Origin of the sequence: Ferrimonas balearica, from assembly GCF_019802055.1 — a bacterium.
GTDB classification, from domain to species: Bacteria; Pseudomonadota; Gammaproteobacteria; order Enterobacterales; family Shewanellaceae; genus Ferrimonas; species Ferrimonas balearica_A.
In genome coordinates, this window is sequence record NZ_JAHVHW010000005.1 from 57,672 (window position 1) to 148,345 (window position 90,674).

At 59.5% G+C, this 90,674-nt stretch carries 92 protein-coding genes (1 of these 92 only partly in view); 40 read left to right on the forward strand and 52 right to left on the reverse strand.

Translation table 11 applies throughout. From position 1 onward, the window contains the following. Nucleotides 1-146, reverse strand: partial view of a tRNA (cytidine(34)-2'-O)-methyltransferase gene (locus tag KUV52_RS04855; protein WP_222524815.1) — the beginning only. Its footprint begins 319 nt before the window's first position; 146 of the gene's 465 nt are visible here — the first part of the coding sequence; the start codon lies at nt 144-146; its stop codon lies beyond the left edge, outside the window. 127 nt (nt 147-273) lie between these two features. On the opposite strand from KUV52_RS04855, the gene KUV52_RS04860 reads away from it, so the two are divergent. Further along, nucleotides 274-1,110, forward strand: a complete 837-nt coding sequence (locus tag KUV52_RS04860; protein ID WP_222524816.1) for a sulfurtransferase — start codon at nt 274-276, stop codon at nt 1,108-1,110. Here the strand turns inward: KUV52_RS04860 and KUV52_RS04865 are convergent. Together KUV52_RS04865 and KUV52_RS04870 are read right to left on the reverse strand one after the other, a co-directional pair. Continuing rightward, nucleotides 1,107-2,477 carry an ATP-binding protein gene (locus KUV52_RS04865; protein WP_315900209.1) on the reverse strand — a complete coding sequence of 457 codons (1,371 nt, stop codon included), beginning with the start codon at nt 2,475-2,477 and terminating at the stop codon, nt 1,107-1,109. The two genes, KUV52_RS04860 and KUV52_RS04865, sit on opposite strands and share 4 nt — an antisense overlap. Nucleotides 2,478-2,479: 2 nt before the next feature. Further along, on the reverse strand, nt 2,480-3,166 hold the full coding sequence (locus KUV52_RS04870; RefSeq protein ID WP_222524817.1) for a response regulator: 687 nt from the start codon (nt 3,164-3,166) through the stop codon (nt 2,480-2,482). A gap of 151 nt (nt 3,167-3,317) precedes the next feature. On the opposite strand from KUV52_RS04870, the gene KUV52_RS04875 reads away from it, so the two are divergent. Together KUV52_RS04875 and KUV52_RS04880 are read left to right on the forward strand one after the other, a co-directional pair. Continuing rightward, nucleotides 3,318-3,821: a Spy/CpxP family protein refolding chaperone gene (locus tag KUV52_RS04875; protein ID WP_222524818.1), complete on the forward strand. Its 504-nt coding sequence runs from the start codon at nt 3,318-3,320 to the stop codon at nt 3,819-3,821. Between the two features lie 44 nt (nt 3,822-3,865). Further along, nucleotides 3,866-4,741: a cation diffusion facilitator family transporter gene (locus KUV52_RS04880; RefSeq protein ID WP_222524819.1), complete on the forward strand. Its 876-nt coding sequence runs from the start codon at nt 3,866-3,868 to the stop codon at nt 4,739-4,741. 29 nt (nt 4,742-4,770) lie between these two features. On the opposite strand, the gene glnG is transcribed toward KUV52_RS04880, so the two are convergent. The 4 genes from glnG to glnA form a co-directional block, all read right to left on the reverse strand. Further along, a complete protein-coding gene (gene glnG / locus KUV52_RS04885) occupies nt 4,771-6,183 on the reverse strand; it encodes a nitrogen regulation protein NR(I) (protein WP_222524820.1) in 1,413 nt (470 codons plus the stop codon). Continuing rightward, the gene (gene glnL / locus KUV52_RS04890; protein ID WP_222524821.1) at nt 6,180-7,235 is read right to left on the reverse strand and encodes a nitrogen regulation protein NR(II); all 1,056 of its coding nucleotides are present in this window, start codon (nt 7,233-7,235) and stop codon (nt 6,180-6,182) included. Before glnL ends, glnG begins: the two co-directional genes overlap by 4 nt. Before the next feature lie 75 nt (nt 7,236-7,310). Next, complete coding sequence (locus KUV52_RS04895; RefSeq protein WP_222524822.1) at nt 7,311-7,865, reverse strand: DUF4124 domain-containing protein; 555 nt, start codon at nt 7,863-7,865, stop codon at nt 7,311-7,313. A 146-nt stretch (nt 7,866-8,011) separates the two neighbouring features. After that, nucleotides 8,012-9,421, reverse strand: coding sequence for a glutamate--ammonia ligase (gene glnA / locus KUV52_RS04900; RefSeq protein ID WP_222524823.1), 1,410 nt, complete (start codon nt 9,419-9,421; stop codon nt 8,012-8,014). 419 nt (nt 9,422-9,840) lie between these two features. Here glnA and typA point away from each other — a divergent pair, with 419 nt between their 5' ends. From typA to KUV52_RS04920, 4 genes are all read left to right on the forward strand, one after another. Continuing rightward, a complete protein-coding gene (gene typA, locus KUV52_RS04905) occupies nt 9,841-11,667 on the forward strand; it encodes a translational GTPase TypA (protein WP_222524824.1) in 1,827 nt (608 codons plus the stop codon). A 207-nt stretch (nt 11,668-11,874) separates the two neighbouring features. Beyond that, nucleotides 11,875-12,255 carry an HAD-IIIC family phosphatase gene (locus KUV52_RS04910; RefSeq protein ID WP_222524825.1) on the forward strand — a complete coding sequence of 127 codons (381 nt, stop codon included), beginning with the start codon at nt 11,875-11,877 and terminating at the stop codon, nt 12,253-12,255. Next, entirely contained in the window at nt 12,246-13,814 is a 1,569-nt protein-coding gene (locus tag KUV52_RS04915) for a phosphotransferase (protein ID WP_222524826.1), read from the forward strand. Before KUV52_RS04910 ends, KUV52_RS04915 begins: the two co-directional genes overlap by 10 nt. Continuing rightward, nucleotides 13,811-14,545: a glycosyltransferase family 2 protein gene (locus KUV52_RS04920; RefSeq protein ID WP_222524827.1), complete on the forward strand. Its 735-nt coding sequence runs from the start codon at nt 13,811-13,813 to the stop codon at nt 14,543-14,545. The genes KUV52_RS04915 and KUV52_RS04920 overlap by 4 nt, the downstream gene beginning before the upstream one ends. Before the next feature lie 60 nt (nt 14,546-14,605). Here the strand turns inward: KUV52_RS04920 and KUV52_RS04925 are convergent, their stop codons facing one another. Continuing rightward, nucleotides 14,606-15,238, reverse strand: coding sequence for a DUF2959 family protein (locus KUV52_RS04925; RefSeq protein ID WP_222524828.1), 633 nt, complete (start codon nt 15,236-15,238; stop codon nt 14,606-14,608). Nucleotides 15,239-15,248: 10 nt separating this feature from the next. After that, a complete protein-coding gene (locus KUV52_RS04930; RefSeq protein ID WP_222209040.1) occupies nt 15,249-15,470 on the reverse strand; it encodes a hypothetical protein in 222 nt (73 codons plus the stop codon). A 110-nt stretch (nt 15,471-15,580) separates the two neighbouring features. On the opposite strand from KUV52_RS04930, the gene KUV52_RS04935 reads away from it, so the two are divergent. The 3 genes from KUV52_RS04935 (at nt 15,581) to dtd (ending at nt 17,490) form a co-directional block, all read left to right on the forward strand. Then, entirely contained in the window at nt 15,581-16,450 is an 870-nt protein-coding gene (locus KUV52_RS04935; protein WP_222524829.1) for a virulence factor BrkB family protein, read from the forward strand. Further along, nucleotides 16,447-16,977, forward strand: a complete 531-nt coding sequence (locus KUV52_RS04940) for a YbjN domain-containing protein (RefSeq protein WP_222524830.1) — start codon at nt 16,447-16,449, stop codon at nt 16,975-16,977. The genes KUV52_RS04935 and KUV52_RS04940 overlap by 4 nt, the downstream gene beginning before the upstream one ends. A 75-nt stretch (nt 16,978-17,052) precedes the next feature. Next, nucleotides 17,053-17,490, forward strand: coding sequence for a D-aminoacyl-tRNA deacylase (gene dtd / locus KUV52_RS04945; RefSeq protein ID WP_222524831.1), 438 nt, complete (start codon nt 17,053-17,055; stop codon nt 17,488-17,490). Between the two features lies 1 nt (nt 17,491). On the opposite strand, the gene KUV52_RS04950 is transcribed toward dtd, so the two are convergent. Then, entirely contained in the window at nt 17,492-18,355 is an 864-nt protein-coding gene (locus KUV52_RS04950) for a chemotaxis protein (RefSeq protein ID WP_222524832.1), read from the reverse strand. A 123-nt stretch (nt 18,356-18,478) separates the two neighbouring features. Here KUV52_RS04950 and KUV52_RS04955 point away from each other — a divergent pair, with 123 nt between their 5' ends. Further along, on the forward strand, nt 18,479-18,928 hold the full coding sequence (locus KUV52_RS04955) for a YiiD C-terminal domain-containing protein (protein ID WP_222524833.1): 450 nt from the start codon (nt 18,479-18,481) through the stop codon (nt 18,926-18,928). A 62-nt stretch (nt 18,929-18,990) separates the two neighbouring features. Here KUV52_RS04955 and KUV52_RS04960 read toward each other — a convergent pair whose 3' ends face one another. The 7 genes from KUV52_RS04960 to gmk form a co-directional block, all read right to left on the reverse strand. Further along, nucleotides 18,991-19,848: a DUF3014 domain-containing protein gene (locus KUV52_RS04960; protein WP_222524834.1), complete on the reverse strand. Its 858-nt coding sequence runs from the start codon at nt 19,846-19,848 to the stop codon at nt 18,991-18,993. A gap of 69 nt (nt 19,849-19,917) precedes the next feature. Beyond that, nucleotides 19,918-21,990 carry an ATP-dependent DNA helicase RecG gene (recG, locus tag KUV52_RS04965; RefSeq protein WP_222524904.1) on the reverse strand — a complete coding sequence of 691 codons (2,073 nt, stop codon included), beginning with the start codon at nt 21,988-21,990 and terminating at the stop codon, nt 19,918-19,920. A gap of 92 nt (nt 21,991-22,082) precedes the next feature. Beyond that, entirely contained in the window at nt 22,083-23,729 is a 1,647-nt protein-coding gene (locus KUV52_RS04970) for an AMP-binding protein (protein ID WP_222524835.1), read from the reverse strand. A 217-nt stretch (nt 23,730-23,946) separates the two neighbouring features. Further along, complete coding sequence (gene trmH / locus KUV52_RS04975; protein ID WP_222524836.1) at nt 23,947-24,654, reverse strand: tRNA (guanosine(18)-2'-O)-methyltransferase TrmH; 708 nt, start codon at nt 24,652-24,654, stop codon at nt 23,947-23,949. Between the two features lie 67 nt (nt 24,655-24,721). Then, nucleotides 24,722-26,827: a bifunctional GTP diphosphokinase/guanosine-3',5'-bis pyrophosphate 3'-pyrophosphohydrolase gene (gene spoT / locus KUV52_RS04980; protein WP_222524837.1), complete on the reverse strand. Its 2,106-nt coding sequence runs from the start codon at nt 26,825-26,827 to the stop codon at nt 24,722-24,724. Between the two features lie 15 nt (nt 26,828-26,842). Then, nucleotides 26,843-27,121: a DNA-directed RNA polymerase subunit omega gene (rpoZ, locus tag KUV52_RS04985; protein WP_222524838.1), complete on the reverse strand. Its 279-nt coding sequence runs from the start codon at nt 27,119-27,121 to the stop codon at nt 26,843-26,845. Nucleotides 27,122-27,180: 59 nt separating this feature from the next. Further along, on the reverse strand, nt 27,181-27,804 hold the full coding sequence (gmk, locus tag KUV52_RS04990; protein WP_222524839.1) for a guanylate kinase: 624 nt from the start codon (nt 27,802-27,804) through the stop codon (nt 27,181-27,183). Nucleotides 27,805-28,071: 267 nt separating this feature from the next. Here gmk and KUV52_RS04995 point away from each other — a divergent pair, with 267 nt between their 5' ends. Further along, entirely contained in the window at nt 28,072-28,551 is a 480-nt protein-coding gene (locus tag KUV52_RS04995; RefSeq protein WP_222524840.1) for a Dps family protein, read from the forward strand. Between the two features lie 14 nt (nt 28,552-28,565). On the opposite strand, the gene KUV52_RS05000 is transcribed toward KUV52_RS04995, so the two are convergent. The 17 genes from KUV52_RS05000 to KUV52_RS05080 form a co-directional block, all read right to left on the reverse strand. After that, nucleotides 28,566-29,495 carry a hypothetical protein gene (locus KUV52_RS05000; protein WP_222524841.1) on the reverse strand — a complete coding sequence of 310 codons (930 nt, stop codon included), beginning with the start codon at nt 29,493-29,495 and terminating at the stop codon, nt 28,566-28,568. Continuing rightward, complete coding sequence (locus tag KUV52_RS05005; RefSeq protein ID WP_222524842.1) at nt 29,492-30,907, reverse strand: lipopolysaccharide biosynthesis protein; 1,416 nt, start codon at nt 30,905-30,907, stop codon at nt 29,492-29,494. Before KUV52_RS05005 ends, KUV52_RS05000 begins: the two co-directional genes overlap by 4 nt. Then, a complete protein-coding gene (locus KUV52_RS05010; RefSeq protein WP_222524843.1) occupies nt 30,904-32,040 on the reverse strand; it encodes a hypothetical protein in 1,137 nt (378 codons plus the stop codon). Before KUV52_RS05010 ends, KUV52_RS05005 begins: the two co-directional genes overlap by 4 nt. Beyond that, the gene (locus KUV52_RS05015; protein ID WP_222524844.1) at nt 32,037-33,209 is read right to left on the reverse strand and encodes a hypothetical protein; all 1,173 of its coding nucleotides are present in this window, start codon (nt 33,207-33,209) and stop codon (nt 32,037-32,039) included. The genes KUV52_RS05010 and KUV52_RS05015 overlap by 4 nt, the downstream gene beginning before the upstream one ends. Continuing rightward, a complete protein-coding gene (locus KUV52_RS05020; RefSeq protein WP_222524845.1) occupies nt 33,206-34,306 on the reverse strand; it encodes a glycosyltransferase family 4 protein in 1,101 nt (366 codons plus the stop codon). Before KUV52_RS05020 ends, KUV52_RS05015 begins: the two co-directional genes overlap by 4 nt. Further along, nucleotides 34,306-36,456 carry an SUMF1/EgtB/PvdO family nonheme iron enzyme gene (locus KUV52_RS05025; RefSeq protein WP_222524846.1) on the reverse strand — a complete coding sequence of 717 codons (2,151 nt, stop codon included), beginning with the start codon at nt 36,454-36,456 and terminating at the stop codon, nt 34,306-34,308. The genes KUV52_RS05020 and KUV52_RS05025 overlap by 1 nt, the downstream gene beginning before the upstream one ends. Further along, nucleotides 36,453-37,607: a glycosyltransferase gene (locus tag KUV52_RS05030; protein ID WP_222524847.1), complete on the reverse strand. Its 1,155-nt coding sequence runs from the start codon at nt 37,605-37,607 to the stop codon at nt 36,453-36,455. The genes KUV52_RS05025 and KUV52_RS05030 overlap by 4 nt, the downstream gene beginning before the upstream one ends. After that, nucleotides 37,604-38,974, reverse strand: coding sequence for an O-antigen ligase family protein (locus KUV52_RS05035; RefSeq protein WP_222524848.1), 1,371 nt, complete (start codon nt 38,972-38,974; stop codon nt 37,604-37,606). Before KUV52_RS05035 ends, KUV52_RS05030 begins: the two co-directional genes overlap by 4 nt. A gap of 3 nt (nt 38,975-38,977) precedes the next feature. After that, nucleotides 38,978-39,979, reverse strand: coding sequence for a sugar transferase (locus tag KUV52_RS05040; RefSeq protein WP_222524849.1), 1,002 nt, complete (start codon nt 39,977-39,979; stop codon nt 38,978-38,980). Then, nucleotides 39,979-41,418 carry a GumC family protein gene (locus KUV52_RS05045; RefSeq protein WP_222524850.1) on the reverse strand — a complete coding sequence of 480 codons (1,440 nt, stop codon included), beginning with the start codon at nt 41,416-41,418 and terminating at the stop codon, nt 39,979-39,981. Before KUV52_RS05045 ends, KUV52_RS05040 begins: the two co-directional genes overlap by 1 nt. Continuing rightward, entirely contained in the window at nt 41,418-42,437 is a 1,020-nt protein-coding gene (locus tag KUV52_RS05050; RefSeq protein ID WP_222524851.1) for a polysaccharide biosynthesis/export family protein, read from the reverse strand. The genes KUV52_RS05045 and KUV52_RS05050 overlap by 1 nt, the downstream gene beginning before the upstream one ends. Then, on the reverse strand, nt 42,424-43,101 hold the full coding sequence (locus KUV52_RS05055; RefSeq protein ID WP_222524852.1) for a CpsD/CapB family tyrosine-protein kinase: 678 nt from the start codon (nt 43,099-43,101) through the stop codon (nt 42,424-42,426). The genes KUV52_RS05050 and KUV52_RS05055 overlap by 14 nt, the downstream gene beginning before the upstream one ends. Nucleotides 43,102-43,312: 211 nt before the next feature. Further along, nucleotides 43,313-44,173: a YicC/YloC family endoribonuclease gene (locus tag KUV52_RS05060; protein ID WP_222524905.1), complete on the reverse strand. Its 861-nt coding sequence runs from the start codon at nt 44,171-44,173 to the stop codon at nt 43,313-43,315. 104 nt (nt 44,174-44,277) lie between these two features. Further along, nucleotides 44,278-44,931: a DUF799 domain-containing protein gene (locus tag KUV52_RS05065; protein ID WP_222524853.1), complete on the reverse strand. Its 654-nt coding sequence runs from the start codon at nt 44,929-44,931 to the stop codon at nt 44,278-44,280. Beyond that, nucleotides 44,918-45,298 carry a DUF4810 domain-containing protein gene (locus KUV52_RS05070; RefSeq protein ID WP_222524854.1) on the reverse strand — a complete coding sequence of 127 codons (381 nt, stop codon included), beginning with the start codon at nt 45,296-45,298 and terminating at the stop codon, nt 44,918-44,920. The genes KUV52_RS05065 and KUV52_RS05070 overlap by 14 nt, the downstream gene beginning before the upstream one ends. Before the next feature lie 6 nt (nt 45,299-45,304). Further along, nucleotides 45,305-45,604 carry a hypothetical protein gene (locus KUV52_RS05075; protein WP_222524855.1) on the reverse strand — a complete coding sequence of 100 codons (300 nt, stop codon included), beginning with the start codon at nt 45,602-45,604 and terminating at the stop codon, nt 45,305-45,307. Nucleotides 45,605-45,614: 10 nt separating this feature from the next. Continuing rightward, a complete protein-coding gene (locus KUV52_RS05080; protein ID WP_222524856.1) occupies nt 45,615-46,553 on the reverse strand; it encodes a CsgG/HfaB family protein in 939 nt (312 codons plus the stop codon). Between the two features lie 177 nt (nt 46,554-46,730). Between KUV52_RS05080 and rph the strand changes: the two genes are divergently transcribed. Then, the gene (rph, locus tag KUV52_RS05085; RefSeq protein WP_222524857.1) at nt 46,731-47,450 is read left to right on the forward strand and encodes a ribonuclease PH; all 720 of its coding nucleotides are present in this window, start codon (nt 46,731-46,733) and stop codon (nt 47,448-47,450) included. Nucleotides 47,451-47,508: 58 nt separating this feature from the next. Then, nucleotides 47,509-48,150 carry an orotate phosphoribosyltransferase gene (gene pyrE, locus KUV52_RS05090; RefSeq protein ID WP_222524858.1) on the forward strand — a complete coding sequence of 214 codons (642 nt, stop codon included), beginning with the start codon at nt 47,509-47,511 and terminating at the stop codon, nt 48,148-48,150. Nucleotides 48,151-48,205: 55 nt separating this feature from the next. Here pyrE and slmA read toward each other — a convergent pair whose 3' ends face one another. Genes slmA through coaBC form a run of 3 tightly spaced genes read right to left on the reverse strand, consistent with a single transcriptional unit; the run spans nt 48,206 to nt 50,476 of the window. Continuing rightward, on the reverse strand, nt 48,206-48,799 hold the full coding sequence (slmA, locus tag KUV52_RS05095) for a nucleoid occlusion factor SlmA (protein ID WP_222524859.1): 594 nt from the start codon (nt 48,797-48,799) through the stop codon (nt 48,206-48,208). Between the two features lie 19 nt (nt 48,800-48,818). Further along, on the reverse strand, nt 48,819-49,277 hold the full coding sequence (dut, locus tag KUV52_RS05100; protein ID WP_222524860.1) for a dUTP diphosphatase: 459 nt from the start codon (nt 49,275-49,277) through the stop codon (nt 48,819-48,821). Further along, nucleotides 49,274-50,476: a bifunctional phosphopantothenoylcysteine decarboxylase/phosphopantothenate--cysteine ligase CoaBC gene (gene coaBC / locus KUV52_RS05105; RefSeq protein ID WP_222524861.1), complete on the reverse strand. Its 1,203-nt coding sequence runs from the start codon at nt 50,474-50,476 to the stop codon at nt 49,274-49,276. The genes dut and coaBC overlap by 4 nt, the downstream gene beginning before the upstream one ends. 74 nt (nt 50,477-50,550) lie before the next feature. On the opposite strand from coaBC, the gene radC reads away from it, so the two are divergent. The 5 genes from radC to mutM all read left to right on the forward strand — a co-directional run bounded on the left by radC (nt 50,551) and on the right by mutM (nt 53,351). Continuing rightward, nucleotides 50,551-51,234 (forward strand): RadC family protein, encoded by a 684-nt coding sequence (gene radC, locus KUV52_RS05110; protein WP_222524862.1) that lies wholly within the window; start codon nt 50,551-50,553, stop codon nt 51,232-51,234. Between the two features lie 130 nt (nt 51,235-51,364). Beyond that, entirely contained in the window at nt 51,365-51,601 is a 237-nt protein-coding gene (rpmB, locus tag KUV52_RS05115) for a 50S ribosomal protein L28 (RefSeq protein ID WP_013343653.1), read from the forward strand. An 11-nt stretch (nt 51,602-51,612) separates the two neighbouring features. After that, nucleotides 51,613-51,783, forward strand: a complete 171-nt coding sequence (rpmG, locus tag KUV52_RS05120) for a 50S ribosomal protein L33 (protein ID WP_013343654.1) — start codon at nt 51,613-51,615, stop codon at nt 51,781-51,783. A gap of 278 nt (nt 51,784-52,061) precedes the next feature. Continuing rightward, nucleotides 52,062-52,529: a hypothetical protein gene (locus KUV52_RS05125; RefSeq protein WP_222524863.1), complete on the forward strand. Its 468-nt coding sequence runs from the start codon at nt 52,062-52,064 to the stop codon at nt 52,527-52,529. Between the two features lie 9 nt (nt 52,530-52,538). Continuing rightward, nucleotides 52,539-53,351, forward strand: a complete 813-nt coding sequence (mutM, locus tag KUV52_RS05130) for a bifunctional DNA-formamidopyrimidine glycosylase/DNA-(apurinic or apyrimidinic site) lyase (protein ID WP_222524864.1) — start codon at nt 52,539-52,541, stop codon at nt 53,349-53,351. Here mutM and coaD read toward each other — a convergent pair whose 3' ends face one another. Together coaD and KUV52_RS05140 are read right to left on the reverse strand one after the other, a co-directional pair. Continuing rightward, complete coding sequence (gene coaD / locus KUV52_RS05135; protein ID WP_222524865.1) at nt 53,352-53,837, reverse strand: pantetheine-phosphate adenylyltransferase; 486 nt, start codon at nt 53,835-53,837, stop codon at nt 53,352-53,354. It abuts the gene before it with no gap. A gap of 24 nt (nt 53,838-53,861) precedes the next feature. Next, on the reverse strand, nt 53,862-54,803 hold the full coding sequence (locus KUV52_RS05140; protein ID WP_222524866.1) for a hypothetical protein: 942 nt from the start codon (nt 54,801-54,803) through the stop codon (nt 53,862-53,864). Between the two features lie 320 nt (nt 54,804-55,123). Here KUV52_RS05140 and KUV52_RS05145 point away from each other — a divergent pair, with 320 nt between their 5' ends. Continuing rightward, a complete protein-coding gene (locus tag KUV52_RS05145) occupies nt 55,124-55,885 on the forward strand; it encodes a glycosyltransferase family 25 protein (protein ID WP_222524867.1) in 762 nt (253 codons plus the stop codon). 37 nt (nt 55,886-55,922) lie between these two features. Here the strand turns inward: KUV52_RS05145 and KUV52_RS05150 are convergent, their stop codons facing one another. Genes KUV52_RS05150 through KUV52_RS05160 form a run of 3 tightly spaced genes read right to left on the reverse strand, consistent with a single transcriptional unit; the run spans nt 55,923 to nt 57,868 of the window. Continuing rightward, nucleotides 55,923-56,771, reverse strand: a complete 849-nt coding sequence (locus KUV52_RS05150) for a hypothetical protein (RefSeq protein WP_222524868.1) — start codon at nt 56,769-56,771, stop codon at nt 55,923-55,925. A 21-nt stretch (nt 56,772-56,792) separates the two neighbouring features. Continuing rightward, nucleotides 56,793-57,188, reverse strand: coding sequence for an adenylyltransferase/cytidyltransferase family protein (locus KUV52_RS05155; RefSeq protein WP_222524869.1), 396 nt, complete (start codon nt 57,186-57,188; stop codon nt 56,793-56,795). A gap of 2 nt (nt 57,189-57,190) precedes the next feature. Continuing rightward, complete coding sequence (locus tag KUV52_RS05160; protein WP_222524870.1) at nt 57,191-57,868, reverse strand: hypothetical protein; 678 nt, start codon at nt 57,866-57,868, stop codon at nt 57,191-57,193. A gap of 507 nt (nt 57,869-58,375) precedes the next feature. Between KUV52_RS05160 and KUV52_RS05165 the strand changes: the two genes are divergently transcribed. Both KUV52_RS05165 and KUV52_RS05170 read left to right on the forward strand, forming a co-directional pair. Beyond that, complete coding sequence (locus tag KUV52_RS05165; RefSeq protein ID WP_222524871.1) at nt 58,376-59,287, forward strand: glycosyltransferase family 2 protein; 912 nt, start codon at nt 58,376-58,378, stop codon at nt 59,285-59,287. Between the two features lie 111 nt (nt 59,288-59,398). Further along, a complete protein-coding gene (locus tag KUV52_RS05170) occupies nt 59,399-60,415 on the forward strand; it encodes a CDP-glycerol--glycerophosphate glycerophosphotransferase (protein WP_222524872.1) in 1,017 nt (338 codons plus the stop codon). Between the two features lie 135 nt (nt 60,416-60,550). On the opposite strand, the gene KUV52_RS05175 is transcribed toward KUV52_RS05170, so the two are convergent. From KUV52_RS05175 to KUV52_RS05190, 4 genes are all read right to left on the reverse strand, one after another. Next, nucleotides 60,551-61,660 (reverse strand): glycosyltransferase, encoded by a 1,110-nt coding sequence (locus KUV52_RS05175; protein WP_222524873.1) that lies wholly within the window; start codon nt 61,658-61,660, stop codon nt 60,551-60,553. A gap of 113 nt (nt 61,661-61,773) precedes the next feature. Further along, on the reverse strand, nt 61,774-62,775 hold the full coding sequence (locus tag KUV52_RS05180) for an NAD-dependent epimerase (protein ID WP_222524874.1): 1,002 nt from the start codon (nt 62,773-62,775) through the stop codon (nt 61,774-61,776). 2 nt (nt 62,776-62,777) lie between these two features. Then, nucleotides 62,778-64,118 carry a UDP-glucose dehydrogenase family protein gene (locus KUV52_RS05185; protein ID WP_222524875.1) on the reverse strand — a complete coding sequence of 447 codons (1,341 nt, stop codon included), beginning with the start codon at nt 64,116-64,118 and terminating at the stop codon, nt 62,778-62,780. Between the two features lie 66 nt (nt 64,119-64,184). Next, the gene (locus KUV52_RS05190; protein WP_222524876.1) at nt 64,185-65,243 is read right to left on the reverse strand and encodes a glycosyltransferase family 9 protein; all 1,059 of its coding nucleotides are present in this window, start codon (nt 65,241-65,243) and stop codon (nt 64,185-64,187) included. 69 nt (nt 65,244-65,312) lie between these two features. Here KUV52_RS05190 and KUV52_RS05195 point away from each other — a divergent pair, with 69 nt between their 5' ends. Next, nucleotides 65,313-66,044, forward strand: coding sequence for a 3-deoxy-D-manno-octulosonic acid kinase (locus KUV52_RS05195; protein ID WP_222524877.1), 732 nt, complete (start codon nt 65,313-65,315; stop codon nt 66,042-66,044). Here KUV52_RS05195 and waaA read toward each other — a convergent pair. After that, the gene (waaA, locus tag KUV52_RS05200) at nt 66,014-67,273 is read right to left on the reverse strand and encodes a lipid IV(A) 3-deoxy-D-manno-octulosonic acid transferase (RefSeq protein WP_222524878.1); all 1,260 of its coding nucleotides are present in this window, start codon (nt 67,271-67,273) and stop codon (nt 66,014-66,016) included. The genes KUV52_RS05195 and waaA overlap by 31 nt on opposite strands. A 160-nt stretch (nt 67,274-67,433) precedes the next feature. On the opposite strand from waaA, the gene KUV52_RS05205 reads away from it, so the two are divergent. The 9 genes from KUV52_RS05205 to glpG all read left to right on the forward strand — a co-directional run bounded on the left by KUV52_RS05205 (nt 67,434) and on the right by glpG (nt 77,928). After that, nucleotides 67,434-68,069 carry a TetR/AcrR family transcriptional regulator gene (locus tag KUV52_RS05205; RefSeq protein WP_222524879.1) on the forward strand — a complete coding sequence of 212 codons (636 nt, stop codon included), beginning with the start codon at nt 67,434-67,436 and terminating at the stop codon, nt 68,067-68,069. 123 nt (nt 68,070-68,192) lie between these two features. Further along, on the forward strand, nt 68,193-69,389 hold the full coding sequence (locus KUV52_RS05210) for a glycine C-acetyltransferase (RefSeq protein WP_222524880.1): 1,197 nt from the start codon (nt 68,193-68,195) through the stop codon (nt 69,387-69,389). An 11-nt stretch (nt 69,390-69,400) separates the two neighbouring features. After that, complete coding sequence (gene tdh, locus KUV52_RS05215; RefSeq protein ID WP_222524881.1) at nt 69,401-70,426, forward strand: L-threonine 3-dehydrogenase; 1,026 nt, start codon at nt 69,401-69,403, stop codon at nt 70,424-70,426. A 156-nt stretch (nt 70,427-70,582) separates the two neighbouring features. Further along, nucleotides 70,583-70,900: a hypothetical protein gene (locus KUV52_RS05220; RefSeq protein ID WP_222524882.1), complete on the forward strand. Its 318-nt coding sequence runs from the start codon at nt 70,583-70,585 to the stop codon at nt 70,898-70,900. 62 nt (nt 70,901-70,962) lie between these two features. Then, nucleotides 70,963-72,213, forward strand: coding sequence for a TolC family protein (locus KUV52_RS05225; protein ID WP_222524883.1), 1,251 nt, complete (start codon nt 70,963-70,965; stop codon nt 72,211-72,213). A 2-nt stretch (nt 72,214-72,215) separates the two neighbouring features. Beyond that, on the forward strand, nt 72,216-73,442 hold the full coding sequence (locus tag KUV52_RS05230; protein WP_222524884.1) for an efflux RND transporter periplasmic adaptor subunit: 1,227 nt from the start codon (nt 72,216-72,218) through the stop codon (nt 73,440-73,442). Nucleotides 73,443-73,451: 9 nt separating this feature from the next. Next, nucleotides 73,452-76,562: an efflux RND transporter permease subunit gene (locus tag KUV52_RS05235; RefSeq protein ID WP_222524885.1), complete on the forward strand. Its 3,111-nt coding sequence runs from the start codon at nt 73,452-73,454 to the stop codon at nt 76,560-76,562. A gap of 230 nt (nt 76,563-76,792) precedes the next feature. Continuing rightward, on the forward strand, nt 76,793-77,110 hold the full coding sequence (gene glpE / locus KUV52_RS05240) for a thiosulfate sulfurtransferase GlpE (protein WP_222524886.1): 318 nt from the start codon (nt 76,793-76,795) through the stop codon (nt 77,108-77,110). Continuing rightward, nucleotides 77,107-77,928, forward strand: coding sequence for a rhomboid family intramembrane serine protease GlpG (gene glpG, locus KUV52_RS05245; RefSeq protein ID WP_222524887.1), 822 nt, complete (start codon nt 77,107-77,109; stop codon nt 77,926-77,928). The genes glpE and glpG overlap by 4 nt, the downstream gene beginning before the upstream one ends. Nucleotides 77,929-77,963: 35 nt before the next feature. Here the strand turns inward: glpG and KUV52_RS05250 are convergent, their stop codons facing one another. Beyond that, nucleotides 77,964-78,377, reverse strand: a complete 414-nt coding sequence (locus KUV52_RS05250; RefSeq protein ID WP_222524888.1) for a flagellar basal body-associated protein FliL — start codon at nt 78,375-78,377, stop codon at nt 77,964-77,966. A 122-nt stretch (nt 78,378-78,499) separates the two neighbouring features. Between KUV52_RS05250 and KUV52_RS05255 the strand changes: the two genes are divergently transcribed. The 8 genes from KUV52_RS05255 to KUV52_RS05290 all read left to right on the forward strand — a co-directional run bounded on the left by KUV52_RS05255 (nt 78,500) and on the right by KUV52_RS05290 (nt 87,543). Further along, on the forward strand, nt 78,500-79,033 hold the full coding sequence (locus tag KUV52_RS05255) for a chorismate--pyruvate lyase family protein (RefSeq protein WP_222524889.1): 534 nt from the start codon (nt 78,500-78,502) through the stop codon (nt 79,031-79,033). 147 nt (nt 79,034-79,180) lie between these two features. Beyond that, nucleotides 79,181-79,612, forward strand: coding sequence for a hypothetical protein (locus tag KUV52_RS05260; protein ID WP_222524890.1), 432 nt, complete (start codon nt 79,181-79,183; stop codon nt 79,610-79,612). Nucleotides 79,613-79,741: 129 nt separating this feature from the next. Then, nucleotides 79,742-80,305, forward strand: a complete 564-nt coding sequence (locus KUV52_RS05265) for a heavy metal-binding domain-containing protein (RefSeq protein ID WP_261389896.1) — start codon at nt 79,742-79,744, stop codon at nt 80,303-80,305. A gap of 17 nt (nt 80,306-80,322) precedes the next feature. Next, nucleotides 80,323-82,071 carry an efflux RND transporter periplasmic adaptor subunit gene (locus tag KUV52_RS05270; protein WP_222524891.1) on the forward strand — a complete coding sequence of 583 codons (1,749 nt, stop codon included), beginning with the start codon at nt 80,323-80,325 and terminating at the stop codon, nt 82,069-82,071. A gap of 12 nt (nt 82,072-82,083) precedes the next feature. Further along, the gene (locus KUV52_RS05275; RefSeq protein WP_222524892.1) at nt 82,084-85,230 is read left to right on the forward strand and encodes an efflux RND transporter permease subunit; all 3,147 of its coding nucleotides are present in this window, start codon (nt 82,084-82,086) and stop codon (nt 85,228-85,230) included. A gap of 128 nt (nt 85,231-85,358) precedes the next feature. Beyond that, entirely contained in the window at nt 85,359-85,781 is a 423-nt protein-coding gene (locus KUV52_RS05280) for a MerR family DNA-binding protein (RefSeq protein ID WP_222524893.1), read from the forward strand. Between the two features lie 3 nt (nt 85,782-85,784). Further along, the gene (locus KUV52_RS05285; protein ID WP_222524894.1) at nt 85,785-86,390 is read left to right on the forward strand and encodes a CueP family metal-binding protein; all 606 of its coding nucleotides are present in this window, start codon (nt 85,785-85,787) and stop codon (nt 86,388-86,390) included. A gap of 184 nt (nt 86,391-86,574) precedes the next feature. Next, nucleotides 86,575-87,543, forward strand: coding sequence for a DUF4382 domain-containing protein (locus KUV52_RS05290; RefSeq protein WP_222524895.1), 969 nt, complete (start codon nt 86,575-86,577; stop codon nt 87,541-87,543). 80 nt (nt 87,544-87,623) lie between these two features. On the opposite strand, the gene KUV52_RS05295 is transcribed toward KUV52_RS05290, so the two are convergent. The 4 genes from KUV52_RS05295 to KUV52_RS05310 form a co-directional block, all read right to left on the reverse strand. Beyond that, a complete protein-coding gene (locus tag KUV52_RS05295; RefSeq protein WP_222524896.1) occupies nt 87,624-88,571 on the reverse strand; it encodes a 2Fe-2S iron-sulfur cluster-binding protein in 948 nt (315 codons plus the stop codon). Beyond that, entirely contained in the window at nt 88,571-89,272 is a 702-nt protein-coding gene (locus KUV52_RS05300; RefSeq protein WP_222524897.1) for a peptidase, read from the reverse strand. The genes KUV52_RS05295 and KUV52_RS05300 overlap by 1 nt, the downstream gene beginning before the upstream one ends. Before the next feature lie 110 nt (nt 89,273-89,382). Then, nucleotides 89,383-89,811 carry a DUF2057 family protein gene (locus KUV52_RS05305; RefSeq protein ID WP_222524898.1) on the reverse strand — a complete coding sequence of 143 codons (429 nt, stop codon included), beginning with the start codon at nt 89,809-89,811 and terminating at the stop codon, nt 89,383-89,385. 62 nt (nt 89,812-89,873) lie between these two features. Then, nucleotides 89,874-90,218 carry a hypothetical protein gene (locus KUV52_RS05310; protein WP_222524899.1) on the reverse strand — a complete coding sequence of 115 codons (345 nt, stop codon included), beginning with the start codon at nt 90,216-90,218 and terminating at the stop codon, nt 89,874-89,876. Between the last annotated feature and the right edge of the window lie 456 nt (nt 90,219-90,674).

A 90,674-nucleotide genomic window follows, 5' to 3' on the forward strand; every position in this document is an offset into this window, starting at 1 on the left:
AGTCCGGCCCGGCGCAGTCGCTTCTCATCCATGTCGAAGCCCATAGGTTCAATCAGGTGCAGGCGGCAACCGTTATTGGCGCACAGGCGGATGATGGCACCGGTATTGGGGGCGATCTCCGGCTCGTACAGGGCAATCTCAAACATGATGTGGGCGTCCGCGTTACGAAATGGGCTCGTTTTACTCTGACCGGGATCAGAACGCAAGCGCCGGTATCGGGAGTGGGGTAGGCTTAGGCCCATTCGAACGTCGAATCGCAAAAGGACAGTAAGGATGAGCTTTCCCGATCTGGTGACCGCAGCGCAGCTGGCGGCGTGGCAGCAAGAGCCGGACCTGGTGGTGCTGGATGGCAGCTGGTTTCTGCCGGGCAGTGATGGCGATGGCCGGACCGCGTTCCTGACCCAACGGATCCCCGGTGCTCGCTTTTTTGATTTTGACGGTGCCTTTGCCAAACCGGGTACCGCCTTGCCTCATATGCTGCCTGAACCGGCCCAGTTTGCCCGTGAGATGGCCCGACTTGGTATTCAGCGAGAGCAGCGTGTGGTGGTGTATGACTGCCACGGCATCTTCTCAGCGCCCCGGGTGTGGTGGATGCTCAAGGCGATGGGTCACCCGTCGGTGGCGGTACTGGATGGTGGATTGCCGGCATGGGTCGCTGCGGGCTACCCCTGCGAACAGGGGGAGCCGGTAGAGGTTTCACCATCTCACTATGCCTTGCCGGACTCGGTTGGGGGCGCGATTGAGACGCCGGAGCTGTTGGCAGCGATTCAGTCGGGGACGGTTCAGGTACTGGATGCCCGGGCTCCCGGCCGGTTTGCGGGACTGGAGCCGGAGCCGCGACCGGGCGTGCGTCCCGGTCATATGCCGGGGGCGGTCAATCTGCCTTTTGGTACTCTGCTGGAGCAGGGACATCTGCGTTCAACCGAGCAGCTGGCTGAGATATTTGAGAGGGTGGCCGACCTGGATCGGCCCTGGGTGTTCAGTTGTGGCAGCGGCGTGACCGCCTGCATCCTGGCTCTGGCGGCCACGGTTTCCGGCCATCATCATTGGCAGGTTTATGACGGCTCCTGGGCCGAGTGGGGAGGGAACCCGGAACTGCCACTGGCTTAAGCCAGCGGCAGGGTCACGGTCATGGTCAGGCCGTGGGGGGTTCGGTTGTTGGCGCGTATCCGCCCTTGGTGGGCCTCGACGGCCCCCTGGGTGATCGCCAGACCCAGACCCCAGCCACCACTGTCTCGATCCCGGGCTTCCGCCACCCGGTAGAAGGGGCGGAAGATGGTCTCCAGCTCCGTTTCCGGCACGCCGGGACCGTCGTCACTGATCCGGACCAGCACTTCTGTGGGCTGGCGGACAATCTCAAGACTGACGTGCCCATCGGCGTAGCGCAGCGCATTTCGCAGCAGGTTTTCCACCGCCCGCTGCAGCAGGTTTTCTATCCCCTTGAAGGGCAACCGTTCCGGCATGGTGACACTGAGCTGCTTGTCCATCTGCTCCGCTTCGAAGCGGGCGTCTTCCACCACATCGGACAGCACGTCGATCAGGTCGATGCGGTGCTTGTGCTCGGTGATCTGCATGTTGAGCCGTGACAGGGCCAGCAGTTCTCGAATCATCTCATCCAACTGGTCCGCTTCCCGCCCGATACGCTGCAGTTCGGGGGTGTCTTCTCCCTTTTTCCGTGCCAGCGCCAGCGCCAGCTGGAGCCGGGTGAGCGGGGTGCGCAGCTCGTGTGAGATCCCGGACAGCAGGCGCTGCTGCCCCTTGACCATGGTGGTGACCGAGTCCGCCATCTGGTTAAAGCTGGTGGCCAACTGGCCCAGCTCATCCCGTCGCCGCAGAGTGTCGTTGTCGGCTCGAGCGTCCAGGTCCCCTTTGGCCAGTGCCCCGGCGGTGTCCTTCAGGTGGCGGAGCGGTTTGCCCAGGTGCCACGCCAGCAGCCCGAACACCAGGCCGGAAAAGGCGATCGCCACCAGCAGGAAGGCGATGGGGTGGGCCATCAGGAAGAACAACCAGGGGCGTTGGTGCGGCGCGCGGATCTTACCGATCAGATAGTGGGTTTCGCCTTTCAGCTCAATGGGTTGTGGACCAAACACCACCTCGTCAGGGAAGCGGAAGCGCATCGGCTGCTGGTAGTTATCCAGTTCCAGCAGGAAGTGGCGCACCTCCCGGGGCATCCGTCGCTCCTCCCGGTAGGCAGGTCGGCCATCTTTGTCCACCACGTAAAAGTTCATGCGGAACTCGCGACCACGCTCGTCCCGATAGTGGCGCAGGCTGTGGGCGAGGTGTCGCCACTGCTGCGGCGGGGTTGCCTCGATCCGCTCCGCCGTACGGCTCAACAGGGTGGCCAGCCGAGGATCCAGGGGCTCCCGGTCGAACTGCTTCTGCAGGTAGGGGAGGCCGATCACCAACCCCAACACCAGCGAGGAGGTGATCCAGAACGCCAGCAGCAGCTTGAAAAAAAGGTGGTTAGGCAGTTTCACGGTTAATCCAGCCAGATATAGCCTTTGCCCCGAATGGTCTTAACCCGGGGACGATGGTCGGCCCGTTCGGGCAGTTTCCGGCGCAGGTTGGAGAGGTGCATATCCAGACTGCGGTCAAAGGGCATCAGCTTTTTCCCGAGCACGGTCTCTGAGAGCTTATCCTTGCTCACCACTTCACCGGGGTGCTGGGTCAGCTCATAAAGCAGACTGAACTCGGTGGCAGTCAGAGGCAGCAGGGCGCCATTGGCCCAGGCCTCCTGGCGGCGGGGATAGAGCGTCAGGTCATCGCAGATCAGTTCATCCAGGCCGCTGCTGGGCGTCTCCTGATCCCGGGTTCGGCGCAGAATCGCCCGGATCCTCGCAATCAGTTCGCGATCGTTAAAGGGTTTCGGCAGGTAGTCATCGGCACCAATCTCCAGCCCCACCACGCGGTCGATGTCGTCGCCCCGGGCGGTCAGCATCAGTACCGGAATGTTGCTCTTCTGACGAAGCTGGCGCAGCAGATCAAAGCCATTCAGGCCCGGCAGCATCACATCCAGCAGCACCAGATCATGGTCGCCGCTCATTGCCGCCGTTAAACCCGAGGGACCATCCTGGCGGACCGTCAGGGCAAAGCCTTCCAGCTCCAACAGCTGTCCCAGCAGTTCACACAGTCCCTGATCGTCTTCAACCAGCAGGATTCGATTCATTACCTATGACTCCAATTTGTTACAGGGCAAGCCTAACCCATGGGCCGGAGGGCCCCAAGCAACCTTTACACTGTTTTACCCGACCTAGACCCTGTTTGACATTGACCTTGGTACGCTTTTAACCGTCGACTTAACCAAGAAGGACTACCCCATGAAAACCTCCGTCAAACTGCTTGTAATTGGTGCCCTGGCTTCCACCTCTCTGGTGGCCGTAGCAAAGGGTGGCGATGGTGAGTACCGTTGCGAGATGCGCGGCCATGGTGGCCACCATGGTAAGGCTTACCATCATGAGAAGCGTGGTCATCACGGTGGCGAAGTTCGCAAGATGCTGCGCGGCCTGGATCTGACTGCCGAGCAGAAAGAAAAGGTGAAGGCGCTGATTGAAGCTGCCCATACCGACAAACCTCAGCGTGACATGGCCAAAATGGAAGCGCATATGGCCGCTCGTCAGGCGCTGATGAGCAGCCCCGACTTCGATGAAGCGGCCGCCCGCGAGATGATCGGTGAGCGTCAGGCCAAAATGGCGGACCGTGAGCTGGCTCGCATGAAGCTGCAGCACGATATTATGCAGGTGCTGACGGATGAGCAGAAAGCCAAGCTGGCCGAGCGTCACACTGAGCGCCTGGAGCGATTCCGCGCCCATCACGGCGAGTGAAGTGATACACTGGGCGGCACCAAATTCTTATCGTTTTCATCCTGATGTCGCCCACCTCTCCTGAGCAATATGCTTTCTGGATCCGCCTGGCCACCCGAGCGTCGGTGGCCACGGCAACCATCCTTATCCTCGCCAAACTGATCGCCTGGTTCTATTCCGGCTCCGCCAGTATGCTGGCCTCCCTCACCGATTCCATGATGGATGCCATGGCATCCCTGGTGAACTTCTATGCCCTGAGAGTCGCGCTGCTGCCTGCGGATCAGCATCACCGCTTTGGCCATGGTAAGGCAGAACCCCTCGCCACGCTGGTGCAGTCCGGCTTTATCATGGGCTCGGCGATGCTGCTGCTGTTCCATGGCGGTGAGCGTCTGCTTAACCCCACACCGGTTTCCCACTCCACGCTCGGTGTTAGTGTCACCCTGTTTGCCATGGTGGCGACTCTGGTCCTGCTGGCCATTCAGAAGCGAGCCGTGGCGGTTACCGGCTCCACTGCGGTGGCGGCGGATGCACTGCACTACCGTACCGACCTTCTGCTCAATGCTGCCGTGCTGGTGGCTCTGGTGCTGTCTGCACAGGGCGTTATTTGGGCGGATGGCTTGTTTGCCGTTTTGATTGCCCTCTATATCGGTCATGGTGCCTGGGGACTGGGCTACGAGGCGGTGCAGCTGCTGCTGGATCGGGAAGTGGAGCCGGAAGTTCGTGAACAGGTGGAAGCACTGGCCACCCAGGACCCGGCGGTAAGAGGGGTGCATGATCTCCGCACCCGCCGCTCCGGCCACACCCTGTATGTTCAGATGCATCTGGAGCTGGATGGTGAGTTGCCTCTGAGGGATGCGCATGACCTGGCGGATGCGGTGGAGTGCCGTATCCGGAAAGCGTTCCCTGGTTCGGATGTGATTGTCCACCAGGACCCGGTCTGACAAAAAAGCGCGCCCATCGGCGCGCTTTTTTATTCCTCCATATTGAGCTCTTTCAGCTTACGGGTGAGGGTGTTTCTGCCCCAGCCCAGCAGCCGAGCCGCTTCCTGTTTGTGGCCGCGGGTGTGACTCAGTGCCGTGGTCAGCAAGGTGCGTTCAAACGCGGGCTGAGCATCCTCCAGCAGATTGGTGTCACCATTAGCCAGCGCCTGAGTGGCCCAGTTGGCCAGCAGCGCCGTCCAGTCCCCCTCTTGTCCCGCTTCGCTGCCGATGCCGATCGGACTGCGGCTGGTTTTCAGCTCGGGTGGCAGATCATCCGCCAGGATCTCCTGGCCGGACGCCATGACCGTCATCCAGCGACAGGCGTTCTCCAATTGTCGGACGTTGCCCGGCCAGGGCAGGGCGCAAAGGCGTAACTCCGCTTCTTTGCTCAGGCGCTTGGGCTCAACCCCCAGCTCCGCCGCAGCCGCAGCGAGAAAGTGGCGGGTCAGGGCCGGGATATCTTCCGCCCGCTCCTTCAGCGGGGGCAGCTGGATCCGGATGACGTTTAGACGGTGGAACAGGTCCTCCCGGAACTGTCCTTCTGCAACCCGCTGCTCCAGATCCTGATGGGTTGCCGCAACGATGCGCACATCCACTTTGATGGCGCTGTGTCCGCCCACCCGGTAGAACTGGCCGTCGGACAGCACCCTCAGCAAACGGGTTTGCACATCCAGTGGCATGTCGCCGATCTCATCCAGGAACAGGGTGCCGCCATTGGCTTGTTCGAAGCGGCCCTGGCGCACCGACGCCGCGCCGGTAAAGGCCCCCTTTTCATGGCCAAACAGCTCCGATTCGATCAGGTCCTTCGGGATGGCCGCCATATTGAGCGCCACAAAGGGGGCCGAGGAGCGGGGGCTGTGTTTGTGAAGAGCATGAGCCACCAGCTCTTTTCCGGTACCGGACTGGCCGTTGATCAGCACACTGATGGAGGAGCGGGAGAGTCGGCCAATGGCTCGGAACACCTCCTGCATCGCGGGGGCTTCGCCGATGATGCCGGGCACCGCTTCACTGGTGTCTGCGGTCTGAGGCGTGCGGGCTGCAGCGTGTTCCAATGCACGACGCACCAGCGCGAGGGCTTCATCGATATCAAAGGGCTTGGGAAGGTACTCAAATGCACCCGACTGGTAGGCCCCGACGGCGGAGTCCAGATCGGAGTGGGCGGTCATGATGATCACCGGCAGATCCGGGTAGTGTTTCTTGATCCGTTCCAGCAGCGTCAAGCCATCGGTGCCAGGCATGCGGATGTCGGAGACGATCACCTGGGGCTGACTGACCTCCAGTGCCTGCCAAAGCGATTCGGCACTGGCGAAGCTGGCGCTGGAAAGCTCTTCCCGTTTGAGGGCGCGCTCCAGTACCCAGCGGATGGAGCTGTCATCATCAAGGATCCAGACTTGTTCGCTCATTGTGCCTCCTTGGAAAACGTCATTGGCAGTAACAGGGTGAACTCGGTGTGTCCCGGCCAACTCTCCAGTTCGATTCGCCCCTGATGCTGACTGACGATCTTCTGGGCGATGGAGAGACCCAGGCCACTGCCATCGGCCTTATTGGTCACCATGGGATAAAACAGGGTGTCCTGAATCGCAGGGTCGATACCGGGACCGTTGTCGATCACGCTGACCGCCACCACCTGGCGATGGCGCTGGCCAGCGATGGTCATCTGGCCCTGGCTGCGGGTTCGGAGGGTGATGCAGCCTTGCCCCTCGGTGGCCTGCACCGCATTGCGGACGATATTGAGCAGGGCTTGCTGCAGCTGCTCCGCTTCCATCACAAAGTCCGGAATGGAGGGGTCGTAATCCCGCTCGATGCGGAGCGAGCCGGACGCCTCCATCTCACACAGTCGGGCCACTTGCTCCAGGATGCGATGCACATTGCCCTCGGCCCAGGTGCCGGGATACTGGGGCCCAAGCAGCCGGTCTACCAGACTGCGAAGTCGATCGGACTGCTCAATGATGATGGTGGTGAACTCTTTCAGTTCCGGATCCGTCAGTTCCCGCTCCAGCAACTGGGCGGCACCGCGCAGGCCTCCCAATGGATTCTTGATCTCATGGGCCAGCCCCCGCACCAGCAGCTGAGCGGCGTGTTGCTGAGCGTAGTGTTGCAACTCCTGGCTGATGCGCTGCTGATGGTCGACCATTCGGGCCTCAACCAGAATTTGCCCGCTCTCCAGCGGTGTGAAGATCAGATCGATGGTGTGGTGCTGGCCGTCCAGGGTCACCATGGATACGGCATAAAGGGACTGGCCCTGCTCCTGGGACAGGGTTTGGCGCAGCAACGCGGTATCCGTGGTCAGTTGGCTGTACAACGATGCGGCAGGTTGGCCAATCAGGCGGCGTTGGCCAAGACCAAGCAGCTGCTCAGCGGCCTGGTTGGCATACAGCACGCGAAGTTGGTCATCCAGCACCAGTACGGCGGTGGAGAGCTGATGCAGATAATCGGGATCCGGCTGGCGGTCCATTGTGGTGCGGTCCTCTTTGCCCTGGCATTGTGCACCACCATAGCATTGCACCAAAATGGTGCAAAGCGGTTTCCGTCAGGAACCTCCCTGAGTTCGCGGCTCTGGGCGCGGCTTCGGGGAGAGCAGCTGAGAATGGCGGTGCAGATAAACCGTCCTTTTCCCACTTGATGCAAGGACTTTGCCGTTTTCGTCGATCACGCGGGCCTGAAGCAGATGTTCGCCCCGATCCAGGTTATCCAGTGCGAAGGAGCCGCCACTGCCAACAGTACGGATCACCTTGCCATCCAGCAGCAGTTCAATGCGGTGATCCGCCTTGAGATCCGGCTCCAGGGCAATATTGAGGTTCAACTGACCGTTATTGTCACGCACCGTGGCGCCCTGTGCCGGTTCCGTCAGCCTGATGCGGTACGAGGGTTGTTCCACCACCTGAGGGGGCGGCGTGGTTCCGGAGGGTTTGGCCAGAATAATGGTTGAGGCCTTGCTGGTATCCACCTCGACCACTTCAGCGCCATCACGGGGTTTATCGGAGTAGTGCACCTGACCTTGGCTGTCGGTCCATTTGTAGATCTTGGCCATGCCCTGAGGCGCCAACAGGATGGCTGCTGCCAGCAGGATCAGTCGGGGTCCCATGTCTCGCTCCTTGTCGATGGTTTCTTGAACAGTTTAGTGACATGAACGGAAAAAGCCCATCCTTTCGGATGGGCTTTTGGTGCTCTTAGTTCTTGTTTTTATTAGGGGTACAGAGCGTGCTTCACTTCCAGTGAACCGGCGCGTTGTTAAACGCTGTAATACATTTCGAACTCAACCGGGTGAGTGGTCATGTTCAGACGCTCCACCTCGCTGCGCTTCAGGTTGATGTAGGAGTCGATGAAGTCATCGGAGAACACACCACCAGCGGTCAGGAAGGCGCGGTCAGCGTCCAGACAATCCAGTGCCTGATCCAGGCTGGAAGCCACGGTCGGGATCTCAGCCGCTTCTTCTGCCGGCAGGTCGTACAGATCCTTATCCATGGCATCGCCCGGGTGGATCTTGTTGATGATGCCGTCCAGGCCAGCCATCAGCATGGCGGAAAACGCCAGGTAGGGGTTGGCAGTCGGATCCGGGAAGCGAACTTCGATGCGACGACCTTTCGGGCTCGGTACTACCGGGATGCGGATGGAGGCGGAGCGGTTACGGGCAGAGTAGGCCAGCATAACCGGAGCTTCGAAGCCAGGTACCAGACGCTTGTAGGAGTTGGTGGAGGCGTTGGCGAAGGCGTTGATGGCACGGGCGTGCTTGATGATACCGCCGATGTAGTACAGCGCGGTTTCAGACAGGCCGCCGTACTTGTCGCCGGCAAACAGGTTAACGCCGTCTTTGCTCAGAGACTGGTGGCAGTGCATACCGGAACCGTTGTCGCCGACCAGCGGCTTGGGCATAAAGGTGGCGGATTTGCCATATACGTGAGCCACGTTGTGGATGACGTACTTCAGAACCTGCAGTTCGTCCGCCTTCTCAACGATGCTGTTGAAGCGGGTGGCGATTTCGTTCTGACCGGCAGTGGCCACTTCGTGGTGGTGGGCTTCAACAACCTGACCCATCTCTTCCAGAACCAGACACATGGCAGAACGGATGTCCTGAGCGGAATCGACCGGGGATACCGGGAAGTAGCCGCCTTTTACGCCAGGACGGTGGCCCTTGTTGCCGCCTTCGTAGTCTTTGTCAGAGTTCCAGGAGGCCTCTTCCGCGTCGATCTTGTACATGGAGCCGGACATGTCGGTCTTGTACTTCACGTCGTCGAACAGGAAGAACTCCGGCTCAGGACCGAAGAAACAGTCATCGGCGATGCCGGTGGACTGCATGTAAGCTTTGGCGCGCTTCGCGATGGAGCGGGGGTCGCGATCGTAGCCTTCCATGGTGGCCGGCTCGATGATGTCGCAACGTACGTTCAGAGTCACTTCGTCGGTGAAGGGGCACAGTACGGAAGTGCTGGCATCCGGCATCAGGATCATGTCGGACTCGTTGATCCCTTTCCAACCCTGGATAGAGGAACCATCGAACATCTTGCCCTCTTCAAAGAAGTCGGCGTCGATTTGGCTGACCGGAATGGACACGTGCTGCTCTTTACCTTTGGTGTCGGTGAAGCGCAGATCAACAAACTTAACGTCGTTTTCTTCAATCAGTTTCAATACGTTTTCGATGGACATCCCTAAACCTCCAGTGACTAAAATGGTGCTCTGACCAAGCTGACCAAAGCATTGCGAACACCATGCCAAAAGTGCAAGGTGTTGAAATATAAGAGATTGATTTGGTGTGCGTTGAGCGAGGCTGGTGATTCTGCACCAAAGTGGTGCGCATGCCGCCCTATAATGGGGCATGGTCGATGGTGGGGCGGGGCCGTTTCCGGAAAGGCCATGGAAATCACTCTGTTCTGCACAATCCTTGAGCGTTTTGCCAGTCTAGCACCAAGGTGCTTACTCCCGTTACAAGGATTTCTTAGGTATTTGTCGCAGTTTTAATCGCTATCCTTTAAACTTGCCGCCCAGAATTTACCCCGCGGAGGGGTTCGCCCGGTCTATCTATAGATCGGGTCTTTTCGTTTGTACCCCTTTGCCTGGAGAGATCGATGAGTATCGAAAACTTGCGTAACGTGGCGATCATCGCCCACGTTGACCACGGGAAAACCACCCTGGTTGACAAACTGCTGTCCCAGTCCGGCACCCTGGATGCCCGTGTGGCCCTGGACGAGCGCGTCATGGACTCCAACGACCTGGAGAAAGAGCGCGGCATTACCATTCTGGCGAAGAACACCGCCATTAAGTGGAACGAATACCGCATCAACATCGTGGACACCCCTGGACACGCTGACTTCGGTGGTGAAGTAGAGCGCGTACTGTCCATGGTGGACTCCGTACTGCTGCTGGTGGACGCTCAGGAAGGTCCGATGCCGCAGACTCGCTTCGTAACCCAGAAAGCGTTTGCTCAGGGTCTGAAGCCGATCGTCGTAATCAACAAGATCGACAAGCCTGGTGCGCGTCCTGACTGGGTAATGGATCAGGTGTTCGACCTGTTCGACAACCTCGGTGCCACTGACGAACAGCTGGACTTCAAAGTGGTGTACGCCTCCGCTCTGAACGGCTGGGCCTCCAACGAAGAAGGCGAGTCCGCTGAAGACATGACCGCCCTGTTCCAGACCATCGTTGACGAAGTGTCTGCTCCTGCTGCGGATCCGGAAGGTCCGTTCCAGATGCAGATCTCCCAGCTGGACTACAACAGCTACGTGGGCGTTATCGGTGTAGGTCGTGTGTCCCGTGGCCGCGTTAAAGTGGGCCAGCAGGTGACCGTTCACGGCGCCAACGGCATCACCCGTAACGGTAAAGTGGGCCAGGTTCTGGGCTACATGGGTCTGGAGCGTCACGAAGTGGGCGAAGCTCAGGCTGGCGACATCATCGCCATCTCTGGTCTGGGTGAGCTGAAGATCTCCGACACCGTTTGCTGCCCGTCCGAAGTGGAAGCGCTGCCGGCCCTGTCCGTTGACGAGCCGACCGTAACCATGACCTTCCAGGTGAACACCTCTCCGTTCGCCGGTCTGGAAGGCAAGTACGTGACCTCCCGTAACATCCTGGAGCGTCTGCAGAAAGAGCTGGTGCACAACGTGGCACTGCGCGTTGAAGAAACCGATGATCCGGACAAGTTCAAAGTGTCTGGCCGTGGTGAACTGCACCTGGGCGTACTGATCGAAAACATGCGTCGTGAAGGCTTCGAGCTGGCGGTATCCCGTCCGGAAGTGATCATGCGCACCATCGACGGTGAGCTGCAGGAGCCCTACGAGACCGTAACCGTTGACGTTGAGGAAGCCCACCAGGGTTCCATCATGGAGAAGCTGGGCCTGCGTAAGGCTGAGCTGACCGACATGGCACCGGACGGCAAAGGTCGTATCCGTATGGACTTCATCATGCCGTCCCGCGGCCTGATCGGCTTCCAGACCGAGTTTATGACTCTGACTTCCGGTACTGGTCTGCTGTACCACACGTTCTACGAGTACGGTCCGCACAAAGGCGGCAACATCGGTCAGCGCATCAACGGTGTACTGATTGCTAACGCCACCGGTAAAGCGCTGACCAACGCCCTGTTCAACCTGCAGGAGCGTGGTCGTCTGATGGTGGGTCACGGTACTGAAGTGTACGAAGGCATGGTTATCGGTATTCACAGCCGCGATAACGACCTGACTGTGAACGCCCTGAAAGGCAAGCAACTGACCAACGTCCGTGCCGCCGGTACCGACGAAGCTCAGACTCTGACTCCGCCGATTCAGCTGACCCTGGAGCGTGCTCTGGAGTTCATCGATGACGATGAGCTGGTAGAGGTGACTCCGGAGAGCATCCGTATCCGTAAGAAGATGCTGACCGAATCCGATCGTAAGCGCGCTTCCCGCGAGAGCAAGAAAGCCTAACGGCTGACGGCTTAAAGAAAGGCACCCTTCGGGGTGCCTTTTTTGTTGCGGCTGTATCCCCCACCGATGGTGGTTTTCACTGTAGGGGGGCTGAACCAACGTGCGTAATCTGGGGCTTTGGTAAGGAGATCAACATGTTCTTTTTCGGTTTCATGCTAAGGTCTTCGCTTACCCTGTTGGTTCACTCACAGCATTTGGGGGAGGCAAGTGAAGCGACTTATTGTCGATCTGGATGGCACCCTGACTCAGGCGGACACCCGGGATTACGCCAACGTATCACCTCGAGAAGAGGTGGTTGCCATGTTGCAGCACTACCGGGCCGAAGGGTTTGAAATCGTCATCTCAACCGCCCGCAACATGCGCACGTTTGAGGGCAATGTTGGCAAGATCAACGCGCATACCCTACCGGTGATCATTGCCTGGCTGGACAAGCACCAGGTGCCCTACGATGAGCTCCTGGTGGGCAAGCCCTGGTGCGGCCATGACGGGTTCTATATTGATGATCGGGCGGTGCGCCCAGGGGAGTTTTCCCGCCTCAGCTACCAGGAGATCCTGGCCCTAATCGAGAGCGATAAGGCATGTATCTGATCACCTCCGGCGCCTATGTCATCAGCGAACTGCAGTCGGAGTTCGGTGCCATTCCTCCCGCCTTCCTTCCGGTAGGCAACCGTCGCCTGTTTCATCATCAGCTGGCCCGCATTCCCGCCGATGAGCCAGTGGTCATGACCCTGCCCGAACGCTTCCGTCCCGGCTCATTTGACCTGGAAGCGCTGCGCCGTCGTGGCGTCGAACTGCTCTATCTGCCGGAGTCTCTTTCGTTGGGAAAAGCGGTGGTCTATGCCCTGAATCTGCTGGAGCTGGAGTCCTCCGAGCCGGTGCGGCTACTGCACGGCGATACCCTGTTGGACACTCTGCCGACGGGGCTGGATCAGGTGGGGATCAGCCGGGTAGAGGAGAATTACGACTGGGCGGAGTATGACGGGCAAACCGGTTTGATGAAGCGCTACGACGTGACCAAACCGCCCGGCAGCGATCTGATCGTGAATGGCTTCTTCAGCTTCTCCAAACCCCGGACTCTGGTGCGGGAGATCACGGCAGCCGGTGGGGACTTTATTGAGGGGCTGAATGGCTATCATCGCGCAGTTGGGCTGACGCCCATCGAGAATGTGGATTGGTACGATTTTGGCCACAGCCACACCTACTACCAGTCCAAATCCCGGATGACCACTCAAAGGGCCTTTAACGAGATGGTGATCCAGGGGCAGGTGGTGACGAAAGCCAGCCATAAAGCGCACAAGCTCGCTGCTGAGGCCAACTGGTACCAGAGCCTGCCTGGGGCCATGAAGCTCTATACTCCGGCACTGCTGGCCTCTGAGGCTCAGCAGGAGGGGTTTCAATACCGTATCGAATATCTCTATCTGACGGCGCTGAATGAGCTTTACGTCTTCAGCCGCCTTCCCGCCTTTGCCTGGAACAAGATTTTGCGGGCCTGCTGTCGCTTTCTGGACTGTGCCCGCAGCCATCAGGTCGAGAATCGACTCACTCTGCACACTCTGTTTACCCGGAAAACCGAACAGCGATTGGCGGCGTTTGACGCTCCCTGCAGCCTGGATGAGCCGATGTGGATCAACGGCCAGGCCCGCCCCAGTATCCGGGCGTTGGCGCAACTGAGCGCTGCGGCACTGCCGGAGGACGATGGCCGTCAGAATCTGCTGCATGGCGATTTCTGTTTCAGCAATATCCTCTACGACTTCCGCACCGGCAATATCAAGGTGATCGATCCCCGGGGTCTCGATGGCGAGGGGCAGGTGTCGATCCATGGCAACAGTCTCTACGACATCGCCAAGTTGTCCCACTCCATCATCGGGCTCTACGACCTGATTGTCGCGGGCTACTTCCAGGCCAGCTTGGAGGGGCAGTCATTAACCTTTGCCGTGGCCCGGGACCCCGAACGGGAAAAGGTGATCGAGGCGTTCTGTGAGCTGATGGCCAGCCGCTATGGCCTCAATCGCCGTCAACTGTCCGCCATGCAGATCCAACTGTTTCTCTCCATGTTGCCGCTGCACAGTGACCGGCCCGACCGGCAACTGGGCTTTATCGGCAACGCGTACCGTCTGTATGACCAACTTAACGGAGCACCGGCATGATAGTGATCCCGATGGCCGGGCTCAGTTCCCGCTTCTTCAAGGCTGGCTACAGCTTGCCCAAGTACATGCTGAAAGCCCACGGTCGGCCGCTGTTTGATCATGCGGTGCTGAGTTTTCAGCGCTACTTCGACACCCTGCCTTTCCGCTTTATTGTGCGGGTCGATTACAACACGCCCGCCTTCGTAGAGGCGCGTTGCCAGGCGCTGGGGATCCGCCACTTCGATCTGGTGGTGCTGAACCGGGAGACCCGGGGTCAGGCGGAAACCGTGGTGCTGGGGCTGGAAGGGGTGGCTGAGGAAACCCCCATCACCGTGTTCAATATCGACACCTTCCGCCCGGGCTTTGTGCTGCCGGAACCGGAGGCCATTGAGGATGGGTATCTGGAGGTGTTCAGGGGTGGGGGCAGCAACTGGTCCTACGCCAGACCCGCTGCGCCAGATAGCACCCGGGTGGTTGAGACCGCCGAGAAGCAGCCCATCTCCGATCTCTGCAGTACCGGTCTGTACCACTTTCGCAGAGCCGGGGATTTTCTCCGGGCCTTTAATGAAGAGGCGGCGTTGCCGCCGGAGCAGTGGCAGAAAAGCGAACTCTATATTGCGCCGCTGTACAACCGGTTAATCGCTGATGGAAAAGCGATCCACTACCACCTGATTAAACCGGATGAGGTGATCTTCTGCGGTGTCCCCGAGGAGTATCGGGTATTCCTGGAGGGGCAGGATCCCTATCCCTGACGCGGGGGGGAGTGTGGCAGGAAAAAGCGGGACCGTTTGGTCCCGCTTTGCCTTCAGTCCTCAGGGATTGAGGGTCTGGATAAATTTGTCGGACTCCGCGATGGCCCGGTTCATCTCGGCGATGACCCTCTCCACCTCCTGCTCCAGTACCCCAAACTCCCGGCCCACGGCACCAATGGCGCGGGCATTGAGGTTGTGCTTCAGATAGAGTTCATTGTCCTTGAGGCGCTTCAGTACCGGCTCCATCTTGTCCTCGGCCTGGCGCATGGCGCGCAGCATGGCGTCATAGCGGCGGCGGGTATCCCGCAACTGGGTTTCGCTGTCCCGGCGCAGGTTGGCGGACTGGTACTGACCCAGCTCCTCCTCCCACTCGTCAAACATCGCTTCGGCCACATCGGCCACCGCATCGATACGACTGCTGACATCGGCGGCCGCATCGGCAGAGGCGTCGTACTCCCCCTTCACCTTGTCGTAGGCCGCCTCCAGATCCCCGCCTTCAAAGTCGATCAGGGTCTTCATCTGCTCCAGCGCCGAGCTGAACTGTTCCTGCGCCTCCTGCTGACTCTCCTGCGCGTCCTCTACCCGATCCACCAGGATCTCGCGTTTGTGGTAACCCACCTTTTCCGCTGCGGCGTAATAGGCACTTTGGCAACCGGTAAGGGCCAGAACCAGCAACAAAGGTATCAGTCTCACGTAAGGCTCCTTAACCGCGGAATCGAGCGGCGTCGACGATGCACCAGATGTGCAGCGGGATGGCGATGATAAAGGGGACGTAAAGCAGCGCACCCAGTGCGTAGAAGCCGGTGACAAAGATAAAGAACAGAAACGCCGCCAGGATACGGCCCTGAACCAGCTGGCCCAGCCCGGCGATAAAGAAACTGCAGATGGCGGCCAGGACATTACCGGCCGAACCTTGTTGGGACATACTCCCTCCTCAAAGCGCCTCGCCAGAGCGAATAACGCGAAGTACAACAATAAGTAAATGTTGGTCCAATGTTGTATGCTGCCGCCATACCTCTTGAAATGGAAGTGTGGATGAACCGTTTACAGGTTTGGTTGAGCCGCCTCTCAGAAGTGAGCTGGCGAGACCTGCTGAGTTTCTTTCCCTATCTCTGGCGCCGGGTGGGTGAAAACGGCCTGCAGATCACCGCTGGGCACCTGGCTTACGTCTCGTTGTTGTCACTGGTTCCGATGCTGGCGGTGGTGCTGTCGGTGTTTTCGGCGTTTCCCGGTTTTGCTGGAGTCAGGGCGGACCTGGAGTCCTTCGTCTACAACAACTTTGTGCCTACCGCCGGGGAAACGGTTCAGCTCTATCTTAGTCAGTTTGTCGACAACGCCTCCAAAATGACCGCTGTCGGCGTACTTTTTCTGGCGGTTGTGGCGTTGATGCTGATCAGCAATATCGATAAAGCGCTCAACCGGATCTGGCGTGTCAAAACCCGGCGCCGGGCGATCTACTCCTTCTCTATGTACTGGATGATCCTGACCATGGGGCCGATGCTGATGGGGGCCAGTATCGCCGTCACCTCTTATCTCGTGTCGATGAAACTGTTCTCTGACACCGGGTTGAGTGGGGCTTACGCTTTCTTTATTGCCAGATTACCCTTCCTGCTGTCGGTCAGTGCCTTCACCCTGCTTTACATGCTGGTACCGAACACCCGGGTGCGCCTGCACCATGCTGTGCTCGGCGCTTTTGTGGCGGCGATGCTGTTTGAGGCGGGCAAACGGGGTTTTGCCTGGTACGTCACCCAATTCCCCTCTTATGAGGCAATTTACGGGGCATTGGCTACCATTCCCATTCTGTTCCTGTGGGTGTATCTCTCCTGGATCATTGTCCTGCTGGGAGCCGAGATCACTGCGGCATTACCGGAACACTTCCATCTGAATGACAAGGAGTCACCATGAAACCAACAATGGCAGCGTTACTGCTCTCTACCGCTTTGCTGGGAGGCTGTGCCTCCATGGGGCAGTCCGGCAATGTGCTGGACCTGGCGGGAAAAACCAATGAGCAGGCCACCGAAGCACTGGTGACCGCCCTCACCAAACAGCAGTACAAGGTGCAGCGGGTAAGTGGTCAGAGCCTGATGGTGGAGTACGACAACAGCCACTTTATGATGCAGCCTAAGCTGACCGAGGATGGCCTCGATCGCATCGTTATCGCCAAGTATTACGTACTGCACCCGGACCTGGCACAGACGCCGGAGCTGCTGCTGTTGATCGGCCAGTTGAATCAACGGATGGACTTCGCCAAATTTGTGGTGATCGAAGAGGGTCGTGGTGTCGAGGTACGCGGTGCCGCCACCTTTGTGGACACCATCACCATTGAAGAGCTGACTCGCTTTATGGATTGGACCGATGCAGGTTTGAGAATGCTGCGTGAGGCCTTCCCGCAAGCCACGCCGGTGGCCAAAGAGGTGCGTTTCGGCGCCTGATGCATCTTGCAGTTTGAAACCGGGCCAGCGATGATGGCCCGGTTTTTTTATGGGAAATGAAGGAGTGCTTTCGCAATGATCGCCCTAATCCAACGTGTCAGTGAAGCCCGGGTTGATGTGGCTGGGGAAACCGTCGGTGCCATTGACGGCGGTCTGTTGGTGCTGCTGGGTGTCGAGCGGGAGGACGATGAGGCGCGCCTGCGCAAGCTGGCGGATAAGGTAATGAAGTACCGTATCTTTGCCGACGACGAGGGCAAAATGAACCTGAATGTCCGGCAGGCTGGTGGCAGTCTGCTGGTGGTCAGCCAGTTTACCCTGGCGGCGGATACGGAAAAGGGGCTGCGGCCCAGCTTCTCAAGTGCCGCTCATCCCAGCGAGGCGGAGCGGCTGTACGAGGCGTTTGTCGCCTACTGTCGGGAACAGGGCATGCCCGTTGAAACCGGTGCCTTTGGCGCGGATATGAAGGTGTCCCTCACCAACGACGGCCCGGTCACCTTCTCTCTGACGGCCTGAATCAGGCTGCTGCGCCGCGGCCAATGGCGGCCAGCAGAGCGTGGGGGTCGAACTTGGTCAGCCCCTCATTGGCGCCTGCGGCCTGAGTGATGCGTTCACAGATCTTCGGATTCAGGGAGCTGTGCAGGATCACGTAAGCGGGACGCAGATGATTATCCGCATTCACCGACAGTGCCAGCTGATAACCATCCAACTCCGGCATCTCAATGTCGGACACCAGGATCTGCACCGGCGCTCCGGCATCCGCTTCCCGCTTCAGAATCTCCAGCGCGGCTTTGCCGTTTGGGGCGCTCAGATAATCGATCTGATGAGATTCCAGGGCGCGAGCCATCTGTTTGCGGGCGAAACGGGAGTCGTCGCAGATCAGAATCTTCTGCGCCCGGATGCGACTCAGGCTGGCCTCATCCAGTTCGGGCGTCTCCACCTCGCTGTTTTGTAACTCACCGACGATGCGCTCCAGGTCCAGCAATTGAACCAGACGGTCCTGCGCATCCCGGAATACCGCACTGCTGAAAATGCGTTGGCCCAAACCCCGGGGCAGGGTGGTGATGGCCTGGCTGTCCATGCTTTGAATCGCTTCGATGGTGCCCACCAATAAGCCATAGCGGGCACCCTGGATCTCGCACACCACCACACTTTGTGGTGGCTCGCCCTTCAGGCCCATGGCTCGGTTCAGATCCACCACCGCCAGGGTCTCTCCCCGCAGGGTGAGAGTGCCCGCGACCGCCGGGTGGCTGCCAGGAATTCGATTGAACTGGCTGAGTGTGACGATCTCCTGCACCTTGAGGGTGGAGAAGGCAAATCGCTGGTTGTGGGCCAGCGAAAACACCAGCAGTTCCTGGCGAGAAACAGAGCCTTGATTCATAAACGAAACGTCCTTGGAACTCATTACGGTTACCGTGCCACCTGCGACGACTGATTGTCCAATGGTCAGCCCAGTTTTGCGGAACAGATCCGCTAACCTGCCCGCTATTAACAAGGAGGCGGCATGAACTCGAGTATTCTGGAAGCGCAGTTGGAAAGGTTGAACGGCCTGTGGCACCAAACCATCCCCATTGCGGCCCAGATGGGGATCCATGCGGTGTCATTTGATGGTACAACCCTGATGACCCGGGCAGACCTCAACGCCAATCGCAATCTCCATGGCACCATGTTCGCTGGCAGCATCTACAGCCTTGCCACGCTGACCGGCTGGGGTCGGGTCTGGCTCGCACTTCAGGAACAGGGGCTCAGTGGTGAGATTGTTCTGGCGGAGGGACAGATCCGCTACCGCAAGCCGATTGCGGAGGAACCCGAGTGTCGATGCGAAGCTGATCGGCTCGACCTCAACCCTTTGATACGGGGACAAAACGCCCGAATCCCTCTGACCGTGACCCTGGGCTCCGCCGCCCGCTTCGAGGGCGTCTATGTGGTGCTGCCCAGCCAGAGTGAGCGCTGATACTCAGGTTAAATCAAAAAAAGAACCGGCCATTTGGCCGGTTCTTTTCTGCGTGGTGATCTTTATTCGTTCAGGGCCGCTTTGAATCGGCGAAGCACGGATTTCACTTTGCGGGCGTTGTCCGGCCCCATACGGATCATCAGTTTCTGAGCGTCGCTCAGATCCTCAATGGCCGGGTCGGCAAACTGGTAATTCACGCTGTGGCTGAGCAGCTCCAGCGGCATGTCGTATTCCGGTGCAGCCAGCAGTTCATCAATGCTGTCCACAACCGCAGTACGGAACTGTCCGGCACCATAACCCAGCTCCTGGAAAGCGCTCTCCAGCAAAGGTTCGGTCAGCAGGAAGTGGTCGCGCAGTTTGGTTTCATCCAGGTTATAGAGGAACTCGGCATACTGGTCGAAACGGCGGTAGCCTTCCGGGTCCAGGTAGAACTTGCCATTCATCTCCAGCGCTTTGAAGTTTTCGCTCAGCGGCGTAAACGGTCCCTGCTGGCGCATCACTTCACCGCCAGCCAGGTTGTCGACAAAGACCACAAAGCGTCGGATCAGATTGTTGTCTTCCAGGGAGGCGCCCAACTGCATACCGTCACTGATGGCGTTGATCTGCTCCTTGGCAAAATCGTCACTGTCATTGAGCGGCGGCAGAGGCTCCGGTTCCGGCATGGGGGTCGGTTCCGGCTGCGGCGGCAGCTCCGGCTCGGGCTCCGGCACAGGTTCCGGTACCGGCTCCGCAGGCAGAGGCTGTTCAGGCAGCGTGGGCTCAGGTGCAGGGAGGGCGGGGACAGGCTCCGTCGGCTCTGGGGCCTGGCTGTCGCGCATAAAGAGATACCAGGCACCACCACAGGCCAGGATCACCAGGATCACCAGCACCATGGCCATCTGGTTTGCACCGGTGCGTTTCGAGTCGTCATCTTGATACATCGTAAGATCCTATCTCCCTGATTGTTGATACCATTTTGAACAAAACCGGCAGGCTGTCCAGTGACATCCTCAGGCCTGACTGTAAATTTCTCGTCCGCCGAGCCAGCGATCGATAATGGCGGGTACCCGGGAAGGGTAGCGGTCCATCAGGTGCTGAGCCAGTCGTTGCACCTGAGGGATCAGTTCCGCATCGCGTACCAGGTCAGCAATCTTAAGTTCAGCCAATCCGGTCTGGCGGGTACCCAATACTTCACCGGGGCCACGGATCTCCAGGTCCCTTTGAGCGATCACAAAGCCGTCATTGCTCTCTCTGAGCACACCCAGTCGGGCCTGGGCGGTTTTGGAGAGTGGCGGGTGGTAAAGCAGGACACAGTGGCTGGCGACCGCGCCCCGGCCCACCCGTCCCCGCAACTGGTGTAGCTGGGCCAGACCGAGACGCTCCGGGTTTTCGATGATCATCAGGCTGGAGTTGGGCACATCCACCCCCACCTCAATCACCGTAGTCGCGACCAGCAGATGAAGTTCATTGGCCTTAAAGGCGTTCATCACCTGCTGCTTCTCATCCGCCTTCATGCGGCCATGCACCAGCCCCACTTTCAGCTCCGGCAGACGCTCCGCCAGATCAGCGGCGGTGTCTTCGGCGGCCTGACACTGCAGCACTTCGGATTCTTCAATCAGGGTGCAGACCCAGTAAGCCTGACGGCCTGCAGCACAAGCTTGTCGAACCCGCTCAATCACCTCGTCCCGACGTCCGTCTGGGATCACCACTGTGGTGACCGGCGTGCGTCCCGGGGGCAGCTCATCGATCACCGAAACGTCCAGATCCGCGTAGGCGGTCATCGCCAGCGTTCGGGGGATTGGCGTGGCGGTCATAATGAGCTGATGGGGGTAACACCCATCCTTCAGCCCCTTTTCCCGCAACGTCAGGCGTTGGTGCACACCAAATCGATGTTGTTCATCGACGATAACCAGTGCCAGATGGTGAAATGCGACCTGGCTCTGGAAGATGGCGTGGGTACCCACCACCATCCTGGCCTCGCCGCTGGCGATCTGACTCAGAGTGCTTTCCCTTGCTTTCCCCTTGAGCTTGCCCGCCAACCAGGCGACCGGAAGGCCCAGCGGTTCAAACCATTGGGCAAAAGCGGTGGCGTGCTGTTCCGCCAATAACTCCGTCGGCGCCATCAGGGCCACCTGGTAGCCTTGCGAAATGGCGTGCAGGGCGGCCAGGGCGGCCACCAGGGTCTTACCGGAACCCACATCCCCCTGTACCAGACGCATCATCGGTTCGGAGCGGGTAAGGTCAGCCCCAATCTCTGTCACCACCCGCTGTTGTGCGCCAGTGGGTCGAAAGGGCAGCGCTGACAGAAAACGATCGACCAGGGCCGGGTCCGACTGTAGAGGCAGGGCCCGGTGGGCGCCGGAATCCGCACGCAGCTTCAACATGGAGAGGTTCTGCGCCAGCAGCTCCTCCAGCACCAGGCGTTGCTGGGCCGGATGCTGGCCCGCTTCGAGTTGGGTCAGGCTGGCATCCGGTGGTGGCCGGTGGATAAAGTGCAGGGCGTCAGAGAGGGCCAGCTGGTGTGGGTACAGCCCCTCCGGCAGCAGCTCCGGCAGAGGGTGGTGGTGAAGCAGAGAGAGCGCTTCATCGGTCAGCTTACGCAGGCTGGCTTGCTTGAGCCCTTCGGTAGTGGGGTAGACCGGGGTCAGCGTCTCTTCCAGTAAGGGGTGAGTGTGCTCGCCCAGCACATGGTACTCCGGATGCACCATCTCAATGCTGCGCATCCCCGCCCGGGCTTCACCAAAGGCGCGCACCCGCGCACCGGTGACAAAGCTCTCTTTCTGAGCCAGAGCAAAATTGAAAAAGTGGAGGCTGACGGTACCGCTGCCGTCGGCGAGCTTAACCGTCATGCGGCGACGACGGCCGTAGCTGACATTGGCTGAAAGCACTTCGCCTTCGATGGTGGCGTGTTGGCCCGGGTTCAGAGCCGCAATGGGCCAGACCCGGGTGCGATCTTCGTAACGAAGAGGAAGGTGAAGCAGCAGGTCGCCGACGCTGCGAACCCCAAGGCGGAGCAGTTTCTCCGCCAGTTTGTCCCCCACGCCTTTCAGCGTGGTGATGGGCAGGGTATTGAGTTTGTCCACCGAAGCCGGTGTGGAAGTGGTCACGGGCGGCGATCCGAAAATACTGTAAATATGATCAGATAATAGCAGCCCGCGCCTGTGGGATCAGCCCCTTAGAGTTCCACTTCCCAGAGCACTTTGTTGCCCTTCAGCAGAGCCACCCGCTCGCCAAACCGCTGCTCCAGCACGTGACGTTTGATCTTGAGGGTGGGGGTCAGCACCTCGTTCTCCACATCCCAGGGCTCATCGACAACCAGAACGCCGCCGAGAGTCGCGTGGCTCTCCATCTGGCCGGAGACCAGTTCCGCAGTGTCCGCCAACGCCTGGCGAACCTGGTCGCGAGGCATCAGGCTGGCGCCTTCGGAGAGCTGCACCAGAGCCACCGGATAGGGCAGGCCGGAGCCAATCACGCACACCAGTTCGATGTGATTGTTCTGAGCCAGCTTGCGCTCCAGCGGTACCGGAGCCACGAATTTGCCTTTGGCGGTCTTGAAGTTGTCCTTCACCCGACCGGTGATGGTGACAAACTGCTCATCATCGATGGTGGCCTGATCGCCGGTGCGGAAGAAGCCATCCTCGGTAAAGGATTCAGCCGTGGCTTCCGGATTCTTGTAGTACTCGCGGAACAGACCGGGACTCTTGAACAGCAGCTCGTTGTTGTCGCCGATCTTCACCTCACACTCACTGCCCGGTTTGCCGACGGTGCCGATCTTGTCGGGACGGAAGGGGAAGTTCAGTGTGGCGTACGCGCCGTTTTCAGTCATGCCCCAGGCTTCGGTGATGTCCATGCCGATCTTGCGATACCAGTGCAGCAGCGCCGGAGAGACCGGAGCGGAGCCACAACCCAGCACCTTGGCGGAGTTCAGACCCAGCTGGATGCGGATCTTACGGGCCACCAGGCTGCCGATCAGGGGCAGCTTCAGCAGCAGGTTGAGCTTGGATTCGCCGACTTTGTCGATGATGTTCTTCTGGAACAGGGTCCAGAGTCGCGGAACCGACAGGAAGAAGGTGGGCTGGGCCACTTTGACGTCATCGACAAAGGTATCCAGCGCTTCCACAAAGTAGACGGTGCCGCCGCTGTAGAAGGCGGTGCCTTCGATGTACACGCGCTCGGTAATGTGGGCCAGGGGCAGGTAGGAGATCACCCGGTCCTGTGCGGTGGCGCCCAGGTGGTTGGCTACGGCGGTTCCGGCCCAGCCGTAGGCCCGGTAGGTGACGACCGCACCCTTGGGGTTACCGGTACTGCCGGAGGTGTAGATGATGGTCATTACATCGTCCAGCTCCGGACGGGCATCGTCCAGCGGGTCGCTCATCTCCAGCAGTTGATGCCAGTGGTACTGCACCGGCAGGCTGGGGTAGCTCATATCGAAGCGCAGCAGATCCTGACTGATGGCGTCGGCCTGCAGTTCGGGGTTATCCAGTTTGCCGATAAAGATCGCTTTGGCTTCGGAGTGCTGAAGTACGTAGCGGATGGTGTCGGCATTGGCGGTGGGGTAGATGGGGATGCTGATGAAGCCCCCGGCCTGCAACGCCAGGTCGGTGATAAACCATTGGGCGCAGTTTTTCGACAGGATGGCGACCTTATCGCCCCGCTTCAGACCCAGTTGACGCAGCGCTCCCGCCAGTCGGTAGGCGGCTTCGCGGGTTTGGGCCCAGGTCAGGTCATGAAGTTGGCGCTCGCGGGGTTGGCGTAGAAACACGGTTTCGCCCTGAACCGAGCACCAGTGATCCAACATCTGAAGAGGGGTTTGTAAGGTCATACTGGCATCCTTTGCTGATTGGCTTGCTATCGTCTGTTGTTATTGGCCGGGTCCCGGCTCAGCTTATGCCCTTAAGTATGGCGACAGACGATGGAAATGGCGTAGCAAAAACGGGTCTAACCAGTGGATAAACTAACGGTTTATTTACAAACTTGGTAGCGAAAAGGCGGGAAAGGGCGGAAAAGAAAACGGCTCCGAGGAGCCGTTTTGTCGTGCTTCAGTCGTCCAGGTGTTCCCAGGCGGATTTGTTCATCTGCACCTTTTGCCACCAATCCTCGGAGGCCTGGATCTGCCCCTCGTCATCGATCTGGGGGTAGGGCAGGCCCTTCTGGCGACAGATCTTGGCGAAGATCGGATGGCCACCCTCAAACAGCAGACGCTGGCATTCCGCCTCAGCCAGACGGCGCTGGCCATACATGCCGGCAGCCTGACGTTGACGCTGGGCTTCGTACAGCAGCAGCGCGGTTGCGACCGACACATTGAGAGACTGAACCATGCCCACCATCGGGACAATGACATCCTGGTCCGCCAGTGCCAGCGCTTCCGCAGTGATGCCGGTTTTCTCCTGACCCATCAGAATGGCCGTGGGCTTGGTGTAATCGACCTCCCGGAAGTCGACGGCCTTATCGGAGAGGTGGGTGGCGATGATCTGCATCCCCTGCTCACGCATCCCGGCGATCGCATCCTGGATCGAACGGTGCGTGTTCACCTTCACCCACTGCTGGCTGCCGGTGGCGGTGCCGCCGCGAAGGCGCATGGAGTTACCGGGCCAGACGGCGTGCACTTCGTGGATGCCGATGGCGTCGGCGGTGCGGACCATTGCAGAGAGGTTATGGGTTTTGTGCACCTGTTCCATGCAGATGGTCAGGTCCGGCTGACGCATGTCCAGCATGGCGTTGATGCGGGCGAGACGTTCTGGGCTCATGGGGATACCTTTGGTTGGAAAACGAGGGCCAGTGGCCCTCGAATAAGATAGCGTGTTGTGGCGGCGATCAGTTGCGGGAGCGGGCCGCTTTGAGGACTTCGGGCATCACCCGGATCTTACGCAGCACATTGGCCAGGTGGACCCGGTCCTGAACCGTGAGGGTCAGGTTGATCACATAGATACGGCCATCCTTCTCATCGGTGTTGAGGTTGTGGATGTTGGCATCCGCACCCGCGATGATGGAGGTCAGTTTGGCCAGAGCGCCCTGGTGGTTGACGATCTCAATGCGCAGTCCGGTTACGTATTCGGCGCCGGGCTCGTCGGTCCATTCAACCGGCAGGAATTTCTCTGCCTCCTGCTCCAGATTGCGACGAATGTTACGGCAGCTGTCGATGTGCACCACCAGTCCTTTACCCGGACTGACGTGGGCAACCACATCGTCGCCTGGGATGGGGCGGCAGCACTTGGCAAAGGAGACCAGCATCCCCTCGGCGCCCTTGATGGCAAGTTTGCCGTCTGGGTTGGTGGGCTGAGTCGCCCCGTCACCGCGGAGTCGCTGCGCCACCACCAGGCTCATTACGTCACCCAGGCCAATGGCGGCCAGCACATCATCCAGACTGTTGTAGCGGGACTCGCTGATCATCTGGTCAATCTGGGCTTCGGGGATGTCGGACAGGTTGAGCTCGCCCAGAGCATGATTCAGAAGCCGTTTACCCAGCGCGATCGATTCGGTCTGCTCCAGGTTCTTCAGCACCTGACGGATTTTGGTGCGGGCTTTGGCGGTCACCACAAAGTTCAGCCAGGCCGCATTGGGGCGTGCGCCCGGTGCGGTGATGATCTCGACGGTTTGTCCGGATGCGAGGGGCATGCTCAGCGGGTAGGCCTGACGGTTAACCCGGGCGCCGACACAGCTGTTGCCGATGTCAGTGTGTACCGCAAAGGCAAAGTCCACTGCGGTGGCGCCCAACGGCAGTTCCAGAATCTTCCCGGTGGGCGTGAACACGTAGATCTCGTCTGGGAAGAGATCGGACTTAACGCTCTCGATAAATTCGAAGGAGTTGCCAGCGCTCTGCTGCAGCTCCAGCAGGCTCTGCATCCACTTACGGGCACGCACCTGAGTGGTGGTGGCCTCAAGCTCGCCGTTGTTTTTGTAAAGCCAGTGGGCTGCCACGCCCTTGTCTGCCATCTGATCCATATCTTCAGTACGGATCTGCACCTCAACCGGCACCCCGTGGGGGCCAAACAGTGAGGTGTGCAGGCTTTGATAACCGTTCGCCTTGGGGATGGCGATGTAATCTTTGAAGCGGTTTGGACGCGGCTTATAGAGGGTGTGCATCGCGCCAAGCACCCGGTAGCAGGTGTCGATGTTGGCCACGGTGATCCGGAAGGCGTAGATGTCCATCACCTCCTGGAACTGAAGCTCCTTGTTCACCATCTTGTTGTAGATGGAGAACAGGTTCTTCTCACGCCCCTGAACGGTGCCCTCAATGCCACTCTCCTCAAGACGTCCGGCTATCTCGGCTTCGATGCTCTGCATCAGTTCCTTACGGTTGCCCCGGGCGGCGTGAACCACCTCTTTCAGCACCCGATAGCGCATCGGGTAGAGGGCGCGGAAGCCAAGATCCTCCAGCTCGTTCTTGATGTTATGGATACCAAGACGGTTGGCCAGGGGAGCGAAGATCTCGAGGGTTTCCCGGGCGATGCGGCGGCGCTTGTCCGGACGCAGCGACCCAAGGGTGCGCATGTTGTGGGTGCGATCGGCCAGCTTGATCAGGATGACGCGGATGTCCTGCACCATCGCCATCACCATCTTGCGGAAGTTCTCCGCCTGGGCCTCTTTGCGATCGCGGAATTTGAGCTTGTCGAGCTTGGAGACGCCCTCCACCAGCTCAGCCACCTGACTGCCGAACAGCTCCGCCAGGTCTTCCTGGGTCAGTTCGGTGTCTTCGATGACGTCGTGGAGGAGAGCGGCCATCAGCGTCTCATGATCAAGACGCATCTCGGCCAGGATGCGGGAAACCGCAACCGGGTGGGTAATGTAGGGGTCGCCGCTGGATCGAGTCTGCCCATCGTGAGCGTCACGGGCAGTGATATAAGCTTGGGTAAGCTGTTCTACCTGCTCGGGTTCCAAGTAGCTGGCAGCCAGTTCCTTTAGGCCTTCAAACAGGTACAACGGCGACCTCCGGAATTACAGGGAGCGACCTTCGGCGATGGCAGCAACAGCAGCCAGTTCGGCGGCTTCCTGCTCACGCTGGGCCTGACGCTCCTGCTCATCCAGGGCGGCAGAGTTGATCAAACCCTGCTCGATTTCGCGCAGTGCCACTACGGTCGATTTATCGTTTTCCACCTCTACCAGCGCCTCTTTGCCCTGAACGGACAGTTGGCGAGCGCGACGTGCCGCCACCAGGATCAGGTCAAAACGGTTGCCGATCTTATCTACGGCGTCTTCTACAGTAACCCGTGCCATTACGAGGAGCTCCTGATTAAGTTGGAAAAAAATGACGCAAAATTGTACATGATGTCGGCTTAGTCTGCCAACAGATCATCTAGCATACCACCGTGTGCCTCAACCTGCCTAGCAAGGCGGGTTCGCTCAGCCTTGACGATGGCACGTAACTCACTCAGAGCGGTATCGAAATCTTCGTTCACCAACAGGTAATCAAACTCACCATAGTGAGAGATTTCGCTCTGGGCTTCCGCCATCCGACCGGCGATCACCTCGTCGCTGTCCTGGCCACGGCTGCGCAGACGACGCTCAAGTTCCGCCCGGGAGGGGGGCAGAATAAAGATACCGATGGCATCGGGGATCAGGGTTTTGACCTGACGGGCGCCCTGCCAGTCGATGTCCAGAAACACATCGATGCCCTTTTCCAGAGTCTGCTCAATGGTGATGCGAGAGGTGCCGTAGTAGTTACCAAACACTTCGGCCCACTCGAAGAAGGCACCCTGGTCAATCAGGTCCTTAAACGCTTCGGGGGTGACGAAGTGATAGTGGACGCCGTTCTCCTCTCCGGGACGCATGGCGCGAGTGGTGTGGGACACAGACACCTGCATATCAGCCGACTTGCCTTGCAGCAGCGCGCTGATAAGGGAGGATTTCCCTGCGCCGCTGGGGGCAGAGAGGATAAAAAGGTTACCACGACGTGCCATGGTGTTCGGGATCCTGACGCTTGGGGCTGGCGTACAGTGTAGCGCCTGCCGAAGTTAGGTCGGGGCGCTGCCCCAACGGTGAAAATTGAGGCGCGAAATGTTAACACGCCCGCCGCGGCGGGCCAAGAAGCGCGCGATGATCCATCGGTCACACTCTGATAATCGCACACTTAGATTGGGGTGATAGGTTCTATTCGCTTTTGTGGTTATGTGGGGCTGGCTATTCTGTGCCGGAGCAATGAACTTCCCTAATTTGAGGCACAGACAATGAGCACCAACCTGATTGGACTGGATAAAGTGGGCGCGGAAAGCCTGGCAGATCAACTGAACCAACTCCTGGCCAACTACCAGGTTCTCTATATGAATGTGCGCGGCTTCCACTGGAACGTGCAGGGCGCCAACTTTTTTGAGCTGCACGCCAAGTTTGAGGAGATCTACGATCAGCTGCTGCTGAAGGTGGATGAGATCGCTGAGCGTATCCTGACTCTGGGTCATCAGCCCCGCCACGCTTTCTCCGATTACCTGAAGATGAGCCAGATCGACGAGGTTAAGGGCGTGCGCGACGGCCATGTCGCCATCGAAAGCATTCTGAGTGCCTACAAGTTGCTGTTGAGCCAGCAGCGCCGCATTCTGGCCCAGGCCAGTGAACTGGGCGATGAAGGTACCGTTTCCCTGATGAGCGATTACATCAGCCAGCAGGAGAAAGAGTCCTGGATGCTGGCGGCGTACCAGGGTCGTGGCGCCTGAGCCTGCCCGGTCCCTCAGGGATTCAGGTAGTCCCGCAGATAGCGACATCCAGTCTGAACGTCGATGGGCACCGGCACGGTGAGGTGTCGGGCGCCCGTCAGCGGCAGACCGGAAGGCAGTGGGGCAATTGCATTCTGCCAGCGGTCCAACAGATGAAACTGGCTGAACGCTTCCTGTTGCTGAGAATGCAATGCGGGGGAGAGTTCTGCTGGATCAATGGCCCGGCACTGCCATTCGGCACCCGGGGTCAGCCACGCCAGATGGGTGGGCGATAGCCGCTCGGCCAACTGCCCCGGATAGAGCGTTTCCACCCCGACCCGCCATTGCGCCTCGCCGATTCGTCGGCCGGGGCGCTCCGGCGAGCCCACCATGCCGGGTAGCCAGGGATGGCTGCGCAGATGATGGGGACGAAGGTAAAAGTGGTCCTGCAGACAGTACGCCTCACCCTGGAGGAACAGAAACTTATCCTCCGCCAACAGTTGCCAACCCTCTTCCATCAAGCCCAGCACCAGTTGGGTTTTTCCCACCTGTTTTGCCCCGAACAGCATCAGAGTACGCGGGCCCTGACCGAGTACCGCACCGTGCATCAGGGCGCCACCTTGACGGGCCATCAGTATCCTGATGGCCCACAGCAGTCCAAAGTGCAGCCGTCCGTAATGGGGCGCACGCACCAGAAGGCGAAAGCCGTCGCTGATCGGCTGAATCACAAGCCGTTTTTGGGTTTGCCCCAGCCAGTGCGCGCCAAGTTGATCGAATTGCCACTGGGGCTTGAGGCGCGGCCGGTAACCCGGGGTATCCAGGGTGCCCAGTTCAATACGCCAGGGGGCCGTTGAACGCTCTGCGCGGAATCGGCCAAAGCGCTCAAGAAGCGGGGTAAGAAGGGGCTGTGGCAGCACGCCCTCAATACGGATCAGGTCGTACAGGTTGAGCGTCACGTTGTTCATGCGCTGGCCCCCGAGGCGCGGTGAGCCTGCCACCAGAACAGGGGGGCCACCAGTGCCATCAGCGCCATCTGAACGCCAAGCTGTTGCCACAGTGCCCACTGCGACGGCAAAGGCAGGGAATGCAGCGCCCACCACAGCAACAGCGTCAGAGCGAAAGGCAGCAGCAGTGTCAGCGCCTGAGCCCGGTAGGGTGAGCGATCCAGCTGCTGACAGAGAAAATGCATCAACGCCAGGGCCAATCCGGCGTAACCCAGGCTGAATCCGATGGCGACGGTTTCCAGCTTAGGCCACCACATCAATGCCAGTGCCGTCACTCCCATCACCACCGGCACCAGCATCCAGGCGTGCTTCGCCGCCTGAGCCTGCCAGCGATGAGCAACGATCAACCCGCGAGCCGGATAACCCAGCGCCAGAAAGAAACTGCCAAGAGCCAGCAGCTGAGCCGAGTGCTGGGCCGGGCCATATTCCGGCAAACCATAGTGGATCAGCCCGGGCAGCAGCAGTACCGCTGGCAGAATCAGCAGCGGCATCAGCCAGGCGGTGCGGTGCATGGGACGCCAGTAGTGGCGGGCCAGACGCTGTCCGCTGGCTTCGTAGCCCGTCTCCTGCATCAGCTTGGGCTCACTCACCTCCCGGGCGGCGCCCGGCAGGTTCATAAGCGGACCGAGCAGCATGGTGCCCAGGGTGTAGTAACCCAGGGCCTCAAGTCCCAGCAGCCAGGCCACCAACAGTTTATCCAGCAGGCGCAGGCTCAGGCTGACCAACTCCAGCATCAGGATGGGGAAGCCCAGCCGCACCTGGTGCAGGAACTGCTGCCACTCCCAGGGCTGCCGCTGTCTGGGGCTGCCCTCCCGGGCAGACCAGTAGAGCAGCGCCAGACAGATCGGCAATGCCAGGAAGGCGCCCAGTATCCCCAGAGTCAGGATCAGGCCCAGAGTCAGGGCGAACTGAAGACCGTAGCGCAGTGCCGTAATGCGGGCCAGGGTGCCGAACCGTTCTTCGCTTTTCAGTTCCGCCATGCGGTGATCAAAGGCCCACACCAACACCACTGAGATGGCGGCACATACCAGACCAAAGCGGGTGACGCTGTCCTCGGTGCCGAAGGTGGCATAACCGAGAATCATCAGGGCCAGCACCAGATTCAGGATCAGGGAGCCCCAGTACACGCTGTTCTTCAACGCGTCGATCTGCTCGGTCTCTCCCTGCCCCTTTAAGCGGGGCACCTGGTAGCGGAGGCTGGAGCGCGCCCCCAGATGCAGGTAGGTGCTGTAGGTGGGAAACAGGTTCAGCAGGGCAAACAGGCCGAGGGCTTCCGGCCCAAGCAGCTTGGGTCGCAAAAAGGCGGTGATCAGCCCCAAACCGTGGCGGAGACCACGGCTGGCGGCGAGCTGAGCCACAGACTTGCGGCTCATGGCAGCACCACCGTGATGGCGGGGCCCAGCCCCTGATGATTGAGAGCGGCCAGGCGAATCTCCTGGCTGGTTGCCGGTATTTGCAGTGGGCCAGCCCGGACCTCCTGAGGTTCACCGTCCAGCCAGATCCGATAACGGTTGGCCCCCGGCACTTCAGGCCACTCGAGCCAGCGTGCCCCCTCCCGAACCACCACCGTAGCGGCGGGGGCCTGCTGCGGAGTCTGAGTGGTCAGATCCAGCACCCTGAACGCCTCATAGGGGATGCGTCGCAGCGTGCGCTTATGCAGCGCCCCGTCCCAGTGGGCGGTGCCCTCATACTCGGCGTAAAGCTTGGGATGGCCGCTGCCGTCGATCAGGATCATCCCGTACTGCTGCAGTGCCCGGGCGATGACGCGTTCAACCGGGGTCAGTTGCCAGCGGTCGAAGTCGGCCTCCCCCAGAGTGGGATCCAACTGCAGCCGCGCGCCCATCGGCAGATAGTGAGGTTCAAAGGCTTTGCCGTCACTCTTTGTGGCCGGGTGGATGTGCATCGGGTTGGGGTAGTTGATCCCCAGCGCAATGGCGTGGTCGATCCGGCCCTGCTGAATCTCCCAGGGACGCACCAACCCAATCAGGTAGGGTACGCCAGCGCCGCGACTGATAAAGCCGCGGGGCGGTACGCCGCTCCATCGGGTGTTGTAGCGATAGCCGTTGACCGCAACCCAGCTGCCATCCGGCAAAGGACGCGCCTGCCAGAACCCCCATTCATCCCCGGTGACCGGATCCCACAGTACGATCTGGCTGTCGCTGCCTTTGGCTGCCCGGGCGCCAACGGGCAGCGGGGCCAATACGGTAGTGCGCTTCAGCAGGCGCAGATCCTGACCCTGGTTGCTCACCTCGGAAAACACCCCGGAGAGGAGCACCGGTTTCATCGGCGTGCTGGCGTCGATTTCGTACACCGGCATCGTGTACTGGTTGGGGTCGATGCCGAAGACGCCGGACATCTGGCTCAGATAGAAAGCGGAGTTGGGGTCTGTTTTGGGAGTCTCGCCAATCTTCAGGTTCCAGGGGCTGTCCGGGTGGTAGGGCCGCTCCCCGGCGCTCAGGGTCGCGGCGGACAGTGCCAATATCAGGCCGCAGAGCCAACGCATCATCGGGCCTCCCGGGCACAGGCGATCAGGGCGTTTGCCTCGGCGCTGGAGATGGGCGTCTGGGCAAAGTAATCGATGGGGTGCAGGTAGCTCATCAGGTATTGGCGTAAGCGTTTGGGCGTAAACGCAGAATAGTGACAGCGTCCCAGCACCTGCAGGGGTTTGTCCAGCAGCATCGCTTCCAGTCCCACCGTCGAGTTGATGGTCACCACTGCCCGGGCATGGGGCAGCAACTGTGGCATCGGAGCCTGAGTCAGCAGCCAGCCGCGGGCCAGACTCTCCGATCTCAGCCATTCGAGAATGCGCGTGTCCGGTTCGGCCGGGTGCGGTTTGATGCAGAGCGTCAGCCCCTGGGCTTCGGCGTGCTTCGCCGCCAGCATCAGGGCCTCACGGTTATCCACGTCACTGTTGAACAGCAATTGGCTGTCGCTGCTCACCTGCATGGGGTAGAGCAGAAAGGGCACTGAGGGGATCAGGTTGCCTGCCAGCGCGGGCTGGCGGCGGGCTCGCCACTTGCGTTGAGCGCGACGCCACAGTGGCTCGTCGGCGCTCAGCCCCCCCAACAGATAGCCCAGTTGGTCTTGCCACCAGTCCGGATTGACCCGACGGACCTGAGCGCTTTGCGGCGGTTGCTGGGCGCGACTCAGATAGGCCTCCCGCCAACTCTGAAATGCCGCCTCCGGATCCGGCAGGTGATCCAGTTGTTCCGGCTCACGGGCCAGCCGGGAGCGGGCGTTCACCCCTTCGGGATCCGCAAACAGTCGACCGGGGAAATTGCCCAGCTCCAGGTAGAGTATCCGATTGCCGTGGCAGCGGGCGTAGGCTGTGATGGTGCGCTCCACGGTGCGGCAACCGTTCCACACCAGCAGAAGAGTGTCGGAAGTGGCGTGTTCAGACAGGGCCTGCCAGGTGGCATCCTGCAAGCGACGCCAGTGTCCGGGGTGGCGCCAGCCCAGCGCCGCTTCCAGCCCAGGCTCCGGTTTGGGGTCGAGGGTAGCCTCGGGTGCCCCACGGCGCAGCCAATGGCAGGGAATGCCCGCTTCACGGGCTTTACGAAGCAGCGACAGGCGGCTGGTCAGCAGCTGCCAACGGCTGTCTGGCAGGGCCTGCTGCAAACGAACAAAGAAGTGGAAACGCTCAAGGCAGTCAACGTGTGCCAGGATCGGGGTCATAGCGGCGACTCCAGTGCAGCCCGGTAGGCCGAAAGCGTCTGGCTCAACTGCTGTTCCGGGCTGAAGCGCTCGCGCAGTCGCACTTGAGCGGCGTGCCCCAGGCGCTCAGCCTTGCCGGGATCCGCCAACAGGTCGCGGACGGCGGCGGCAAGTGCCATCGCGTCGGTGGGCATCAGCAGGGCGTGTTCGTCATGCTGAAACAGCTCCGGGATGCCGCCAACGGCGGTGGCCACCATCGGTTTGGCCAGGGCGGCGCCCTCAAGCAGCACCAGAGGGGTGCCTTCGGTGTCGGAGCTGAGCATCAGAAGGTCGGAGGCGGCCATCAGAGCCTGGGTTTCGCCATAGGGCAGGGCGCCGGTCATCACCACCGGCAGTGCCTGCGTCTGCACCGTTTCGGCCAGTTGCGCGCGCAGATGGCCATCCCCCACTACGATGCCCTGGACCTGTGGAAGCTGACTGACCGCATCCAGGTAGCGATCAACCCGCTTGGCGGCTTCCAGTCGTGCCACCGTTAGCAGCCAGGGGCGGTTGGGATCCAATCCGTAGCGCTGCGCCAGCTCTGCCCGGCTTACCGCCATCGTGGGTGTTGGCGCCATGGCATTGGGGATCAGATGGATCCGATTCGACTCAACGCCTTCGGCCAGCAGCGCCTGCCGGATCGCATCAGACACCACAATCAGGGGGCCATCAGGCCGCAATGCATTTGCCAGCCAGGGATAAAGTTGCGCACGCCAATGCTGCCGGTACTCCAGCGCATACCAGGAGTTGAGGGTCGATACATGGGCGATGCCGCAGCGGCGGCTGGTCCAATGGGCCCAGAACTGGCTCTGGATGTTGTGACTGTCGATCAGCTCGATCCCCTGCGCTCGGCAGAAACGGCAGAGTCGGCCAAGCAGACGTGGATCGGCCTTATGTCGACCCAGCCCCACCACCGGCAGCCCCTGGGCGCGGGCTTCCCGGTAGACCGGGCTATCGGTCAGCGCACCCAATACCGCGTGCTGATCCGGATACCGGGCCAGCAGGCCCAGTACCCGGCTGCTGGCTCCGCCAAACTGGGCGGAGAGATCCAGCAGCAACACCTTGGGAACGTGAGACATCAGGGACGCCGCACCAGTCGGAAACCGGTGAAGAAGGCACGGGTCTCCGGCAGGTCATACTGTCGACGCTGACAGCTCTGGAATCGGCCGCCGGTATCCCATCCGCCTCCTCGCTCAACCCGGTGGGTGTCGGCGCCGAGGAAGTGGTACTCATGGTCGCCGGTAAACAGCGGATTGAAGCGGCTGTGGGACTGATAACCCGCCTTGTCGTAGACATCCAGTGCCCACTCCCAGACGTGGCTGTTCAGCCCTGACAGGCCGATGGCGTTTGCGGGCAGCTCGGTCACCGGCATATGGATCGCTTCTCCGGTTTGCACCTTGGCCGGGTTGGAGGGCAGTTCCGTGGCCGCTTCAGCAATGGCAGGAGTTCCAAATGTTACGCTTTGGCCGCCGTTGCGACAGGCGTACTCAAACTCCGCTTCGGTGGGCAGGCGGAACTCGTAGTCGCTTTGGGCGTTGAGCTTGCAGGTGAAGCGCTGCGCATCAAACCAGGAAACCTGTTCGACCGCGTAATCCCCACCCAATTGGTAACGGGAGGGATTGGCGGGCATCAGGCTTTGCCACTGGTCTTGCGTCAGTTCGGTCTGAGCCATCCAGAAACCGTCAACACACACCTCCTGGGCGGGCATCTCATCCCGGGCACAGGACTGAGAGCCGCTGTCGCAGCCCTGGATGTAGCAGCCACCCTCTACCCAGACAAAGGGGATACCGGTGGTGGGCTCCCGCCAGATCTCACCGGGCTGGCCCGGTTGCGGATTGGGCGCCGGGCGGGTGAGATCCTGGGTTTTGACCAGGCTGTAGCGCTCGGTATCCCACTGCCAGAGAGCGGCTTCTCCCGCGCCGTTCAGCAGATGGCCGTTGGGGTTGAAGTTCAGGCGGTGGATGGTGCCCTCGGTGTCCATCTGGTGCAGACGCCGACCGCTGGCGGTGTCCCAGATGGTCAGTTGTTCATGACTCCAGGCCGCAGCCAGGCGCTGACCGTCCGGGCTGAACGCCAGAGCGGTAATGCCGTGTTGGGATGGGGCGGTCAAGGCACGGCGTTCGCCGGACTCAACGTCGAGCACCACCAACTGACCATTGCCTCCGGCCATTGCCAGGAAGCGATCATTACTGGAGTACGCCATGTCGTTGATGCGGCCATCAAGCAGCTTCATCTCGCTGACCTTGCTGCGGGTGGCCAGGTTCCACAGGCTCAGGTAGCCACCAATATCCCCCAGAGCCAAACGTCGACCATTGTGGTTCACGGCCAGGGCGCTCAGGGGCAGATCCCCCTCGGTATCGAGCTTGTGCTCGCGGGCATCGGTCAGTTCCCACAGGGCGGCAGAGCGATCATGACTGGCGCTGAACAGCCACTTACCATCCTGGCTGAAGGTTACAGCGACGACGGTATCTTCGTGTCCGTATCGCGTGTTGAGCAGGGTTCCGGTGGCCAGATCCCACAGTCGCACGGTGCCATCCAGGTGACCGCTGGCGGCCAGACGACCGTTGGGGGAGATCGCCGAGGCCATCACCGAACTCTCCATGGCATCGGTGCTGTATTGGGGACACCCTTCCGCCACTTGCCAGAGGGCCAGGCGACCGTTGGGGTCGGTGGTCAGGGCATGTGTACCATCCGGCGTAAAGCTGGTTGCGGGTGCGGTGGCCGGATGTTGGCCATCCTCCCCCAGTGCGTAAAGCGCCGCCAGGGTGATCTCCACCCGACGGTTGGCGGCTTTTCCGGAGGCACTCTGGTTGCTCTGGACAGGCTGGGTTTCACCAAAATAGCGGGTATCCAGGCGGATGTGCTGATTGGGCAGCAGGGCAGTTATCGCCTGAGCGACCGCTTCGGCCCGCCGCTGGGACAGGGCCATGTTGTACTCCTCCGCCCCGGCACTGTCGGTGTGGCCGCTGATGGCGATGCCCATCTGACCATCCAGCATCGGTGCCAGCTGTTCCGCCAGGGACGCCAAGCGCTGCCGGTCGGCGTCGGAGAGCATTGCGCCGTCGGTGGGGAAGAAGAGGCTCAGCGTGATCTGTTGACGCTGCCCTGAGATCAGGGCTTCGGTGGCGTCGTGCCATTGTGAGGGCTGCAGCGCGGCCTGAGCGACGCCGGTCAGCATCATGCTGGCGGCAAGCAGGCTCAACCTGGGCCATTGACGGGTCCTGGTCACTGATCGTTCTCCTTAGGGTTGTGCGCGGGCCCTTTGTCGGGCTCCCACTTTGGTGCGGCCCGGCCCCCTATCAGGTCCAGCCAGCCGAGCAGCATACCGATGTTTCCTAACACAAAATACGCTCCTCGTTCCGCCAGGCGGGCAAGGGCGTTGGGTTTAAGCCAACGGTGAAGGGCCGTCAGCAGATATCCGGATATCTGGGCCACCAGCAACGCCAGTGCCAGCCTGGAGTCGGGGGCCTCAAAGGCACTGCCCAGCAGCAGCCCAATCAAGGCGACCGGCAGCAGTCGTCGCCCAATCTTGTTGATCCAGAGCCCGACCGCCACCTGACCATAACGCCATGGGTTGAGCAGGGCCCGGTGGTGCCTCAGGCCATTCAGACTGGCGCCAGCGATGCGCCGCCGTCTGGGTATCTCCTGCGAGAGCCGGTGAACTGGCAGGGGAACCCGGGCGATGGCGTCGGGCGCAAACACAAAGCGTTTGCCCTGGGCGATCACTGAGAGGGCGGCGTAGAGATCGTCGGTGACCGCATCGGGGATCGGGCGAAAGCTCGTCCGACGAACAGCATAGAGTTTACCGTCGTTGCTGGTCAGGCTGCCCCGGGCACTCTCTCCGGCCTTGATACGACTGTCCCAGCTGATGTACTGAGCCTGCGCCTGGGCCAAGGCATCGCCCCGTTGGATCTGGCGCTGGCCACAGACACCGCCGATGGCGGCATCGGACAGAGGGCGGATCAGCGCCTTCAGCGCATCCGGCTCCAGCAGCGCGTCCGCATCGGTAAACACCAATACTTCGCCGGTTGCCCGGGAGGCCAGATCATTGACCCCGGCGATCTTACCCAGGTGCTGTGCCGCCTCAACCACCTCAACCCCCGGAAAATGGCGGGCGATGGCGGCGGTGTCATCACTGGAACCGTCGCTGTAAATCAGGAGTTGTGGCGTGGGTCCGGGATAGGACAACGCCAGAGTATTGGTCAGCTTTGACGCCATCAGTTGGGCGCCGTTACGCACCACGATAAGGATGGAGAGGCTGGGCCATGGTGCGGGATCGCTCCATGGATTCGCATCGGTACGGACTTGTCGGGCACACCATAGGGGATAACCGAACAGGACCAGCGTCAGCAGGGCGAGGCAGCCGAGGATCAGCATCATGACGAACGCTCCGCATCTCGGCGCAGCAGTGCCGCCACCGGCAGGATCAGCAGCCAGTATTTATGGTGGGTGTCGCTGAAGATGGTCAGGTATGCCAGCAGCGTAATAAACATGATGCGGTAGCTGGCGACCAGATCCGCCTGTTCCCATTGCTGGCGGGCCTGCCACAGTCGCTCCGAGGTGCGCAGGTCCTGATAGCCCCGGTACTGGATGGCGAGGAACAGCATAAAGCCCAGTAAGCCGGAGCCCACCAGCACCTCAACATAGCTGTTGTGGGCAAACCGTCGGTCACTCTTGCCCTTGCGGCTGAAGGTTTTGGCCTCTTCCGAACGCACATAGCGCTCCGGGAAGGTACCCGGCCCATGCCCCAGCAGCGGAGCCTCTTTGAAGCTGTCCCAGCCCACCACAAGGTAGGAGCTGCGTCGGCTCAGGGATTTATCGCCGCTGTCGGTGATGCTGAGCTGACGCTCCCAAAAGCTCTGGGGCAGGGTCATCACTGTGGCCGATACGCCCAATGCCATAATGGCGATAAGCAGACCGAGCAGGCGGATCTTAAACCGATGGCGATAGTGCCACACCAATTGCGCCGTACAGACGCCAAGCATCAGCACCGCGCCACGGGAGTAAGTGGCCGCCAGTGCCAGCAGGGTCAGGGCGATAAGCGAACCGTAAAGGAGCTTGTCCCGCCAGGCGGGACGATACAGCAGCCGGTGAACCAGCAGAGGCAGGCCGAACAACAGCATCAGCCCCATATTGTTGGGGTCCCGGGTTCCCCCCAGGCCACGGGTAATATCGCCCTTCTCTGCCGCCAGTCCTTCCAGCCCCAGGAAGCTGCCCATTACCGCCAACAGGGCGCCAATACCGATGCTGATAATCAGCACATTGGGCAGATGCCGATAGAGCTCCTCGGGACGCAACAGAAACAGGGGCAGAGCGATAAACACGACGCCGGCAAACCACAGCAGGGTGTCCTTGAAAGCCACATCCGGGTAGGGGCTGAAAGCCAGTGCAATCAGATTAACCGCCATAAACAGGGCCATCAGTGGCCAAAAGCTGGCTCGGGCGTCGGAGAGCGGCCGACGTCGAAGCAGCAGGTCCACCGCCAGGATCAGAATCAGCAGCGCCGCCAACAACCAGGCGATGTCGATCCGGTCGCCCAGCACCTTACGGTATGCCCCGAAGGGGATGGTGGCCACCATGGCCAGAAAACCCCAGTGGGGGGCACGCGCCACCAGCAGCGCCATAAGCAGGGCAAAGGGCGGCACCCAGGCCGCCCAGTAATAGGGCGTCACCAGCATGACCAGGGAGAGGCTAAGCAGCCCTGTCAGCAGAATGGTGATGGCCAGATTATTGCCCGCTCTGAACATGGCTCAGCCCATGAAGTATTTGCTGAGGAAATAGCGGTTCAGCGGTGTCGCTTCCGCGATCTCCACCAGATAGCAGTGGGGCTCTTGCGGCATCGCCCGACTGTCGATCACCCGGCCCTGTACCCGGCACAGCTTGGTGCGAAAACGGGCGCCCCGGACAAAGTGTTTGGTCAGGACCATCTCCAGCTCCTGGCTGGTGTCGGTCAGCGGGTGAGACAGGGCAACCAGCATCGCATCGTAGGTGATGTTGACGATATGGCCCTGAATGGGCGGCTGGCACTGCAACTGGACCCGGGCCCGACGGGGCTTATAGCGTCGGGTATGGCGACGTTCACTCCACTGCTGACCATGGACAATGCGCCCACCGGTGTTGCGCAGTAACCGCCAGCATTGGCGCAGCAGTCGTTGGCTCAACACCAGGTTGGCCCGGAGGAAGAACAGGAGATCGCCCCGCAGATGTCGTCGGTTGATGTAGACGTTATCGATAAAACTGCGGATCCGCTTGTCGGTGCCGTGTGGGGTAAAGAGTTGCGAATACCCCAAGATGCCCGGTGCGACACGGAAGCGATGATCGTAGAAGGGGATCTCCTTGCACATCTTCTCGTAGACCGCCGGACGCTCCGGTCGCGGGCCGATCAGGGCCATATCGCCCTTGATGACACACCAGACCTGGGGCAGTTCATCCAGGTGAGTATCCCGGAGAAACTGGCCAAAAGGGGTCACCAGCTTCTGGCTGGGATCAAGCAGCTTGGCGCCAATGATCGACTCCGCGTCGGGCACCAGGGTGCGGAACTTGTAGAGAGTGAAGGGGGCACGGTTCTTACCCAGGCGGGTGCCCCGGTAAAACACCGGACCACCATCCTGAAGCTTGATGATGAAGGCAAACACCAACCCAAGGGGCAGGGAGAGCAGCAACATCAGCCAAACCACCAGCAGTTCCAGCAGACGACTCCAACGCTTAACCGGTATGGCAGAACCGATTGAGCGGGACACAAACTGATTCATCATTCAGGGCCTTTCGATACCGACTGAGAGGCGGGTGCAACGTGAGGTAAAGAGAGCAGTGTGGGCAGGCCCAGGTGTTGCTGGGAGTCTTCTGCCCGCTTAAAGCTGTGATCAAAGAACTCGTTGATAAAGCCGATGCAGATGCCGGTGATCAGCGCCACGATCAGGCCGACCGGCAGCATGGTTTTCCAACGGGGGAACAGGGGCTCCAACTGGGCTTCCGGTTGAACCAGCACCACCACCTGGGCATTCAGATGCTCATCGCTGAAACGGCTCTGGATATCCGCTTGCTCCCGGCGCTTGTAGAAGGTCTCGTAGGAGTAGCCCAGCAGTTTGATCTCCTGATCCAGACGCTCCAGTTGCAGCTTCACCTGCTGCAGCTCCACATTGCGCTGGTTCAGCACCATCATCCGCTGATTCAGGGTGTTGATCTCAGCGCGCAGCAATGCGGCCTGGTCAGACAGCTCCTGCTGCAGGTTGCTGATCTCCTCCCTCAGGATGTCGTAGGTTTGATCGATCTGATGGGCCAGCGCTTTGGCGGGCGGCGCATCCGGCAGATAGACCTGACTCATCTCGGTCTGGCGGGACACCAGAGACTGAATCTCGGTGGTCAGCTTCTGCACTGTGACATTGTCGATAAAGGAGAAGTAGTGCAGCGCCTGCTCATCCAGTGCCTGGGCCAGCTTCTGCTGACGGTGAGTGAGGCTTTGCGCTTCCTGGTCCAGTCGACTGAGCTGCAGCTTCAACTCGCGCAGCAGGGTGAGATTCTGCTCAATCTCCTGTGCCGGAGCCGCTGCCTGATGGGTTTCGATCAGCGCCATCTTCTCAGCCCGGCGTTGGCTCAACTGAGCGCTGTAATTGTCGGTCTGCTGAGTAAACAGGTCACGCAGGGTGTCCGGCTCAAACACCGTCGTCCGGTAAGTCAGGTAGCTGTTGACCACCGATTGCAGCACCTCGCTGCCCTCATCGGGATCCGGCCAGGCCAGACTGATGCGGATCACCTTTGAGGAGGGCACCACCTTGGTGCCCAGCTTGGCCGCCAGTCCCCGGGTGGCTTTCACCCATTCAGCTTCATCCTCTGGCGCTTCCCAGAGGCCCTGCTCAACCAGACGCTCAACCGCCTGCCGCAACACCGCCTGTGAGGTGATGATGGCCACTTCGGAGTTGAGGTCATCTTCGTTGACCGGATTGACCCGAAGCATGGTCTCTTCCAGCATCTCCGGCGTGCGTTCCACCTGCTTCGATTTAAGCAGCACGGTGGAGTCGATCTGGTATACCGACGGCCAGAACAACAGCACCGCCAGCACCATCAGGAAGACCAGCAGCGCAACCCGCTGAATCAACCATTTCTGCATGAACAGGATGGTGACCAGTTCGCGTAGCGGATTCTCGGTTCCCTGGGCCTGACGGTCCGGGAAAGGGGTTGTCACGTTTTGCATCAGTTGTCACTCGGTCGGAAGCTGAAGCCCCAGCCGCGGTACAGCAGCAGGACGTCGGCAAGTTGTCGCATGACGGCGGAAGCGGTGGCCAGGGAGGTGCTGGGTACGTAGACCACGTCATCAGGCATCAGGTAGAAGTGGCTGCTGCCGGCCCCGAGTTGCAGGGCGCTGTCGAGATCCACGCGGGTGCCCACCAGCTTCTTACCCTGTCGGCGAACCACCACGATGTGATCGAGTCGGGCAGAGGGGCTGTGGCTGCCCGCCATGGCCAGTGCCTGAGCCACGGAAGTGGGCTTACTGATCTTGATGGCGCCCGGTTTACCCACTTCACCCAGAACGTAGATCTGGGAACCCGCGTGCTTCTCCAGGAAGAGGTCCACATGCAGGCTGTTGCTGATCTTGTTGTAGTGATCGTTCAACTCGGCATTCACCTGCTGGATGGTGCGGTCAGCCACGTAGAGGTCGCCCACCATGGGGAAAGTGACAAAGCCATCGGGGCGGACGGTTACCAGTCGGCTCAAACCCCGGGAGGCGGTGTGCAGGTCTTTTTTCAGCTCACGGATCTGGGTCAGGTACTCCGGCAGCGTTACGTAGATTTGAGGATCCCGCAGAATGTCACTGAAGGACTCGCGAAGCTCCGCCGTGAGCTCATCCGTGGTCTTGTTGTAGACGTTTACTGCGCCGATGTAGGGCAGAGCGATGGTGCCATCCGGCAGGATCTTCTGCTCCTGATCCAACTCCGGGGCATTCACAAAGCGGACGGAAACCGTATCCCCCAGAGAGATGCGGTAAGCCTTCTCGCGGGACCAGGTCTGGATCTGAAACAGAACGTCGAGCTGGTCTCCCGGTACGATGCGGTACTGGGAGAGGATCTGATACTCAGGCTCGGTAAAGGAGAAGGTGTCCTGAGCCAGGGTGACCTCTTCGCCAATGGGGAAATCATTGGTCGAACAACCCGCCAGGAACAGCAACATGATGGCCGCCAGCACGTGACGGCAGAGAGAGTTAAAACTTGCCATAGAGTCGGCTCGGGACGTAGTAACGACGTTGGTTCATGACGGAACCGATGACGTGGTCACCGGCGCTTTTAAGGCGTTCCAATGCCACCTGGGCGACCTGCCACTTGGTGACTTCGCATTGCAGAACAAGCAGAGTCGCGGCCGCCAATTGGTGGATGGCGAGCGTCTCAGGGGTATCCAGTACGGCAGGACCATCGATCACCACCACCTCGTACTGCGCCAGCAATTGGGCCCAACGCTCAGAAAGCTGGTCGTTGTCCTTATGCCAAAGACTGCGGGGGCCTTCTCCCCAGGGCATCACCTCCAGCCGATCAAACTCCGTTTTCTGCGGTGCTGCCTGGTCATCCCCCTGCAGGTACTGAGCAAGTCCGAGCTGCCCGTCCAACTGAAACAGGCGGGCCATAGGGCTGGCAGAGGGGTCGGCGCTGACCAGAAGGACGCGGCTGTTGCTGTGCTGGGCCAGGGTGTGGGCCAGGGCGATGGCGGTGGTGGTTTTTCCTTCACCGCGACGGGCGCTGGTCACCAGAAGAGAGGCTGGCAGTCCGCCTTCATCATTACGGAACAGGTTACCGCGAAGTTGTGAAAGCTCCCGTTGACTCGCAAACAGGATGCGGCGCGCCTCCCCCGTCAGAACCCCTGACGTTTGGGCGTTAGAGTGTGGCATGGCAAGTCCTTGGCCGACGAGTTGTGATCACCAGGGCGATGATCTCGCCTGTTATCGATAGTCGCTAGAGATTCTACCATGTTGAAAAACATGGGCAAATTCTCGAGCGCTGTAAGTTTCTTGTTGGGCTTTGACTGGAAAGAACGTAAAGGGAGAGATATTTGGATCAAAAAAAGCCGGCAGGGTGCCGGCTTTTCGAGGAATCACCCGTTCACTCGATGTTTTGGATCTGCTCGCGCATCTGCTCAATCAGCACTTTCAGTTCCACTGCGGCGGCGGTGATGTCGGCGCTGATCGATTTGGAGGCCAGGGTGTTCGACTCCCGGTTGAACTCCTGCATCATAAAGTCGAGGCGACGGCCACAGGCGCCACCCTTCTTCAGGATCTTACGGGTTTCCGCAACGTGAGCATCCAGGCGGTCCAGCTCTTCCGCGACGTCGATCTTCTGAGCCATCAGAATCATCTCCTGCTCCAGACGAGCCGGGTCGAGATCCTCTTTGATGTCTGCCAGACGGTCGGTAAGACGCTGACGCTGCCACTCCAGAATCTGTGGCATCCGCTCGCGAACGTAGGCGGATTGGGTGCTGATCCCTTCCAGGCGCTGCAGGATCAGGGCTTCCAGTGCTTGACCCTCGGAGGCGCGGGCGTCGACAAAGTCGTCCACCACGTCGTTGAACTTGGCCAGCAGGTCCTGACTGATCTTGTCCATGTCCTGCTCGCCGCCCTCCAGTACACCGGGCCACTTAAGCAGGTCCACCAGCTGAATCTGACCGATGCCGGCCATGGTGTGCAGGTGCTGTGCTTTTTCGATCAGCTGGCGGGCCAGGGACTCGTTCATATTGAGCGTGTCGACCTGTTGCGCCAGGTCAAAGCGCAGATTGACCTCCACCTTGCCCCGGGTCAGACGTTGACGCAGACGTTCGCGCAGTACCGGCTCCAAACCCCGCATCTGTTCAGGAAGACGCAGATAGGTTTCCAGGTAGCGTTGGTTTACGGAGCGAATCTCCCAGGAGGCGGTGCCCCAGTCGGCTTTCAGTTCACCGCGGCCGTAGGCGGTCATGCTGTGGATCATGGTAAGGGTGCCCATTCGTGAAGTGCTGCCCAAGTATACCGATTCGCGTGGGCCCTTGATAGACGAAAGCCCACCGGGAGGTGGGCTTTGAGAGATGGCCAGAATCAGTTTTTCGCGGCTTTAACCGGCATGTAGGGGCCGGTTGGTATCGCCGTGTAGGGTCCGGCTATCACGTCGTTGTTGGCCTGCCGCGTCAACGGCATGTAGTTGGGTGCGGCGCGCTCAATTGCCGCGGTAATGGCGCTGGCCAGCAGGTCCGCGAGGGGATCGCCGGTGGAGCCGCCATCGGGTGAATAGGTCATCTGCTTGATGGTTTTCCACAGAGTTTCGCCGGTGTGAGCGCTGCGGATCTCGTACTCGAATTCAACAATGGTGGTGGTCGACAGCAGCACGTACTGCGAGTCCCATTTGTTGATCGTTACGTACAGTACCGCATCCGTACCAAACAGCGTTTGATAGCGCTGGGTGGGCAGGGCATGCATCTCGGTGGGCTCTGCGATCCCTTCCCCTTCCATGATCATCTTGACCGTGTTGACCGGAAAGACATAGTAGCCTCGTTCCGCCAACGGTCTGGAGATGGTGGAGAGAAAGTAACCGGGGGCATCCACATCCACAGAGTGGTTCACTGGCGGCAGCACCAGAATGGAGCGTGGGGCCTCGGCCTGAAACGCGGAGGTGTCCATTGCCGTGGGCGATTGCGTGGCGCAACCGCTCAGGATCAGCAGCAGAAGCGGACAGAGGGACTTAATCCATCGCATTGGTCGGTTCCTCGCTGGCGCTGTTGGACGGCAGGCGTCGCTCAAGGTTGGTGATGAGTGCGGTCATCAGGGCTTTGCTCTCGGGCCAGGTGTCGCGCTCGACGCCGTACCAGTGGATGGCCTGCTCAACGTCGCCAGCCTGAAGGTAGGCGCTGCCGAGTTCGGCGTAGATCCCCGGTGCCACCGGCTTGCCTCCCGCTTCGATGGTCCGTTGCAGACTCTCGACGTACACCTTGAACTCTTCCGGTGACGACTGCTGCTTATACAGCGCCTGCTCGTACTCGCCCCACTGGTACAGCTCCTGCTGGGTGGCACACCCCACCAGGAGCAGACTCAGCAAAATGGAAAGAAACGTGGTTTTTTTCATGGGCTTTTACTGAATCTTGATGGTTGAGATGAGGTTGCCGTCGACGTAGACCTTTTTCTCGAATACCACTTCGCCGTTTCGGATGATGGAGACAAGGTGCGTGCCCTCCTTCACAGGGATGGTGAGGGTCTCCGGCTCCTGGAAGCGATGCAGCGGACCAAGCTCCTGGCCGTTGATGACCACCAGATCATCCGGTTGCCCGCCCTGCAGCAGGAGTTGCGGTTGTTCAGGGGCGGACTGAAGGGTGGAGTTCGGAGCGCAACCCACCGTTAGCATGACAAATAACACCATAAGGACATGTTTCATGACTGGCTCCTCACTCTGCCGTGATAATCAGCTTGGCGATGTCCTGGCCCTCAATGGAACCGGACAATACGGTAGCAACGCTGCCTTCATTGGTTTCGTTGTCGCCAAAGGTACTGGCGACCCGGATGCGCGCGATCTCGGTGCCCGGCAGGGAGATGACAAACCCGGTTTGCGGGGATTTCACCGCTTTGCCCTGGGTTTTGACCACCAGTTCCTGACCGGGGTTGATCCCCTGGCTGGTGCCGCCGGAGATGAACACCGCATCGTCCTGAATGTCGAGAATGTAGGTTTCCCACGGGCGATCCATCAGTTTCCCGACCAGGCCGCTCATCACTTCGCTCAGTGCGGCATTGATGGCCTTATCGTTGAGCGTGGCGTCGTATTCAGCACGGCTGCCGAATCCCATGACGGATTCCGATTCCAGCGTGGCCTCGGCACTGCCGGAGGTTGAAAAGAACACATGGCCGGTTTTCACGTCCACCAGACGCAGCTCCACCTTGGCGTAGGCGGTCTGGGCTTTGGTGGATGACAGGAAGCCCCGTTCGCCGGTGGTGCGTCGTCCGAACTCAGTGAGAGAGCCCAGAATCAGTGTGTCGACGCCGACCAGTTGATTGTCCTGATTGGTCAGCGCCTGCTCGGCCTGGATCTTGTCGATGTCCGGGCGCTCAAAGACGAGGAAGTGCTGACTTTCCACCAGTTTGGCGGCCAGCATGTCGGAGACCTGCTTGCCCAGGGGATCGTTACTGTTGTCGTACAGGAGGGAGCGCCCGTAGTTGGTTTCGTTGCTGACCCGACCGATGGCGATCTTCCGTTTCAGGGTCGGGGACGTTGGTGAAGCGACCTCGTTGGCGACGGGGGCGATGGGGGCAACGGTGGGCGGTGGGGTGGCGGTTGCACAGCCTCCCAGCGCAACAGCAAAAGCGGCGATGACTAGCGAACGATTTGACATCGGTGATCTCCATGTCATTGATGGACAAATCGATTCTATGGCCTGGCACCCTGCTCAATCAATGAGCAATTGCTTTGGAACCGTACAGACTCTGTAAGCTCGTCGCCTTTGGTTTGGCACCAGCCGGTCGAGTCCCGCTATAATGGCCGCCACTTTTCCACAGAGCAGGTTAACGATATGCGTTCAAACGGCAGAGCGGCGGGTCAGGTGCGCCCGGTTTCCATCACCCGAAACTTTACCGCACACGCGGAAGGGTCCGTGCTGGTGGCCTTTGGCAACACCAAGGTGATCTGTACCGCTTCCGTTGAGGAAGGGGTACCGCGTTTTCTGCGTGGGAAAGGGCAGGGGTGGGTAACCGCCGAATACGGCATGCTGCCCCGGGCGACCCACAGCCGCAACGACCGCGAAGCGGCACGCGGCAAACAGAGTGGTCGCACTATGGAGATTCAGCGCCTGATTGGCCGCAGCCTGCGTGCTGCGATGGATCTGAAGGCGCTGGGCGAAGTGACCATCACCATCGACTGTGACGTGATCCAGGCGGATGGGGGCACCCGTACTGCCGCCATTACCGGCGCTTGTGTCGCGCTGATGGACGCCATCGATTACCTCAAAGGTAAGGGGCTGATTAAGGTGAGCCCGCTGAAGCAGCAGATTGCGGCCATCTCCGTGGGCATTGTGGGTGAGCATGCGGTGTGCGACCTGGATTACCCGGAAGACTCCAGTGCAGAAACCGATATGAACGTGGTGATGACCGAAGACGGTCGCATCATTGAGGTGCAGGGTACCGCCGAAGGCGAGCCTTTCACCCATGACCAGATGCTGGAGATGATGGCTCTGGCCAAAACTGGCGTTGACCAGCTGATCGCCGCCCAGAAAGCGGCATACAACAACAATTGATAATCTCTGATAAACGCGGCCCCTTTGAGGGCCGCGTCTTTGTACCCAGGAGTCCGACGTGAAAGCCTATCAAAAAGCCTTTATTGAATTTGCCCTTGAGCGCCAGGTGCTGCGTTTTGGTGAGTTCACCCTTAAGTCCGGCCGTACCAGCCCCTACTTCTTTAACGCGGGCCTGTTTAACCGTGGTTCTGACCTGGCCAAGCTGGGCCGTTTCTACGCGGCGGCGCTGGCGGATTCCGGCATTGAGTTTGATCTGCTGTTTGGCCCCGCTTACAAGGGCATTCCGATCGCTACCACCACCGCCGTGGCGCTGGCGGACCACCATGAGATGGATCTGCCCTACTGCTTCAACCGCAAAGAAGCTAAAGACCATGGTGAAGGTGGCAACCTGGTGGGCGCGGAGCTGAAGGGCAAAGTGATGCTGGTGGACGATGTGATCACCGCCGGCACCGCAATTCGTGAGTCGATGGAGATCATTCAGCACAACGGCGCCGAGCTGGCGGGCGTGCTGATCGCACTGGATCGTCAGGAGAAGGGCAAGGGCGAACTCTCCGCGATTCAGGAAGTGGAGCGTGACTTTGGCTGCCAGGTGGTGTCCATCGTTACCCTGACCGACCTAATCAGCTACCTGGCGGAGCAGCCGGGCCGCGAAGCGGAACTGGCGGCGGTAAAAGCCTACCGTGAGCAGTACGGCATCTGAGTTCAGATGAAACAAAAAAACGCGCCAATCGGCGCGTTTTTTATTGGGCTGACACTCAGCTCTGCAGCAACTGGCGCTGGATAAAGGCCCACTGCTCAGAGAAGTTTTTGGTGGGCAGCTCTTTAAACTCACTGCGCACAAACTGAGCGATACGGCCCTCAGCCCAGGACAGCAGCAGGTTGGCCAGCATCCCCTCTTCAAGGTAGAAACCCTGGCCCTCGCGCAGGCTCTTTTCGCGCAGCGCTTGCTTCAGGTTGGTTTCCACCTTGTTGAACAGCAGATTGATGCGACCGCGCAGACGGTCCTGTTCGCCGGTGAGGGCGTCGCCGGTCAGCAACCGGGTGATGCCCGGGTTGCGCTCGGCGAAGGTCAGCAGCAGTTGCAGCATCAGCTGACAGCGCACCATGGTGTCCTTCTCCTCCTGCATCACCAGATTGATGCGGGACAGCAGGGATTCTTCGATGAACTCAATCAGCCCTTCGAACATCCGCGCTTTGGAGGGGAAATGGCGGTACAGTGCCGCCTCGGATACGCCGACTTCCGCCGCCAGTTTTGCCGTGGTGATCCGCTGTCCCGGAGAAGTTTCCAGCATCCGGGCCAGGCATTGAAGGATGTGTTCGCGGCGGTTTTTCTTGTTGTTGGTTGCCATCGTGGCAGCAAGCTCCGTCTTACAGGGTCCCTGAGTGACCAAAGCCCCCTTCACCGCGGGAAGAGGCGTCAAAATCATCCACCAACTTGAACGCGGCCTGCACGACAGGCAGGAACACCAGCTGAGCGATGCGCTCGCCCGGGTTCATGGTGAAGCTGTCCTGGCCACGGTTCCAAACCGATACAAACAGCTGGCCCTGGTAATCGGAGTCGATCAGGCCGACCAGGTTACCCAGCACGATGCCGTGCTTATGGCCCAGGCCGGAGCGGGGCAGGATGGTGGCCGCGAGGCCCGGGTCGCCGATGTGGATAGCCAGACCGGTAGGCACCAGCTCGGTTTGGCCCGGTGCCAGAGTCAGTGGGGTGTCCAGCATGGCGCGCAGATCCATGCCAGCGGAACCCGGAGTTGCGTAATCGGGCAGGGGCCATTCACTTCCCAGACGGGAATCGAGGATCTTCAGTTCAATCGGCGTTTTCATCGGCAGGCTAGGTGGTCCGCAATGGTGTCTAACATCAATCGTGCCTGTTGCCCTTTATCACTGTGACCGAGGCTCTTCTGGCCATCGGCCCAGTACAGGGTCAGGGCGTTATGGTTGGCATTGAATCCCTGATCCGGCTTGGACACGTCGTTGGCGGCGATAAGATCCAGCCCTTTACGGGCCAATTTATCGCGGGCGTATTGTTCCACATTATCCGTTTCAGCGGCAAACCCCACGGTAAAGGGACGGGGCTGCTGTTGGGCGACGGTGGCCAGAATATCCGGGTTGCGAACCAGTTCGACGACCATTCGCTCATTGGACTTCTTGATCTTGTTGTCGGCAACGGCGACAGGACGATAATCCGCCACGGCAGCGCAGCCAATAAAGATGTCCTGGCCGGGCAGGGCGTTGAGTACCGCCTCAAGCATCTGTTCCGCCGATTCCACATCGATGCGGGTGACGCCGGAAGGGGTGGCGAGGTTCACCGGTCCACTCACCAGCGTGACCTCCGCACCCAGCGCGGTAGCCTGTTCTGCCAGAGCAAAGCCCATCTTCCCGGAGCTGTGGTTGGAGAGAAAGCGCACCGGGTCAAGGGCTTCCCGGGTGGGGCCGGCGGTCAGCAGCAGCTTTTTGCCAGCCAGAGGTTTGGGCCCATCGTTCAGCGCTGCAACGGTGGCTTCCACGATCGCTTCCGGTTCCCACATCCGCCCAGGACCCACTTCACCGCAGGCCTGATCGCCACTGTCCGGGCCCCAGAGGGTCACTCCCCGGCGGGCAACCGTTTCCAGATTGGCTTGGGTGGCGGCATGAAGATACATCTGCTGATTCATGGCCGGAGCCAGGTACACCGGCGCGGTGGTGGCCAGGCAGGCGGTAGTGAGCAGGTCGTCTGCCATGCCCGCCGCCAGACGGGCGATCAAGTTGGCGCTGGCAGGAGCAACAATCACTGCATCGGCCCAGCGCGCCAGGTCGATATGGCCCATGGCGGATTCGGTGGCCGGGTCGAGAATATCGTCCACCACCGGATGCCCGGAAACGGCCTGCAGGCTCATCGGCGTGACAAACGCTTTGGCGCCCTTGGTCAGGATCACACGGACATTGGCCCCCTGTTCACGCAGGCGGCGCACCAGGATCGGGGCCTTGTAGGCGGCAATGCCGCCACTGATGCCCAGAAGGATGTTGCGATTCGATAGGCTCATGCTGTTAGCCGGTTGCCCAAAATTGGGCCTAAGATAACACAGATATGGGATGAACTCGGCAAGGATGGCTGCCCGTGGATGGGAAATCGATAGCCCAGTGGCCCGCGTCAGAGCGGCCTCGAGAACGTCTACTGAAACAGGGGCCGGAGGCGTTAAGTGACGCCGAATTGCTGGCGATCTTTCTTCGCACCGGCGTGTCGGGCACCAGTGCTGTGGCGTTGGCTCGTCAGTTACTCGATGAGTTTGGCGATTTGGGTCACTTGTTGAATGCGTCAAAGCAACAATTTTGCGCAATCCGTGGCCTTGGCGAGGCGAAATACGTACAATTGCATGCCACCTTGGAACTGGCCCGCCGTTACCTAGCGATAGAGTGGCAGCGTGGCGAGCCCTTGAGTTCCCCCCATGCCGTGCGTGATTACTTGCGTCATCGCCTGCAGGGCCTGGAGGAGGAGCGATTTATGCTGCTGTTACTGGACAGCCAACATCGTGTCATTCAGACCGTCGAGTTGTCCCGTGGCACCATTGACGCGGCGCAGGTCTACCCCCGGGAAGTGGTCAAAACCGTTTTGCAGGCGAATGCCGCAGCGGTGATTTTGGCCCACAATCATCCCTCGGGTGTGGCTGAGCCCAGTCAGGCAGACCGTCATATAACCGGTCGAATCCAGCAGGCTCTGGCTCTGGTGGATGTCACCGTACTTGACCATCTTGTGGTAGGACGGGGACAAAGTTGCTCCTTTGCCGAACGTGGTTGGCTCTGAAAGCCGATCTCGTCGGCGTCGATCGCTTGATCTTTATCAGGCGATCTTGTATAAAATGCGCCCTTCGTGTGCCTCGGGCGACGGCCATACGAGGCACAGTGATAGCTCGAGCAAAGTTTTGGAGACTGAAATGTCTAAAGTATGTCAAGTTACTGGCAAGCGCCCGGTAACCGGGAACAACCGTTCCCACGCTAACAACGCTACCAAGCGTCGTTTCCTGCCTAACCTGCAAACCCACCGTTTCTGGGTTGAAGGTGAAAAGCGTTTCGTTAAGCTGCGTGTTTCCACTAAGGGCATGCGCATTATCGACAAGAAGGGCATCGAAGCTGTTCTGACCGAACTGCGCGCCCGTGGCGAAAAGATTTAAGGAGCTGAACGATGGCTAAGAAAGGCATTCGTGAGAAGATCCGCCTGGTTTCCTCTGCTGGTACCGGTCACTTCTACACCACCGACAAGAACAAGCGTAACATGCCGGAAAAATTCGAGATCAAGAAGTTTGATCCGACCATCCGTCAGCACGTTATGTACAAAGAAGCCAAGATCAAGTAATTGATTTTTGCCTCTTGCGAAAACCCGGCCTTGGCCGGGTTTTTTGTTATTTGGCGAGTGGGTTTATTAAATAACATCATGCAAATGATAATTGTTTGCATCTGGAGCTGGGGCAGAGTATGGTGTTCCTGTGATGACAGCAACAACTCATCGCATCCCTGCAAAAACTCACACATTTTCAGCCTTCCTATCGGGAGGCTGTTTTTTTAAGTGGCTGACTTTCCTGCCGATAACAGGTTCAATGGAGTTAGGTTCGCCATCTGGCGCGGGAGGCAGGCATGGCAAGGTCACGCAGAACATACAACAACTGGCTGATCTTTCTGGTGATCGGAGCGGGTGCACTGCTTTACTCCACCGGCAGGATGACCTCCCCATCGGGTAACAGCCATCCCTTGCTGCCGGAATCCGTCGGGATTGAGGCGCTGGTCTATGCCGACCTGATTGTCCGGCCCGAAGCCCATCAAATCCGTTCCTCTCCCGCCTACCCGGAAGCCTTGTTGCAGCGACTGATTCAGGCCTGGCACGAGGCCCGTCTGGTGCCGATTGCGGAGCCGGACCCCAAACCTACGACACCGATACAGGTGGATGTGTATCTGGACAATGGCTCTGCGCCACAAACCGCGCTACTGTACCCCCAGCAGGCGGCCGTTAAGATGCTGGGTCAGCCTCAATGGTGGCGGCTGGTGAACCAGGATATGGCGCTGCTGCTGCCCCCGGAACCGCCAACAGACACCACCCCGCAATAAGGAGAACCCATGCCGGAATTGCCCGAGGTGGAGGTGACCCGACGCGGTATCACCCCCCACCTGGAAGGACGGGCCGTCACGGAAGTGATCGTTCGTAACCCCAAGCTGCGTTGGCCCGTGGACCCTCAGATCCAGCAACTGGCCGGCCAACCCATCCGCAGTGTCAGTCGACGCGCCAAATACCTGCTTCTGGAAACGGACGCCGGTGTACTGATCCTGCATCTGGGCATGTCGGGCAGTCTGCGGGTGCTTTCTCCGGCTCCTGAGCCTGGTAAGCACGATCATCTGGATCTGGTGCTGGACAGCGGCGCGGTGCTGCGTCTGAACGACCCAAGACGATTTGGCGCGGCGATCTGGTGGCAACTGCCCCTGGACGCGCAGCCGCTTCTGAACCGGCTGGGGCCGGAGCCCCTGACTCTGGCGTTTAATGCGGAGCAGTTGGCAACGGCGCTCAAGGGCAAAACCAGCGCCATCAAGACGGCGCTGATGGACAATCATGTGGTGGTGGGTGTAGGCAACATCTACGCCAATGAGGCGCTGTTCGCTGCCGGGATCCACCCCAAAAAGCCGGCTGGCAAGCTCAGCAAGGCCCGTCTGGAGCGGTTGGTGGAGGAGGTCAAGGCGGTGCTGGCCCGAGCCATTGAGCAGGGCGGCACCACCTTAAAGGACTTTACCCAGGCCGATGGTAAGCCGGGTTACTTTGTTCAACAACTGAACGTCTATGGCCGGGGCGGGCAGCCCTGCGTTCAGTGCGGGGCGGAACTGAAAGAGATCAAACTGGGGCAGCGGGCCACCGTCTATTGTGGCCACTGTCAGCGTTGATCAGCGCTTGGCCAGCGCTTCGTTCAGCGCGGTCTGAACCGCTGGCGGCAGGAACTCCGTCACGTTACCGCCGTGCAGGGCCACCTCTTTGACCAGAGTTGAGGAGATAAAGGAGTTCTCCTCCGATGGGGTCAGGAACACGCTTTCTAGATCCGGGTTGAGGCGGCGGTTCATATTGGCCAGCTGAAACTCATACTCAAAGTCGGACACGGCCCGCAGGCCCCGGATCAGAACATGCGCGTTCTGCTGACGGGCAAACTCGGCCAGCAGGCCGGAGAAGCCCACCACTTCCACATTGCCCATCTCTGCCACTACGGTCTTCACCAGCTCCACTCGCTGCTCCAGGGTAAACAGGGGGCGCTTGGAGGGGCTGGCGGCAATGCCGACAATCACGCGATCAAACATGCGGCTGGCGCGCTGGATCAGGTCCAGATGGCCATTGGTGATGGGGTCGAAGGTACCGGGATAGATGGCGGTTTGGGTCATGTTTTGAAGTCACTGACAAAATGATTAGGGGCTAGTGTATCCAGACAGGGCGTCAGAGCCCAGTGCGTCTTCAGAATCCGGCCACAGCATCGCCGCTGCGTTTCGACACTGGTTTTCCGGCTGCACCCGTGGCACCTGAGTGAGGTTGAGCACCGCTTGAGTCAGGCCTTGCCGAGTCAATGCACAGCTCTCTATGCCCGCCCGTCTCGCGGCGCGATAGAGTGGGGCGGGATGCTCCGTGAGCGCCAGAGTGGGCCGACGGGCGCTGGCGGAGGTCAGCAAGCGGTGCCAGCTGTCGCTGATAACACCGCGGGCGACGTTCAGGTGTTGGATCAGCAATGGCTCATCGTCAGCGGGCAGCACGGTAACGCCTCGCAGTGACGGGGGAGACGAGCCCCGCATCCAAAGGTAGGTGGGGCATTGCCGCTTTATCGCCACCACCTGAGCCACTTCACTGACCAATTCCCTTTCCGCAGGGCTAAGCCGACTGCTCAGGGCAAACAGGTAACCGGGCGTCAGGCTGGGATCGGGCTCAACCTCTGGGACCCAAAGCGAAAAAGGATGGGGACGGGGTCGATGCCACAGCATAATTCGCAGCCAATCCCATAGGGATAATTCGCAGCCATCCAGAACCCAGATCGCCTCTACAGGGCTTCGCCGGGATAGGCCTCTCAGCTGCTGGGGCAATAGCGTCAGGATCACTCTGGCCCCCGCCAGAGGCCAGGTTTCGGGTAGGGGGCAATGGCTGATCACTGTGGTGCCGGGGTGGCACAAAAGAAAATCGGGGATCGATTTGAAGGCGACCTGGTTCGGACGTTGCTGGTATCCCGCCCAGTGGATCGCCACCTTGCCGTCCAGTGTGGCGGCAAGCGCCAGGTAGTTGAGCAGCAGCTCTTCGCCCTGCTGGCCGGCAGGGGGGATCAGCAGAAGCGTTGCCATCTTGGCTGAGGCTGAGGCAGTGGTCATCGATTCCCCGTAATCTTCTCCATCATGGACGGCAGTGACAGTGCTTTTTGGTTGAATCACGGTTTAGATTGTTGTCCACAAAGCGACTGGTCGCCTTACGACCTTAGCGTATGGGTGCTCGCAATAGGAAGGGAAACGGCGCCATCTGTGAATCCTAGTGCAGCCAGGGCCGGGCTTTAGAGAAATCCCTATCCCAGGTCACTTCGATGGTGTTGCGAAAACTGTGCGCTGGAACAGCGCTGGCATTGAAAGTGTCCATTGATAATCCGGCAGCGTGTTACCATCGCCGGTTTAGTGCGATCAGTTTCGGGAACAAAACCATGCCCAATACTCTCAAGGCTTTTGTGATCAATCTGGATCGAAGCCCAGAACGAATGGAAGGGATATCGAAGAATCTTGATGCTTTAGGTATCCCCTTTGAGCGCGTAGCCGCTGTTGATGGCTCAAAACTGACTGAGCAGGAGATTGCCGAGCACTACTGTGAAGCGCTGAATAAAACGCTGCACTATCGACCGATGAAAGCGGGTGAAGTGGCTTGTTATCTCAGTCATCGCAAAGTGTGCCAGCAGATCCTGGACAGTGGCCTGGATTACGGCCTGGTGCTGGAGGATGACGCCGAGCTGGTTCCCGGAAGCCGGGAGTTTGTGGAGAAAGCCGCCGCTTCTCATCAGCACTGGGACATCGTGAAGCTGTATGAAGGCCCCAACGCCAAGAAGGCGATTGATGCCCTGAAGGTGACCGAGCAGTTCAGCCTGACCGTAACGGCCAAAGTGCCTTCCGGCACCGTAGCGCAGATCATCTCCCGTGAGGGCGCCCGGAAGATCCTGGCCATGTCCGAACGCTTTGGCCGACCGATTGATCAGGATATTCGCCACTGGTGGCTGCATGATCTGAGGGTACTGGGGGTGTCACCGACATTGGTCAGCCACGTGGGGGAGGAAAGCGATATTGATGCCATCTCTGGCCATCGCAAAGTGCGTGATTACTCCAGGCTGAAACGGATGAAGCTCAAGCTGGCGTTCTCCATCTCTTCCAAGTTTCACGCCATGCCGAAACAGATTTTGGACGACATCCGCTCCTGATGCATCAAAAAAGGCTGCCCATCGCAGGCAGCCTTTTTCAGACAAAGATTGAGAGCAGATGCCTCATAACAAGGCGCATGTCCCCGTTATTCTCGGCATGGATCGCCTTCAATGAGCGATAGAGTTGGCCCCATCTTAAGCGATAGAAATTCTTCCTGATAAAGCGCTTCTCTTTGGTGACAACTTCATCAATGTCATCGTAGACAGGGTGATGCAGTAGCCCCTTCTCAACGTGTTTTCTCAGCTTTCGTATCAGGTTAAATTTGCCAAGTCGGGTCAGGTTTAATGACGCGCATGAGAACCCATGGTTAGCCAGTCTGCCACAGACAAAAGATTCGTCGTTGGGGTAAAAGCGGGATCCATCGTAGCGTTGAGCCAAAGCGACTCTTTCTGACTGCAGATACGCGACCGCCCTGTTAGAGAGGCGGACGAGAGGAAAAAAGCCGCCATAAGAGGTTTCATCGTAGTAGCGGTGGTAGTGCCTGGCCCAGGTGGCGGAGGGCTCCAGTTCCCTGAACCGGTGGATCAACAGATCCTCGGTGCGACTCCGGGATTCAGCGGTCAGTTTCTTCAGTGCTTCTGAGTCGGCGTAGACGTCGCTTTCGATCAGCCAGTAATAATCAAAATCACTGCGGCGCTCATAGACGCCGTAAAAGCAGTGGTCGCCACAACGCCAGCCCAGCCTATTAATACCGACATCAAGTCGATGAGTTTTGACGTAGTCGGGGAGACAGCAGATGTTGGCTTCACCCTCGATCTCCGTCGAATCGACAGCGATGAAGGCGGCACCTTCTCCAAAAGCACTTTGGAGCAGGGAGAAAAGCGCCCTTTCTTGCTGGCCGAACTGAGCACAGCGCAAGATGACGCATTCACTTGCATTTGTCATATCCACACCGGCATAAAAAGGTCAGATGGACTTTACGATCTCGATAATCTCTGTGGTTGATATGGAGGGGGTTCGTGGAAAGTAGACGACTTCACAGATGTCATTGAACTCGTCAAATTTGCCTTCCCAGTCGTCACCCATCGCAAGCACATCAGCACGATAGTAGTTGATGTAGTCACGTTTTTTTTCCAGAGACTCTTCGAAGAACACCTCATCAACAAAACTCAGTGACTGAATAATTTTGAGTCGGTCATACTGGTTGTAAACCGGTGCGCGATTCTTTTTCGACATATTGAGCGCGTCACTGGAAACACCAACGATCAAGGTATCTCCCAATGAAGCGCAGCGCTCCAGAATGTTGACATGTCCAACGTGGAACACGTCAAACGTACCGAATGTGATGACTCTCTTTTGCATAATTACACCAGCAATCCTTTATCAATGAGCATGGCTTTAAGCTTCTCGGATGATCCCGCATAACACTGAGCGTCTTTTTGAGTGAAAGTGTAGTTATTGAAATCAATGAAGTTACGGGTTTTTTTGATATTCCAATCGTTTCCGTAGTGCTGCTCAAAGATGGAAACCGGGTCAGTCGGCATCATTAAGCCGAGCGATTCATCGTGATGGAGCTCAATTTCGGGGTAACTGACTGAAAAGTAGCTATCAAAGTTTCTTAGCTTGATAGAGCCTTTTTTGCTTTTTACTTTGTTGCCGGTACGGAAATTCGGGCAAAGGTGAACGCTTCGCCCCGCCTCGTTTGAGAGGTAAAAGAAGTCGATCCCTACTTTCTTATAGGTAAAGCTCAACTCGATGAGTTCGTCATTGACTACGGATGCCCCTTTCAATGAGGCTCCGAGCGACTCCACCTTCTCGATGAACTTAAGAGACATCAATGAGCGGTCAAAAAAGGCAAAGTCGTAATCGTCTGCGAACAGGAAAGCCTTGTCCCGATGAAGAGAGAGTAGCGTCCCAAACATGGGGAAAACCGGTTCCTTCAGTGCCCTGACGAGTTCCAGAACCTCTTCAGAGAGATGGGAGTAATCTTTCTTGTTGCTTTCGATTATTCCCAATTTTGACAGCAGGGTTTTCAGTCCCATTTTTAATCTCCGAAATCGTCAGCTCTTTCTCAAGTCCGGTGCGAAAACCCATCGGGCTAAACGCATACTTCATTGTATATGTTGGAAAAAAGTAGTCTCGCTGTGACGATATAATCCCTCAGGTCATCGTCGTCACCGAAGGGGCGAGAGTCTAGCATATGCACTATGCCTTCTCGAATTGTGGCGGAATTCCCGACCCAGAAAGGGCGGGTTTTATGGCCAAGATCGCAAATTTCTTCCATGGCTGCTGCCAAGGCATTTGTATCCGGCCAACAGCCTTCCCTACCCCCGCCGGATGGCGGGCTCGGGTGAGTCCAATCCAGATTGCGGTGACAGCGACATCACTTGTCGGCAGTGCATGCGCCCCTCCCGACTGCAGCGAGTTTTTTGATTAAGCGACTGGATTGGGCCTGGTCATTAACTGTGAAACGGTATCGGTGTTCAGGGTATAATCCACGCCTTTGATGACGAGTACCGCTTCTGAGGGCGGTGAACTGAGTGGTTCATATGACAGCGCGACAGGTATCAGACTTCACTCTCTGGGAAACCATGCAGGAAGCCGGGTTGCGTCTGGCCGCTTCTGGCTGGATTCCGGGGCGTTGGTTTAATTCCGCTTTGCCCAAACAAAGTGAACTGACGTCGGCCGAGGGGCCGATCACTCTGGAGATTGTCAGCCACTGCTGGAAGTACTCCGAATTTCAGCTGTATCAGCTGAGTTCTTTGGTAAACCATGCGCCCAAAGCGATGAAGGTGGTGCATACCGTGTTTTACTCCGAAGAGGATGAAGATACGGTACGTCTGCTCGATTTCTTCCGTCCGATGGAGGTGGAGAACGTCACCTGGAATTTCCAGGCCATGCCCAAAGAGGAACTGTTCCGCCGTGCCATTGGGCGCAACCGGGCAGCTAAGGCGACTCAGGCAGATTGGATCTGGTTTACCGACTGTGACGTGGTGTTCCATGAAGGGGCGTTGGATACCCTGGCCACTCAACTGGAGGGGCGTCAGGAGTATCTGGTGTATCCGGAGCAGATGCTGGCGACCGATCTGCTGCCCAAGGATGACCCGCTGATTCTGGAGGCAAAGCGTCATCCTCGCCTGATGGAACTCGACCTGACGCGCTTCTCCGTGCGTAAGTTCAGCCGTGCCACCGGGCCGATTCAGATTGCTCATGGTGATGTGGCCCGGGCGTGTGGCTATTGTCAGGACCTGAAGCTGTATCAGAAGCCGATGCCGCGTTGGAGCAAGTGCTATGAAGATCGCGCTTTCCGCTGGTTGCTGGGCACCCAGGGCACGCCGATTTCCGTGCCCAACGTGCTCTTTATCCGTCACGCGGAAAAGGGGCGTTATCAGCAGGGCAGCCAGATTTCGCTGCTGCGTAAGACCATCCGACGCATCAAATCGGCGCTGATCGGACGCTGACAACAAGCCGCCCTCCAGGGCGGCTTTTTTGTGGTGCGTTCACCTGCGCGCTTTCCCCACAGAAAGTACCGTGTATACAATTCCCACACTCTGTCGAACTGGCCCTGACCTATGCACCGCTACCTTTTCTATATCGAGCAGCCTTATTCCTTCTCCATTCTGCGCCCGCTGCAGGCGGAGATCCGCGCTCAGGGAGGAGAGGTTCGCTGGTTTTTGAAGGGGGATAAAGTGCAGCCGGCGTCGTTGGCGCAGGATGAGGTGGCGCTGAACCGTGTTGCCGAGGTGCAGGCTTACGATCCTCGGGCGGTGTTCGTGCCGGGCAATGTGGTGCCGGACTTTTTCCCCGGGGTGAAGGTACAGGTATTCCATGGGCTTGAGTGGAAGAAAAAGGGGCACTTCCGTATCCGGGGGTTTTTCGATCTCTACTGCACCCATGGGCCCATCACCACAGAGCGGTTTCGTACTCTGTCACAACAGCATGGTGGCTATTTTGAGGTGATTGAGACCGGCTGGCCCAAGATGGATCCCTACCTGGGAGGGGCTGTCCATCCGCTCTCATCACCCCCCACCGTGGTGTACGCGCCAACCTTCTCACCGGCACTGACCTCGGTTCCGGATCTGTTTGAGCCGATCAAGGTCCTCAGCGAGCAGGGAGCCTTCCGCTTTGTGGTGAAGTTCCACCCCAAGATGGATCCGGAGTGGGTGGCCCGTTATCGCGCCATTCAGGGGCCCAACCTGGTGGTAAGCGAAGAGGGAGATCTGCTTAAAGTGTTCGGGGAGGGGGATCTGGTGCTGTCCGACACCTCCAGTGCAGTAACGGAAGCCCTGATGATGGGCAAGGTGGTGGTGACCTATCGCAACAGCCAGCCGCAACCCTGTCTGCTGGACTTTGACGAGGCGGATAAGCTCGTCAGCCAGTTGGCCCAGGGGTTGGCGCCCGAGCCCAAACTGCTGGCCGCGATTGAGAGCTACCTGGACCAGGTGCATCCCACTCTGGACGGTCGGGCCAGTCAACGGGTGCTGGAGGCGGTTGAACAGGTGGTGGCGCAAGGAGTCCGGCCCAAGCCCTGGAATATTCTCAGGAAGTTGAAAATCCGTCGGGCGCTGAGCTATTACCGCGTGTTCTGAAGATGGACTGTTTTTGAGCGTCAGAAACGGATTCTCGGAAAAATGGTAATGACCGAAACACCCCTCTGATCTCCGGTGCTGGGTGTTTGCCGTGCATCGGCAGCATTGGATAGCCCGCCATCTCCATCCCTCCCCTTAATCCAACTCCGAGGCCAGCTCCCGATAGACCGCCAGGGTAGCCTCCACCCCCTGTTCCACATTGAAGTGCTCGATCACCCGTTGCCGGGCCGCTGCCCCAAAACGAGCGGTCAGGGCGGGGTTGAGGTAGAGCTGGTAGATGGCGTCCGCCAACGCCCGGGCATCGCCGGGTGGCACAATCAGTCCGGTCTCCTCATCTGCCACCAACTCTGCATTGCCGCCGGTATCGGACATCACCGCCGGGGTGCCGTATGAGTTGGCCTCCAGAATTGCGCGACACAGCCCCTCCCGCTTGATGGTTGGCAACACCGCCAAATCACAGGCAGCCGCGACTTCCGGGGCATCATTGCGCCAGCCCAAAGGGTGGATCTGAGCGGGGCACCCGCTTTCGGCAATCATCTTTTGGATCTTGGGGTTGTTGGGGTCGGCCCCCACCAGCAGCAGGTGGATGGCGTGGCCTTCCGGCCAGTGGTGGGTGGCGTCCATCAGCACCTGAAGCCCTTTTCTCGGCCGCAGATTGGCCACCAGCGTGACTTTGAATGCGTTATCCGGCAGTCCGAGCGCACTCAGATCTGCAGGGGGATGTTGGTACCAGCTTTGATCGTGTCCTTTGTAGACAGTGGTTAATCGCCGCTCCGGTCGGGAGACGTGCTTCGCCAGATCCTGTTCTACCGCTTTGGCGACGCAGATAATCTTGTCGATGCGGGGGTGCAGCATGGAGAGGTAACTGGAGGGATCGAATCGTCGGATATTGCCGGTTTGGCCCCGGTAGGCGATCACTTTCACCGGCAGACCGATGGCGGCAGTGGCCCCATTACTGACCGGCGTATTTGAGAACAGGTGCAGGATCTGGATGTCGCGCTCCCGAATCACCCGACGGATATGGCGAATGGCGCCGAGGGAGAGTTTTCGTTCCAACGGTTGCGGGATCACTTCGATACCGCGCTCCTGGTAAAATCCCTCCAGAATGCTGCCCGGATTGCACATCACCGTGACCTCAACCTCGCCACTCTTATGAAGAGCCGCCACCTGGGCCGCTTCAGGCCGGATGGGATTGATGTTGGTACGGTACTCCCGCTCGATGATCAGGGCGCGGATCGGGTTCATGGTTTGTCTTATGCTGAACACGGATACCTAAATCTACCCTTGGTATGCTGTTCGCAACCAGAACAAAAACGGGGATCGCTCAGCGATCCCCGTTTTTTTGCCCCTTTTCTGATTTAGATCCGGTAGAAGCTCCGGTACCAGTCAGCAAAACGCTGAAGGCCTTCGGCCAGCGAGGTGTCCGGGCTGAAGCCGACGGCCTGACGCAAGTTGTCGGTATCGGCATAAGTGGTGTAAACGTCGCCCGGCTGCATCGGCATCAGGTTCAGCTCCGCTTTTACGCCCAGGGCCTGCTCAAGCGTCTGAATAAAGGTCAACAACTCCACCGGCTGGTGGTTACCGATGTTGTAGAGCGCGTAGGGGGCAGTGGAACGGTCCGGGCGGTCAGTGGTGCGCTCCGCATCGGCGGTGGGGATGTTCTCCATCACTCGCAGCACCCCTTCGACGATGTCGTCGATGTAGGTGAAATCCCGGCTCAGTTTGCCGTAGTTGTACACGTCGATGGGCTCACCGGCGAGGATCTTCTTGGTGAACTTGAAGGCGGCCATATCAGGGCGTCCCCAGGGGCCATAGACGGTAAAGAAGCGCAGACCGGTGGTGGGAATGCCGTACAGATGGCTGTAGGTATGGGCCATCAGTTCGTTGGATTTCTTGGTGGCGGCGTAGAGGCTGACCGGATGATCCACCGCATCCGCTTCCGCGAAAGGCACTTTCTTGTTCATGCCATAGACGGAGGAGGAGCTGGCGTAGATCAGGTGCGGCACCTTGGTCTGTCGGCACCCTTCAAGAATCGTCACCATGCCGGTGAGGTTGCTGTCCACGTACGCCATCGGGTTGTCCAGGGAGTAGCGCACGCCAGCCTGAGCGGCCAGGTGCACTACGCGATCAAACTGGTGGCGTTGGAACAGGGCGGCCATCCCCTCCCGGTCAGACAGGTCCAGGCGCACAAACTCGAAATGCTCGGACGACGTCAACTGGTCGAGACGGGCCTCCTTCAGGCTGACGTCGTAGTAATCATTCAGATTATCCAGGCCGACCACTTGGTGGCCCTGCTCAAGCAGGCGTTGGCTGACATAGAAACCGATAAAGCCGGCGGCACCGGTGACCAAAATTTTCATCGTTACTCCTGGATAATGCTAAGGCCGCGGCCAATACCGTAGTAGTGGATGCCGCGCTTGGCCAGACGCTCGGGATCATACAGGTTGCGACCGTCAAAAATCACGGGTTGGCTCAACTCCTGCTGAATAAAATCGAAGTCCGGAGCCCGAAATGCCTGCCATTCGGTGCAGATCACCAGGGCATCGGCCCCCTTCAGTGCCGCCTCCTTGGTGCCCATCAGCACCAGATCATTACGGTGGCCGAAGAGGCGCTGGGTCTCCTCCATTGCCTCCGGGTCATAAGCCTGAACCTTGGCACCGGCCTGCCATAAGGCCTGCAGCAGCACCCGGCTGGGGGCTTCGCGCATATCATCGGTATTGGGTTTGAACGCCAGGCCCCAGACGGCGATGGTTTTACCCAGTAGATCATCGCCAAAGTGGCGTCGGATATTGCGCATCAGCACGTGCTTCTGCGCCTCATTGACCTGTTCGACCGCTTTCAGGATCTTCGCGTCATGGCCAATGCCATCCGCGGTACGGATCAGCGCCTGCACATCTTTGGGAAAGCAGGAGCCGCCATAACCGCAGCCCGGATAGATAAAGTGGTAGCCGATGCGTGGATCAGACCCGATGCCACGGCGCACCGACTCAATGTCGGCCCCAAGCTTCTCAGCCAGATTGGCGATCTCGTTCATAAAGGAGATCTTGGTGGCCAGCATGCAGTTGGCGGCGTATTTGGTCAGTTCGGCACTGCGAACGTCCATCACTACGGTGCGATCCTGCTGGCGGTTGAAGGGCTCGTAGAGTTCGCGCATCACCTCAATCGCTTCCTCATCATCACTGCCGATGACGATACGATCCGGACGCATGCAGTCGTTGACGGCGGCGCCCTCCTTGAGGAACTCCGGATTGGACACCACCTGAAACGGCAGAGGTGCATCCCGCTGCGCCAGGACATCGGCGATGCGGGCTTTCACTTTGTCTGCGGTTCCGACCGGCACGGTGGACTTGTCCACCACCACCCTGGGGGCGTCCATATGGCGGGCGATGGTTTCGGCGACCGCAAGCACGTACTGAAGATCGGCACTGCCATCCTCATCCGGCGGGGTGCCAACCGCGATGAACTGCACCCGGCCATGGCGAACGCCAAGGCCCGCATCGGTGGTGAACGTCAGTCGCCCAGAGTCGTGATTGTGTTTCACCATCGGCTCCAGTCCCGGCTCATAGATGGGGACCAGGCCCTGGTTCAGACGATCGATTTTATCCTGATCGACATCAACACAGCAGACGTCATGACCCACTTCCGCCAATACGGTGGCCTGAACCAGGCCAACGTAGCCGACACCGAATACCGTGACTTTCATGCAATGACCCCTCTACCAGGCAAGACCGTAAGTAACTTCAACCTGGTCAAAGTATATGCACGGATTTCAGTGGTTTTGTGACAGGGCGAGATTTAGTGCGTCCAGTACCGCGGAGGTCTCAATGCTGGCCATCAGGTCAGGGCCTTTGGCGCGGGTGCCCCAAGGCAGTTCGGACAGGGAGCGCCCCTTCTGTTGCTCGACGTGGTGCTGGTAACAGGACACCGTGTAGTGCTGTTGCCCATAGGGGCCGGTGCGTTGTGGATTGGAGTGCGCCATCAGGGCGACCACCGGAGTGCCCTGAGTGACCGCCATGTGAGTGGGGCCGGTGTCTGGTGCCAGCACCGCTTTGGCTCGGGCAATCAGAGCCAGCAGTGATTTGAGGCTGGTTTGCCCAACCAGGTTTCGAAGTGGTGCCTGGGCATGCTGGACGATGGCGTTGGCTAACCGCTTTTCCCGCTGGGCGGGACCACCGCACAGCAACACCTGATAACCCCTCTCAGCCAGGTTGTCCGCCACTTCGGCGTAGCGCTCAGGAAGCCAGTTGCGCTCATCTTTGCTGGCGGAGGGACAGATCAGCACCGTGGGCGTATCGTCGGGGATCTGCGCCCGGGCGAACGCCGTGTCCTGCTCCGAAACCGGGATCTGCCACTGGGGTGTCGTGTCAGTGACGCCAAGAGATCGGGCAAACCCCATAAACCCGTCAAGTACATGAGGCTCCGCCTGGGGAGCGATACGACGGTTGGTGAACAGCCACTGCCCCTCTTTGGCCCGGGCCCTGTCAAAACCCACCTTGAGGGTGGCCCGAATGCCCAGAGTGGCCAGGGAGGCCCGCAATGCCACCTGCATATGCAACAGCAGATCGAAATGGCGGTCCTGAAGGCGTTGCCAGAGTTCGCGGTAGCCCTGGAACCCCTTACTCTTGTCAAAGGGAACCAGTTCCACACCGGGTAAACCTTTCAGCAAGGCCGCTTCAATCCTGCCCACAACCCAGGTGATCTCAGCCTGCGGGTGGCGACGCTGGATCGCCTGCACCGCCGCAACGGCATGACAAACATCGCCAATCGCAGAGAGGCGCAGAATACAGAGTTTTTTGGGGGCCAGTAGAAGGCTGTTGCTGTCGGACATTGCAGGCATAACATTTGCCGAGGTGGGCAAAGTGTAAATAAAATACCCGGCTCTACCAAGGAAAAGCCCATGAATATCCTTAGCTTCCCCCCTCATCGCGTACTGCTTGCGCCCCTTGCTCCGGCCTCGTTGAATGCCGACTGGTTTGATCCAGAGTGGCTGACGGCCCAAGGGTGGGTCACGGGAAGCTCAGACAGCTCTGGCCGTAATCCTGCCTGGTTCTTCCAACAGGACGGGCAGGAGTATGTGCTTCGCCACTACTGGCGGGGCGGGCTGCCGGGGAAGATCTTTAAGGACGGCTATCTCTATCTGGGGGAAACCCGCTCACGTCCCTATGGGGAGTTGGCCCTGATGATCGCCCTTCATGAGCAGGGATTACCTGTGGCAACGCCCATTGCTGCCAGATTGACCCGAACCGGACTGACCTATCGGGCAGATCTGATCACCGCCAAATTGCCGCAAAGCCGGGATCTGGTGAAGGTGTTGAGTGGCCAGCCGATGGCAGCGGAGCGTTGGCAGGAGTTGGGCGCCGTGCTGGCCCGATTCCACCGGGCCGGTGTTTATCACGCGGATCTCAATGCCCGGAACATCCTGCTGAGCCAGGAGCAGTTCTATCTGATCGACTTTGACCGTGGTGAACTGCGACAGCCCGGCACGGATTGGCAGCAGGCGAACCTGGCGCGTCTGCGCCGCTCCCTGCTCAAGGAGCAGGGGCGGGTTGAGAGCTTGTGCTACGACGATGGGGCCGACTGGGCGGCCCTGACGGCGGGTTACAACAAGGTGCTGGCCAGCGCCAGCTGACGCTCGGTGGCGCCGCGATTGGTGTCCACCACGCGCTGCCCCTGATGACCCATCTGTTCCGCCTGCTTGCGCAGTGACAGCAGATGCTCCAACTGATCGGCAAGCTCATCGGCGTTGTTGACCAACGCCATGCCACCGGCTTGCAGCAGAGTCTGACCAATCTCCTGAAAATTGAAAAAGTGGGGGCCCATCAGCACCGGCTTGGCCAGTGCGGCGGGCTCCAGAGGATTGTGCCCACCCCGTTCGATCAGACTGCCGCCGACAAAGGCGGCGTCCGCCAGTCCGTATAGGGTCAGCAGCTCTCCCATGGTGTCGCCAATCACCACCTGAACGGCTTGCGCAACATTGCCACCTGCGCTGCGGCGCACGGTCTCAAATCCCGCCTCCTTCGCCAGGGTCTCAGCGTGCTCAAACTGCTCCGGGTGCCGAGGAACCAACAGCATCAGCAGATCGGGGTGGAGCCTCAGCAAAGCACGGTGAGCGGCCAGCGCCTGTTCAAATTCGCCCGGATGGGTAGAGCCGGCACACCAGATTTTCCGATCCCCAAACCCCGTCTCCCGGGCCTGTTGCAGGTCACCCAGGTTGGCCCGGGACAGATCCAGATCGAACTTCAGGCTGCCGCACAGGGTCAGCTTGGCGGGATCCAGTCCGAGGGTCACCAGTCGGGCTCCATCTTCCGCATTTTGCGCGGCTACCGCGTCCAGCTCGGCCAGCATGGGGCGGGTCAGCCGACGGAATCGAGCATAGCCCCGGGCGCTTCGCTCGGACATACGGGCATTGGAGAGCATCACGGGCACCTGGCGCTTGTGGCACTGGTGGATCAGATTGGGCCACAACTCGGTCTCCATCAGGACCACCAGGCTGGGGCGCAGTCGTTTAACGAAACGCGCGACGACAAAAGGCAGGTCCAGCGGCAGATAGCAGTGCGCCACCCGGTCTCCAAAGCGCTGTCTGACTTGCTCAGAACCGCTTGGTGTAAAGGAGGTCACCAAGATAGGCTTGCCCGGATAACGCGCCATCAGTGCCTCGATCAGCGGTACGGCTGCCAGGGTCTCCCCCATGGAAGCGCAGTGCACCACGATGGCGTCATTGATTTGGGGCAGAGTCAGCCCGAATCGTTCACTCCAGCGGTGGCGATATTCCGGGTTTTTTCGGCTGCGCCACAGCAGATAGATCAATATGGCAGGCAACAGCAGAGTCAGCAGCAAGCTGTAGAGAAGGCGATTCATTGCAGGTCCCAGCGGGTATTTGGCTTGATGATAGGGAAGGGGCGATGGGCTTTCAAATGCTAACGATTTGTGAAGCTTGCCAATGCCCGACGCTGTTCAGCCATTGGCCTGTTTGGGAGGCGATGCTACTCTAGCGGCCATCTTATGGACAGGTGACAGTATGAAAACCAAAGATCGTATCATTGAGGCCAGCTGCGAACTCTTTAATGAGCGCGGCGAACGGGCCGTCACCACCAACCACATTGCCGCCCATCTGGGCATCAGCCCGGGCAACCTCTACTATCACTTCCGCAATAAAGAGCAGATTATCCGGGCCCTGTTTGCCCAGTATGAGGCCTATCTGGAAGAGGCCTACGGGCCGGTTGAAGACCAGACCGCTTTTGGTGTGATGCAGCGTTACCTGGATGGCATGTTCCAGGGGATGTGGCGATTCCGCTTCCTGTACGCCAGTCTGCCGGAGATCCTGGCTCGGGATCCTGAGCTGCACAAACGCTACCTCCAAGCCCATCACAAGGTATTGGCCACTGCCAGCGATGCTTTGCGAATGTTAAAGGCGCAGGGGGTGATGACCATTGAAGATGACTATCTCGAAGAGTTTGCCGAAGGGATTAAAATGGTCGTCACGTTCTGGATCAGCCACCTGTACACTCAGGCTCTGGATAAACCGATTACGGAACAGGGCGTATCCCAGGGGATGCTCCAGGTACTGGCCCTGTTCCATGGCTATATTGCGGAACCGGTCCGCCCCGACTTTGAGCGTCTGGTTAAGCATTATCGGGCGATGGCCAGCGAATAATCCAAGCCTTGTCGGGCCAGTCATCAACAGGCTGCAATCCCTCCCGGTGGCGGCTAAAATGTGCGCCACCGCTGACTCAGCGCCAAGCAACTATAACAACGAGACGGACCCATAGGAGACAGCATGTCCACTTCCGCCTTTTACCAGCAGATCCGCGACCAGCTCGAGCAGGTCAAAGCGGACGGCCTGTACAAGAACGAGCGTGTGATCACCACCGCGCAGCAGGCAGCCATTGAGGTGGCCAGCGGCGAGCAGGTTATCAACTTCTGCGCCAACAACTATCTGGGCCTGGCTAACCACCCGGCACTTATCGAAGCCGCCAAGGCGGGTCTGGACGATCACGGCTTCGGCATGGCCTCCGTGCGCTTTATCTGTGGTACCCAGGACATCCACAAGGTTCTGGAGCAGAAGCTGTCCGAGTTCCTGGGTATGGAGGACACCATCCTGTACTCCTCCTGCTTCGACGCCAACGCCGGTCTGTTCGAAACCCTGCTGGGCCCAGAAGACGCCATTGTCTCTGATGCCCTGAACCACGCCTCCATCATCGACGGTGTGCGTCTGTGCAAAGCCAAGCGCTTCCGCTACGCCAATAACGATATGGCGGAGCTGGAAAACTGTCTGAAGCAGGCCCGCGAAGCCGGTGCCCGCAACATTCTGATCGCCACCGACGGGGTGTTCTCCATGGATGGCGTTATCGCCAACCTGCAAGCGGTGTGTGACCTGGCAGACCAGTACGGCGCGCTGGTGATGGTGGATGACTCCCACGCCGTTGGCTTTGTCGGCGAGGGTGGCCGTGGTACTCACGAGTACTGCCAGGTGATGGATCGCGTAGACATCATCACCGGCACCCTGGGCAAGGCTCTGGGTGGCGCTTCCGGTGGTTTTACCTCCGGTAAGAAAGAGGTGATCGACTGGCTGCGTCAGCGCTCCCGTCCCTACCTGTTCTCCAACTCTTTGGCTCCGGCCATCGTCTCCGCCTCCATCCGCGTACTGGAGATGATGAAAGACGGTGATGCCCTGCGTGCCCAGCTTTGGGACAACGCGGCCCACTTCCGTGAACAGATGAGTGCCGCTGGCTTTACGCTTGCCGGTGCGGACCATGCCATCATCCCGGTGATGATTGGTGATGCAGCGCTGGCTTCCGAGTTTGCCGACCGCCTGCTGGCGGAAGGGATCTACGTCATCGGTTTCTCCTTCCCTGTGGTACCCAAAGGGCAGGCCCGTATCCGTACCCAGATGTCTGCCGCTCACACCCGTGAGCAGCTGGACAAGGCCATTGAAGCCTTTACCCGCATCGGTAAAGAGCTGGGAATCATTTGAGAGAACCGCGCATGAAAGCACTTTCCAAGCTGCACCCGGAAAAAGGGATCTGGATGGTGGATGTGCCCAAGCCGGAGCTTGGCCACAACGATCTGCTGATTAAGATCCGTAAGACCGCCATCTGCGGCACCGACATGCACATCTACAACTGGGATGAGTGGTCACAAAACACCATTCCGGTGCCGATGGTTGTCGGTCATGAATATGTGGGTGAGGTGGTCGCCATTGGCCAGGAGGTTCGTGGCTTCGCCGTTGGCGATCGGGTTTCAGGTGAAGGTCACATCACCTGCGGCCATTGCCGCAACTGCCGGGGTGGCCGTACCCACCTGTGCCGCAACACCATCGGTGTGGGCGTAAACCGCGAAGGCTCTTTTGCCGAGTATCTGGTGATCCCGGCGTTCAACGCGTTCAAGATCCCCGACGACATCTCCGACGATCTGGCTTCCATCTTTGACCCGTTCGGTAATGCCGTGCACACCGCGCTCTCTTTCGACCTGGTGGGCGAAGATGTGCTGATCACCGGCGCAGGCCCGATTGGCATTATGGCAGCTGCCGTGTGTAAGCATGTGGGTGCCCGTCACGTGGTGATCACCGACGTGAACGAGTACCGACTGGAGCTGGCGCGCAAGATGGGCGCGACCCGCGCGGTCAATGTTATGAATGAAAAGCTCGAAGACGTCATGGCCGAGCTGGGAATGACCGAAGGCTTCGATGTGGGTCTTGAGATGTCCGGTGTGCCCTCTGCGTTCAACAGCATGCTGGAAACCATGAACCACGGTGGCAAGATCGCCATGCTGGGCATTCCGCCCTCCAGCATGGGCATCGACTGGAACCAGGTGATCTTCAAAGGTCTGGTGATCAAGGGGATCTACGGTCGCGAGATGTTTGAAACCTGGTACAAGATGGCCAGCCTGCTGCAGTCCGGCCTGGACATCAGCCCCATCATCACCCATCGCTTCCACATCGACGAGTTCCAGAAGGGGTTCGACGCCATGGGCTCCGGGCAGTCCGGAAAAGTGATTCTCAGCTGGGACTAACCCGCTGACTGAAATCAGAAAACGCTTCCTAATCAGGAAGCGTTTTTTTTAACTTCGGTTTAAAGTCGGGTTGCTCTTGTGTAAAGATGCGCAAAGTTTGGAACGCGTTGCTGCAATTGCCGTCCAAGCTCATGTCTCTGAATCCATGGAAGATCAATGCGTCGCTTTGCCCTGATCCTGATGCTGATAGTGTTTAGCCAGACCGTGCTTGCGGGCCTGGGGGAGCACCGTCCCCATCCGGCGGGGTCCGTGGAGCACGTTGAGATGGCCGACCATCGCCATCTTGAACTGGCCGATTCCGAGTCTGCCGAGTATGGGGACCTCTGCCTTCATTGCCATTGTCATGGTGGCCAGAGCGCACTGTTTACCGTTATCGACCTGCCCCAGGGCTGTCCGGCCGAGGTCGAGTTTCTCTGGCTGACCAGTTACCAACCCCCATTCGAGCTGCGCTTCCTCCCCCCTCCCATCGTCTGATCCTGCCTTTTGCCGAGCGGGCCTGAATGGCCTGAATCTCACTCCTATGCAGGACAGACAACATGCACAATCCAATTCGTGCCGTGGTGCTGGTCATGGGCTTGACCCTGCCAACGCTTGCCGCGGCGACGGGCATGACGCCCCAGGCGTCAAAACAGGTTCTGGAGCAACTCGACAACTTGCCCCTGATCCAGATGGAGGCTGCCCGCCTCAAGCAACAACAACTGGCGGTGGAGACCGCCAACCAGGCCCTCTATAACCCTGAGCTGGGCCTGGATGCCGAGAACCTTGGCAGTGATGAGAGTGACATTGAGTACACCCTGTCGCTGAGCCAGGGCTATGACCGGGGTGATAAGCGGGGATTACAGCGCCGTGAGGCGGACCTGGCGGCCCAGATCGCGTTGGCGGAATACGGCCTGCTCCGCAATCAGCAGTTGGCTGAGTTGCTGACCGCCTGGGTGGAACTGGATCTGGCCCAACGGCTTGATCACTTCACGTCGCAAGCTCAGCAGCGCACAGAGGCGATGTTGACCCTGGCCCAGCGGATGGTCGCGGTTGGGGAGATCGCGCCTCTGGATCAACAGCTTCTGCAGCTGGAGTTGGCCCGTCTGACTGGTGACCGCCTCGCATCCCAGCAGAGCGTGATTCAGGCCCTGGCTAACCTCAGGCAGATGGGCGGTGAAGCGCTGGTGACTCTGGCCAGTGCCACCCCCTTGTCGCTGGATAGCCCCACCCCTCAAGCAACGCAACGAGTGGCGCTTTTGCCTGCGTTGAAACCCGCTTACCTGGAAGTGAAGCGCGCCCGAGCGGCCTATGCCCTGCGCCAACAGCAGAGTAAAGCGGATCCCAGCTTTTCCCTCGGCGCCAAAACCGACGGTCAGGACCAGAGCCTGGCCTTAGGGGTCGCCATCCCCCTCAATCTTCGCAATCGGTATCAAGGTGAAGTCGCCGAGGCCAATCAGGCCATCGTGGTGGCAGAGCAGGCCTATTTCAATGCGGAGCGCAACCTGACCATTGAACTGGACGCGTTGAGGCAGGCATTGAACCTGCTGCAGCAAGGCCAGCGCCAATGGCAGAACCTGGCCAGTGAGCCGCTTCGCGAGAGCCAATCTCTGCTGGAGCGGCAATGGCGTGGCGGTGAAATCGCGACGGCCAACTATCTGCAATCGCAGCAGCAACTGACCGATACCCAGGCCAGTGGCGCCGAACTGGAAGCGGCTCAATACCGGGCCTGGCTGGCCCTGATGGCCGCCCGCGGCGAACTGGAAAGCTGGCTGAGCCAGCGTGCGCAAATCACACCGATTGAGGGATAACCATGAGCAAACGTCTTACTCCCATCGCCCTCGCGGTGATGACGCTGCTGACCACATCCACCCTGGTATGGGCGGGTGACGATCATCAACACAGTGCCGCCCAGCACGCTGAAGAGCGGCCCGGGGAACATATCGAGTCCCCGGAGCACAGCCACGATGAAGCCAACGGCGATGCCCATGCCAGCGAAGCGGCCGATGCCCACAGTGATCCCAATGATCATGATGAGGAGGCCGGGCTGACGCTGGATCCCGCTCAACGAGCCATCTCCGGTATCCGCGCTGTTGCTGTTCAGCCCAGCGAGTTTCGCTTTGAGGGGCGAGCGCCCGCACAGCTGGTGGCGGACCCGGCACGCACACAACAGATCTCACTGCCGGTGGGTGTCCGCATTACGGAGCGTCTGGTGAATGCGGGCGCAGAGGTGGAGAAGGGGCAGCCTCTGTTCCGTCTCGCCTCAAGCCAGATTGCCGCCGCCCAGGGGGATTACCTGCTGGCACTGGCAGAGTGGCAACGGGTGCAGGAGCTGGGCACGAAAGCGGTTGCCGCCAGCCGCTTCCAGCAAGCTCGCATCGATGTGCAGACACGACGTCTGGATCTTGTGGCTCTGGGGATGACAACCGCACAGATTGATGCCCTCACTGACCCTAAGGCGGAGCTGGGGGGCTTCACTTACCTGGCGCCCATCGCTGGCACCGTCCAGCAGGACAACCTGGTATTGGGCCTCAATCTCGATGCCAATGTGCTGCTGATGCAGCTTTCCGATGAGTCTGAACTCTGGCTGGAGGCCCAGGTGGCGCCGGGACTGATAGGGCAGGTGGCGATTGGCGACACGGTGGCGGTGGAAGCCGCTGGGCTTCGCTACCAGGCGCAGGTTATCGGCCGCGACCATCAGCTCAACCCGCAAACCCGCACCGAAACCGTGCGCCTGTCGTTGGCCAATCCCCAGCATCGACTCCATGTTGGCGAGTTTGCTACGGCCTACTTCGTGCAGAGCGAACATCGCGGCATGGTGCTGCCGGACAGTGCTCTGGTGCGTGGTGGCGACGGTGATTGGGCGGTGTTTGTTCAGGACGGTGAACACTTTGAGCAGGTGGAGGTGAAGGTCTTGCGCAGCCAGCGGGGCCAGAACCTGGTGACGGGGCTGGAGCCCGGCCAGTTGGTGGTGATTGAGGGCGCCTTCTTCCTCAATTCGGAGCAGGCCAAGGCCGGCTTCGACATCCACAACCATTAAGGGGGCGCCATGCTGGACAAATTGACAAGTTGGGCGGTCAGTAACCGTCTGTTTGTGGTGCTGGCGCTGTTGGGCGCGGTGGCTGGTGCGATTCTGCTGCTGCCGCGTTTGGCGCTGGATGCATTTCCTGACGTAACCAATGTGCAGGTCGACATCAATACGGCGGCCGCCGGTTTGGCGGCGGAGGAGGTGGAGCAGTTGATCACCTACCCGCTGGAATCCGCCATGTACTCCCTGCCTGGCGTTACCCAAGTTCGGTCGCTGTCGCGGACCGGCCTCTCCATGGTTACCGTGGTTTTCGAGGAGGAAACCGACGTCTACTTTGCCCGTCAGCTGGTGCAGGGGCAGCTTCAGGAGGCGCGGGAAGCGATTCCGGAAGGGGTTGGAACGCCGGAAATGGGGCCCAACACCTCGGGCCTGGGGCAGGTCTATCAGTACCTGTTGAGGGCTGAGCCCGGCAGCGGTTACGACGTGATGTCCCTGCGTAGCCTTAATGACACCCTGGTCAAGCGGATGCTGATGCCGGTGGATGGGGTTACCGAAGTGCTCTCCTTTGGTGGCGAAGTGCGTCAGTACCAGGTTCGGGTCGACCCGGACAAGCTGCTTGCCTACGGTCTGGACCTCACCGGCCTGACTGAAATCCTGGCCGCTAATAACCGCAACACCGGTGGCTGGTTTATGCCACGAGGGCAGGAGCAGTTCGTGGTGCGAGGCTACGGCTTTATTCCTGCCGGTGAAGCCGGGCTGGACGCCATCCGAAGCCTGCCGCTGGCGACCATCAACGGCACCCCGGTAACGGTCGAGCAGGTCGCGGAGGTTGGGTTTGGATCGGAGATCCGGGTGGGGGCGGTATCCATGACCCGTCGCGGTGCGGACGGTCAGCCAGTATCGCTGGGCGAAGTGGTGTCCGGCGTGGTTCTCAAGCGGATGGGCGCCAACACCAAGATCACCATTGATGACATTAAGGCTCGCCTGCCGCAGATCCAGGCGGCACTGCCGCCGGGTGTTGTGATGGAGCCCTACTATGACAATGCCGACCTGGTGGCCAAGGCGGTGAAAACCGTCAGTGATGCATTGGCGATCGCCTTTGCGCTAATCGTCGTTATCCTGGCACTTTTCCTGCTCAATCTGCGGGCAACGGCGCTGGTGCTGCTGTCGATCCCGATTGCCATCGGTCTGGCGCTGATGGTGATGGCATACCTGGGGTTGTCCGCCAACCTGATGTCCCTAGGGGGGCTGGCGGTGGCCATCGGCATGCTGGTGGACGGTTCGGTGGTGATGGTGGAGAACATCTTCAAGCACCTGAACGGCAAGAGCGGCAGCAGCCGAGAGTGGATCAAGCTGGCGGCGCGGGAAGTGGCTCGCCCCGTGTTCTTCGCTACCGGTATCATCATCCTGGTCTTTGCCCCCCTGTTCACGCTGGAAGGGGTGGAGGGCAAGCTGTTCCAGCCGATGGCGGTAAGCATCATTCTGGCGATGCTGGCGGCTCTCCTCACCGCCTTGGTGGTTGTGCCTGCACTGGCGTCGTACCTGTTCCCGGAAGGGGTAAAAGAGCGCCCAAGCCCGATTCTTCAGCCGATTGAGCGTGCATACCGCGCCGTGCTTGCGCCGGTGATCACCAAGCCCAAATCGATACTGATCGCCTCCGGCCTGTTGCTGGTGGCGACCGCCATGGTTGTTCCCCGGCTGGGCACCGAATTTGTGCCGGAGTTGGAGGAGGGCACCATCAATATCCGGGTGACGCTCGCCCCTACAGCCAGTCTGGAGACCTCGCTGCAGGTCGCCCCCAAGCTGGAAGCGATCCTGCTGGAGTTCCCGGAGGTGGAATACGCTCTGTCGCGTATCGGCGCCGCGGAACTGGGAGGGGACCCGGAGCCGATCAACAACATCGAGATCTACGTTGGACTCAAACCGGTCAATGAGTGGTCCTCGGCGGAGGATCGCTTTGCACTGCAGGCGCTGATGGAGGAGAAGCTGTCGATTCATCCCGGTCTGCTGTTCACCTTCTCCCAGCCCATTGCGACACGGGTGGATGAGCTGCTCTCCGGTGTGCGGGCCCAGTTGGCGATTAAGTTGTTTGGTCCGGACCTTGAGGTGCTGTCGGACAAGGGCGCGGAGATCGAAGCGCTGGTGAAATCAGTTGAGGGGGCGACGGACGTAGCGCTGGAGCAGATCAGTGGTGAGCTGCAACTGGTGGTGCGTCCCAACCGGGAGGCGTTGTCGCGCTATGGCATGACCGTCGATCAGGTGCTGCAACTGGTCTCCGATGGCATTGGTGGGGTTTCGGCGGGGCAGGTTATCGACGGCAATGCCCGCTACGACATCCTGGTGCGCTATCAACAGGCGTTTCGGGATAGCCCGGATGCCGTCGCCAATTTGCTGCTGCGCAGCCCCGATGGTGCCTTGGTGCGGCTGGGGGATGTGGCGACCATTGCGATGGAGTCGGCGCCACCCAATATCCGGCGTGACGACGTTCAGCGTCGGGTGGTGGTACAGGCCAACGTAGTGGGGCGCGATATGGGCTCTGTGGTGGCTGAAATCTACCAGCGCATCGACAGTGACGCCGAGTTGCCGCCCGGCTACGCGGTTCAGATTGGCGGACAGTATGAAAGCCAACTGCGGGCTCAGAAACGTCTGGCCATTGTGGTGCCCATCTCCATTGCGCTGATCGCTCTGCTGCTCTACTTCGCATTTGGCTCGGTTCGACAGGCGGTGCTGGTGATGGCCAATGTTCCGCTGGCACTGATTGGTGGCGTGATGAGTCTGTGGCTCACCGGCACCTATCTGTCGGTGCCGTCCTCCATCGGGTTTATCACCTTGTTTGGGGTGGCGGTGCTCAATGGGGTGGTGTTGGTGGATGCCATCAACAACCGCATTGTTCGAGGGGAACCCCTGGAGTCCGCCGTGTTTGAAGGGGCGATCAGCCGATTGCGTCCGGTTCTGATGACGGCCCTGACGTCGGCGCTGGGGTTGATCCCGGTCCTGCTGTCCAGTGGTGTCGGGGCGGAAGTGCAGCGGCCACTGGCGATGGTGATCATCGGGGGTCTGTTGACCTCAACGGCGTTGACCCTGTTGGTTCTGCCCACTCTGTATCGGCGCTTCCCGCCTCCTCAGCCCTGAGTTCGATGATTTGGGGGCTGGTATTGGCCGGGCGCCGCCTAACCTAATCCGGTCATGTTTGGTTCCGGCCTCCGGGGGGATTCCCCGGAGGCTTTTTTGCTTCTGTAGTGATGTCAGCAACTGAACCTGCCCTGACATGAACGGCACTTTCGCGGGCCGATTTACGGTCTGGATTTGGTACTGAGAGGTGGAGTCAGTACACTGAAACCTCGTTGTAGATAGGAATAGATATGAGTCAGTACCAGTGTCTGCCCCTGGCCCGGTTTGATCTCCTGGCCGCCGAACAGCCCGTTCAGATCGTCGATATCCGGGATCCCAATGCGTTTGCCGCAGGGCACATCCCCGGCGCAATCCGTCTGCATAACGGTAATTTGGCCGAGTACATTCTCAATGCCGAGTTCGATCAGCCGCTGGTGGTATGCTGCTATCACGGCATCTCCAGTCAGTCGGCCGCCGCTTACCTGGCCGAGCAGGGCTTCGAAGAGGTGTACAGTCTGGATGGAGGCTACGAAGGCTACGCCAAGGCCAAAGGGCTGATGACACCATGATGGAAGTGGGCGTACTGGGGGATCCCAGGGCAGCGCAAGCCCTGGTGGATTACCTGAAAAGCCAGGGGATTAACGCGCACCTGCAACGCGCCGAAGACGGGTTTGCGGTGATGGTGAACGCAGAGCAGTACCATCGTGGCCGCGAGGAGTTTGAGCGCTTTGTCGCGGATCCTCACAACAAACGCTATCTGGCGGCCTCCTGGCAATCCGGTGATGCCCGGGTGCAGTTTAAATATGCCGGTGGCGGCAGTCTCTGGCGCAGTTTTGTCACGGGAGGCGGCCCGCTGACTCTCACGCTGCTGGCGCTGGTTTCCCTGATCTGGGTGTTCTGGAACCTGGGTTACGACCAGTTGATCTTCAGTTGGACGCACTTCTATCCCAGCTGGGAACTGATGGGAGAGGGGCAGTGGTGGCGCTTCTTTACGCCCTCCCTGATCCACTTCTCCGCCATGCACGTCATTTTCAACCTGTTGTGGTGGTGGTACCTCGGTGGTCGCATCGAGCGGGTTAGGGGAACCGGAACACTGGCGATCCTGCTGCTGGTGGCGGGTACCCTGCCCAATCTGGCTCAGTTTGCCTTCTCCGGGCCCAACTTTGGCGGACTCTCTGGTGTGGTTTATGCCCTGGTGGGTTACTGCTGGATCAGCGGCCGCCTGGACCCGCGTTCGCCCCTGGCACTGCCGCCCGCCTACGTGGGCTTCCTGCTGCTCTGGTTGGTGTTGGGCTTCCTGGGCTTTATGAATATGGCCAACGCCGCTCACCTCGGTGGTTTGCTGGTGGGGATGGCCCAAGCGCTTATAGACAATCGGCGCCGTTAACGAAAACGCCCGGGCACTGCCCGGGCGTTCTGTTTTCAGTCGTAGAGGTAACGTGTGAACAGGAGATTGGCCACCAGAGGCTGACCCACCTCCTGAGTCAGCAAGGCGTTGACGGTTTCAAAGCAGTCTCGTCGGATCTCCTCGCGACCACTGAGCGACTTGATCTTCTCCTCCGGCTGCTGCCCCAGGATCTCCACGATGGTGGCACGGATAAGAGGCGCATGGTGCTCCACCATCTCAATGGTGTCAGCGTCCTTCAGCATCAGTTCGACACTGACCCGGACAAATCCCAGCCGTTTGCGGGGGGAGAGGTAGTTGGTGACGATCTCAGGCTCAAGGCCATAGTAGCCGTAGTTATCATGAGCGATGAGCGTTTCTTCCTTCGCGGCCCAAGCGGATCCCATGGTCAGCATGGCACCCAGCATAAGCATCCATCTTACTGTTTTCATTGTGGCATTCTGCGTCGACTTCCTGGCGCCTATAGTAGCGCAATTTTGTCTTTATCGGGGCATCTTGGTTTGTCCGTGGTTTTTGCTACCATGGGCGCGAGATAACGCCACAGGAGCCCCAGATGCAGGCCCTTTTTGCCGACATGGAGCAACCGCTTCCGCCGGCCCTGGCCAGTTGGCTGCAGGACAGAAACTCCCTGACCTTAAGGTTGAAGACACAGTGCCGCCGTTTCGATGTGCAGCGACTGGGGGAGTGGCGTGACCTGGCTGAGTCTGATGGCCCCGGCTGGCAGATGGGTGAACCCCTCTGGCACCGGGAGGTGCTGCTGTTACTGGATGGGGTGCCCTGGGTTTACGCCCTGACGGAAGTGCCCCTGGCGACTTTCGCCGCTGGCGACATTGACTTCCAGGGGTTGGGCGAGCGTCCCCTGGGCGAGTTGCTGTTTACCAATGACACCCTGAGCCGGGGTAAGTTGTTGATCACCCGCCACGATCGCGAAAGCCGTGCCGGCCAGGTGGCACTGGAACTGGGGCAATCCTTCGAGCATCCTCTGTGGGGGCGCAGCCGCCAGTTTACCCTCTCCGGACGCCCGCTTCGGATCAACGAAATCTTCCTTCCTGCGGCGGAACAGGCCCTGACTGCCGGACCGGCATAAAACACTATCCTATTGAGTTGAATCCTAAAACTCTCCTCCCGGAGGAGAGTTTTCGCAGGTGAATCTTTTCCGTGATCCTGACCTCGTTAACATGTTTCGGCATTGGAATTGTGTGAACTTTACGTCACACTACCGGTCAAGATGGACATGAAACTTATCCCGATGCGACTGCTCAGTACGCTTATGCTGATTGTCGCCCTGATCAGTCAGGGTGCGGTTGCTCGTGTCCATTTGATGCCCGATATGAGCCCGACCGAGATGAGCGCCATGCACGCCCATCACGAGATGGCGGCTCAAGCCTCTCACGCTTCCCAACATGACGAGATGGCTCACTGCAAGGCGCAGCCCGTTGCCAGCCACGATTGTTGTGAGTCGATGGTTCAACCGGCGGATTGTCACGATGCCAGCACTCCCTGCAATGGCGAGTGCGGCATGTGCAAAGTCTTCAGTCCCGCTGGCGTTGCTCTGCTGACCGCAGCCCTGCAACCTTGGCAACCCTCCCCTGAGCGCGCTCTGCCTCAGCCCAAGTTTTTCCACTCCGTAGCTCTGTCTCAGGACAGCAAGCCGCCCATAGCCTGATCACCCCATTCATACCCGCGATCTCGGACGACTTTGACACCCGTCTGACTTAAGCTGATCCCCGTATCGATACGAGGACGCGGGGATCACAGGCCATAAGGCCAACATTGAATGAATTTGGAGTGATCCATGAACAAGCTGTATTCCCGTGCCGTGACGGTATTTGCCCTGGCGCTTTCTCTGACTCTGTCTCCTCTGGCTCTGGCCAACATGGCGCACCATGGTGACCACGCTGCGCACCAGGCCCAGGAAGCCAAACACTGCCCTCACGGCAAACAGGATGGCCAGCACAAAGGGTGCTGTGGCCAGGCAAAAGGCGATTCCTGCCCCCACGCCGGTAAAGGCCACGGTAAAGGCCATGCCGCTCATCAGGGCGATACCCATGCCTGCCCGATGCATCCCAAGGTGACCGGTGTTGCCGGTGACGACTGCCCCAAGTGCGGCATGAAGCTGGAGCAGGTCGCTCAGGCGGACACCCACGTTTGCCCGATGCACCCCAAGGTGACCGGTGTGGCTGGCGATGATTGCCCCAAGTGCGGCATGAAGCTGGAGAAGATGGCCCAGGCTGACACTCACGTTTGCCCGATGCACCCCAAGGTGACCGGTGTTGCCGGTGATGACTGCCCCAAGTGCGGCATGAAGCTGGAGCCTAAGCGCGGTCAGGGCGGTCACGCCCACCACGGTAGCCACTAAGCAGGAGGGAGCCTGTCATGTGCGATAAGTGCTCATGCGGCGGCCAGGACCGCCAAACCAAACGGAAAACCCAGGTAGCGACCGCGATTGTGATCGCACTGGCCCTGACTCCGGTGATCTGGACCCTCGCTCAGGCGGCGCCGGGACAGGCTCCCCAGGTGACCCAAAGTGCCTCAGAACATGCGGCTCACACCCACGCTTGCCCGATGCATCCGGAAGAGACCGGTGTCGCGGGTGACCGTTGTCCCATCTGCAACATGTTCCTCACCGAGGTGGAGGGGGATGGTCACGCCGATCACGGCGCTGCGACCCACACCCACGCTTGCCCGATGCACCCGGAAGAGACCGGTGTCGAGGGTGATCGTTGTTCCATCTGCAATATGTTCCTGACCGAGGTGGAGGGAGGTGACCACGCCGATCACGGCGCTGCGACCCATACCCACGCTTGCCCGATGCACCCGGAAGAGACCGGTGTCGAGGGGGATCGTTGTTCCATCTGCAATATGTTCCTCACCGAAATGGAGGAGGAAGAGCAGGCTGATCCTCACGCTGGGCATACCATGCAACTGGATCCTCTGCCGCCTGCTCCCGCGCTTGAACAGGCGATCAGCGGTGGTGAAGCCACCATCAAATACGTGTGCCCCATGCACCCGCAGATCGTCTCCGACGAACCCAGCACCTGCCCCATCTGTGGCATGAATCTGGAGAAGGTAGAGATGGGCGCGGCCAGCGAAGAGGTTGTGGTCGGCGTTTCCGGTGGCCTTCAGCAGGCGCTGGGCGTTCGAACCGAAACCGTCGAGCGCGGCAGCCTGTGGCGCTACGTCAAAACCCTGGGCACCGTGCAATACAACGAAGACGCCATCTCCCATATCCATACCCGGGTGTCCGGTTGGGTGGAGAAGCTGGCGGTGAATTCCGTGGGCCAGCAGGTGGAAAAGGGGCAGCTTCTGTATGAGCTCTACTCTCCAGACCTGGTGAACGCTCAGGACGACTACCTGCAAGCCCTGGACTACCTGGGACAGGACCCGGCCCGGGGGAAAGAGTTGTTGCGAAAAGCCAAGCTGCGTCTGGAGCTGCTCGGCATCAGTGACAAGGTGATTCAGCGTCTTGAGAAGACCCGTCAGAGCCTCTATCGCGTGCCCTTCTACGCCCCCCACAGCGGCGTGGTCAGCACCATGGATATCCGTGACGGTATGTACATTGAGCCGGGTAAAACTCAGATCGAGCTGGTGGACCTGTCCACCGTCTGGGTCATCGCCGATGTATTTGAAAATGAACAGAGCTGGTTGGAAGTGGGGCGTCCGGCGGACGTGACCGCTGCGGCTCAGGGGCTGTTCGAAATTGAGGGTGAGATCGATTACATCTACCCGGAACTGGACCCGGTAACCCGCGCTTTGCAGGTACGGGTCAAACTGCCGAATCCGGAGAATCGTCCCGGTGGCCAGCTGCGCCCCGGCTCTCTGGTGGATGTGGAACTGTATGGTGGCCCCCGTCGCGGCCTGCTGACTGTGCCTACTGAAGCGCTGATTTTGACCGGCCGGGAGAACCGGGTGGTGGTTCAGCGTGCTGACAACAGCTTCGCTTCCGTTCCGGTTCGTCTTGGCATGATGAGTCAGGGCAAGGCTGAAGTTCTGGAAGGCTTGAATGAGGGCGACAAGGTGGTGGTGTCCGGCCAGTTCCTGATCGACTCCGAAGCCAGCATTCAGGGCAGCCTGCGTCGCATGAGCCAGCCGCCGGCTGACGCCCACAGCGGCCACCAGCACTAATAGGAGGCGACGATGTTAGAGAAAATCATCAGCGCCTCTCTGCGTCAGCGGACGATGGTGCTGGTTATCACCGCAGTGTTGGCCATCTATGGCTGGCAGGCGATGCGGACCACACCGCTGGACGCGCTGCCAGACCTGTCTGATGTGCAGGTGATCATCAAGACCGCCTACCCGGGGCAGGCGCCTCAGTTGGTGGAGGATCAGATCACCTATCCGCTCTCTACCGCCATGCTGGCGGTGCCCGGAGCGCAGACAGTGCGCGGTTTCTCCATGTTTGGGGACAGCTTCGTTTACGTCATCTTCGAAGATGGCACCGACATCTACTGGGCCCGCTCGCGGGTGCTGGAGTACCTGTCCCAGATCCAGGGGCAACTGCCCCCGGGTGTGACGCCCTCTCTGGGGCCGGATGCGTCCGGTGTAGGCTGGGTGTTCCAATATGCGCTGGTGGATCGCACCGGCCACCAGGACCTGGCCCAACTGCGCTCGTTGCAGGATTGGTTTATCAAGCTGGAACTGCAGAGTGTCGCTGGCGTCTCCGAAGTGGCCACCGTCGGCGGCATGGAGAAGGCATATCAGATCGTGGTGGATCCCCACAAGCTGGCGCTCTACCAACTTGACCTGATGGCGGTGAAGCAGGCCCTCGACAACGCCAACGCCTCAGTGGGCGGCTCGGTGATCGAGATGGCTGAGGCGGAGTACATGATCACCGCTTCCGGCTACCGTCAGACCCTCAAGGACTTTGAGGAGATCCCTCTGGGCATCGTGTCTGAGTCCGGTACGCCGGTGCTGATGAAGGACGTGGCCCAACTGCGCACCGGTCCTGCGGCCCGTCGTGGCATCGCGGAACTGGATGGTCAGGGCGAAGTGGTGGGTGGCATCGTGGTGATGCGCTATGGCGAGAACGCCCTGGCCACCATCGACAACGTCAAAGCCAAGCTCAAAGAGATCGAATCCGGTCTGCCTGAAGGGGTGGAGTTGGTCATCACTTATGACCGTTCCCAGCTGATTCTCAACGCCGTGGACAACCTCAAGAACAAGGTGATTGAGGAGATGGTGGTGGTGGCGTTGGTGTGTCTGGTGTTCCTGCTGCATGCCCGCTCCACGCTGGTGGCGGTGATCACTCTGCCGCTCTCTATTCTGGCCAGCTTTATTGTGATGGGCTGGATGGGGGTGAATGCCAACATCATGAGTCTCGGTGGCATCGCCATCGCCATTGGGGCGGTGGTGGACGCGGCCATTGTGATGGTGGAGAACGCCCACAAACACCTGGAGCACTACCGGGAGGAGCATGGCAAGGCCCCGGAAGGGGATGCCCACTGGCAGTTGATCAAGGAAGCGGCGGTGGAAGTCGGCCCGGCGCTGTTCTTCAGTCTGCTGATCATCACCCTGAGCTTTATTCCGGTGTTCGCGTTGGAGGCTCAGGAGGGGCGTTTGTTCCACCCGTTGGCCTACACCAAGACCTTTGCCATGGCGGCCTCGGCCATTCTGGCGATCACCCTGATCCCGGTTTTGATGGGCTACTTTGTGCGGGGCAAGATCCCGGATGAGAAGAAGAATCCCATCAGCCGCTTCCTGATCGCACTCTATCAGCCGGTGCTGACGCTGGTGCTGCGTTTTCCCAAGGTCACTCTGATGCTCGCCGTGGTGGCTCTGGCCAGTGCCTACTACCCGATGAGCAAGATGGGCTCCGAGTTTATGCCGGAGCTGGAGGAGGGAGACCTGCTCTACATGCCCACCACACTGCCGGGTGTGAGTGCCGGTAAGGCGGGGGAGATCCTGCAGCAGACCGACCGTCTGATTAAGACCATTCCGGAAGTTGAGCGGGTGTTTGGCAAAGTGGGCCGGGCGGATACCGCGACCGATCCTGCGCCGCTGACCATGCTGGAAACCACCATCATGCTCAAACCTCAGTCCGAGTGGCGGGAGGGGCAGACGCTGGAAGGGATCATCGCGGACCTGCAGCGCACTGTGAAAGTACCGGGGATCACCAATGCCTGGGTTCAGCCGATCAAAACCCGTATCGACATGCTGTCCACCGGTGTGCGAACGCCGGTCGGGGTGAAGATCTCCGGCGCCGATGTCGAAGAGCTGCAGCGTATTGGTGCCGAAGTGGAAGCGATTCTGGCCCCCCTGCCGGGCACCACCTCCGCTTTTGCCCAACGTACTGGCGGCGGCCGCTACCTGGATATTGATCCCAAGCTGACGGTGGCGGCCCGTTACGGCATGACCCTGAAAGACGTGCAGGACGTGGTTCAGATGGCGATTGGCGGCATGACCGTGGGCGAATCCATCCAGGGTCAGGAGCGTTACCCTATCAACATCCGCTACCCCCGTGAGTTGCGTGACGACATCGAGAAGCTGCGTAACCTTCCGGTGCTGACCAAAACCGGCAAGTATGTCCCGCTGCAAACCCTGGCGGACCTCTCCATCCGGGATGGCGCCCCCATGCTGGCGAGTGAAAATGGCCGTCTGATCTCCTGGGTATTTGTGGATATCGACAGCAGCGCCATCTCCATCGGTGAGTACATCACTCAGGCTCGTGAAGCGATGAATCAGCAGTTGCAACTGCCGCCTCGCTACTCCGTCAGCTTTGCCGGGCAGTACGAGTACATGCAGCGGGTGGAAGCCAAGATGGAGATGGTGATCCCCATGATGCTGGCGGTGATTTTCCTGCTGCTGATGATGACCTTTGGCTCTGTGGTTCAGGCCAGCATCATCATGCTGAGCCTGCCCTTTGCTCTGGTGGGGTCCGCCTGGCTGCTGTTTGGCCTGGGGTTCAATCTCTCCGTGGCAGTCGCGGTGGGGATGATCGCCCTGGCGGGTGTGGCGGCGGAGTTTGGTGTGGTGATGCAGGTTTACCTGAACAACACCATCAAAGCCCATGAGAAGAAAGGGTTGATGCGCCATGAGCAGGATCTGAAAGACGCCCTGATCGAAGGGGCGGTAATGCGGATCCGACCCAAGGCGATGACCGTGGCCACCATCTTCTTTGGTCTGCTGCCGATCATGTGGGGCAGCGGCACCGGGAACGAGGTGATGCAGAAGATCGCTGCGCCCATGGTGGGCGGCATGGTGACCGCCCCGCTGCTGTCGCTGTTTGTTATCCCGGCCATCTACCTGTTGATCTACCGTCGGGGACTGGCTAAAGCCGATGCCTGAATGACGGAGTCGGGCTTGTCCCGACCCGCCTGAGTGAGTTTGCTGGTGCAGATTTGAGGCTGCCTAACCCCGCAGATCTGCGCCAGCCTGGCGGCATCTTGCCGCCACCCTTTGTGGAGGAGTATGCGATGAAAATCGGACAGGTCGCTCGAGAAACCGGCTTGAGCGTTAAAGCGATTCGCTACTACCACGACATCGGTCTGGTGGTGGCTCAGAGAGGCGACAACGGCTATCGCGCCTATTCCGCGGCACAGCTGGAGCAACTGCGCTTTGTTGCACGCAGTAAAGCGTTGGGCTTCAGCCTGGAGCAGTGCGCAGAGCTGCTCTCTCTGCAAAGCCGCTCAGACCGTACTGCCGCCCAGGTGAAAGCCCTGGCGATGGACCAGCTCTCCCTGGTGCGGGAGAAAATTGCGCAACTGCAGGCACTGGAAGCCCGCCTGAATGGACTGGTGAGCCAATGCCACGGAGGCAATACACCGGAATGCCCGATCCTGGACTCCCTTTGTGGTGACCTCGATAAGACGGCCAAAGCCCCCTGTTGTAAGGAGTAACTGATGAAAAAACTGACGCTGACAGCCCTACTGGTTCTTGGGCTGAGCGCCTGTGGACAAAGCGAAACCGCCAAGCAAGCCGAAGCGTTCTCCGCGCTCGACCACAAGGCGGCGGTGCTGCAGGGACACCAGTGGTACAAGAACGATGATGGGATTGTGGTGCGTGTCCACCCCGACCGGGTGAATGCCATCTTCTCGGACGGCACTGAAGCTGCTGTTGCGATCCCGCAAGGCGAGTTCTACCTCTCTATCGCCCCCTGGGCGACCTTCACCCACCCATGTGGCAATCATGTGCCCACCGGCTGCACCGGGGAGTTGATTGACCAGCCGATGCACGTCAGTGCCGTAGATATGGAGAGTGGTGAGGAGGTCATCAATAAGATGATCACCACTCAGCACGATGGTTTTATCGATTTCTGGGTACCGGCTCAGCGCCAGCTGGCCTTCACCTTCCACTACGATCATCCGAAGTACGGCATGCTGGAAGCGAAAGAGGTGCTGCCCACCTTCGAGGACAGTCGCACCTGCATCACCACTATGCAGCTGAAACCGATGGATGGGGGCGCGATTAAAGCGGCCGGCAGCGGCGGTCACGCCGCCCATCACTAAAGGAAAAAACGGGGCCATCTGGCCCCGTTTCTTTTGGACAGCGGATAAGGGTTCAGGCAGGGGATGTGGGCAAATCTGCAAATAATATTGATTATTGGTGACCGGTTGATCCGGATCAAAGTAGCCACTGGGTAGGCTTCTACAGTCAGTAGGATAAGCAGTAGTCGTTTATGGGGGATTAGGAATGAAACGCGTAGTTTGGATTATGGCGGCACTGCTGGTGGGATGCGGCGGTGGGGATGGTGATTCGGCAACACCGCAGCCGGGGCCGGCTGAGGGACTCTCAATAGGATTGTCTGATGCACCCGCTGACGGGGTATCGCATCTGGTTTTGCAGATGCACAGTCTGGAGCTGACCCCTGGGGGACACATGGGTGGTGGACATCATGGTGGGGGCGATCCCATCGTGCTGGATATGAGCCACCATCGGGTCGACATGCTTGCCTATCAGGGTGACGATGCTTATCAGTTGCTGCATCAGCATCAACTTGGGCCGGGCCGCTACCAGCTTCGGCTGCACTGGACACCGGGCAGTGGTGATCACGGTTCCTATGTGGATGATGGCCAAGGGCGGCATCCGCTTCATGGAGAACAGCCTTATTTCGATCTGGGTGAAGTGACCGTTCGTGAGGGTGAGCATCAAAACTTCACACTGGAGATGGACCTGCGTCAGGGCTTGCACCACAACGGTGAATACTATGAGCTGGCGCATCATGGCATGCGCTGGGTGGATAACGACACTATGGGTCACCTCAAGGGCACCGTGGACGCCAGCTGGATAGCCGATTGCGAGGCGGACAACGCGTCGTTGGCCGGGCCAGACAGCCAGTTTATTCATGTCGCTTATCTGTATCCGGATGGCACCACTCTTGAGCAGATGGATGATATCGCACCAGAAGCCGCTGACGGTCTGGTGGCACCACTGGCCACCAGTTGGGTGCATCAGGACCACAATGGGGATTGGGTGTTTGGGATCGGCTTCCTGCCCGCTGGCAGCTACCAAGTGGGCTACACCTGCCTGGGACACCTGGATCAACCGGATACCAATGAAGCCGCTGAAAGCGACTTTGCCCTCTACCGCGACGGTGGTGTTGTCACCATCGAGAGTGGTGAGGGTGGTGGACATCACAACACACACCGATGCGGTGGGTAGCACAGTCTCACGATGTACCTCTGCGGGCCTTAGGGCCCGCTTTTTTATTGGCCTTTACCTAAGCACTGGAGTTTGGGTGCCTATTGACCAAACTGCTGACAAGCCAGACGCCAGCCCTGCTCGAGGTGACGGGGACTGAGAAAACGCTGCTCGGCGGCGGAGATGGGCGAGCCCGGCTCCAGACGGATCCGGCATCGCCCGCAACTGCCACCGCCGCCGCACTCTGAACGAACCGCAAGGCCTTCCCGCTGCATCCCTTCCAACACGGACTGACGTGGAGCCAGACGCAACTGGTGGGCCCCACCGGGTGTGTGTAGGACCACTCGCCGCGCGTGCCAATGCCTGAGGTTGCTCCCGAGTCGGCGAAGTAACAGCGTCAGTCCGCTTAGGGAGAGCGCCAGACTTAACAGGGCAAAGAGCCACATCAGCGGGTGGTTGAAACCGCCCTGATTGGTGTAATCCATAAAGTGCAGCTTCAGCATCAGGGCCGCTTCCCGGCTGTGGCGGTTCTGGTGCGCCACCAGACGCCCACTGCTGGCATCCACAAAGGCGACGGTCTCCAGATCATCCGCAAAAGCGACCCGCCAGACCGGATTCTCCTCTTTGGGCAGCTCGGCGCTGCGAGGGGGCAGGGCAGTGACCTCACTTATTGCGCCCGGGCCTCCGTAACTGGCACGGGCTATGGCGCTGGCCAGGTCTGGGTTGATCGCTACGACATCGCCACTGACCGCATCGATGAGTGTCAGCGTTTGCGTTTGACGGGCATAAAGTTGGCGCTGATGCTCCAACTGGTAATAGGGGTGGCCCGCCCGATCAACCAGAGTCAGCCTGACGACAGGCGCGTACTGCTCCAACAGGGGAGTCGGATCCACCAGTTGATCCAGGGACCACGCCGGTTCCGGCGCTCGTTGATGGTATTGATGGCCCCCGATGCGTTGGTGATCCACCAGGTTGAAATAGATGCCGGTGCCAATCCAGATCAGCATCTGCAGGCCCACCGCCAGGGCGGCCCATTTATGCCAGCGCATCATGACCGTCTCCTTAGCCGGAACCACAGCAACAAAGCACCACTGAGGGTGCCCGCCAGAGCCAGCCATGCGGCGGTGCGCAGCAGCAGATTGTTCAGGTCCTCACCGTCGTCGTAATCGAGAATGTGCAGATACCAGAGCTGATCGAACCAGCGCCAGTAGCGGTGACGTTTGGTGACCAGTTCGCCACTGGATTGCGAAATATAGAGGCTGGTTTGGCCCCAATCGTCGTAATCGAGGCGCCAGGCCGGAAGGAATCGGGGGCTCAGTTCGGAGGGGGCGGTGTCCGTCAGCAGGGTGACGGCTGAAAGTGTCCCACTGCCCTGGTAAGCCTGTTGGCCAATCCGTTTTGCCAGGGATTCCGAGACCGGCGGTAAGGGCTCTCCAGTTTGCGGATCCAACAATCGCAGTTGGTCCTGATAAGTCAGGCGGATCACCGGCTGATCGGCAATCTGGGTCAGGCTGAAGTCCGTGGCGTCGGGATAGCGGGCACGGATCTCGCTGAACGGCACGGTGTAGGATTCCGCGGTCAAGGGACGTGCTGGAGGCGTGACCAGATGATCGCCATGGATAAAGTGGATGTTCATCAGCGCAAAGTAACTGCCACTGATGGCCCAAATCACCATCTGCAGGCCAACGACCCACATTAGCAGTCGGTGCCAGCGCCGTGTCTGGGTGATGGGCGATAGACTTCGTGTCATCCCTTTGCATTCCTCCTGAATGGGATTCTGAGTGTATCGGTCGGTCCCGGCTCATACAAGGCAGGGCCCCGAGTGAATCGGGGCCCTGAAGGCTTTACCGGTTGTCCGACTCAGCGGGCTTGGCTGAGCAGCAGTTGGTAGATCAGCTGGTCGTGGCTTTGCAGTTCAAAGTTGATCGCTTCGCCCTCTGCATTGGTGAGCGTCATCTCTGGTGTGGCCGCCCGCTTCTTAGCATCAGTCAGGCTGTTTACCTCTGGCCAGCTCAGCTGGTATTGCCCCTCATTCGAGGCATCAAACACCAGATAGAATTCCGGAGAACGCACGGTTTCATGATCCTCCGCGCTCAGCTGGAAAATGGTTTCGTAGCGCAGTTCCAGTACCTGCTTGCCCGGTGCCAACTCGAGTTGGCCACCATATTGGGTGTGCGCCTCACCATTGTGGGAGAGCAGCGTCAGGTTGGGATCCAACTGGATCTCAGCGGCCTGAGACAGAGAGGCAAACAGGGTCAGGGTTGCGGCAAAAGCAGTCAGGGATTTCATCAGGTGTACTCCAATCAATTCAATAAAAATGTTGTGGCCGTTGGGCCGGATTGAGGTTGGAGTCAAACGATGGGGACCACCCAGGGAGTGGCCTGTGGTGCATCAGGTACCACTGGCAACAGAGCGTTAATCGGTGTGCTCGCTGCCGCCACGGAAGTGTGAAGGTTGGCGGCGGGCAAAGCGGAGTAAACGACGTGACAGTGTGGATCGGAACACTGATCATCCCACCCGGTACAGTCGATGGGGCTGCTCTCATCCATATGGTGATCGCACAGCATCATCGCTTGTGATTCGGTATGACCGAAACCGGAGGCTGGCGATGCCATTGCCTGGCCGATACTGAGCGTCAGTGTCAGCAGCAGAAGCAGCAAAGTGTATGGCCAGCGGCGTGTGGAATTTTTCATCATGGGGTGAGCTTAATCCCTCCTCCAACAGGAGGCTCAATAGCCCAAATAAAAAAATGGGCCAAAGAGCCTATTTTTATTGTCAGTCTTAAACCACCTCCTATGGAGGTGGTGATCGTTTCCTCGGGGCTCTGCCCGTAGAGTTGGGATTTCTAAATATTTTCGCGTAAACGAATAAGCAGAATTGCCACGAAATCGAATCCATTTTGATGTTGTCCGCCGGTCTTTCACGGCGAAAGCCGTCCCCCTTCGCCGACTCGCGGCGCCGAGCGGGAGCGACTGGGAATGAAGCCGAGGGCCATGGAAGGCCCGAGTGGCCAGCCGAGCATGGGTGAACGCCGATAGGCGTGAACGCGGAGCCATGGAGGGCGGAGCCGGCTTTTTGGAAAGGGTATGGATAGCCCTTTCCAAAAACGAGTCTGGCCAGAGCTGAAATGGAAAGGAGAGGGAGCGAGGGGC

Excerpts from the sequence above, each read along its gene's own strand:
- tdh (WP_222524881.1), top strand. The coding sequence starts at position 69,401 with ATGAAAGCACTTTCCAAGCTGCACCCGGAAAAAGGGATCTGGATGGTG.
- rpoZ (WP_222524838.1), bottom strand. The coding sequence starts at position 27,121 with ATGGCACGGGTTACTGTAGAAGACGCCGTAGATAAGATCGGCAACCGT.
- KUV52_RS05055 (WP_222524852.1), bottom strand. The coding sequence starts at position 43,101 with ATGCCACACTCTAACGCCCAAACGTCAGGGGTTCTGACGGGGGAGGCG.
- KUV52_RS04915 (WP_222524826.1), top strand. The coding sequence starts at position 12,246 with ATGTATCTGATCACCTCCGGCGCCTATGTCATCAGCGAACTGCAGTCG.
- KUV52_RS05220 (WP_222524882.1), top strand. The coding sequence starts at position 70,583 with ATGCGTCGCTTTGCCCTGATCCTGATGCTGATAGTGTTTAGCCAGACC.
- KUV52_RS05225 (WP_222524883.1), top strand. The coding sequence starts at position 70,963 with ATGCACAATCCAATTCGTGCCGTGGTGCTGGTCATGGGCTTGACCCTG.
- rpmG (WP_013343654.1), top strand. The coding sequence starts at position 51,613 with ATGGCTAAGAAAGGCATTCGTGAGAAGATCCGCCTGGTTTCCTCTGCT.
- KUV52_RS04870 (WP_222524817.1), bottom strand. The coding sequence starts at position 3,166 with ATGAATCGAATCCTGCTGGTTGAAGACGATCAGGGACTGTGTGAACTG.
- KUV52_RS05250 (WP_222524888.1), bottom strand. The coding sequence starts at position 78,377 with ATGAAAACAGTAAGATGGATGCTTATGCTGGGTGCCATGCTGACCATG.
- coaD (WP_222524865.1), bottom strand. The coding sequence starts at position 53,837 with ATGACCCAAACCGCCATCTATCCCGGTACCTTCGACCCCATCACCAAT.
- KUV52_RS04860 (WP_222524816.1), top strand. The coding sequence starts at position 274 with ATGAGCTTTCCCGATCTGGTGACCGCAGCGCAGCTGGCGGCGTGGCAG.
- KUV52_RS05180 (WP_222524874.1), bottom strand. The coding sequence starts at position 62,775 with ATGAAAATTTTGGTCACCGGTGCCGCCGGCTTTATCGGTTTCTATGTC.
- KUV52_RS04970 (WP_222524835.1), bottom strand. The coding sequence starts at position 23,729 with ATGACCTTACAAACCCCTCTTCAGATGTTGGATCACTGGTGCTCGGTT.
- KUV52_RS05125 (WP_222524863.1), top strand. The coding sequence starts at position 52,062 with ATGGCAAGGTCACGCAGAACATACAACAACTGGCTGATCTTTCTGGTG.
- KUV52_RS05050 (WP_222524851.1), bottom strand. The coding sequence starts at position 42,437 with ATGGCAAGTTTTAACTCTCTCTGCCGTCACGTGCTGGCGGCCATCATG.
- KUV52_RS05270 (WP_222524891.1), top strand. The coding sequence starts at position 80,323 with ATGTGCGATAAGTGCTCATGCGGCGGCCAGGACCGCCAAACCAAACGG.
- mutM (WP_222524864.1), top strand. The coding sequence starts at position 52,539 with ATGCCGGAATTGCCCGAGGTGGAGGTGACCCGACGCGGTATCACCCCC.
- KUV52_RS05145 (WP_222524867.1), top strand. The coding sequence starts at position 55,124 with ATGCCCAATACTCTCAAGGCTTTTGTGATCAATCTGGATCGAAGCCCA.
- glnL (WP_222524821.1), bottom strand. The coding sequence starts at position 7,235 with ATGGACCGCCAGCCGGATCCCGATTATCTGCATCAGCTCTCCACCGCC.
- glpG (WP_222524887.1), top strand. The coding sequence starts at position 77,107 with ATGATGGAAGTGGGCGTACTGGGGGATCCCAGGGCAGCGCAAGCCCTG.
- glnG (WP_222524820.1), bottom strand. The coding sequence starts at position 6,183 with ATGAGCGAACAAGTCTGGATCCTTGATGATGACAGCTCCATCCGCTGG.
- KUV52_RS05310 (WP_222524899.1), bottom strand. The coding sequence starts at position 90,218 with ATGATGAAAAATTCCACACGCCGCTGGCCATACACTTTGCTGCTTCTG.
- KUV52_RS05190 (WP_222524876.1), bottom strand. The coding sequence starts at position 65,243 with ATGTCCGACAGCAACAGCCTTCTACTGGCCCCCAAAAAACTCTGTATT.
- KUV52_RS05150 (WP_222524868.1), bottom strand. The coding sequence starts at position 56,771 with ATGACAAATGCAAGTGAATGCGTCATCTTGCGCTGTGCTCAGTTCGGC.
- rph (WP_222524857.1), top strand. The coding sequence starts at position 46,731 with ATGCGTTCAAACGGCAGAGCGGCGGGTCAGGTGCGCCCGGTTTCCATC.
- rpmB (WP_013343653.1), top strand. The coding sequence starts at position 51,365 with ATGTCTAAAGTATGTCAAGTTACTGGCAAGCGCCCGGTAACCGGGAAC.
- KUV52_RS05170 (WP_222524872.1), top strand. The coding sequence starts at position 59,399 with ATGCACCGCTACCTTTTCTATATCGAGCAGCCTTATTCCTTCTCCATT.
- KUV52_RS05295 (WP_222524896.1), bottom strand. The coding sequence starts at position 88,571 with ATGCGCTGGCATAAATGGGCCGCCCTGGCGGTGGGCCTGCAGATGCTG.
- coaBC (WP_222524861.1), bottom strand. The coding sequence starts at position 50,476 with ATGAGCCTATCGAATCGCAACATCCTTCTGGGCATCAGTGGCGGCATT.
- KUV52_RS04875 (WP_222524818.1), top strand. The coding sequence starts at position 3,318 with ATGAAAACCTCCGTCAAACTGCTTGTAATTGGTGCCCTGGCTTCCACC.
- KUV52_RS05285 (WP_222524894.1), top strand. The coding sequence starts at position 85,785 with ATGAAAAAACTGACGCTGACAGCCCTACTGGTTCTTGGGCTGAGCGCC.
- KUV52_RS05000 (WP_222524841.1), bottom strand. The coding sequence starts at position 29,495 with ATGAACAACGTGACGCTCAACCTGTACGACCTGATCCGTATTGAGGGC.
- KUV52_RS05185 (WP_222524875.1), bottom strand. The coding sequence starts at position 64,118 with ATGAAAGTCACGGTATTCGGTGTCGGCTACGTTGGCCTGGTTCAGGCC.
- KUV52_RS04955 (WP_222524833.1), top strand. The coding sequence starts at position 18,479 with ATGAACTCGAGTATTCTGGAAGCGCAGTTGGAAAGGTTGAACGGCCTG.
- KUV52_RS05260 (WP_222524890.1), top strand. The coding sequence starts at position 79,181 with ATGAAACTTATCCCGATGCGACTGCTCAGTACGCTTATGCTGATTGTC.
- KUV52_RS05045 (WP_222524850.1), bottom strand. The coding sequence starts at position 41,418 with ATGCAAAACGTGACAACCCCTTTCCCGGACCGTCAGGCCCAGGGAACC.
- KUV52_RS05070 (WP_222524854.1), bottom strand. The coding sequence starts at position 45,298 with ATGAAAAAAACCACGTTTCTTTCCATTTTGCTGAGTCTGCTCCTGGTG.
- KUV52_RS05195 (WP_222524877.1), top strand. The coding sequence starts at position 65,313 with ATGAATATCCTTAGCTTCCCCCCTCATCGCGTACTGCTTGCGCCCCTT.
- KUV52_RS05010 (WP_222524843.1), bottom strand. The coding sequence starts at position 32,040 with ATGATGCGTTGGCTCTGCGGCCTGATATTGGCACTGTCCGCCGCGACC.
- KUV52_RS04920 (WP_222524827.1), top strand. The coding sequence starts at position 13,811 with ATGATAGTGATCCCGATGGCCGGGCTCAGTTCCCGCTTCTTCAAGGCT.
- KUV52_RS05300 (WP_222524897.1), bottom strand. The coding sequence starts at position 89,272 with ATGACACGAAGTCTATCGCCCATCACCCAGACACGGCGCTGGCACCGA.
- KUV52_RS05015 (WP_222524844.1), bottom strand. The coding sequence starts at position 33,209 with ATGACCCCGATCCTGGCACACGTTGACTGCCTTGAGCGTTTCCACTTC.
- KUV52_RS05175 (WP_222524873.1), bottom strand. The coding sequence starts at position 61,660 with ATGAACCCGATCCGCGCCCTGATCATCGAGCGGGAGTACCGTACCAAC.
- dtd (WP_222524831.1), top strand. The coding sequence starts at position 17,053 with ATGATCGCCCTAATCCAACGTGTCAGTGAAGCCCGGGTTGATGTGGCT.
- dut (WP_222524860.1), bottom strand. The coding sequence starts at position 49,277 with ATGAAAACGCCGATTGAACTGAAGATCCTCGATTCCCGTCTGGGAAGT.
- gmk (WP_222524839.1), bottom strand. The coding sequence starts at position 27,804 with ATGGCACGTCGTGGTAACCTTTTTATCCTCTCTGCCCCCAGCGGCGCA.
- KUV52_RS04960 (WP_222524834.1), bottom strand. The coding sequence starts at position 19,848 with ATGTATCAAGATGACGACTCGAAACGCACCGGTGCAAACCAGATGGCC.
- KUV52_RS05280 (WP_222524893.1), top strand. The coding sequence starts at position 85,359 with ATGAAAATCGGACAGGTCGCTCGAGAAACCGGCTTGAGCGTTAAAGCG.
- KUV52_RS04930 (WP_222209040.1), bottom strand. The coding sequence starts at position 15,470 with ATGTCCCAACAAGGTTCGGCCGGTAATGTCCTGGCCGCCATCTGCAGT.
- KUV52_RS05255 (WP_222524889.1), top strand. The coding sequence starts at position 78,500 with ATGCAGGCCCTTTTTGCCGACATGGAGCAACCGCTTCCGCCGGCCCTG.
- typA (WP_222524824.1), top strand. The coding sequence starts at position 9,841 with ATGAGTATCGAAAACTTGCGTAACGTGGCGATCATCGCCCACGTTGAC.
- KUV52_RS05030 (WP_222524847.1), bottom strand. The coding sequence starts at position 37,607 with ATGATGCTGATCCTCGGCTGCCTCGCCCTGCTGACGCTGGTCCTGTTC.
- KUV52_RS05305 (WP_222524898.1), bottom strand. The coding sequence starts at position 89,811 with ATGAAATCCCTGACTGCTTTTGCCGCAACCCTGACCCTGTTTGCCTCT.
- KUV52_RS05160 (WP_222524870.1), bottom strand. The coding sequence starts at position 57,868 with ATGGGACTGAAAACCCTGCTGTCAAAATTGGGAATAATCGAAAGCAAC.
- trmH (WP_222524836.1), bottom strand. The coding sequence starts at position 24,654 with ATGAGCCCAGAACGTCTCGCCCGCATCAACGCCATGCTGGACATGCGT.
- KUV52_RS05020 (WP_222524845.1), bottom strand. The coding sequence starts at position 34,306 with ATGTCTCACGTTCCCAAGGTGTTGCTGCTGGATCTCTCCGCCCAGTTT.
- KUV52_RS05275 (WP_222524892.1), top strand. The coding sequence starts at position 82,084 with ATGTTAGAGAAAATCATCAGCGCCTCTCTGCGTCAGCGGACGATGGTG.
- KUV52_RS05165 (WP_222524871.1), top strand. The coding sequence starts at position 58,376 with ATGACAGCGCGACAGGTATCAGACTTCACTCTCTGGGAAACCATGCAG.
- glnA (WP_222524823.1), bottom strand. The coding sequence starts at position 9,421 with ATGTCCATCGAAAACGTATTGAAACTGATTGAAGAAAACGACGTTAAG.
- KUV52_RS05230 (WP_222524884.1), top strand. The coding sequence starts at position 72,216 with ATGAGCAAACGTCTTACTCCCATCGCCCTCGCGGTGATGACGCTGCTG.
- KUV52_RS05210 (WP_222524880.1), top strand. The coding sequence starts at position 68,193 with ATGTCCACTTCCGCCTTTTACCAGCAGATCCGCGACCAGCTCGAGCAG.
- KUV52_RS04895 (WP_222524822.1), bottom strand. The coding sequence starts at position 7,865 with ATGGGACCCCGACTGATCCTGCTGGCAGCAGCCATCCTGTTGGCGCCT.
- KUV52_RS05205 (WP_222524879.1), top strand. The coding sequence starts at position 67,434 with ATGAAAACCAAAGATCGTATCATTGAGGCCAGCTGCGAACTCTTTAAT.
- KUV52_RS05290 (WP_222524895.1), top strand. The coding sequence starts at position 86,575 with ATGAAACGCGTAGTTTGGATTATGGCGGCACTGCTGGTGGGATGCGGC.
- KUV52_RS05235 (WP_222524885.1), top strand. The coding sequence starts at position 73,452 with ATGCTGGACAAATTGACAAGTTGGGCGGTCAGTAACCGTCTGTTTGTG.
- KUV52_RS04940 (WP_222524830.1), top strand. The coding sequence starts at position 16,447 with ATGAAACCAACAATGGCAGCGTTACTGCTCTCTACCGCTTTGCTGGGA.
- glpE (WP_222524886.1), top strand. The coding sequence starts at position 76,793 with ATGAGTCAGTACCAGTGTCTGCCCCTGGCCCGGTTTGATCTCCTGGCC.
- KUV52_RS04935 (WP_222524829.1), top strand. The coding sequence starts at position 15,581 with ATGAACCGTTTACAGGTTTGGTTGAGCCGCCTCTCAGAAGTGAGCTGG.
- KUV52_RS04995 (WP_222524840.1), top strand. The coding sequence starts at position 28,072 with ATGAGCACCAACCTGATTGGACTGGATAAAGTGGGCGCGGAAAGCCTG.
- KUV52_RS05140 (WP_222524866.1), bottom strand. The coding sequence starts at position 54,803 with ATGACCACTGCCTCAGCCTCAGCCAAGATGGCAACGCTTCTGCTGATC.
- KUV52_RS05005 (WP_222524842.1), bottom strand. The coding sequence starts at position 30,907 with ATGAGCCGCAAGTCTGTGGCTCAGCTCGCCGCCAGCCGTGGTCTCCGC.
- KUV52_RS05265 (WP_261389896.1), top strand. The coding sequence starts at position 79,742 with ATGAACAAGCTGTATTCCCGTGCCGTGACGGTATTTGCCCTGGCGCTT.
- KUV52_RS04880 (WP_222524819.1), top strand. The coding sequence starts at position 3,866 with ATGTCGCCCACCTCTCCTGAGCAATATGCTTTCTGGATCCGCCTGGCC.
- KUV52_RS05040 (WP_222524849.1), bottom strand. The coding sequence starts at position 39,979 with ATGAATCAGTTTGTGTCCCGCTCAATCGGTTCTGCCATACCGGTTAAG.
- KUV52_RS05075 (WP_222524855.1), bottom strand. The coding sequence starts at position 45,604 with ATGAAACATGTCCTTATGGTGTTATTTGTCATGCTAACGGTGGGTTGC.
- KUV52_RS05060 (WP_222524905.1), bottom strand. The coding sequence starts at position 44,173 with ATGATCCACAGCATGACCGCCTACGGCCGCGGTGAACTGAAAGCCGAC.
- KUV52_RS05080 (WP_222524856.1), bottom strand. The coding sequence starts at position 46,553 with ATGTCAAATCGTTCGCTAGTCATCGCCGCTTTTGCTGTTGCGCTGGGA.
- KUV52_RS05035 (WP_222524848.1), bottom strand. The coding sequence starts at position 38,974 with ATGTTCAGAGCGGGCAATAATCTGGCCATCACCATTCTGCTGACAGGG.
- KUV52_RS04950 (WP_222524832.1), bottom strand. The coding sequence starts at position 18,355 with ATGAATCAAGGCTCTGTTTCTCGCCAGGAACTGCTGGTGTTTTCGCTG.
- slmA (WP_222524859.1), bottom strand. The coding sequence starts at position 48,799 with ATGGCAACCAACAACAAGAAAAACCGCCGCGAACACATCCTTCAATGC.
- KUV52_RS05065 (WP_222524853.1), bottom strand. The coding sequence starts at position 44,931 with ATGCGATGGATTAAGTCCCTCTGTCCGCTTCTGCTGCTGATCCTGAGC.
- KUV52_RS05155 (WP_222524869.1), bottom strand. The coding sequence starts at position 57,188 with ATGCAAAAGAGAGTCATCACATTCGGTACGTTTGACGTGTTCCACGTT.
- waaA (WP_222524878.1), bottom strand. The coding sequence starts at position 67,273 with ATGAATCGCCTTCTCTACAGCTTGCTGCTGACTCTGCTGTTGCCTGCC.